This is a genomic window from Nonomuraea sp. NPDC049625, assembly GCF_040675285.1.
Lineage (GTDB): Bacteria > Actinomycetota > Actinomycetes > Streptosporangiales > Streptosporangiaceae > Nonomuraea > Nonomuraea angiospora_A.
In genome coordinates this window covers 1-115343 of the sequence record NZ_JBFAOQ010000009.1, presented here as the reverse complement: position 1 = coordinate 115343, position 115343 = coordinate 1, and the positions used below count along the sequence as shown (strand labels likewise).

Here is a 115343-nt window from a genome sequence, read left to right as displayed (position 1 = left end):
TGCTCCTGGCCGGGCCCGGCGACGCCAAGGACGTCTACGAGCGGGTGCCGAAGGAGTTCCACGACCGGGTGACCGTGCTGGGCATGGTGAGCGAGGCCGACAAGATCCGCGCCTACCACTCGGTCGACGTGTTCTGCGCGCCCAACACGCGCGGGGAGAGCTTCGGCATCGTGCTGGCCGAGGCCATGGCGTCCGGGGCGACGGTGCTGGCCAGCGACATCCCGGCCTTCCGCAGGGTGCTGGGCGAGGGGCAGGCGGGCGCGCTGTTCGCCAACGGCGACGCCGGCTCGCTGGCGCGCGAGGCCGGCGCGCTGCTCGACGCGCCCGAGCGGCGGGCCAAGCTGGCCGCCGAGGCGCTGGTGGCGGTGCGGAAGTACGACTGGTCGACGGTCGCGCGGGACGTCGTACGCGTCTACGAGACGGTCGCCACGAGCGGGGCGGGGCGCGTGGAGGAAGATCTGTGACATCCACCATCATCGTGCTGGTCGTGGGCCTCGTCGTGGTGCTCACGGCCGTCTACATCTCCTGGCGCGCGGGCCGGCTCGACCGCCTGCACATCCGGCTGGAGCTGGCCCAGGAGTCGCTGGACGCCGCGCTGATGCGGCGCAGGGCGGTGGTGCTGGAGCTGGCCGGCTCGCGCCTGCTCGACCCCGCGACCTCCCTGGTGCTGGCCGCCGCGGCGCACGAGGCCAGGAGCGCGGGCCCGGAGGAGCGCGAGCACGCCGAGAGCGACCTGTCGCGCACCCTGCGCGCGGTCGTGGACCAGGAGCGGTTCAGGGAGAAGCTGGCGGAGTCGCCCGGTGGTGGCGATCTGCTGGACGAGCTCGACTCGGCGGTGGCCAAGGTCGTCTACTCGCGCCGCTTCTACAACAATGCGGTTGCGGTCACGCGGGCGGCGCAGCGGCGCTGGCTGGCCAGAACCCTCCGCCTGGCGGGCCATACCGAATATCCGCAATTCTTCGAAATCGATGACAATCCGCCGGCGGCTATGGCAACTGAATGACCTCATTTGAGGAAGCCAGTAAGCTTCATCCCGTTTTCGGGCTGAAGCGAGGAGTGTTCACGTGCGGCTACCCCGGATGATCACGGTCACACTGGCCGGAGCGGCGGTGCTGCTGCCTGTCGCGGCCTGCTCCTCCTCGGAGGCGCCCGCCCCGGGTAAGGCGCCCCAGGCCGCCACGGCCGCGCCCAGCGAGGAGCCCACCGAGGCGCCCGAGGGCCACCCGTTCACCGGCAAGCCGTACGACGGCCTGAAGCCGGTGCTCGCGGTGAAGATCGAGAACACCGCGGCGGGCAAGCCGCAGCTCGGCCTCAAGAGCGCGGACATCGTCTACATCGAGCAGGTCGAGGCGGGCCTGACCCGGCTCATGGCGATCTTCTCCTCCAAGGTGCCGGCGAAGGTGGGCCCCGTCCGCAGCGCCCGCATCTCCGACCTGCACATCACGCCGCAGTTCGGCAAGCCGGCCTTCGCCTACTCGGGCGTGCAGACCAAGATGCTGCCGTTCGTGGCCAAGGCGTCGCTGTTCGACGTCGGCGACACGCGCAACCCCGGCGCGTACTTCCGCCAGCCGGGCCGCTTCGCCCCCTACAACCTCTTCGCCAACACCAAGGACCTCCTCGGCAAGGCCCCCAAGGCGAGCAAGGCCAAGGACATCGGCTTCACCTTCGGCGACGCCCCGGCCGAGGGCGGCGTGGACAAGAAGTCGTACAGCGTCAAGTGGCCCGCGGCGCGCTTCACCTTCGCCTGGTCGGAGGAGAAGAAGCAGTGGCTGATCTGGCAGGACGGCAAGAAGGACATGGCGGCGGAGGGCGGCCAGCTCGGCGCGCCCACGGTCGTCATCCAGTACACCAAGACCGAGCGCTCGGAGTTCCACGACAAGAACCAGAGCTACACGCCGCTCGTGCACACCACGGGCAAGGGCAAGGCGATCGTGCTGCGCGACGGCAAGGCGTACAAGGCGAACTGGGAGCGGGAATCCGAGGACACCGGTACGACGTTCACCACGGAGAGCGGCGACCCGATGAACTTCGCGCCCGGCCAGGTCTGGGTGGCGCTCGCCAGCCGCAAACCCGTCATCCCCTAGCGCCTATCTGTCCAAGTATGGCGATAAATCCTGACATCTTGGCATGTCGGGGGAGGGGTCCTTCAGGACCTACCATGGGGTTGATAACTTACCGAAGCCGTGAGAGCCGTGAGGATGACCGTGTCGACCAGCACGCCTGAAAGCACCCCCGTCACCGGAACCGCCCGTGTCAAGCGTGGCATGGCCGAGATGCTCAAGGGCGGCGTCATCATGGACGTCGTCACCCCCGAGCAGGCCAAGATCGCCGAGGACGCCGGCGCGGTGGCCGTCATGGCCCTCGAGCGCGTGCCCGCCGACATCCGCGCCCAGGGCGGGGTGTCCAGGATGAGCGACCCCGACATGATCGACGGCATCATCGCGGCCGTGTCGATCCCCGTGATGGCCAAGGCCCGCATCGGCCACTTCGTCGAGGCCAGGGTCCTGCAGGCGCTCGGCGTCGACTACGTGGACGAGTCGGAGGTGCTGACCCCCGCCGACTACGCCAACCACATCGACAAGTGGCAGTTCACCGTGCCGTTCGTGTGCGGGGCCACCAACCTGGGCGAGGCCATGCGCCGCATCACCGAGGGCGCGGCCATGATCCGCTCCAAGGGTGAGGCCGGCACCGGCGACGTCTCCAACGCCGTCACCCACATGCGCACGATCCGCGCCGAGATCAAGCGCCTCACCTCGCTGCCCGAGGACGAGCTCTACGTCGCGGCCAAGGAGCTGCAGGCCCCGTACGAGCTGGTCGTCGAGGTCGCCAAGACCGGCAAGCTGCCGGTCGTGCTGTTCACCGCGGGCGGCATCGCCACCCCGGCCGACGCCGCGATGATGATGCAGCTCGGGGCCGAGGGCGTGTTCGTGGGCTCGGGCATCTTCAAGTCGGGCGACCCGGCCAAGCGCGCCGCGGCCATCGTCAAGGCCACCACCTTCTACGACGACCCCGACGTCATCGCCAAGGTCTCGCGCGGCCTGGGCGAGGCCATGGTCGGCATCAACGTCGACGAGATCCCGCAGCCGCACCGCCTGGCCGAGCGCGGCTGGTAGGCGGCGCGTCGTTGCGGCTCGCCCGGCCCGCCCGTGTGACATGATCACGTACGGCAGGCGGAGGCACACCACAGCGTGACGATGAAAATCGCCAGAAGAGGCGGCATCCGCGAAGGATGTCGCCTTTTTGGTGTTGTGTGGCGTTCACCAAGTAGTCATGATCTTCAGTAAAGCTACCTGGCGTCCCCCTCACCCTTGATCGTCACAGGAGCGTCTCGTGTCCAAGCTGAACCGCCGGCACTTTCTGGTCACAGGGTTAGCGGCGGGCGCCGCCGTGACCATCCCCGCGACCGCCGCCTTCGCCGATCCCGGCACCGATCCCGACGTCGCGGCGGCTTCGCGCGAGCTGCGTACCGACCCCTTCACGCTCGGCGTCGCCTCCGGCGACCCGGACCATGAGGGCTTCGTCCTGTGGACCAGGCTCGCCCAGGAGCCGCTGGCCGAGGACGGGTTCGGCGGCATGCCGCAGCGGCCGTTCCCGGTGCAGTGGCAGGTGTACGCCGACGAGAACTGCCGCCGCGTCGTCCGCTCCGGCGTGAGCGTGGCCACGCCCGAGTGGGGCCACAGCGTGCACGTCGAGGTCGACCGGCTGGGCTCCGACCGCGAGTACTGGTACCGCTTCCGCGTCGGCAAGTACGTCTCGCCGGTCGGACGGGCCCGCACCGCGCCGCACCCGCTCTCGTACGGGAGCTCGCTGGCCATGGCGTTCGTCTCGTGCGCCCAGTACGAGCACGGCTACTTCACCTCGTACCGCAGGCTGGCCGAGGACAACCCGGACCTCGTCCTGCACCTGGGCGACTACCAGTACGAGTACACCAAGGACACCTACACCATCCCCGGCGGCAACGTCCGCGACCACGAGGGCCCCGAGACCGAGACCCTGGCCAACTACCGCCAGCGCCACGCCCAGTACAAGGCCGACCCCGACCTGCAGGCCGCGCACGCCGCCGCGCCGTGGCTGGTGGTGTGGGACGACCACGAGGTCGACAACAACTGGGCCGACGAGATCCCCGAGAAGCCCGAGGTCCCCCAGCCCAACTTCCTGGCCAGGCGCGAGGCCGCCTTCCGCGCCTACTACGAGAACATGCCGCTGCGCCGCACCTCCATCCCGCGCGGCATCGACATGCAGCTCTACCGGCGGATCCGGTGGGGGCGGATGGCCATGTTCCACATGCTCGACACCCGCCAGTACCGCGACGACCAGGGCTGCGGCGACGGCTACCGAGACTGCCCGGCCGCCGTGGACCCGGCGCGCTCGATCACGGGGAACGAGCAGGAGTCCTGGCTGCTGGACGGCTTCCACCACTCCCGCGCGCAGTGGGACATCATCGGCCAGCAGGTCTTCTTCGCCCAGCGCGACAACAACGCCGGCCCCGCCAAGATCACCAGCCAGGACGCCTGGGACGGCTACGTCGCCTCCCGGCAGCGCATCACCCAGGGCTGGGTGGACGCCAAGGTGCGCAACGCCGTCGTGCTGACCGGCGACGTGCACGCTCACTGGGCCAGCGACCTCAAGCTGAACTACGACGACCCGACCGGGCCGTCGGTGGGCTCCGAGCTGGTGGCCACCTCGATCTCGACGGGCGGCAACGGGGCGGACTCCGACCCGTCCACGCACCCGTTCCTGGCGATCAACCCGCACCTGAAGTTCTACAACAACCAGCGCGGTTACGTGCTGACGAAGATCGAGCGGGACCAGATGACCGCGGACTTCAGGGTGGTGCCGAAGGTGCAGACCCCGGGGGCCGAGGTCTACACGCGGGCCACGTTCGTCGTGGAGGACCGGGTGCCGGGGGTGCAGCAGACGTACCTGAGGCCGCTCGACCCGACGCTGCGCGCCCAGCAGCAGCTGACCGTGGAGGAGACGGTCCGCCTGGAGACCGAGCGTCCCTGACGACAGCTCCGGAGAGCGGCACCCCGGCCCGGGGTGCCGCTTTTCTTTCGGCGGAATATTAGCCAGGCTAAGTTAGTTGGGCTAAGCATGAGGGACGACCCCACCCGCCTGGCCGAGCAGGTCTCCACGGTGCTGCGCCACCTGGTCCTCCTGCTCAGGCGCACCGTCGCCGGCCAACCCGTCACCAGCCAGCAGTACGCCGTGCTCGGCTCGCTCGAACCCGGCCCGCGCCGCATGACCGAGCTGGCCGAGGAGCACGCCGTCCAGCTGCCCACCATGACCGTGCAGATCAACCGCCTGGAGGACGCCGGCCTGGTGGCGCGCGGCTCCGACCCGGCCGACGCCCGCGTCAGGACGGTCGAGCTGACCGGCGAGGGCCGCGACCGGCTGCTCGCCGTGCGGCGGGCCAGGATCGCCCACCTCAGCCAGGAGCTGGCCGCGCTCACCGACGACGAGCGCGCCACGCTGGCGGCCGCGCTGCCCGTCCTGGCCAAGCTCGGCCGCAACCCCCGGTAAAGCCCGGCAAAGCCCGGTAAAGCCGCAACCCCCGGTAAAGGAGCCCCATGCAATCCGGCGGCGGAATTCTTCGCCAGCCCACGTCCGTCTGGGCCACCGCGTTCGCCGCGGTCGTGGCCTTCATGGGCATCGGCCTCGTCGACCCCATCCTCCCCTCCATCGCCCAAGGTCTGAAGGCCACCCCCAGCCAGGTGTCGCTGCTGTTCACCAGCTACTTCCTGGTGACGGCAGTGGCGATGCTGATCACCGGCTGGGTCTCCAGCCGCATCGGAGGCAAGCGGACGCTGCTGGCCGGGCTCGCGCTCGTCATCGTCTTCGCCGCGCTCGCCGGCACCTCCACCAGCGTCGGCGAGCTCGTCGGCTTCCGCGCGGGCTGGGGCCTGGGCAACGCGCTGTTCGTGGCCACCGCGCTGGCCGTCATCGTGGGCGCGGCCAGCGGCGGCGCCGAGGCCGCGATCATCCTGTACGAGGCCGCGCTCGGCCTGGGCATCTCCGCCGGCCCGCTGGTGGGCGCCCTGCTCGGCGACTGGAACTGGCGGGCCCCGTTCTTCGGCACCGCCACCCTCATGGCCGTCGGTTTCGTCCTGATCGTCACCCTGCTCAAGGCCACCCCCAAGCCCGCGGCCAGGACCAGCCTCGCCGCCCCGATCAGGGCGCTCGCCCACGGTGGCCTGTCCACCACGGCCTTCACCGCGCTCTTCTACAACTTCGCGTTCTTCACCGTGCTGGCCTTCACCCCGTTCATTCTGCACATGTCGCCGTACGGCATCGGCGCCGTCTTCTTCGGGTGGGGCGTCTGCGTGGCGCTGGCCTCGGTGTTCGGCGCGCCGCCGCTGCAGCGCAAGATCGGCTCGGTGAACGTGCTGCACCTGGCGCTGGCGCTGCTGGCGGTGTTCCAGATCGGCATCGCGCTGTCCGGACATGTCGGGATCATCCTGTTCACCGTGCTGTCCGGCATCCCCATCGGCCTCAACAACACCGTCTTCACCGAGTCGGCCATGGAGGTCTCCGACGCGCCCAGGCCCGTCGCCTCCGCGGGCTACAACTTCGTGCGCTGGATGGGTGGCGCGCTGGCCCCGTTCATCGCCACCAAGCTGGGGGAGGAGATCGGCGTCGCCGTCCCGTACGCGCTGGGCGCCGCCTGCTGCTTCGTCGGCATGGCCATCCTCTACGTCCGGCGCCACCACCTGCGCGTCCTGAGCCGGGTGGACACCGACCACACACTCCAGGACGCCGTGGCTCCCGCTGGTTGATAATTTCCTGACATGGTGGGACCTGTCCTATTACTCGTGGCCGGATTGCTCGCGGCTCCCCCGAGAGCCGAGCTGTCCGTGATGACCTGGAACGTCTGCGCGGGCACCAACTCGGCGTGCCCCCTCTACCGCGCGGGCGCGCTCGAACTGGCGCAGAGCATCGGCGGTTACGCGATCAAGAACGGCCCTCCTGACGTGATCTTCCTGCAGGAGTTCTGCACGGGCGCGGCCGGCACGCTCGAACTCTGGCTGGAACAGCGCACCGGTCGCAACTGGACCATCGGCTCATGGGGCCTGACCTCCCACGACGGCACCCCGTACGCCTGCCACCCCGACCGCCTCGGCCGCCCGCGCGGCGCGCAGAGCATCGCGGTCGCCGTGGCGGGCGACGCCGCCACCTTCGAGGCCCACCCGCTGCCCGCCCCGCCCTGGTACGTCACGCGCGCCGTCCTCTGCGCCACCGTCCCCGCCAGGAAGGTGCGCGCCTGCGGCACCCACCTGTCCTCGGGCCGGGCCGACGACGACCGCCAACCGGGCGCCCCCTACCGGACCAGGCAGATCAGGCGGCTGCTCGAGATCGCGGCCGAGCCGGGACACCGCACGATCCTCGGCGGAGACCTCAACGTGGCGCCCCCGGACAGCGGATACGGCAGCGCCGCCGGCCGCCGGGCCGTCGCTCCGCTCTACCGCGCGTACCAGGAATGCGACCAGCGCGGCACGCGGCGCACCGGCCGGTGGACGAGGGAGGGTAAAAAGCTCGATTACCTGTTCGCGCCCGAAGGCACGGTGCGGAGCTGCCGCGTCGGGCGGGACGTGACGCTGTCCGACCACAAGCCCGTCCACGTCAAAGTGGCCCCTTAGGAAGATCCCAGGCCATCCTGGTGTTGAATTGTCGGAACCCGCACCCAGACGGAAGGATCGACTGTGCCCACGATCGGTGTACTCGCTCTCCAGGGAGACGTGCGCGAGCATGCGCGCATGCTTCAGGAGGCAGGAGCGTCGGCCACCGCCGTGCGCCGACCGGCCGAGCTGGACGCGGTCGACGGCCTGGTCATCCCCGGTGGGGAGTCGACCACGATGTGGAAGCTCGCCGAGACCTTCGACATGCTGGAGCCGCTGCGGATGCGGATCAAGGAAGGCATGCCCGCCTACGGGTCCTGCGCCGGCATGATCATGCTGGCCGACAGGATCGAGGACGGAGTCGCCGGACAGCAGACGATCGGCGGCATCGACATGGTGGTCAGGCGCAACGCGTTCGGCCGCCAGGTCGACTCCTTCGAGTCCGACCTGGACTTCGCGGGGGAGCGGGTGCACGCGGTGTTCATCCGCGCTCCCTGGGTCGAATCCATCGGCGGCGACGTCGAAGTGCTGGGCAGGTGCGAGCCTGGGGATAGGATCGTCGCGGTCCGTCAAGGGCCGTTGCTCGCGACGTCGTTCCACCCCGAGCTGACCGGGGACGCGCGCGTGCACCGTTACTTCGTAGACATGGTGAGGGAGCTCTAGGTAATGTCCGGCCACTCCAAATGGGCGACGACGAAGCACAAGAAGGCCGCGCTCGACGCCAAGCGCGGCAAGCTGTTCGCGAAGCTCATCAAGAACATCGAGGTGGCGGCACGGACCGGTGGCCCCGACCCGGACGCCAACCCCACGCTCTTCGACGCCATCTTCAAGGCGAAGAAGAACTCCGTGCCCAACGACAACATCGAGCGCGCCCGCAAGCGGGGCGGCGGCCTCGAAGCCGGTGGCGCCGACTGGCAGACCATCATGTACGAGGGTTACGCGCCCGGCGGCGTCGCGGTGCTCATCGAGTGCCTCACCGACAACCGCAACCGCGCCGCCTCCGAGGTCCGCGTCGCGCTGACCCGCAACGGCGGCTCGCTGGCCGACCCCGGGTCCGTCTCCTACATGTTCAACCGCAAGGGCGTCGTGATCGTGCCCAAGCAGGACGGGCTCGACGAGGACACCGTGCTCATGGCCGTCCTCGACGCGGGCGCCGAGGAGGTCAACGACCTGGGCGAGTCGTTCGAGGTCGTCTCCGAGGCCGGTGACCTGGTGCCGGTCCGCAAGGCGCTGCAGGAGGCCGGGCTCGACTACGACTCGGCCGAGTCGAGCTTCCTGCCGACGATGAGCGTGCCGCTCGACGAGGAGGGCGCCAAGAAGGTGTTCCGCCTCATCGACGCGCTGGAGGACAGCGACGACGTCCAGAACGTCTTCGCCAACTTCGACGTGCCGGACGACGTGCTGGCGGCGCTGGACTAGCAGTCGCACGACGTAAGGGCTCGGCCACGCCGGGCCCTTACTCATGCGTGCCCGCCCTCATGCGGCGCTCCGGGGCTTCCTCCGGGCGTGAGAAGAGCTCCGGGGCTTTCTTCGGCGCGGGTGGGTTCCGGGGCTTTCTTCGGGTGCGAGAAGGGACGGGGCAGCGTAGGGTCGGGCGACGTGACTTCCCCCACCCCTCCACAGGCCCCCTCTCCGGCGCTCGGCTGGCTGCTGGCCGTGCCCGCGCTGCTCGGCACGCTGATCTCGCTCGTGCTGCCCACGGCCCAGACGATCTGGCTCAGCCTGCAGAGGGGCGGCGTCCTGCGCGAGAGCACGTACGTGGGGTTCGCCAACTACGGCAGGCTGCTGGGCGACGGCGAGTTCTGGCGGGCGGCGTGGTTCACGCTGTCGCTGGTCGCGATGCCGTTGCTGGTGGCCGTGGTGGTGGCGCCGCTGCTGGCGGTGGCGCTCGACCGGGCGGGCACGTGGCCGCGGAGGGCCGGGCGGATCGCGCTGTCGCTGGCGATCGTCACGTTCTCGCCGGTGGGGGTGGCGGCGGCCTGGATGCGCGGGCTGGCGCCGGACGCGCCGGGTCTGGCGGGGCTGGCCGAAGGGCTGCGCGATCCCGCGACCGCGCCTGGAACGCTCCGGCTGATCGTCGCGGCCGGCACGTTCGGGGTGGTGTGCGCGCTGGCGGTCATGGCGTTCCTGCCCGCCCTGCGCGCCGGCTCCGTCCCGCAGGGCTTCTCCGATGCGCGGGGCTTTTCCGGGCCGTCTCGCGGCGGTGTGGGGCCCGCGATGCTCGTGGTGGGGGTGCTCGTCGCGATCGCCACGGTCGCGATCGGGCTCCAGACGTTCTCCTTCGGCCTCGTGCTCACCCGGGGCGGCCCTGAGCGCTCCACAGAGACGCTCGCAGGGCTGGAGTACGACTCCGCCTTCCGGATGGCCGAGTTCGGCCCTGGCGCGTCCGTTGCGACCCTCACGGGGGTGATCCTCGGCGTGCTGGGCATCGTCGCGACGGTCGTCGTGGCGGCCTCCCGGCTGAGCGTCACGCTGACCCCGCGTACCGCGCCTGAGCCGGGCGCGACCGTGCCGACCTCACCTGGGGGAGTGCCGACCGCCCCTGCGGCGGGGCCGATCGCGCCGGGGGCGGCCCCTGCAGCTGCTCCCGTGGCGGCGCCGGGCGCGGCCGGCGGACGTGGTGCCGGGACCGTCGGGATGGCCGTCGGGATCGTGGCGCTGGTGGTCTTCCTCGCCGTCGCGCTCGTGTGCGCCTGGCCGTGGATCGACGGCGTGCTCGCCTCGCCCACCTCGGAGGCGAGCTCCCTGCGTTCCCAGGTGAACACGTGGGTCCCGGCGATCGGCGGAGCGGTCGTCTCGGTGGGCGTCGCCTACCTGGCCGCGCTCGGGATCGGCGGCCTGCGACCGCTGGGGCGCGGGAGCGAGTGGCTGCTGCTGGTGTTCGCGCCGTGGCTGTTCGTCGGTACGGGGCCCCTCGGCGTCGCCAACTGGCAGAACATGCGCAACATGGGCCTCATCGACTCCTTCCTGGCCCTCGTCCCACCCCTCCTCGTCAGCGTCCCGGCCCTGCTCGTGCTCACGCTCCTGTGCAAGGGGCTGGCCGAGCGCACCGACAAGGACTTCTTCGGCGGCGTGTTCCTCCCGTCGCTCCCCATGGCGGGCATCCTCGCCGGGGCCGTCGCCCTGATGAACGCCCAGGACCTGCTCTGGCCGCTGCTGGTCGCCCAGAAGCCGACGTTGTTCACCGCGCCGGTGGCGCAGATGGCCCAGCTCGGCTCCTTCGCCGCGGCGAAGCCCGACGTCGGCGCCGCCACGCCGCTGCTCGTCGTCGCCGTCGCGCTGGTCGCCGTCGTGGCCGCCCAGCTGCTCTACCTCGACAGGCTCGCCATCACCACGAACGGCTCGCGGGCGCGCACCGCCGCCGCGTAGGCGCGGCACCCCGCCGCCCAAAGTGGACCGGCGGCGCGGCCCGCCATAGGTTGGGTCCTCGTGGAGATTCGCAACCTGATCGCTGAAGACCTCGACGACGTTCTTGACCTGCGCAGGCGCTCTTTCGGGCCGCTGCCCCCCGGCGACAACGAGAAGTGGCGCCGGGCGGTGCTCCCGGCGCTCGGTGAGGGGCGCTATCTGGGCGCGTTCGACGGCTCCAGGCTCGCCGGGGCCGCGCGGCTGCGCCGGTTCACGCAGTGGTGGCACGGCAGGCCGCAGCCGATGGCGGGCGTCGCGGGCGTCACCGTCAATCCCGAGGACCGTGGCCGCGGTGTCGGCAGCCTGCTCATGCGGGCCGTCGTGGAACGGGCCGCCTCCCTCGGCGACGCGGTCTCCGCGCTCTTTCCGGCCACCACGCCGATCTACCGCTCGATCGGCTACGAGCACGCCGGAGGCCAGTACAAGGTGCGGCTCCCGGCCGAGGCGCTGCGCCAGATCCGGCCGTCCGGGCAGGTCAAGCTACGCAGGATGGGCCCGGACGACGCGGGCGAGGTCGTCTCCCTGCTGCACCGCGTCCACTCCGCCACCCGCGCCAGCGGCCCCATCTCCTGGGACGAGGGCACCTGGGCCCTGTGGCTGGAGAACAAGGACGACTTCCTCTACCTGGCCGAGGACGGCTTCGTCGTCTACCGGTGGCGCGGCGACGACATGCAGGTGGAGAACCTGGTCGCCGGCTCGGGGGAGACCGCCCGGGCATTGTGGTCGCTCGTCGGCAGCGCGTCGTCGGTCGCGCGCCATGTCGTCGCCGCCGTGGCTCCGGACGACCCGGTGCTGTGGATGCTGCGGGAGCGGTCCAACGAGGAGGTGCGGCAGGCGCGGTGGATGTTCAGGGTGCTGGACGTGCCGGCCGCGGTCGAGCGGCGGGGTTATCCGGCGTACGTGAGCGGCGAGGCCGTGGTGACCGTGGACGATCCGCTGGGCGGCGGGGGGTCGTGGCGGCTGGAGGTCGCGGGCGGGTCCGGTGCTGTTACGCCCGTCGAGGAGCCCGGGGTCACGCTCTCGGTGAACGGGTTCTCGGCGTTGTACGCGGGGGTGCCGACGGCGACGCTGCGGTTGAGCGGGCTGATGTCCGGTGACGACCGGTACGACGAGGCGCTCGACGCGGCGTTCGCCGCCCGGCCGTACATGCTGGACTACTTCTGATCGGAGGCGCGCCGGCGGCTCCCGTCCCCGGCGTGCGGGCGATTACCGGTGCGTGGGCGCCCCCGCCGGGGTAAAGTCTCGTGCCGAACAGGTGTTCGGCGACGGGAGGGCGGGCCGGTGCGGGTGATGGGCGTCGATCCGGGGCTGACCCGGTGCGGCCTGGGCGCTGTCGAGGGGCGGCCGGGCGCGCCGCTGACGCTCGTGGCCGTCGGGGTGGTGCGCACCGGGGCCGACGAGGAGCTCGGCGCGCGGCTCGTCGGCATCGAGGCCGGCATCGAGCAGTGGCTCGACGACGTACGGCCCGACGCGGTGGCGGTCGAGCGCGTCTTCAGCCAGCACAACGTACGCACCGTCATGGGCACCGCGCAGGCGGCCGGGATCGCCGTGCTGTGCGCGGCCAGGCGCGGGCTTCCCGTGGCGCTGCACACGCCGTCCGAGGTCAAGGCGGCCATCACGGGCAGCGGCACCGCCGACAAGAAGCAGATCGGCGCCATGGTCACCCGGCTGCTGCGCCTGAGCGAGATGCCCAAGCCCGCCGACGCGGCCGACGCGCTGGCCCTGGCGATCTGCCACGTGTGGCGCGGCGGCGCCCAGCACCGCCTCGCCGCCGCCCTCGCCAAGGCCACCCGGAAGGACACCAGGCCGTGATCGTCCGCTTCGGGGGCGGCTTCGGGAGCTCTGGCGGCTCTGAGGGCTTTGGGAGCTCGGGCGGCTTTGGGGATGGCGCGCCGCGCGGCCGGTCCGCGCGCCCGCGGCGTGTCGTCCGTGATCATGCGGGAGGATGTCGGGCTGTGACCCTCGCCGGTGGTGTGCGGGCCCCGGCGGCGTGGAAGGATGGTGGGCTGTGATCGCGTCGGTGTCGGGCAAGGTGGCCGCGATCGCTCCCGACGGAGCCGTGATCGAGGTCGGTGGCGTCGGCATCCTCACCCACTGCACTCCGGGCACGCTCGCCACGCTGCGGATCGGGGAGGAAGCGCGCCTGGCCACGTCGCTGGTGGTGCGGGAGGAGTCACTCACCCTCTACGGGTTCGCCACGGACGACGAGCGGGCCGTGTTCGAGCTGCTGCAGACGGCCAGCGGGGTCGGGCCCAAGCTGGCGCTGGCGATGCTCGCCGTCCACCCGCCCAACGCGCTGCGCGTCGCCGTGGCCAGTGCGGACCTCAAGGCGCTCACGCAGGTCCCGGGGATCGGGCAGAAGGGGGCGCAGCGGATCGTGCTGGAGCTGAAGGACCGGCTCGGCACGCCGGAGGAGGCGGTCAACGCCGCGCTCAACGGGGAGCAGCGCGTGGCGGCGTGGCGCGATCAGGTCCACTCGGGATTGGTGGGGCTGGGCTACTCCAGCAAGGACGCCGACGAGGCCGTCGCCGTCGTGGAGCCGGTCGCCGACGCCGACCTCGCCGCCGGACGCCGTCCCCAGGTCGCCGCGCTTTTGAAGGCCGCCCTGCAATCCCTGAGCGTCCGATGACCCGCCGCCCCGTCCCTCCGCACGCCGCGCTCGCCAGGGTGACCGCGCGTGCCGCGCTCAAGCCCGGTTTTTACGGCGGGGCCAAGGTAACCGCACGCGCCGACGCCGGTTTCCGTCTGTCATGGCCGGTCGTGAAGGCTCACGGGCTGCTCGCCGTGACGAGCGAGTCGCAGGCCCGGCACCGTGGCCCGGCCGGTCGCCGACCGCGTTGCGCCGGTCTCCACCGCACCACCTCCCGCCGTCGCGGCGCGGTGGGCTCCGGCCGGGTGCCGGGAGCGCCCGTCGCGGCGCCGTCCGGGCTCCGGCTTGGCGCCGTCGCGCCGCCCGGCGGAACCCCGGGCGACGTCGTGCTGTCCGGGCGCACGCCTGGCGACGTTGCGATGCCTCGGCGCCCCGCTGGCGATGGTGTGAGGGGTTCGTGGGGTGTTGGCGATGGAGCCGGTGTGAGGGGGTGTGAGTATGGGGTTTGAGCGGGAGTTGGTGTCGTCCGAGGCCGGTGGCGACGAGCTGCAGATCGAGGCGGCGCTGCGGCCCAAGCGGCTCGGCGAGTTCATCGGCCAGGGCCGGGTGCGCGAGCAGCTCTCCCTAGTGCTCGAGAGCGCCCTGCGCAGGCAGCGGCCGCCCGACCACGTGCTGATGAGCGGGTCGCCCGGGCTCGGCAAGACCACGCTGTCCATGATCATCGCCGCTGAGCTCAACGCGCCGCTGAGGATCACCTCCGGCCCCGCGCTGGAGCGGGCTGGCGACCTGGCCGCCATCCTGTCCACGCTCGCCGAGGGCGAGGTGCTGTTCATCGACGAGATCCACCGGATGGCCAGGCCCGCCGAAGAGATGCTCTATCTCGCCATGGAGGACTTCAGGGTCGACATCGTCGTCGGCAAGGGCCCGGGAGCCACGGCCATCCCGCTCGACATCGCGCCGTTCACGCTCGTCGGCGCCACCACCCGCGCCGGGCTGCTGCCCGCGCCGCTGCGCGACCGGTTCGGGTTCACCGCGCACATGGACTTCTACGAGGTCGGCGAGCTCGAGCAGGTGCTCTACCGGTCGGCCAGGCTGCTCGGCGTGGTCCTGCCCGACGACGGGGCGCACGAGATCGCCAGGCGGTCCCGGGGAACGCCCCGTATCGCGAACCGGCTGCTCAGGCGAGTGCGGGATTTCGCGGACGTAAGGGCCGACGGGGTGATAAACCGGGAAATAGCGGCGGCGGCCCTCAACCTGTACGAAGTCGACGCCGAAGGGCTCGACCGGCTCGACAGGGCGGTCCTGGACGTGCTGCTGAAGAAGTTCGGCGGCGGCCCGGTCGGCCTGTCGACGCTGGCCGTGGCCGTAGGGGAGGAGCCGGAGACCGTCGAAGTGGTGGCCGAGCCGTTCCTCGTACGCCAGGGCCTGCTGGCCAGGACCCCGCGCGGCCGGGTCGCGACGGCGGCCGCCTGGAGTCATCTCGGCATGACCCCGCCCCCCGACGCGTTCGGAGCAGCGGTATTCGACTCAGACGGCTGATCACAGAACGGTTGCAACCGTTTCAAAATGGGAACTTCCCCGCGCGCCGAAACGCTGCCTCGTTGCCGCGTTTCGCAACAACGGCCTACACTCCGTGGCTTGGCTGGCTGTGTAGGCTGACGGGCTGAGCGGCGCGGCCCCGACGCAACGCACGGAATTTCCGGCGCGAGGCCGGTGTCAACTTCTTGTACGACAATGGAAGGTCGCCCCTTATGGACATGGGACAACTCGGTAGCATCCTGCCGCTGATTCTGCTGGTGGTGGTGTTCTACTTCCTGCTGATCCGCCCTCAGCGCAAGCGTCAGCAAGAGGCGATCCAAATGCAGAACTCCCTGGCTCCGGGCGCCCGGGTCATGACCACGACCGGGCTGTTCGGCACCGTGGTGACGGTGGACAATGAGGACGTGGTCCTCGAGATCGCACCGGGGATCGAGACCCGCTGGGTGAAGGCCGCGATCGGCCGTGTGGTCACGCCCGGGGACGCTCCCGCGGCGGACGAGTCCTCGGACGACGACGCCGCACCGGGTGAGGAGGGCAAGAAGGAGTCCGAGGCCACCGTGGATCGCAACGATGACCAGGACTCCAGCACCAAGCAGTCCTGACTAAGCTCTGCGACAAACCTCTATCTGAAAGAACTGACGACCAGTGGCCCGACCGACCAGCCGCCACAGCCGACCGGGGCGAACGCTCCTGGTGCTGCTGGCGCTCATCCTCGCCCTGGGCGGGACGATGTTCCTGCAGAAGGCGTTCACGCCCAAGCTGGGTCTCGACCTCGCCGGCGGCACGACGGTGACTCTGTCCCCGGTGACCCAGAACAACACGGCACCGCCGGATGAGATTCTCGATCGCGCAGTCAACATCATCCGCGATCGAGTCAACGGCAACGGCATCTCCGACGCGGAGGTCGCCAGGTCCGGCAGCAACATCATCATCTCGATCCCGGGCGTCGGACAGAGCGAGGCCATCAAGCTGGTCGCCACCACCGCGGAGCTGCGCTTCCGCCAGGTGCTGGCCATGGAGGCCACGCAGGTTCCGCAGAACCTGGCCACCAACGCGCCGACGCCGAACCCGTCGGCTTCGGCGAGCCAGTCCGCCACCCCCAAGTCTGACAAGTCCGGCTCGCCCGCGGTCTCCACGCCCAAGCCCAGCGCGTCCCCGACGGGCAAGGCGTTGTCGTCCGCGCTGACCGCGCCGACGCCCGCCGCGTCGGGGCAGCCGGCCGCCACGGACAACCCCCAGCAGCCGGCCGCCACGGACAACCCTCAGAAGCAGCAGAAGAAGGGCCAGGACGCCAAGGCCAGCCCGACGGCGGCCCCGTCCGGCCAGCCCAGCACGCCGCCCGCGCAGAACCCCAACGCCGGCGTCAACACCCAGGGCATCGACCCGGCGGTGCTGGCTCAGTTCAACAAGCTCGACTGCGCCAACCCGGCCAACCGCGGCCAGGGCGTCCAGGACGACCCGAAGAAGCAGTTCGCCGGCTGCGAGACCGACGGCAGCTACAAGTACGTCCTCGACGTCGCCAAGGTCGTCGGCACCGACATCGACACGGCTTCGGCGGGCGTCCGGCAGGGCACCGTGGAGTGGGTCGTCCAGCTCGACTTCAAGAGCAAGGGCGCGGCCGAGTGGAGCAAGCTCACCACGGCCGCCTACAACTCCCAGGAGCCGCGCAACAAGGTCGCGGTCGTGCTCGACGGCGTCGTCATCACCGCCCCCAACATCATCAGCCCGATCCCCGGCGGCCGGGCCGAGATCACCGGCGGGTTCGACCAGCTCAGCGCCACCGCGCTGGCCGACCAGCTCAAGTACGGCGCGCTGCCGCTGAAGTTCAACCGCAGCTCGGTCGACACGGTCTCCTCGACGCTGGGCCAGGACCAGCTGCAGGGCGGTCTGGTCGCGGGCCTCATCGGCCTCGTGCTCGTCGTGGTCTACTCGATGCTCTACTACCGCGGCCTCGGCATCGTGGCGGTGCTGAGCCTCGTGGTCGCCACGATCCTGACGTACACGGCGGTGGTCGTGCTCGGCCACAACGCCAACTTCCGGCTCTCGTTGCCGCACATCATCGGCCTCGTGGTCTCGATCGGCATCACCGCCGACTCCTTCATCGTCTACTTCGAACGCATACGTGACGAGATGAAGGAGGGCCACCGGACGCTCCGCGCGGCCGTCGAGGTGGCCTGGGTCCGTGCCCGGCGCACGATCCTGATCGCCGACGCCGTCATGTTCATCGCCGCGATCGTGCTCTACTTCCTGGCGGTGGGCGGCGTGGCCGGGTTCGCCTTCGCGATGGGCCTGACCACGCTGATCGACATCGTGGTGGTGTTCCTGTTCACGAAGCCGTTCATCGCCCTGCTGGCGAGGCTGAAGTTCTTCGCCAAGGGGCACCCGCTGTCCGGCCTCGACGCCGAGCGCATGAGCGAGGTCGGCTCGTCCGGCCGCCCGACCACTCCGCAGGAGGCCTGAGATGGGACTGGCGCGTCGCCTCTACCGCGGCGAGATCAATGTCGACTTCGTCGGCCAATGGAGGCTCTGGTACAGCCTGTCGGGCATTCTGCTGCTCATCTCGATCGCGGGTCTGCTGATCAACGGGCTCAACCTGGGCGTGGAGTTCAGAGGCGGCACGGTCTTCTCGTTCAAGTCCGAGCAGGCCACCGTCCAGCAGGTCCGCGAGGCCGTCCTCGATCAGGGCGCGCACCAGGCGATCGTCCAGTCGGCCGGCACCAGCGGCTGGCGGGTGACCACCGAGAGCCTCCCGGAGAACACCAGGGAGCAGGTGCAGTCGCAGATCGCCAAGGACTTCAACACTCCGGTCGGGCAAGTCAGCGTGCAGGCCATCGGCCCGTCCTGGGGCGGTGAGGTCTCGCAGAAGGCCTGGATCGGCCTGGGCGTGTTCATGCTGGCGATCATCCTGTACCTGTCGATGGCGTTCGAGCCGAAGATGGCCATGTCGGCGATCGTCGCGCTCATCCACGACCTCGTCATCACGGCCGGCATCTACGCCTGGTCGGGCTTCGAGGTCACGCCGGCCACGCTGCTGGGCTTCCTGACCATCCTCGGTTATTCGCTCTACGACGCGGTCGTGGTGTTCGACATGATCAAGGAGGTCACGGCCAAGCTGGGGCACACGTCGAAGATGACGTACTCGATGGCGGCCAACAACGCGCTCAACCACACGCTGATCCGGTCGCTGAACACCTCGCTGGTCGCGATCCTGCCGGTGGCGGCGATCCTGTTCATCGGCACCACGCTGCTCGGCGCGGGCACGCTGAAGGACCTGTCGCTGGCGCTGTTCGTCGGCATGATCGTCGGTACGTACTCCTCGCTGTGCGTCGCCACGCCGCTGCTGGTGACGTTGAAGGAGCGGGAGCCGAAGTACCAGGCCATCGCCAGGAGGCTGGCCTCGACGGGAAGCGGCAAGGGGCCGAAGGGTTCCAAAAGCGCGGCCGTAGCCAAGGGATAACCGGCGCACAGACACGTACGACGCCCTCAGCCTTCACGGGATGGGGGCGTCGTTGTGTGTGTGCGCGGGATGCACCATCGTGACTCCTCCGCTTCCTGAGAGGAAGCGGCTTCTCGCTTTCCCCGGCAGAGGTATCCGGAGTCGGCGACGGCCAAGCCCTGACCGGTGCCCTGCTGGGGCACGAGGAAACGCTATCAGGGAGGCGATTCCCCAGCCGGATGATTCCGGCAGTAACCTCTCGAGGTCCGATGGAGCCCGGCACACCGCCGGTGCACGATTGCGAGGAGACGCCATGACCGAGCTGAGCACGATGATCCTGGACAGGATCAGGGACGTGCCCGACTACCCCAAGCCGGGCGTGATGTTCAAGGACATCACCCCGCTGCTGGGCGACCCGGTCGCCATGGCGGCCGTGGTGGACGAACTGGCCGGGCTCCACCAGGTGGACAAGATCGTGGGCATCGAGGCGCGCGGGTTCATCCTCGCGGCTCCGGTGGCGTACCGGGCGGGGGCGGGTTTCGTACCGGTACGGAAGAAGGGGAAACTGCCCGCCGAAACCCTCGAAGAGTCCTACGATCTGGAGTACGGCTCCGCGACCATCGAGGTCCACCGTGACGCCTTCACGCCCGGCGACCGCGTTCTCGTGGTCGACGACGTGCTGGCCACGGGCGGCACCGCGAGGGCTGCCGTGGAGTTGGTGAAGAGGGCCGGCGCCGAGGTCGTCGGCATCGCCGTGCTCATGGAACTGGCCTTTCTCAAGGGACGTGAGCGGGTGACGGGAGTGGACCTGCACTCCCTCGTGATCGTCTGAGCCTGACCCGCGACGGCCCAGGTTCGCCGCCTGGATACACTGGGGGATCTGGACTCGAACGTGAGGAGCCATTGCGTGAGGAGTCTGTGTGCCCCGTGATGTGGTCGTGCCCGACGTAACCGACTCCGGCAACGCCGAGGCGTCCGGCGTTCCAGCGGTGCGTCGACGGCGATTTGGGGGTGGGGCCATGAATCCGGTGCTGGAGCCGTTGTTCCGCACGGTCCGCGCCACCCACCCCAAGGCCGACCTGCGCGTGATCGAGCGTGCGTACGACGTTGCCGCCTACCACCACCGCGACCAGAAGCGGAAGTCCGGCGACCCGTACATCACCCACCCGCTGGCCGTGGCCACGATCCTGGCCGAGCTCGGCACCGACGACGAGACGCTGTGCGCCGCGCTGCTCCACGACACGGTGGAGGACACCGCCTACAGCCTCGACGAGCTGCGCGGCGACTTCGGCGACACCATCGGGTCCCTGGTCGACGGCGTGACCAAGCTGGACAAGGTGAAGTTCGGCGACGCCGCGCAGGCCGAGACCGTGCGCAAGATGGTCGTCGCCATGTCGCGCGACATCCGCGTGCTGATCATCAAGCTCGCCGACCGGCTCCACAACATGCGCACCATGCGCTACCTCCCCGAGCACAAGCGCCACCAGAAGTCGCGCGAGACGCTGGAGATCTTCGCCCCGCTGGCCCACCGCCTGGGCATGAACACGATCAAGTGGGAGCTCGAGGACCTGGCCTTCGCCATGCTCTACCCCAAGCGCTACGACGAGATCGCGCGCATGGTGTCGGAGCGGGCGCCGCGCCGCGACCTGTTCCTGCAGGAGGTCATCGAGAAGGTCTCCGGCGACCTGCGCGAGGCCAAGATCCGCGCCGTCGTCAAGGGCCGGCCGAAGCACTACTACTCGGTCTACCAGAAGATGATCGCCCGCGACGTGGCCTTCGACGACATCTACGACCTGGTGGGCATCCGCGTCCTCGTCGACAGCGTGCGTGACTGCTACGCCGCGCTCGGCACCATCCACGCCCGGTGGAACCCGGTGCCGGGGCGGTTCAAGGACTACATAGCGATGCCCAAGTTCAACATGTATCAGTCGCTGCACACCACGGTGATCGGTCCCGAGGGCAAGCCGGTGGAGCTGCAGATCCGCACCCACGCGATGCACCACCGGGCCGAGTACGGCGTGGCCGCGCACTGGAAGTACAAGGAGGAGGTCGGCAGCCCCGGCCCCACCGGCAAGGTCAAGCCGGGCAGCGACATGGCCTGGCTGCGCCAGCTCCTCGACTGGCAGAAGGAGACCTCCGACCCGGGCGAGTTCCTGGAGTCGCTGCGGTTCGACCTGTCGGTGTCCGAGGTCTACGTGTTCACCCCGAAGGGGCAGGTCATCGCGCTGCCCGAGGGGGCCACGCCGGTCGACTTCGCGTACGCCGTGCACACCGAGGTGGGCCACCGCTGCATCGGCGCCCGGGTCAACGGGCGGCTGGTGCCGCTGGAGTCGCGGCTCGGCAACGGCGACACGGTCGAGATCTTCACCTCCAAGTCGCCGGACGCCGGGCCGTCGCGCGACTGGCTCAAGTTCGTCAAGTCGGGCCGGGCCCGCAACAAGATCCGGCAGTGGTTCTCCAAGGAGCGCCGCGAGACCGCGATCGAGGCGGGCAAGGAGGCCATCGGGCGGGCCATGCGCAAGCAGGGCCTGCCGCTGCAGCGGCTGATGTCCGGCGAGGCGCTGCTGGCGCTCGCCCGCGACCTGCGCTACCCCGACGTCTCCGCGCTCTACGCGGCCGTGGGGGAGGGGCACATCGCGGCGCAGGCCGTCGTGCAGAAGCTGGTGGCCTCGATCGGCGGCGTCGACAGCGCCGAGGAGGACATCGCCGAGACCTCGCTGCCCACCCGGCTGCGCGGCCGCCCCCGCGGTGGCGGCGCGGGCGTGGTCGTGGCGGGCGACGCCGACGTGTGGGTACGCCTGTCGAAGTGCTGCACCCCGGTGCCCGGTGACGAGATCGTCGGGTTCGTCACGAGGGGGCACGGGGTGTCGGTGCACCGCGGCGACTGCACCAACGTGCAGCAGCTCAAGGAGCAGCCCGACCGGCTCGTCGAGGTCAGCTGGTCGCCCAGCGACGACAGCGTGTTCCTGGTCGCGATCCAGGTGGAGGCGCTGGACCGGCCGCGCCTGCTGTCCGACGTCACGCGTACGCTCTCCGACCAGCACGTCAACATCCTGAGCGCGTCGGTCACGACGTCCCGGGACCGGGTGGCGATCAGCAAGTTCACGTTCGAGATGGGCGATCCCAAGCACTTGGGGCACGTGCTCAAGGCCGTGCGTAGCATCCAGGGCGTGTTCGACGTCTACCGCGTCAGCGGCGCCGGCAACTGACCGCCTCCGGGGCGCCGGGCCCCGGCGGCGGGCCCTGGCGGCGGCTCAGCGGGGGCGGAGGTCGGGGAGGTTGACGACGATGGCCTCCTGGGTGCTGCGGGCGATGACGACCACGGCCTCCTGCGACGGGTCCGGATTCTCCTCGCGATGGGGCACGTACGGCGGCACGAAGATGTAGTCGCCGGGCTTGGTGTCCAGCCGCACCTCCCGCCCGTCCTCCAGGAACACGAACGACGGCGTGCCGCTGACCACGTAGATGGCCGTCTCCGAGGCCCCGTGGTGGTGGTCGGACGAGCGCGTGGCGGGCGCGACGTGGGTCTGGCCCATCCAGAGGCGGACGGACCCGGCCGTGGCCCCGCTGATGGCCGCGAGCCTGCGCATGCCGGAGCTCTGCGCCGTCTCGCCCGAGAGCTCCCCTGAGGGCACGTGACGCAGCGGCTGGTGGAACGGGTCACCCTCGGCCCTGTAACCCTCCCAGAGACGCCCTCCAGCGCGTTCCAGGACGTCCGAGGCGACGGCGGCCAGCCGTGCCGAGTCGTCGACGGCGCCGAGCAGCGCCTCCGCCAGCACCGGGTCGTGGGCGCGCAGCTCGCGCAGCAGCCACTTGCCGCTCCCCTGCCACCTGCGCCCCAGCCCGAGCGCCATCCTGGCGGTCTCCTGCGCCACCTGCCACCGGATGAACGTCCGCTCGCCGGCGTCCGTGGCCCCCGAGAGGTCGTCCAGGAGGTCGGAGAGGGCGTATCTGGCCCGTTCGGCCTGTGAGCTGGTCAGACCGCCCGGTCCGGCCGTCAGGCGCTCGCTCAGCGCCGCCTGGAGGTCGCTGGCCCGGCCGCTGGTCCGGTCGGTCAGCACCGCGCCCTCGGCGCACATGCGGGCCAGGCTCGGCTGGCGCCGGTCGAAGTCCTTGTCGAGATAGGCGCGCAGGCTGGTCTCGCTGTGCACGAACAGCTCCACGGGCCACTCGCGCCACCGCAGCGACTCGCGGTAGGGGGTGGGCAGGCCGTCGAGCACCACGACGACGTCGAGGTCGGAGGTGCTGGTGCGGCGCTCGGTGAGGGCGCTGCCGCCGACGAAGGCGTACAGGGCCCCCGGGAACATCTCCTCGACGAGGGCACGTGCGGCGCTGACGGGATCCATGCCCGCCAGCCTAGGTCTCAGCCCCTTCCGCCGCCGCCCCATTTCACGCACCGCCGCCACTCGCTCGCGCACGGTCGGCGCACGGTTGGCAGGGCCCGGTGGAGGCCCGCCGAGGCCTCCACGGGCATTTCCACCGGGGTCAGCTGAACTCGGCGAGCGTGCGCTCGGCCTCCTCCAGCCACGAGCGCCGGGCGATCAGCGCCTCCTCGGTCTCCTTGATGTCCTTGGCGCGACCGGCCGTCTGCGCCTTGGACAGCCGCTTCTCCAGCTGATCGATCGAGGTGCGCAGCTGGTCGACGGTGCTCTGCGCGCGGGCCCTGGCCTCCGGGTTGGAGCGCTTCCACTCGGCGTCCTCGGCCTTGCGCACGGCCTCGTCCACCTTGCGCAGCCCGCCCTCGAGCCGGTCGCGCTGCTCGCGCGGCACCGGGCCGGCGGCCTCCCAGCGCTCCAGGAGGTTCCGCAGCGCCGAGCGGGCCGTGCGCACGTCCGTGACCGGGAGGATCTTCTCGGCCTCGGCCAGCAGCACCTCCTTGACCTCCGCGTTGGCGGCCAGCGAGGCGTCGCGCTCGGCGAAGACGGCGGAACGGGCCTGGAAGAACTGGTCCTGCGCGCCCTTGAAGCGGGCCCACAGCTCGTCCTCGGCCTCGCGCGAGGCCCGGCCGGCGCTCTTCCACTGCTGCATCAGCTCGCGGTAGATCGCCGCGGTCTGGCCCCAGTCGGTCGAGTCGGCCAGTGCCTCGGCCTCGGCGACGATGCGCTCCTTGGCCGCCCGCACGCCCTCGCGCTGCTCGTCGAGCCCCGCGAAGTACGTCTTGCGCCGCTTGGCGAACGCCGTACGGGCCGCCGAGAGCCGCTTCCACAGCGCGGCCTCGGTGACCCGGTCGATGCGGTCGGCGGCCTTCCACTCCTCGACGAGCTGGCGCAGCCGCTCGCCACCCGACTTCCAGTGGGTGGTCTCGTCCGCGATGCGCTCGGCCTCGGCGACGATGCGCTCCTTGACCGACCTGGCCTCGGCGCGCGCGTGCTCGCGGGCCGCCTTGACCTCCTCGCGGCGCTGGGCGACCAGCTCCGTCAGGCCGTCGAGCCGGGCCGTCAGCGCGTCGAGGTCGCCGATGGCGTGGGCGTCGGCGACGGCCTCACGCAGCTTGGCGATGTTCGCCTCGGCCTGGGCAGGAGCCAGGTCGGTGCCCTTGACGCGCTGTTCCAGCAGCTGCACCTGACCGGCCAGCTCGTCGTACTTGCGATGGAAGTAGGCCAGTGCCTCTTCGGGTTCACCGGCCTGCCAGGAGCCGACGGCCCGCTCTCCCTCAGCCGTACGCACGTAGACGGTGCCGTCGTCGTCTACCCGGCCCCACGGGTCGGTGCTCACCGTGTCCTCCCGCACTTTCCATCAGACCCTTCGGGACTACTTCGTCCCTAGTTTGTATTACGTCAGCTCTTGCTGGCGATTGTCACGTCTTTGATTTCGACGGTTTGCTTCGGCGCCCCCGTCCCGTCGCCGGCGTCCCCGATGACGCCTGCTTTGTTCACCTTGTCCAGGATGTCGAGCCCCTTGGTGATCGTACCCACCGGCGTGTAATCCGGCGTGAGTCCGATGTCTCCGAAAACGAGGAAGAACTGGCTGCCCGTGCTGCCCGGCGCCTGCGTTTTGGCCATGGCCATCACGCCGCGCTTGTACTGGGCGCCCTGGAGGTTCTCCTCGGCCATGACGTAGCCGGGGCCGCCGGTGCCGTCCTGGCTCTTGCCGTCGGCCTTGGCCGACGGGTCGCCGCACTGCAGCATCGGGAACTGGGCGCTGCCGAGCCGGTGGCACTTGCTGCCGTCGTAGTACTTCTTCTTCGCCAGGAACTCCAGCGAGTTGGTCGTGCAGGGCGCCTTGGCGTTGTTCAGCTCGACGACGATGTCGCCCTGGTTGGTCCTGAGCGTCATCGTCTTCGTCGCCGGCGTGGTCTTGACCTTGGCCGGCGGCATGCCGACATCCTTGACCTGCCCGCCTCCGGCGTCCTTGACGTAGTCGCACGTGCCCGTCGCCGCGTCGTACGGCTTGGGCCCCGCCGCGGCCGAAGCCGAGGCCGAGGCCGACGGCGCGGCGGTGTCGGCGGCCGACGCCGTGGGCGAGGAGGCCGCGTCGGTCCCCGCGTCGTTGCCGCCCAGCAGCGCGACCGCGGCGACGATGCCGCCGATCACGATCACGACGCCCACCGAGGAGCCGATGATCGCCGTGCGCTTGGCCTTCTGCTCGCGTTCGACCCGGCGATGCATCTGCCGCTCGTAGTGCTCACGAGCGAGCTGCCTCTGCCGGTCCTTCCCCGTGGCCACCGCTTTGCCTCCCATAGTCAATCAACTGAGGTGGGCGAATCGTATCGGCCAACGGGTAATGATTCGCAGCCCGGCGACCCGCACCGGTACCCTTCGGTTACATTCCCATTGGCTTTTCGACGAGATCACCTGAGGCAGATGCTCATCGCCGGCTTCCCCGCAGGGGCCTTCCAGACCAATTGTTACGTTGTCGCGCCCGCGGCCGGCGAGGAATGCGTGATCGTCGATCCAGGTCAGGACGCGACCGAGGGCGTCGACGAGCTGCTGCGCGAGCACCGGCTCAAGCCGGTCGCGGTCCTGCTCACCCACGGCCACCTCGACCACGTCTGGTCGGTGGCCCCGGTCTGCGGCGCGCGTGACGTCCCCGCGTGGATCCACCCCGACGACCGCCACCTGCTGAGCGACCCGGCCGCCGGCTGGTCGGGCACGAGCGCCTCGATGTTCGGCGGGCTGACGCTGAGCGAGCCCGACGACGTGCGCGAGCTGTCCGACGGGGCCGTGCTGGAGCTGGCGGGCCTCGAGCTCGTGGTCGACCACACGCCCGGCCATACCAGGGGGTCGGTGAGCTTCCGGCTGCCCGGCGACGAGATCATGTTCTCGGGCGACCTGCTGTTCGCCGGCTCCATCGGCCGCACCGACCTGCCCGGCGGTGACTACACGACCATTTTGCGCAGCCTGGCTGCCAAGTGCCTGACGCTGCCTGACGATACGGTCGTCCTGCCGGGCCACGGACCACAGACGACGATCGGCCGCGAGCGCGCTACCAACCCATATTTGAAGGAAGCGGCGCCGCAGTCCGGTCCCACACGAGGGATCTAATGAGCTTCCAAGCACCTAAAGGTGTCAAAGAGTACGTTCCACCGCAAGCCTCGACGTTCTACGCGATTCGCGGAGCTTTCGCCGAGACGGCCAGGCGGGCCGGATACTCGTACCTGGAGACCGCGGTCTTCGAGGACACCCAGCTGTTCGCCCGTGGCGTCGGCGAGTCCACCGACGTCGTGAGCAAGGAGATGTACACCTTCACCGACCGCGGCGGCCGATCGCTGACGCTGCGCCCGGAGTTCACCGCCGGCGTGCTGCGCGCGGTCCTGGAGTACGGCCTGCACCGCGGCCAGCTCCCGGTCAAGGTCTGGACCGACGGCCAGGTGTTCCGCGCGGAGGCGCCCCAGGAGGGCCGCTACCGCCAGTTCTACCAGCTCGACCTGGAGGCCATCGGCAGCGAGGATCCGGCCGTCGACGCCGAGACGATCGCGCTGGCCTGGCAGTGGTACGCCGCGCTCGGCCTCACCCAGGTGCGGCTGCTCCTCAACTCGCTGGGCTGCAAGGAGTGCCGGCCGATCTACCGGGCCCGGCTGCAGGAGTTCCTGCGCGCGCTCGACCTCGACGAGGCCACCAGGGCCCGCATCGAGATCAATCCGTTGCGCGTGCTCGACGACAAGCGCCCGGAGGTGCGCGCCCAGCTCGAGGGCGCGCCGCTCATCGGCGACCACCTCTGCGCCGACTGCGAGGCCTACCACGGCCGGGTCAAGCAGCTCCTGGCCGACCTGGACATCCCGTGGGAGGACGCGCCCAGGCTGGTGCGCGGGCTCGACTACTACACCCGCACCACCTTCGAGTTCGACCACCCGCTGCTGGGCGCGCAGTCCGGCATCGGCGGCGGCGGCCGCTACGACGGGCTCTCCGAGGCCATCGGCGGGCCGGCGCTGCCCGGCATCGGCTTCGGCCTCGGTCTCGACCGCACCGTCATCGCCCTGGAGCGGGAGGGCGTCGTGCTCGACACCCCGGCCCGCTGCGAGGTGTACGGTGTGGCGCTGGGCGACGAGGCGGCGCGGGACATGTTCAAGCTCGTGAGCGAGCTGCGCGCGGCCGGTGTCGCCGCCGACATGTCCTTCGGCGGCAAGGGGCTCAAGGGCGCGATGAAGGGGGCCGACCGTTCCGGCGCCCGTTTTGCCCTGATCCTGGGCGAGCGCGACCTGGCGGCCAAGGCCGTGCAAGTGAAGGACCTGACCACCGCTGAGCAGACCGAGGTGCCCTTGGCCGAGGTCGTCGACTTTTTGAAAGGGAAACTGCAGTGATCCGCACGCACAAGGCCGGGTCGCTCCGCGAGGAGCACACCGGGCAGCAGGTGACGCTCGCAGGATGGGTGGCCCGCCGCCGTGACCACGGCGGCGTGGTCTTCATCGACCTGCGCGACGCCTCCGGCTCGGCGCAGGTGGTCTTCCGCGAGGAGGACCACGCCCACGACCTGCGCGCCGAATACTGCGTGAAGGTCGTCGGCCAGGTCAGGGTCCGCCCCGAGGGCAACGAGAACCCCGACCTGCCCACCGGCGCGATCGAGGTCGTGGCCGAGCAGGTCGAGGTGCTGAGCGAGTCCGCGCCGCTGCCCTTCCCGATCGAGGGCAACGTGGGGGTCTCGGAGGAGGCCCGGCTCAAGTACCGCTACCTCGACATCCGCCGCCAGCAGGTGGCCAACGCCATGCGCACCCGCTCCAAGGCCACCTACCTCGCCAACGAGGTGATGCACGAGCTGGGCTTCGTCTACGTCGAGACGCCGACCCTGACCCGCTCCACGCCCGAGGGCGCGCGCGACTTCCTGGTCCCGGTGCGCCTGCAGCCCGGCAACTGGTACGCCCTGCCCCAGTCGCCCCAGCTGTTCAAGCAGCTCCTCCAGGTCGCCGGCCTCGAGCGCTACTACCAGCTCGCCAAGTGCTACCGCGACGAGGACCTGCGGGCCGACCGGCAGCCGGAGTTCACGCAGATCGACGTCGAGATGTCCTTCGTGGACCAGGAGGACGTCATCGAGGTCGGCGAGAAGCTGATCAGCCGGCTGTGGAAGGAGATCGCCGGCTACGACCTGCCGACGCCGCTGCCGCGCATGACGTACGCCGACGCGATGGCCCGCTACGGCTCCGACAAGCCGGACCTGCGCTTCGGCCAGGAGCTGGTCGAGATGACCGGCTACTTCGCCGGCACGCCCTTCCGCGTCTTCCAGGCCGAGTACGTCGGCGCCGTGGTCATGCCGGGCGGCGCCTCGCAGACCCGCAAGGAGCTCGACGGCTGGCAGGAGTGGGCGCGCAGCCGCGGCGCCAAGGGCCTGGCCTACGTGCTCGTCCAGGAGGACGGCACGCTGGGCGGCCCGGTCGCCAAGAACCTCACCGAGGAGGAGCTCTCCGGGCTCGCGGCCAAGGTCGGCGCCGAGCCGGGCGACGCGATCTTCTTCGCGGCCGGCCCGAAGCACTCCTCGCGCGACCTGCTCGGCGCGGCCCGCCTGGAGATCGGCCGCCGCTGCGGCCTGATCGACGAGTCGGCGTGGGCGTTCCTGTGGGTCGTCGACGCCCCCATGTTCGAGCCCGTGTACGACGAGGTGGGCCGCGAGATCGGCTGGACCGCCGTGCACCACCCGTTCACCGGGCCGAAGCCGGAGTGGGCCGACAACTTCCAGGACCACCCGGGCGAGGCGCTGGCGTACGCGTACGACATGGTCTGCAACGGCATGGAGATCGGCGGCGGCTCGATCCGTATCCACCGGGCCGAGATGCAGCAGCGCGTCTTCGACGTGCTGGGCATCTCCAAGGAGGAGGCGGAGAGCAAGTTCGGCTTCCTGCTGGAGGCGTTCAAGTACGGGCCCCCGCCGCACGGCGGCATCGCCTACGGCTGGGACCGCATCTGCATGCTGCTGTCCGGCGGCGACTCGATCCGTGACGTGATCGCGTTCCCGAAGACGGCCTCCGGCTTCGACCCGCTCACGGGCGCGCCCACGCCGATCACGGGCGAGCAGCGCAAGGAGGCGGGCGTCGACGCCAAGCCCAAGACCGAGGTCTAGGCATGTGAGAACGGCGGGCACCGGAGCCGGTGCCCGCCGTTCTCGCTGTCGCCCTACTTGAAGGTGATGTTCTTGATGATCACCGGGTTCTTGGGCGCCGTGGTGCCGCCGTCGCCGGTGATGTCGGCATCGTTGAGGAGCAGGTCCTTGCCGCTGGTGGCCAGCCCCTGCAGCATGTCCATGCCCTCGCTGACCACGCCGATCACGTTGTAGCCCGAGCCGATCTGGCTGTTCTCGTCCGACAGCGAGATGGCGAACTGGCTGTTGTTCTGGCCCATCGCGTCACCCGCCTGGGTCATGAACACCACGCCCTTCGACAGGGCGATGTCGGTGTTCTCGTCGCCGTAGACGTACCCCGCGGTGCCCTGGCCGTCGGTCGGGTTCTTGCCGTCGGCCTTGGCCAGCGGGTCGCCGCACTGCAGCAGGTGCACGCCGGACACGTCGGGCGTGACCAGGCGGTGGCACTTCATGTTGTCGTAGAACTTCTTCTTCGCCAGGAAGCTGAGCGAGTTGACCGAGCATGGCGCGGCGTCGGTCATGAGATCGATGACGACGGTGCCGCGGTTGGTGACGATCGTCATCTTCTTCAGCTTCATGTTGGGCTTCTTGCCCGGCAGGCCGACGAACTTGTTCGGCACCCCCGTCTCCCGCTTGTAGGTGCAGGAGACCGGGCCGGTCTTGGCCGACGGCGTGGCCGACGGCTCCGTGGAGGCGGAAGCGGAGGCGGAGGCGGAGGCGGAAGGGCTGCTCTCCGCCGAGGCCTTGCCGGGTTCCTTGTTGACCAGCGTGGTCGCGGCGAAGATGCCGCCCGCGACAACGACGACGGCCACGCCCGCGCCGATGAAGGTGTTCCGCCGTGACTTGGTGGTCTGGGCGGCGGCGCGCTTCGCCTGCCGTTCCTTGTGCTCCCGCGCCAGCTCGCTCTGGCGGTCTTCCTCGTTCTGGCGGTCGTCGCCGCTCACCGCTATGTCCTCTCAATTTGCCCGTGCATGACCAAACAACTCCGCGCATGCTACCGGCCTTCGATATGTGCCGGACGTAAGTGGTGAAAGCGGCAGAGGACGACATGTGAGGTCGCGAACCATATGGTGCTGAGATTCGTAGTTGAAATGAGAACTAAGGAGCACCCCATGTTCGACCAGATCCTCGGCCTGCCGGCGCATCCACTGATCATTCACTTCGCCGTCGTGCTGACCCCGCTGCTGGTGGCCGCGGCGGCCGTCTACGCGATCGTCCCGCGCTGGCGCACGTACGTGGCGTGGGCGGTGGTGCTGCTCTCCCTGGCCTCCCCGGTGGCGGTCTTCGCGGCCAAGGAGAGCGGCGAGAGCCTCAAGGCGGCCCGCTTCGCCACGGCGGACGGCGCGCTGGGGTCCCGCATCACCACGCACCAGAGCTTCGCCAACCCGCTGCTGCTGTCGGTGCTGGGGCTGGCCGTGGCCGCGCTGCTGCTCGTGTACGCCACCAGCCCGGCCCGCGACTCGGTCGGCCGTGACCGGTTCGGCCGGGCCACGACGCTGACCCTGTCGGCGCTGACGCTGGTGCTGGCCGCGGTGGCGGGCTACTACGTCTTCCGCGCAGGGGACTCGGGCGCGCGAGCGGTCTGGGGAGCGTAGTCCGCGCGTGTAATCTCATGATGTGGATAGCCTGTTCGATTCCGCGGCCGAAGAGGCCACCCCGCAGCCCCTCGCGGTGCGGATGCGACCGCGCACGCTCGACGAGGTGATCGGTCAGCGGCACCTGCTCGGCCCGGGCACCCCGCTGCGGCGCCTGGTCGAGAGCGAGGCTCCCATGTCGCTGTTCCTGTGGGGGCCGCCCGGCACCGGCAAGACCACGCTCGCCTACGTCGTCTCCAACGTCACCGAACGCCGCTTCGTCGAGGTCTCCGCCGTGTCGGCGGGCGTCAAGGACGTACGCGCCGCCATCGACAACGCGCGGCGCGAGCTCGGCATGAGCGGACGGCAGACGGTGCTGTTCGTGGACGAGGTGCACCGCTTCAACAAGGCCCAGCAGGACGCGCTGCTGCCCGCCGTCGAGAACCGCTGGGTCACCTTCATCGGCGCGACCACCGAAAACCCGTTCTTCTCGGTCATCTCACCGCTGCTGTCGCGCTCGCTGCTGCTCACCCTGGAGTCCCTGACAGAGGACGACATCCGCGCCGTGCTGGAGCGGGCCGTCTCCGACCCGCGCGGCCTCGGCGGGCGCGCCACGCTCGCGCCCCAGGCCCTGGAGCATCTCGTACGCCTGGCGGGCGGCGACGCGCGCAGGTCGCTGACGTACCTGGAGGCGGCCGCGCTGCTGGCCGACGACATCACCGTGGAGGTGGTGGAGAAGGCCGTCGACAAGGCGGCCGTACGCTATGACCGGCAGGGCGACCAGCACTACGACGTGATCAGCGCGTTCATCAAGTCGATGCGCGGCTCCGACGCCGACGCGGCCCTCCACTACCTGGCCCGCATGATCGAGGCCGGGGAGGACCCCCGCTTCATCGCCCGCCGCATCGTCATCTTCGCCTCCGAGGACGTCGGCATGGCCGACCCCACCTGCCTGCAGACCGCGGTGGCCGCGGCCCAGGCGGTGCAGCTCATCGGGCTGCCGGAGGGGCAGATCAACCTGGCGCACGCGGTCATCCACTGCGCGATGGCCCCCAAGTCCAACGCCGTGGTCAAGGCCATCGGGGCGGCCATCGGCGACGTCCGCCGCGGCCTCATCGGCCAGGTCCCCGGCCACCTCCGCGACGCCCACTACCCGGGGGCGGCCAAGCTGGGGCACGGGGACGGCTACAAGTACCCGCACGACTTCGACCATGGGCTGGTGCGGCAGGAGTACGCGCCCGAGCAGGTGCGGGACCGCCGCTACTACGAGCCGACCCGCCACGGCGCCGAGGGCCCGGTCGCGGACCGCTGGGCCAAGATCCGCGACTTCCTCCGCGGCTCCTGACCCCCGTCTCGGCGGGGTGGTGGTGCCGGCGTGGCGGGTCAGGGCCGCTGAAGCCGGCGCTTTCACTTTCCGGCGCCGGGTCGGCGGGTCGGGGTGCGATGGCGTTCGGCGCAACGTGTGCGGTGCGGTGGCGGGCGGCGAAAGGTCGTGCGGTGGGTGGGTCGGAGCCGGTGGCCGGGGTGTTCCGGACGTCCGGGAGTGTGGGGCCATTGGGGGAGGCGTGTGTGGCAGGGTGGGGGATGGCGTAGGTTTGGGGTGCGCGGGCGTTGGGACACGGCCCGGGCCGGGGACGGCTGGTGGCGCACGGGATCGGGGCGGCACGCGGGCGGTCGTGGAAGCGCCGGACGCCGACGCGGCAGCACGGTCAAGGCCGGCGTCCTCACCAAGGTTGTCACTCGAACGCGATAAGGTCTTGCCGTTCCGGCCCAGCGTACGAGGGAGATGAGCGCATGCTTACCGCTGGAGAGGTCGCCGGCCTGATCGCGGCCACCGGCTGGATAGTCCTGGTCTGCGTGCTCGCCATGGTGCTCATCAAGCTGGCCAGGCTGCTCACCGAAACCACCAAGGCGGTCTCCGACCTGAACGACCGCCTGACGCCGCTGCTCGACGACATGAGCGTCACGGTCAACGAGACCAACCGGCAGCTGATCGCCGTCGAGGCCATCACCAAGGACGTCAAGCAGGTCAGCGGTCACGCGGCCAAGCTCAGCGCGGTGACGCAGACCATCTTCACCGGGCCGCTGATCAAAGTGTCCTCGCTCGCGTACGGCGTCCGCCGAGCCATCGAGGCCCGCAGGCCCCGCAAGGCCGTCCCGAGGACGCGTCAGGGGCAGGCGCGATGATCAGACGGCTGTTCTACCTGTCGCTGGGCGCGTTCCTCACCTTCTGGGTGATGCGCAGGCTGCAGGCGCTCCACCCCGACCACGTCGCCCGCAGGACTGCCAACGGCGCCGCGGGGATGCTCCGGCAGGTGAGAGACTTTACTTCCGACGCGCTCGGCGAGGCCGCGGAGCGCGAAACCGAGTTGCGAGCCCGCTTCGGGCTCGGCAACGCTGAAGACAACAACTAACGCAAAGGATGGCCAACATGGAGTCGGCAGAGATCGCCCGCCGCTTCCTGCGCTTCTTCGAGGAGCGTGGGCACAAGGTAGTGCCCTCGGCCAGCCTGATCGCTGAGGACCCCACGCTTCTCCTGGTTAATGCCGGTATGGTGCCGTTCAAGCCGTACTTCCTGGGGCAGCGCAAGCCTCCGGCGTCCCGGCTGGCCACCGCGCAGAAGTGCGTGCGCACCCCCGACATCGACGAGGTCGGCAAGACCACGCGGCACGCCACGTTCTTCCAGATGCTGGGCAACTTCTCCATCGGTGACTACTTCAAGGCCGAAGTGATCCCGTTCGCGTGGGAGCTGCTCACCCGCTCCGAGTCCGACGGCGGCTTCGGCTTCCCCGAGGACAAGCTGTGGGCGACGGTCTACCTCGAGGACGACGAGGCCTACGACCTCTGGCGCAACCGCGTCGGCCTGCCCGAGCACCGCATCCAGCGGCGTGGCCTGGAGGACAACTACTGGCACATGGGCGTGCCCGGCCCCGGCGGCCCCTGCTCGGAGATCTACTACGACCGCGGCGCCGAATACGGCAAGGAGGGCGGCCCCGTCGCCGACGAGGACCGCTACCTCGAGGTGTGGAACCTCGTCTTCATGCAGTACCAGCTCAGCCAGGTCCGCACCAAGGTCGACTTCGACGTGGCGGGCGAGCTGCCGGCGAAGAACATCGACACCGGCATGGGCCTCGAGCGCATGGCCGCGATCCTGCAGGGCGTCGACAACATCTACGAGATCGACACCACGTACAAGATCCTCGACAAGGCGGCCGAGCTCACCAAGACCCGCTACGGGCGCGACCCGCGGGCCGACGTGAGCCTGCGCGTGATCGCCGACCACGTCCGCACCGGCACCATGCTGGTGGCCGACGGCGTGCTGCCCAGCAACGAGGGCCGAGGCTACGTGCTGCGCCGCATCCTGCGCAGGAGCGTGCGCAACCTGCGCCTGCTCGGCTCCGGCGACGACCGCTACATGCACGAGCTGACCGACGTCGCCATCAACGTCATGGGCGAGCAGTACGCCGAGCTCAAGGTCGACGCGCCGCAGATCCACGCGGTCATCGACGCCGAGGAGGCGTCGTTCCTGGGCACGCTGCGCACCGGCACCGCGATCTTCGACGTGGCCGTCGAGGAGACCAAGCGCAAGTCCGGCACCACGCTCTCCGGCGACCAGGCGTTCCAGCTCCACGACACCTACGGCTTCCCGATCGACCTGACGCTGGAGATGGCGTCCGAGCACGGGCTCAAGGTCGACGAGGAGGGCTTCCGCCGGCTCATGAAGGAGCAGCGGGAGCGGGCCAAGGCCGACGCCGCGGCGAAGAAGACCGGCAACGCCGACATCTCCGTCTTCGGGCAGCTGCTGGAGAAGGCGGGCAAGGTCGAGTTCCTCGGCTACGACCAGACCGAGGCCGACACGAGCGTGGTCGGCATCCTGGTCGACGGCGTGCCCGTCCCGGCGGCCGGTGCGGGCGCGACCGTGGAGGTCGTGCTCGGGCGCACCCCGTTCTACGCCGAGGGCGGCGGCCAGCTCGCCGACCAGGGCGTGATCCGCACCAGCGGCGCCGAGGTCGAGATCGTCGACGTGCAGACGCCGCTCGCGGGCCTGGTCGTGCACCGCGGCAAGATCCGCAGTGGCGAGCTCAAGGTCGGCGACGACGCGCAGGCGGAGATCGACCTCGAGCGCCGCCGCGCGATCTCGCGCAGCCACAGCGCCACCCACCTCGTCCACCGCGGCTTCAAGAACGCGCTCGGCGAGACGGCGGCCCAGGCCGGCTCGGAGAACTCGCCCGGCCGCTTCCGCTTCGACTTCACGGCGGCGGGCGCGGTGCCGGCCAGCGTGCTGCGCGACGTCGAGGACGAGGTCAACGCCGTGCTCATCAACGACCTCAAGGTCAACGCCTTCTACACCTCGCAGGCGGAGGCCAGGGCGATGGGCGCGCTGGCGATGTTCGGCGAGAAGTACGGTGACGAGGTCCGCGTCGTCGAGATCGGCGACTACTCGCGCGAGCTGTGCGGTGGCACCCACGTCCACAGCTCAGGCCAGCTCGGCCTGGTCAAGGTGCTGGGCGAGCAGTCGGTCGGCGCGGGCGTGCGCCGCGTCGAGGCGCTTGTCGGCATCGACGCCTTCCGCTTCCTGGCCCGCGAGAGCGTGCTGGTCGCGCAGCTCACCGAGCAGCTCAAGGCGCGCCGCGAGGAGCTGCCCGAGCGCATCGACGGCATCGTCACCCGGCTGCGCACGGCGGAGAAGGAGCTGGAGAAGATCCGCTCCGCCCAGGTGCTCCAGGTGGCCGGTGATCTCGCCGCCAAGGCGGGCGACCTGCGTGGAGTCTCCGTTGTGACACACCGCGCGCCTGATGGCACCGGTGCGGATGATCTGCGTAAGCTCGCGCTGGATGTGCGTGGCAGGTTCCCGGCGGACCGGCCGGCGGTCATCGTGATCGCCGGCGTCCCCTCCGACCGACCTGTGGTGGTTGCTGCGGTCAACGAGGCGGGGCGCGAGCGCGGGCTCAAGGCCGGGAAGCTGGTCGGCGTCGCCGCCAAGGCTCTTGGGGGTGGCGGTGGCGGCAAGGACGACGTCGCGCAGGGCGGCGGCACACGGCCGGACGCGATCGGCGACGCGCTGCAGCAGGTCGAGCAGGCTGTCGCGGATCAGCTCGGCTGATATGAGGTTCGGCACGCGGATCGGCGTGGACGTCGGATCCGTACGTATCGGCGTGGCCCGCAGTGACCCTTCCGGGTTTCTGGCCACGCCGGTCGAGACCGTCAGGCGAGGCAAGGGCGACCTCGACCGCATCGCCGCGATCGTCGCGGAGCACGAGGCGATCGAGGTGATCGTGGGGCTGCCCACCTCGCTGTCCGGACGCGAGGGGCAGGCGGCGGGGCTGGCCCGCCAGTTCGCCGCCGATCTCGCGGTCCGGCTCGCGCCGACGCCCGTGCGGCTGTTCGACGAGCGGCTGACCACGGTCGCCGCCACGCATGGGCTGCGTGCCAGCGGCATGAAAGCCAAGAAGCAGCGCGGCGTCGTGGATCAGGCCGCGGCCGTCGTGTTGCTGCAGGACGCGCTCGACTCCGAACGCGCCACCGATAGACCCCCAGGCAGGCCCGTCGTACCGCCCCCAGCGGCCGACGGACCTGCCTCATGAGCGCGCGCGATACGGGGGTCGCGCCCGCGCAGGCGGAGTACACGGCAGGACGCATGGCCAGGACGTGGCCGCAGGTCCGCTGCCGGGTCGATCGCAGGGCTGACGGCTCGGCGGCTGTGAGGGTTCTGGCCGTCCGCATCGCTGACGGTGGGGTGGCCGCGTGAACGGCAGGCCCGATGGCGAGGACGACCTCGGCGACATGATCCCGTTCTCCTCCGGCGACTCCGAGCAGGACAGGCCGGAGGACCCGGCGGAGCGCGACCCGAACCCGGAGCGACAGCGGCCCGAGCCCGATGCGACGGCCGGACCTGATGCGGCGGCGGAGCCTGATGCGGCGGCGGGAGTCGGCGCAGCGGAAGCCGGGACGGCGGAAGTAGGCACGGCGGAGGTCGGCGCGGTGGAGGCGGGGACGGCGGGAGTCGGCGCTGCGGAAGCCGGGACGGTGGAGGCCGGGACGGCGGGGGAGGCGGAGGTCGGGGTGCCGGCCGCGCCTCGCCAGCGGGCCTTGCGCAAGGCCGGGATGGTCTCCGCGGGCCTGATCGTGTCCCTGGTGGCCTTGGGGGCGGGTGGGATCGCGGTGCTCAAGCCGTACCTGAGCCCCGAAGACTTCGACGGGCCCGGCAGCGGCGCCGTGACGGTGCGGATCGCGCCGGGTTCGAGCGCGCAGGCCATCGGCTCCGTGCTGGCCGAGGCCGGGGTGGTGGCGAGCGCGCAGTCGTTCGTACGGGTGACGGAGGAGCGCGCGGTCACCAACCGGCTGCGGCCCGGGCACTACCGGATGCGCAAGGGCATGGCCGCCAAGGCGGCGCTCGACCTGCTGCTCGCGCCCTCGTCCAGGGTCGTGCGGCGCGTCACCGTCCCCGAGGGTCTGCGGACGTCCGAGGTGCTGGCCCGCGTGGCCAAACTGGCCGGGCTGCCGCTCAAGGAGCTGCAGGGCGTCGACAAAGCTCTCGTCGGCCTGCCATCGTACGCGGAGGGACTCGAGGGGTTCCTGTTCCCCGCCACGTACGAGATCGAGCCCGGTGACACGGCCGTGGACGTGCTCGCGGCGATGGTCGAGCGCTTCCAGCTCGCGGCCCGCCAGATCGGCCTGGAGAAGGAGGCGGCCCGCAAGCACGTGACGCCGCTGGAGGCCGTCACGGTGGCCAGCATGATCCAGGCCGAGGGCGGGGTCGACGCGGATTACCCGAAGATCTCCAGGGTGATCTACAACCGCCTCCAGAAGGGCACCCCGCTGGAGATCGACAGCACCGTCCTGTACGCGCAGAACCGGCGGAGTCTGAAAATTACGGAGCGTGACACCAAGGTCGACTCTCCTTACAACACCTACCAGCACAAAGGGCTGCCGCCCGGGCCCATCGCGAATCCCGGGGAGAAGGCGCTGATGGCGGCCCTGAACCCAGCCCAAGGTGATTGGCACTGGTTTGTGACGACAGATCCGGCGCATAGAATCACCAAATTCACCGACAAAGAGAGCGAGTTCGTGAGATACCGGGAAGAGCTGAATAAGAACCTCGGGACGAGTTGATGTTCGGCGGGACCCCCTCCGTCCCGGCGCGAATGCCCCAAAACGGGTCATGCGTCCTCTTTCCATCCCTTAGCATGGCTACCCAGAGTGATCTCCGCTGGTCGTGGGAGCATGTCCGGCGGGCCCCCCAGTTCCGCTCGGTGACCCAAGCCGGTTTGGCGGTTTCGCTTGACGCCCGGCCGGTCATACCGGGAGATTGGCCAGCGCACCTATGAACGATCTCGATCTGAACACTCTCCTCGGCGCCGAGGACGACGGCGGTCGTACCCGGCGCACTCGCGGCGGCCGTGGCGGCCGCCGACGGCGCCGACGCCGCAACCGTGGCGGCTTCATCGCGCCGCTGCTCGCCTTCGTCGTGCTGGCGGGCATCATCGGCGGCGGCGGTTACTACGGCTACATGTGGCTCAACGACGCGCTCGTGCCCGACGACTACACCGGTCAGGGCACCGGTGAGGTCGTCGTGGAGATCAAGGACGGCCAGAGCGCCTCGGACGTGGCGCAGGAGCTGGAGAAGCAGGGGGTCGTGGCCAGCGCCAGGGCGTTCACCAACGCGATCGCCAACGCCAACAGGAGCGGCTCGCTGCAGCCCGGCTCGTACAAGCTGCGCAAGAACATGTCGGCCGCGAGCGCGGTGGCGCTGCTCATCCCGGACAACCGGATGCGCGCCACGGTGACCCTCAAGGAGGGCCTGCGCCTGTCCGACACCTTGAAGACGTTGGCGCAGGAGACCGGCAAACCCGTCAAGGACTTCGCCGCGGCGGCCAAGGACGTGGATCAGCTAGACCTGCCGAAATACGCCAAGGGCAAGCTCGAGGGATACGCCTTCCCGGCCACGTACGAGGTCCAGCCCAAGACCACGGCGTCGCAGATCCTGGGAGCGATGGTCAAGCGGTTCAACCAGACGGCTGAGCAGATGGACCTCGAGGGCGGCGCCAAGGCACTCGGCCACACGCCGCACGAGATCATGGTCATCGCCAGCATCGTGCAGGCCGAGGCCGGTCGCCAGGAGGACATGCCGAAGATCGCCCGCGTCATCTACAACCGGCTGGAGCGCAAGCCGCAGATGAAGCTGGCGATGGACAGCACGGTCATGTACGCGCTGAACAAGTACCGCACCTATGCCACCCACGCCGAACTGCAGACCAAGTCCCCTTACAACACCTACATGTACGAGGGGCTGCCGCCCGGCCCGATCGCCAACCCCGGCGACCACGCCATCCAGGCCGCGCTGACCCCGGCGAAGGGGGATTGGCTGTACTTCGTGGCCACTGACCCCAAGAGCAGCATCACCGAGTTCGCCACCACCGAGGCCCAGCGTCAGGCGCTGCTGGCCAAGTGCGCCAGGAACGGTGGCTGCGGCGGCTGACCTCCGACGCCCGCCCACCGCGCCGTCGTGGGTGGGCGTCCTTTAGGCCGGTTCTGCCCGATCCGGGCACGCGCCGCACGGCGGGTGGCGGGGTCTGCATCGGGACACCCGTTCTTGGCGGGCCGCCGTAGGGCGGGTGCCGGGTCTACGTGGGGACACCCGTTCTTGGCGGGCAGCTGTGCGGTGGGTGGTGGGGTCTGCGTGGGGACACCCGTTCTTGGCGGGCCGCCGTAGGGCGGGTGGCCAGTTTGCGCGGGTGACACCCATCCTTTACGGCTGCGCACGGTGGGCACCTCCCGCCGACCTGCGCCGCCCCCCGTCCAAGGGACGCTTCTCAGGTGATGGGACGACCCGCCGTGACGCGCGCCCCGTGGGCCGTCCAGGTGGCAGAGCGTTGGCGATAGGGTCTTGCATGGTTGGAAGGAGTGTGGATGCGGGCTGCGGTGATGGGGTCGCCCATCGGTCATTCGCTCTCGCCTTACCTGCACCGGGCCGCGTACCAGGCGATGGGGCTCGACGGGTGGAGCTACGAGGCGTTCGAGTGCGACGAGGCGCGGCTGCCCGCGCTGCTGGGCGAGCTGGTGCCCGTGCGCGGCCAGATCCCCGGCGGTGAGGACGCGTGGGCGGGGCTGTCGCTGACCATGCCGCTCAAGCGGGCCGTGCTGCCCCTGCTCGACACCGTGTCCGACCTGGCCGTCGAGGTCGGCGGGGCCAACACCGTGGTCTTCCACGACGGGCGCCGGCACGGCCACAACACCGACGTCTACGGCATCGAGCAGGCGCTGGCCGAGGCGGGCGTGCCCGCGCCGGGCTCGGCGACCGTGCTCGGCGGAGGGGCTACGGCGGCCTCGGCGCTCGCGGCGCTACGTAACCTCGGGCTGTTCTCGGCGACGCTGCTGGTGCGCGACCCCGCGCGGGCGGGGGAGACGGTGGAGGTGGCCGAGCGGCTGGGCGTGGCGCTGGCGGTGGAGACGTTCGACAAGCTCGACGCCTTCACGCGGGTGGATCTGGTGGTCTCGACGCTGCCAGGCGGGGCGGTGGACGCGTTCGCCGACCGGCTGGCGCGGGTGCCCGCGCTCTTCGACGTGGTCTACTCACCCTGGCCGACCGGCGCGGCGGCGGCCGTCCGGGCCGCGGGCGGCACCGTGGTCGGGGGGTTCGCGATGCTGCTGCACCAGGCGGTGCGGCAGGTGGAGCTGATGACGGGCCGGACGGATGTGCCGGTGGAGGCCATGCGCGCGGCCGGCGAGGCGGAGCTCGCCAGGCGGTCATCTCGAACGGGTTGATCACGGTCACGCCGGTGTCCGCGAGCCACCTCTCCAGCACCAACGCCTGCTGGGGGGCGCTCTTCCGGCGCAGCTCGATCCCCCAGCGGATCTCGCCGATGGACAGGACGCCGAGGTAGAGAGTCGGCCCCGGGTTGCCATGTGGCTTCGTACCTCGGAGATGATGTAGCCGGCGCTCACCAGTCGAGGCCCACTTCTCGCGGAAGACTCCTGTCGCGTGCGAACTCCTGATCGTCCGGCCAGTCCGGCTCGCTGAGCAGGAACTCCTTGAAGTCCGGCTGCCTACCCTTGAGCCGGCGGTACTCCTCCATGCCGAGGATCACCACCACGTCCTTGCCGTGCTTCGTGACGACCTGCGGCCCCTCGTCGTGAGCCTTCCCGACGACTTCACTGAAGTGCTGCTTGGCCTCTTGCAGCTGCCATCCGGTCGCTTCCGTCTGGATCGGTGCAGGGGCCGGGCCAGCGGGGATGATTCGAGAGCCTCTGGTCGTTGTGGTAATGTAGCTCTCTGATCGGTCCGGCATGCCATTGCTGGACGCGCAAGCGGAGGTCTCCCTCCCACCTGCGTCACCGGAAAGGTGGCCGGGTCCAGGATCACGCCGGACTACTCCGGGGAGCTCAAGGCCACGAAAGCCGAAGAGCTCAGTGGCCCCGCATGCGCGACGTGCGGGGCTTTTCGCGTTGGCGAGGAGCTCCCGGCACGACGAGCACGTAGGGATCGCAAACCTAGGAGGCCCCATCAGCACTGAGCCCCGCATCAACGAGCGTATCCGAGTTCCCGAGGTTCGCCTCGTGGGCCCGAACGGCGAGCAGGTAGGCATCGTCTCGATTCACGACGCCCTGAAACTCGCCCAGGAGGCCGACCTCGACCTCGTCGAGGTCGCGGCCACGGCTCGACCGCCCGTGTGCAAGCTCATGGACTACGGCAAGTTCAAGTACGAGTCCGCGATGAAGGCGCGCGAGGCGCGCAAGAATCAGGCGCACACGATCATCAAGGAGATCAAGCTCCGGCCGAAGATCGACCCGCACGACTACGAGACCAAGAAGGGTCACGTGGTGCGGTTCCTCAAGGCAGGAGACAAGGTCAAAGTCACGATCATGTTCCGTGGTCGCGAGCAGTCCCGGCCGGAGTTGGGTTTCCGGCTTCTGCAGCGGCTCGCGGACGACGTCCAGGAGCTCGGTTTCGTGGAGTCCCACGCCAAGCAGGACGGCCGTAACATGATCATGGTGATCGGTCCGCATAAGAAGAAGGCTGAGGCCAAGGCCGAAAAGGCCGCAGCCAAGGCACAGCGTGGCGGCGAGGACACTTCCCCACAGGAAGGATGACCCGCGGTTGGGGTTAGCCTTACAGAGCGCCCCGATTAAGCCACCAGCAGACGAAGACGCCGCGACCGGGTCGGCCCAGCACCGGCCCGGCCCGTGGCACGACCGAAACGAGGAGAGACGGCGACATGCCGAAGATGAAGACGCACAGCGGTGCGAAGAAGCGGTTCCGGCTTACCGGCACCGGCAAGATCAAGCGTCGCCGTGCCAACCGCGCGCACTACAACGAGTGGAAGTCGTCCACGCTGACGCGCCGTCTCAAGAACGAGGTCGTCCTTTCCGACGCCGATTCCAAGAAGATCAAGAAGCTGCTCGCTAAGTAGCGCGATTCCCCGGGGAGAAGAAACATGGCACGCGTGAAGCGGGCGCTCAACGCCAAGAAGAAGCGCAGGGTCGTCCTCGAGAGGGCGAGCGGTTACCGTGGCCAGCGGTCGCGTCTGTACCGCAAGGCCAAGGAGCAGATGCTCCACTCGATGACGTACGCCTACCGGGACCGCAAGGACCGCAAGGGCACCTTCCGCCGTCTGTGGATCCAGCGGATCAACGCCGCCGCCCGCCAGAACGGCATGACCTACAACCGCCTGATCCAGGGTCTGCGCCTGGCCGGCGTCGAGGTCGACCGCAAGATCCTGGCCGACCTCGCGGTCAACGACAGCCAGACCTTCGCCACGCTCGTCGAGGCCGCCAAGAAGGCGCTTCCGGCGAACGTGAACGCTCCGGCCGCGAGCTGAAAGCCGCGAGCTGAGGCGCTCGTCTTAATCGAGGGGCCCACCGATGACGGTGGGCCCTTTGTTGCTGTGTGGGGCGCTGCCACGAGGGGCGTCCAGGTGTGGGGCGCTGGCACGAGGGGCGTCGCGGTGTGGGACGTTCCGTGAGGGACGCTGCTGTGTGGGACGTCGCCGTGAGCGACGTAGCTGTGTGGGACAGGGAGAGAGCATGGCCGGGTCCGAGCTGACCAACGTGAAGTCGCCGCGGGTGAAGGCGGCCAGGCGGCTCACCAAGCGGGCCTTCAGGGAGCAGGACCGCAGGTTCCTGGCCGAGGGGCCGCAGGCGGTGCGCGAGGCGCTCAAGCTCGACGGCGTGACGCTGGAGCTGTTCAGCACCGCCGAGGCCGAGCTGCGCCACCCCGAGCTGATCACCGAGGCCCGCCTGAAGGGCGTGCCCGTGCACCGGGCCAGCGGCGAGGTCATGTCGGAGCTGTCACAGACCGTGACCCCGCAGGGGCTGGTGGCCGTCTGCACGCTCGTACACGTGCCCCTGGACAAGGCGCTGGCGGAGCAGCCGCGCCTGGTCGCCGTGCTCGCCCACGTGCGCGACCCGGGCAACGCCGGCACCGTCATGCGGGCGGCCGACGCCGCCGGCGCCGACGCGGTGATCTTCACCGACGCCTCCGTCGACCCGTACAACGGCAAGTGCGTACGCGCCAGCGTCGGCAGCCTGTTCCACTTGCCCGTCGTCATCGGTGCACCGGTGAGCGCCGCCGTGCGTCAACTCAAGGAGCGGGGTTTGCGCGTGCTGGCGGCCGACGGCACGGGCAAGCACACGCTCGACGATGTTGATCTTAGCGGACCCACCGCGTGGATCTTCGGCAACGAAGCCTGGGGACTGCCGGAGGACGTACTGGCTGAGGCCGACGATGTGGTCAGAGTGCCCATCTACGGACAGGCGGAAAGCCTGAACCTGGCCACCGCCGCGGCGGTATGCCTTTACTCCTCGGCTAGGGCTCAGCGAGTGCCCTAGGCGGCGGGAAACCCGCTATTGTCGGCGTTGTAGGCGGAGGGGGCGAGGTCGTGCACGGCGCAGACACCGACGGGCGAGTTGTGGCCGCCGCGTGCACGATAGCCATCGACGACCTTCCCGACGGTCTCATCGTGACCGACCGTGACGGCTGCGTTCTGGCCGTAAATCGGGCCGCCGCCCGGCTCACCGGCGTCCCCATGGAGCGCGCGGTCGGCAGGCATATGAACGACGTGTTCCCGTTCCGCGACCACGACGGGCGCGACTGGTGGAAGGCGCTCGACCCCGAGGGCGGGATGCGCATCAGGAGCAGGGCGCCGGAGCGGCCGCTGCACCTGCCCGGCGGCCAGGAGCTGTATGTCGCGGCCAGGCTCGTACGCGAGCCGGAGCGCGGCGGCGAGGTCGATCGCGTCACGATCACCCTGCGCGACGGCGGCGCCCGCGCCCGGCTGGAGCGCAGCCGCGCCGACCTGGTCTCGACCGTGGCCCACGAGCTGCGCTCGCCGCTGACCAGCGTCAAGGGCTTCACCGCGACCATGCTGGCCAAGTGGGAGCGCTTCACCGACGAGCAGAAGCGCGTCATGCTCGAGACCGTCAACAACGACGCCGACCGCGTCACCAGGCTCATCACCGAGCTGCTCGACGTCTCGCGCATCGAGTCGGGGCGGCTGGAGGTGCGCCGCCAGGTCGTCGACGTCCCCGCCAGGGTGCGCAGGCTCATCGCGGGCCGGGTCGCGGCGGGCGAGACCGAGGGGCGTTTTCGCCTGATCGTCGGCGAGGACCTGCCGGAGATGTGGCTCGACCAGGACAAGATCGACCAGATCCTGGGTAACCTGGTGGAAAACGCGCTGCGCCACGGGCGCGGCACTGTGACAATTGAGATCGAGTCCGTCGGATGGGGAGTTGCCGTGTCGGTGCGCGATGAGGGCGAGGGCATCGAGCCCGAGCTGGCTCCGCGCGTCTTCAGGCAGTTCTGGCGAGGCGGCAACAGCCGCCGGCGCGGTGGCACCGGGCTCGGCCTCTTCATCGTCAAGGGCCTGGTCGAGGCGCATGGCGGCACGATCACCGTGCAGCGGGCGCCCGAGGGCGGGGCGGAGTTCCGATTTACCGTGCCCACCGGCACGCCCGACTTCGCCACCCCTTAGCGATCGAGTCGGCCCCGGTGGGCGGGCCCCACTAGACTCTTTTCCGCTCAAGCCCTGGATACGGAGCTCACTCTTGTCTGACTACGACCCCGTCGAGGTGACACCGTTGCATGCCGACGAGGTGTCCCGCATGGAGGCCGACGCCATCGCGGCGATCAAGGCGGCCGACAGCCTCGACGCACTCAAGCAGGCCCGGCTGGCGCACGCGGGCGACCGCTCGCCCATCGCCCTGGCCAACCGCGAGATCGGCGCCCTGCCGCCCGCCGCCCGCGCCGAGGCCGGCAAGCGCGTCGGCACCGCCCGTAGGGCGATCAACGAAGCGCTCGCCGCCCGCCAGGCCGAGCTCGAGGCCGAGCGCGACGCGCGGGTGCTCGTCGAGGAGACCGTCGACGTCACCCTGCCGTGGGACCGGCGGCCGCGCGGTGCCCGCCACCCGCTGACCACGCTGCAGGAGCGCATCGCCGACGCGTTCGTCGCCATGGGCTACGAAGTGGCCGAGGGCCCCGAGCTCGAAGGCGAGTGGTTCAACTTCGACGCGCTCAACATCGCCAAGGACCACCCGGCCCGCTCGGAGCACGACACGTTCTACGTGGCAGCGCCGGGTCACGCCGACTCCGGCATGGTGCTGCGCACGCAGACCTCGCCGGTGCAGATCCGCGCGCTGCTCCAGCGCGAGCTGCCGGTCTACGTGATCTCGCCTGGCAAGACGTTCCGCACCGACGAGCTCGACGCGACCCACACCCCGGTCTTCCACCAGACCGAGGGGCTGGCCGTGGACGAGGGCCTGACGATGGCCCACCTCAAGGGCACGCTCGACCGGTTCGCGGAGGTGATGTTCGGCAAGGGCATCACGACCCGCTTCCGGCCCAACTACTTCCCGTTCACCGAGCCGTCCGCCGAGATGGACCTCAAGTGTTTCGTCTGCCGCGGCAGCTCGGCGATCCCCGGCAACCCGCCCTGCCGCACCTGCAAGTCGGAGGGCTGGATCGAGTGGGGCGGCTGCGGCATGGTCAACCCGCGCGTGCTCATCGCCTGCGGGGTCGATCCGTCGCGGTACTCCGGGTTCGCGTTCGGCATGGGCATCGAGCGGACGCTGATGTTCCGCCACAACGCCGAGGACATGCGTGACATGGTCGAGGGAGACGTGCGCTTCACGCTCCCGTTCGGAATGGAGATCTGATGAAGGTCCCGCTTTCCTGGCTGCGGGAGTATGTCGATCTCCCGGCGGTCACCGCCCACGAGGTGGCCGACAAGCTCACGGCCGCCGGGCTCAAGCTCGAGTCGATCACCTCGCACGGCCACGACGTCAAGAACGTCGTCGTCGGCGAGGTGCTCGTGATCGAGGAGCTGTCCGGCTTCAAGAAGCCGATCCGGCACTGCAAGGTCGAGACCGGCGAGGCGACGCCGCGCGAGATCGTCTGCGGCGCCACCAACTTCGTCGCCGGTGACCGCGTGCCCGTCGTGCTGCCCGGGGGCGTGCTGCCCGGCGGGTTCGAGGTCGGGGCGCGCAAGACGTACGGGCGCATGTCGGAGGGCATGATCTGCTCCGAGCGCGAGCTCGGGCTGAGCGACGACCACGGCGGCATCATGGTGCTGCCGGCCGACACCCCGATCGGCACCGACGTGGTCGAGCTGCTCGGCCTGCGCGACGACGTGATCGAGCTGGAGATCACGCCCGACATCGGCTACGCGCTGTCGATCAGGGGCGTGGCCCGCGAGGTGGCGACCGGGTTCGGGGTGGCGTTCCGCGACCCCGCCGACGTCGAGCTGCCCACCGAGACCGGCACGGCGTGGCCGGCGTCGATCGCCGACCCGACCGCGTGCGACAGGTTCGTGCTGCGCGAGGTCACCGGCTTCGACCCTGCCGCCCAGAGCCCGCTCTGGATGCGGATCCGCCTCACGCGCGCTGGCATGCGGTCGGTGTCGCTGGCCGTCGACATCACCAACTACCTGATGCTGGAGCTCGGGCAGCCGCTGCACGCGTTCGACCGCGGCAAGCTGCGCGGCGAGATCGTCGTGCGCCGCGCCGTCGCGGGCGAGCGGCTCGAGACGCTCGACCACGTCGTACGCGAGCTTGACCCCGACGACATCCTGATCACCGACCAGTCGGGGCCGATCTCGATGGCCGGCACCATGGGCGGGCTGGAGACCGAGATCTCCGACGCCTCGACCGACATCGTCATCGAGGCCGCCCACTTCTCCGCGACCGGCATCTCGCGCGAGTCGCGCAGGAACGGGCTGGTGTCGGAGTCGTCCAAGCGGTTCGAACGCGGCGTCGACCGGGAGCTGCCCCTCGTCGCCTCGTGGCGGGCCGTGCAGCTGCTGGCCGAGCTGGGCGGCGCGAGCATCCAGCCCGGGGTCACGCACGCCGAGGTCGAGGTGTCGCCCGCGCGCATCGCGATCCCGTCGAGCTATCCGGGCACCGTGGCTGGCGTCCCCTACTCCAAGGAGACCGTCGTCTCCCGGCTGCAGCAGGTCGGCTGCGTCGTGGTCGACGGCGACGACCCGGCCGTGCGCCAGGGCGGCGTCGACCCGACCGGGGTCGTGACCGGCGGTGCCCTGGCGGCCAAGCTGGCCGTCACCGGCGACGACATGATCACGGTGACGCCGCCGTCGTGGCGGCCCGACCTCACCGACCCCAACGACCTGGCCGAAGAGGTCATCCGGCTGGAGGGCTACGAGAGCCTGCCGTCGGTGCTGCCTTCCGCCCCCGCCGGGGCCGGGCTCACCGAGGGCCAGCGGCTGCGCCGCCGGGCCGGCCGGGCGCTGGCCGAGGGCGGCTACGTCGAGGTGCTCAGCTACCCGTTCATCAGCCCCGACGACTTCGACCGGCTGCTGCTGCCCGCCGACGACGCGCGCCGCCGTGCCATGCGGCTGGCCAACCCGATGTCGGAGGACGAGCCGTTGATGCGCACGACGCTGCTGCCGGGTCTGCTCAAGACCCTGGTACGCAACGCCGGGCGCGGGTTCTCGGACGTGGCGCTGTTCGAGATGGGGCCGGTCTACCGGCCGCGTGAGGGCGCTCCCGAGGTGGCGCCGGCGCTCGGGGTCGAGCGCCGGCCGACCGCCGAGGAGCTGGCCTCGATCGAGGCGGCGCTGCCCGACCAGCCGGTACGGGTCGCGGTGGTGCTGGCCGGCGAGTTCGAGCGGTCCGGCTGGTGGGGCGGCGGTCGCACCGCCTCCTGGGCCGACGCGGTGCAGGCCGCGCGGCTGGTCGCGGGCGAGGCGCGGCTGGAGCTGTCCATCAGCGCCGACCAGCACGAGCCCTGGCACCCCGGCCGGTGCGCCGCCCTCTACGTGGGCGACACGCTGGTGGGGCACGCCGGTGAGCTGCACCCGCGCGTCATCGAGGCGTACGGGCTGCCGCCGCGCACCTCGGCCATGGAGCTGGAGCTGTCACGGCTGGAGTCCGCCATGCCGGGTCCCGTTCAGACGCCGTCGGTGTCGGCCTACCCGGTGGCCACGCAGGACGTCGCGCTGATCGTGCCCGACTTCACGCCGGTGGCCGACGTGGAGGCCGCCCTGCGCGACGGGGCCGGCGAGCTGCTGGAGTCGATCCGGCTGTTCGACGTCTATGCGGGGGAGCAGGTGGGCGAGGGGAACAAGTCGCTCGCCTACACGATGCGCTTCCGCGCCGCGGACCGGACGCTGACGGTGGAGGAGACGACGGCGGCGCGCGACGCGGCGGTGGCCATGGCGACGGACCGCGTGGGCGCCCAGCTCCGTAGCTCCTGAGCTGGGAAGGGGCCGGTACGGCGGAACGCCGCCGTTTCGGCCCCTATCGCGTTCTGCTCTTGCACAGTTTGGTGAGGTCGATGTCGAAGGGGACCGGGACCTTCAGCCTGTCGTAGTGGACGCCGGTGGTGACGTAGGCCTCTGTGACGGGATCGAGTGAGTAGACGTGGACGACCGGCTTGCCGTTGATCTTCTCGATCAGCCAGAAATGAGGGATCCCAGCCTCTGCGTAGAGGACGGGTTTGCGTTTCCTGTCGCGCACCTCTGAGTCGGGTGAGACCACTCCGACAGCAAGGACCACGTCCTCGGCGTGGAAACACGTGACGTCAGGGCCGATCAGGGCGTCGGGCCCCAGGACGAAGAGGTCAGGCTCTGGACGCTGCCCGGGGGGCTAGCTTGACGCTCATCCGCTGGACGACCCACTCGGGAAGCGATGTTGAAGGCGGCATCATGAGCATCACTCGCAAGGTGGGAGGAGGAAGATGAAGCATCTGCTGGTGTTCGCCGAGCGGGAGGACGCTGAGGAGGTCGCGGAGACGCTCGGGGAGTGGTTCCCGGCGCTCGGGGTGCCGCGGGTGGTGCGGGAGACGCTGGCCGGGGAGGACGACGCCGAGGACGCGCAGTGGCTGGTCGTCGTCGAAGGGCTGGACGAGGGGGCGCTGGCCAAGGTGGACGAGCTGGTGGAGCGGTATGAAGGGTGGCGGGAGGTGGGCTGAGGCGGCTCAGAGCCGGTCGATCTCGGTGAGGTCGATGGCCAGATCGAAGGGGACGGATAGTTTGAGGCATTCGTGATGGATGCCGGTGAGCGTATAGGAACTGGTGGCGGGGTCCAGTTCATAGACGTAGACCACGGGCTTGCCGGAGTTCTTCTCGATCCGCCAGAAGTGTTGAATCGCGGCTTCAGCGTAGAGCTGCGGTTTGCGGTGACGGTCGCGGTCCTTGGACTCGGGGGAGACGACCTCTACGGCGAGGATCACATCTCGAGCCTGGTAGAAGGTCTCGTCGTCGTGCACGGCATCGGCCCTGACGACCGTGAGGTCGGGCTCCGGGCGCTGGGTGGGGCCAAGAATAATGGTCATCTCGCGACGCACACGTAGATCTGGCGCTGCCGCACGGCGCAGCTCGTTCTCGAGGAACGAGACGACGCGCATGTGGAAGGCCCCTTGGGGGCTCACGAAGACCAAGCTTCCATCAATCAACTCTGTGTGCGCAGGCAAATCCGGAATGTGATCGAGAGCTTCGGCGACAAACCCTCCAGGTGGAGGAAACACCCAGTCGGGCAGCGAGGGATACGTCATCTTAACGATCACCGCTTCGGCAGTCATGAACCAACGCTACCAATCTAATGCGCTCACGCCCTGTGAATGCATGCATACACAGCACGATCCTTGGGGGAGAGTGGATGTATGCGTATCGCCGTGTTGTCCGACATTCATGGAGTGTTGCCCGCGCTCGAAGCCGTGCTGGCCGAGCCCGAGGTGGCCGGGGCCGATGTGATCGTCTTGACCGGGGACATGGCCGCCGGGCCGATGCCGGTGCGGACGCTGGACGTGCTCGTCTCGCTGGGGGAGCGGGCGTTGTGGGTCAACGGGAACGCCGACAGGGAGCTGGTGGAGGCGGTGCGCGGGAAGGTCAGCCCCTATCCCGTGTCCCAGTGGGCGGCCGAGCAGCTGCGGGAGGATCAGGTCGAGCTGCTGGCCGGGTTGCCCGATCGGCAGGTGGTCGAGCTGGGGCAGCTGGGGACCACGTTGTTCGTGCACGCGACGCCGCGCAGCGACGAGGAGATGATCCTCGTGGACAGCTCGCTGGAGCGGTGGGCCGAGGTGCTGGCCGGGGAGGGCGCCGGCACCGTGGTGCTGGGCAACACGCACATGCCCTTCGTACGGCTGGCCGATCGGGTGCTGGTCGTGAACCCCGGGTCGGTCGGCATGCCGTACGGGCAGAGCGGGGCGCATTGGGCGCTGCTGGACGGCGACACCGGCGCCGTGACCCTGCGCCGGACCCCGCTCGACGCCGCCCTGGTGGGGGAGCGGCTGGTGCGGGAGAGCGGGTTCGGCGGGATCGAGGAGTGGGTGGCCGACTACGTGACGAACGTTCACTCCGACGCCGAGGCGCTGCGGGTGTTCGCCAAGGCGGAAAACCGGTGACCTAGACGGCGGCCTCCCTGCGGAGCTTCTCCGCCAGGGCGTGGTCGTCGGTCCTGGCGTCGTACGTGCGGAACCCAGGCAGCGCGGCGGCCAGGCCGAGCACGGCGCCCACGCACAGCAGGCCGCCCGCGCCGAGCGAGAAGCGGGTGCCGCCGAAGTTGGCCATCAGGCTGGCGCGGGCGTTGCCCAGCATCGGGCCGGACGCGTACGACAGGAGTTCGATCCCGGCCAGCCGCCCGCGCAGCTCCGGCGGGATCGTCTGGTTCCACATCGTCATGCGGAAGATGCCGCTGATCATGTCGGCGGCGCCCGCGAAGGCGAGGCAGACGAACAGCATCCAGACGTTGGGGGCCAGCGCCGACGCGGCGATCGCCACGCCCCAGAGGGCGGCCGCGATGATCACGCCCAGGCCCTGGCGGTGTACGCGGGCCGCCCAGCCGCCGGTGATCGAGGCGGCCAGCGCGCCCACCGCCCCCGCCGAGTACAGCAGCCCCAGCGCCTGCGGGGAGTGCAGCTCGTCGGCCAGGAACGGGAAGAGCGACGTCCCCATCGCGAACACCATGGCCGCGATGTCCACCAGGTACGTGCCCATCAGGTCGGGGCGGCGCACCGCGTACCGCATGCCCTCGGCCAGCGACTTCAGTGACGCGGGGGCGGCGTCCTCGGCCGGCGGCAGCGACCTGATCCGCCACAGCAGCGCCAGCGACACCACGAAGCTCAGCGTGTCGATGCCGTACGCCGCCGCCGAGCCGAAGGCGGTCACCAGCAGGCCGCCCAGCGCCGGGGCGACGATGGCGCCGAAGTTCCAGCGCATGCTCGACAGCACCGCCGCCGCGCCCTGCTGCTCGTGCTTGACCACCTGCTGGAACACGGCCTCCAGGCTGGGACGCTGCAGGCAGGAGATGCCCGTGGAGACGGCGCCCATCACGTACAGGACCCAGACCTGGGGGTCGGGGAGCATCGCGTTGACCGTGAGCGCGCCCGTGGTGACCAGGAGGCCCAGCTCGCTCAGGACGATGATCTTGCGGCGGTCGAGCGCGTCGGCGATCGCCCCACCCCACAGGCCGCACACCACCATCGGGACGAACTCCGCCAGGCTCACCAGGCCGACCGCCAGGTAGGAGCCCGTCAGCTCCTTCATCTGGTACGGCACCGCGACCATGGTGATGAACGTGCCGAACATCGTGATGACGCCGGAGGCGAAGAGGAGGCGGTAGTCGCGGGAGTCGCGCAGGGGGCTCAGGTCGATGGTGAAGTGACGCAGGAAGCGCTTCAGTCCGGTGGGCAGCACGAGCGTCAATTTTCCGGCTCGGGTGATGATCGGGGCAAATCGTTTTCGGCGGGTCTGTCGGGTCCCTTCGCCGCCGACCGGGGTTGATGTCCCTCGGGGCCTTGCTCATGGAAGGGGAGGGGGTCGTCGTCTGTAGGAGCGGCCCATGGGAGGGGGTCAGCGGGGCCCATGGGAGGGGGCCTGCGGAAGGGGCCTGCGGGATGAGCAGGGCCCCCGGGCCGGAGAACCCCAGGCCGAGGGGGCGGGCCGGGGTGGCGGGCCAGGAGGCGCCGAGGCGGTGCCGTGCCGGGAGGGTGCCCGAGGCGGTGGCGGGCCGGGAGGCGCCGGGTCGGGGATGCTGGGTTGGGAGATGGCGGGTCGGGAGGGGGCGTTGGGCGGGCGGGGGCTGGTTTTGGTGTGTGGGGAGTGGGCGGGCATGCGGAAGGCTCCCGCGAGGAGCGGGAGCCTTCGGCGGAAAGAGGGGGAGGGTCAGGCGGCGGGGACCTTGTCGAGGAAGCCGAGGACCGTACGGATCCGCCCGTCTTCGGCCAGCTCCACCACGTCGAACCCGACCGCGACCGCCTCCCCGCCCTCCGGGCCCAGGTGCCAGGTGAAGCGGGCGATGTGGTGGTGGGCGTCGTACACCTCGCCCGGGGTGAACACCAGGCCGGGGAACATGCCCTGGGCGCCCGCGATCACCGCGGCGATCGCGTCGTGGCCCTTCACGTCGGCCAGGGGGTCGGTGTACGTGCCGTCCTCGGTCCACAGCTCGGCCACGGCCTTGGCGCGGGCGTCGGCGTCGGTCTCGTTCCAGGCGGCGACGTAGCGCTCGATGAGGTTCATGATGGTCATTCCTTCTTTTCTGTCAGTTGTTGCGGGTCTTGCGGAGGCCGACGATCTGGAGTTCGGCGAACACGCCGACCACCAGGGCCTGGGCGATGGTCCAGATGGCGCCGATCGTGGTGAGATCGGCGGCGCCGGTGACGACGGCGGCGACGCTGCCGAGGGTCCAGACGATGTTCAGGGCGATCACGGCCCTGGTGGCGGCGGGGCTGATGGCGCGGCGGGTGGCGAGGAGGCCGACGGCGGCGCCGTACACCAGCAGGAAGACGCCGATGCCGCGCAGCAGGGCCGCGCCGGGGCCGAGCAGGTCGCTCACGGGGCCGGCGAAGGCGAGGTAGACCAGCCCGTTGCCGCCGGTGACGACGGCGTCGGCGGCCAGCGCGAGGCGCAGGAACTTCATCCGGTCGGCGGTGATGGTCAGGGCGGTGCTCATGTCTCGGGCTCCCTTGGTGGCGGTTTTTCGCGACACCTGAAAGATGTCAGCCGCCACGTAGGGGGCGCGATTACCCGCCACGTAAAGGGGACGGTCGGAAGTCCGTTCCACCTGCGGTAACGCTCATAATGTGACGGTGGTCACGCGAAAGCCTCCCGGCGAGAGCAAGGTGCCAGGAGGCGGAAAGAGCGGGGTTACGCGCCCAGGATCTCCCTGCGCAGGTGGGTCTTGAGGATCTTGCCGCCGGGGTTGCGGGGCAGCTCGCCCTCCCGGAACCAGATGTGCGCCGGGATCTTGAACTTGGCGATGCGGTCCTTGAGGAACGACTGGAGATCCTCGGTGGCGACCGAGGTGCCGGGCGCCAGGCGGATGACCGCGCCGACCTCCTCCCCGAGCTCCTCGTGCGGCACCCCGATCACGGCGGCGTCGTCGACCGCCGGGTGCTCGAACAGGGCCGCCTCCACCTCGGCGCAGTAGACGTTCTCGCCGCCCCTGATCACCATGTCCTTGGCCCGGTCCACGATGTAGACGAAGCCCTCTTCGTCGATCTTGGCCAGGTCGCCGGTGTGCAGCCAGCCGTGCACGAACGTCTCCGCCGTCGCCTCCGGCTTGTTCCAGTAGCCCAGGATGACGTTCGGGCCGCGTACGCACAGCTCGCCCACCTCGCCGGGCGGCAGTTCGGCGCCCATGGGGTCGACCACGCGCACGTCCACGACGGGCGAGGGCAGGCCGATGCTGTCGGGCTTGGCCTGGTAGTCGGCGCCGCCGTTGCCGATGGCCAGGGCGGTCGTCTCGGTCATGCCGTAGCCGTTGGAGGGGGCGCGGTCGGGGAGGTTGTGGGTGATGCGCTCCAGGAGCTTGGGCGGGGCGGGGGCGCCGCCGTACCCGAGGGTGGTCAGGGACGACAGGTCGTACTTGCCGAAGTCGGGGTGGGACATGAGCTGCCAGGCGTTCGTGGGCACGCCGATCATGGCGGTCACGCGCTCCCGCTCGATCAGCCGCAGCGCCTGCTCGGGGTCCCACTTGTACATGAGCACGAGGCCGCCGCCGGCGAACATCGTGGTGGTCAGGGCGGAGAAGCAGCCCGTGACGTGGAACAGGGGGACGGTCAGGAGCGTGACCCGGCGGGTGCCGGCCGCGGCCCCGACGTCCTTGCCCGCCATGGCCACCGCCCGCATGAGGCCGAAGGCGACGGTCATGGGGGACTGTCCCAGGTTGCGGTGGCTGCCCAGCGCCCCCTTGGGGCTGCCGGTCGTGCCGGAGGTGTAGAAGATCGTGGCGGGGTCCTCGGGGGCCAGCTCGACGGCGGGGAGCGTGACGTCGGCGGCGACCTCGCCCAGCACGTCGTCGAAGCCGCGCGCGCCCTCCGGGACCTCGCCCCGGGCGACGATCAGGGGGACGCCCGTCGCGGCGAGCCGGGCGGCGCGCTCGCCGTCCGCGATCAGCACCTTGGCTCCGGAGTCCCGCACGCCGTAGGCCAGCTCGGCCTCCGTCCACCAGGCATTGAGCGGTACGGCGACGGCCCCCGCCGCCAGCGCGGCCGACAGCGAGACGACCCACTCGGGGTAGTTGCGCATGGCCACGCCCACCCGGTCGCCCTTCCGCACCCCGTACTCCTCGACCAGGCGGTTGGCGAGGGTGGCCGCGCGGCGGAAATGGTCCTCGAACGTGATGTGCTCGTCCTCGTACACGAGGAAGACCTTCTCGCCGTGGAAGCGGCTCATCTCCAGCAGCGCGCGGAAGTGGGTGGGCGCGTGCTTCCAGGTGCGGATCCCGGTGTCGCCGATCTCCTCGATCTCGAACAGCTGACCGGCTCCGGTGAGCTGGGCCACGACCTGGGCGTGCGAAAGGGACATACACCGAACTCCCGGCTAGTGGACGATTATTCTGGATAAATCACAGTACCGACCGGTAGGTACGTTGCGCTAGCTCGCCGGGAACGGGCTCAGCCGAGGCCGATGGGGGACAGTTGCTGGATGTCGTACCGGGTCCGCAGCTCGATCACGGCGGCCTGGTCGGGCGGCCCCGGGCGGGACAGCAGTTCGCCCAGCTCGCGCAGGTAGTGCTCATGGCCCGCCGGGGTGACGATGAAGAGCATTCGGGTGGGCGTGGCGCCGGGGTTGGCGAAGGCGTGGGGGCAGCCCGCGGGCACGTACATGAGGCTGCCGGGGCCGCCGCGCACCGTCCGGGCGCCGCCCTCCGACTCCCACGTCTGCCAGGGCTCGCCGGTGATCTCCCGCGGCTGGAAGGCGAGCAGGTCCAGCTCGCCGTCGAGGATGTAGAACAGCTCCTCGGCGTGGTGGTGGAAATGGGCGCCGACGTCGAAGCCCGGTGCGATCGTGTTCTCGAACACCGACCAGGTCTTCGAGTGCTCCGCCCCGACCTTCAGCGTCATCCCCATGGACCCGAGCGACTGCCCGGCGCCGGGGGGTAAGACGAGCCCGTCTGCCATTGGTCTGCCCTTCTATGAGGGTGATTGCTACCAATGTTCCTGAGGGCCCCGGCGGGGGCAAGGCTCATGAAAGTTTCATTTCTTTTCCGATAGTTTCTATCGTTCAGCTGCTGGTTTAGTGGCCGCACGAGGTCGGCATTGACCCTGATCCAGCATGTCAATACCGTCTTCGATGCGATCCACCGGGATCGAAAGCTTTCGGAGGTAGATGTCCGTGCATTCGTCCTCGCCCGTCAGAGTCCTCCTCGCCCTCGTGGGGATGCTCGCAGCCTTCCTCCTGCCGGCCGGCCCGGCCCACGCCTCCGCGCCCTTACGCACCCACGCGGCGGCCAAGGGCAAGTTCATCGGGGCGGCGCTCGCGACCAGCCCGCTCGCCAACGAGACCGCCTACCGCAACATCGCCGCGACCGAGTTCAGCCAGGTCACCGCCGAGAACGCGATGAAGTGGGACTCGACCGAGCCGAGCCAGGGCCAGTTCAACTTCTCCGGCGCCGACGCCGTCGTCAACTTCGCCACCCAGAACAACCAGCAGGTCCACGGCCACACGCTCGTCTGGCACAACCAGACCCCGGGCTGGGTGCAGAGCCTGAGCGCCACCGCCATGCGCAGCGCCATGCAGAACCACATCAGCCAGGTCGTCGGCCACTACGCCAGTAACCCGGCCGTGGTCTCCTGGGACGTGGTCAACGAGGTCTTCGACGACAGTGGCAACCTGCGCACGTCGTTCTGGTACAACACGCTGGGCCAGAGCTACATCGCCGACGCCTTCCGGGCCGCCCGCGCCGCCGACCCCGACGCCCGGCTGTGCATCAACGACTACAACACCGAGGGGATCAACGCCAAGAGCACCGCGATCTACAACCTGGTCTCGTCGCTGCGCCAGCAGGGCGTGCCCGTCGACTGCGTCGGCTTCCAGACGCACCTCGCGATCCAGTACGGCTTCCCGAACGACTTCCAGCAGAACCTCCAGCGCTTCGCCGCCCTCGGCGTCCAGGTCCGCATCACCGAGCTGGACGTGCGCATGGTGATGCCCAGGGACGCCACCAAGGACGCCACGCAGGCCACCTACTACCGCAACGTCGTCAACGCCTGCCTGGCCGTGACCGCCTGCGCCGGCGTGACGATCTGGGGCTTCACCGACAAGTACTCCTGGGTGCCCGACACGTTCTCCGGGCAGGGCGCGGCCCTGATCTACGACGAGAGCTACCAGCAGAAGCCGTCGTACACCGCCGTGCACGACGCGCTGGCCGGCGGCACGACCACCGACCCCACCCCGCCGACCACGCCGGGCACGCCCTCGGCGGGCAGTGTCACCTCGAACTCGGCCTCGCTCACCTGGACCGCTTCGACCGACAGCGGCGGGAGCGGGCTCGCCGGGTACGACGTCTACCGCGAGCAGGGCGCGACCGACCAGCTCCTCGGCCAGTCCACGACCAACTCGATCTCGCTCACCGGGCTCAGCCCCTCGACCCAGTACCAGGTGTACGTCCGGGCCCGTGACGGGGCAGGGAACGTCTCGGCGAACTCCGCCCTCGGCACCTTCACCACCACGACCGGCCCCGGCGGCGGCGGTGGCTGCACGGCCGCCGGGACCGTGCAGACCCAGTGGGCCACCGGGTACGTCGTCCAGCCCGTGACCGTCACCAACACCGGGACCTCCGCCATCACCGGCTGGACCGTCACCTTCACCCTGCCCGCCGGGCACACGCTGACCGGCTCGTGGAACGCGACCCTCACCGTCAGCGGGCAGACCGTCACCGCCAAGAACCTCGCCTACAACGGAAACCTGGCCCCGAACGCCAGTACCACCTTCGGTTTCCAGGTCAGCCGGCCGAGCGGCAACACGCAGACGCCCTCCGGTTACGCCTGCGCATAGGCCCGATCTCCCGGGCCTTCACGACCTGCCGGTTTTCTGACCGGCAGGTCGTGGCGCGCCTGTGGACTGAAATTTACTTTCACACTCGGAGAACCACGTGAAGCCTACTTGCAGATTGGGAGACCCTCATGCACCGTGGAACCAAGATTAAGAAAGGAGGGACGGTGCAGGTCAGGGGCCCGATTTGGGGGGAGGTGAAACCTGCGATGTGCGATCCATCGGGCTTTGGGACCACGATCGTGCAAGAGCTCGGACGCATAGTCCGGGATGCGATCAAGTCAACACCCCGGACCGTACGGTTTCTCGTCATACTTGCCGCCGTTGTCATAGCGATCGGCGCTACCACAGCCATGATCGACTAAACGGCCGCCGCATGTAGTGGCATACATGCGAACTGAGGTCAGGCTAACGTGGGGCAGGTCAAGCGTCGACCTTCCCCACGTGATGCCTTCGTGAAACTCAAGGATCCAGCGTGATCCCCTCACGCCTGAGGTCCTCCACGATGCCGTCCACCAGGCGCGTGGCCACCGTCCGGCGCAGCCGCCCCTCCTCCCGCAGCTCCCGTACGGCGGGGACCGGGTCGGGGTCGGCGAACAGGCGCTCGTCGGAGTAGTCCACCGGCCGGCCGGTCGGATCGACGGTCCACCAGGAGGCCTCGAGCGCGATCCCGTTCGGGTCGCTGAAGTAGATGGACCGCAGGAACCCGTGGTCGATGACGTCGGTGACCTCGCAGCCGTGCGCCTTGAGCCGGTCGCGCAGCCGGTTGAGCGCGTCCTCGTCCGGCAGGTGCAGCGACAGGTGGTCGAACTGCGCCGCCTTGGGGTAGGGCACGCCGGCGGGCTTGGCGAAGCTGTCGAGCGGCTGGTCGGTGTACTCGAAGAAGGCGACGGTGTTACCCGGCGCCACCTCGAAGAAGTAGTGCTTGAACGCGGGGACGGCGAGGGTGGTGACGAGGCGGGCGTCGAGCACGCCGTGCCAGAATCGCACGGTGGCGTCCATGTCCGCGGTCACCAGGGCGAGGTGGTGCACGCCGCGCCAGTGCACGGTGTCCGGGGTCGCAGCCATGCGTCAACCGTACGCCTTTCAACTACCTCTGGTAAGCCGTCAGCCCTTCACCGAGCCGGCGAAGCTGAAGGAACTGGCCAGGTATTTGTTGACGGCCACGTAGAGGACCACCGCCGGCGCCGTGTAGAGGATCGAGAAGGCGGCCAGCTGGCCGTAGGCCACCTGCCCGTACTGGGAGAAGAACGTGTAGACGGTGACCGCCGCCGGCTGTTTCTCCGGGGTGTCCAGCAGGACGAAGGGGGCGAAGAAGTTCCCCCACTGGCCGACGAAGACGAAGATGGCCACCACGGCTATCCCCGGGGCCATCAGCGGGCCCACCACCGTCGTCAGCGAGCGGAGCCAGCCGGCCCCGTCCACCCAGGCGGCCTCCTCCAGGTTCACCGGCACGCCGTCCATGAAGTTCTTCATCATCCAGATCGAGAACGGCAGCGAGCTCGCCGTCAGGAACAGCACCATGGCCGGCACGGAGCCGTACAGGTTGAAGCGGAAGAACATCGCGTAGACCGGCACGAGGATCGCCGTCACCGGCAGGCCCGTGGTGAACAGGAGGCTCAGCATGAAGTGGCGGCGGTAGCGGAGCTGGTAGCGCGACAGCGGGTACGCGGCCAGCCCCGCCACCAGGACCGTCAGCACCGCCGTGGAGCCCGAGATGACGATCGAGTTGATCAGGGGCAGGATGATCGTGTCCCAGGTCAGGACGGCCTTGAAGTTGTCCAGCGAGAAGGAGAGCGTCGGCTTGGCGGCCAGGCTCGCCTCGGACTGGACCGAGGCGAGCAGGACCCAGAGGAACGGGCCCAGGAAGGCCAGCGTGATCAGCGCCAGGGAGAGGAGGGCGGCGGCGCGGCCGGCGAGCCTCGTCATGAGTCCTCCACCTTGATCAGGCGCAGGTAGACCAGCGAGAACAGCGCGCCGATCACCAGCATGACCAGCGCGATCGCCGAGCCGTAGCCGATCTCGAAGTAGCGGAACGCCTGCTCGTACATGTACAGCGGCGTCGTCTGGCTGGCCGTGCCCGGGCCGCCGCCCGTCAGGGCGTAGATGAGGCCGAAGCTGGCCAGGGTCTGCAGCGTGATCAGCATGAGGTTGGCCATGATGGAGCGGCGGATCAGCGGCAGCGTGATGTGCAGGAGCCGGCGGCCGGGGCCCGCGCCGTCCACGGCGGCGGCCTCCACCAGGTCGGCGGGCACCTCGGAGAGCGCGGCCGAGTAGACGAGCATGGAGAAGGCCGTGCCGCGCCAGATGTTCGCCAGGATCACCGCCAGCATCGGGGCCGTGTAGAGCCACTCCTGGGAGAGGCCCAGGACCCTGTTGAGGGTGCCCTCCTCGGCCAGGAACGAGAACCAGCAGGCCGCGGCCACGACCTCCGGCACCACCCAGGCGGCGATCACCACGCCGTTGACGACGCTGCGGGTCACCCGGCCGCGGCCGCGCTGGAGGAGGGCGATGATCAGGCCGAGGGTGTTCTGGCCGATGACCGCCGAGCCGATGACGAAGACGAACGTCAGGAGGAACGAGTTCAGGAAGTTCGGATCGCCGAAGAGCTTGACGAAGTTGGCCACGCCGACGAACCGCGAGTGAACCGAGGCCGAGCCCGTCAACGTCTCGTTGGTGAAGGCTATGTAGACGCTCCACAGGATCGGCCCCGCCAGGAAGAGCGCGAGCAGGACCAGGGCGGGACCCAGGGGCAGGAGCCAGCGCATGGCGTTCCGCCGTGACGAGCCGCGTACCGGGCGGCTCGTCACGGGCGGAGGTGGGGCGGTGACGATCGTCATCGCGACAGGACCTTGTCGGGTCCGCCGACCGCGGCCGGGAGCGCCTTGGCGTAGTTCGCGGTGGCCTCCTCAGGGGTCCGCGAGCCGGTCACGACCGCCTCCATGGCCTCCTGGACCTGGGTGGACACCTTCGGGTACACCTCGTACGCGGGCCGGTAGTGGGTGACGGAGGCCAGGTCGGTCCAGAACTTGACGCTCGGGTTGTCGGCGCTGTACTTCGGGTCGGCGGCCACGTCCTTGCGGGCGGCCAGGTCACCCGTGCCGACCGAGTACGCCATCGAGTTCTCCTTGTTCGTGGCCGTGGTGATGAAGTCGAACGCCTCCTGCTTGTGCTTGGTGTACGCGCTCATCGCCATGACCCAGCCACCCGACATGCTGACCGCGCCCGGCGCCTCGCCGTTCTGCGTCGGCATGGGCGTCCAGCCGATCTTCTCCGTCCACTCGGGCCACGGCTTGGTCCCGGTGGTCCTCCAGGCCGAGCTCGCCCAGGCCCCGTCGAGGGAGATGCCGAGCTTGGCCTCGGGGAACCACTCCATGGTCACCTTGTCGCCGAGCTTGGCGTTGTGGGCGTCGGTCTGCTTCGGGCCCAGCTCCTCCCGGAAGACGGTGTTGACGAAGGTCAGGGCGTCGGTGAAGTTCTTGCCGCCGGCCACCCACTTCTTCTGCGCGTCGTCGTACAGGGTGCCGCCCGGCGTGCCGTACAGGAGCATCTCGAAGCCCTGCATGGTCGACGCCTCGCCGTGGATCTTGGTGGCGTACATGCTGAACGGGACGACGCCGGGCAGCTTCTGCTTGATCGTGCGGGCCGCCGTGAGCACGTCGTTCCAGGTCTTCGGCTCCCACGGGACCGGCAGGCCGGCCTTGGCGAAGACGTCCTTCTGGTACCAGAGGCCGCGCGTGTCCGTGCTGATCGGCACGCCGTAGATCTTGCCGTCGCCACCCTTGGCGGCCTGCTTGACCGAGTCGGGGAACTGGGCGCTCCAGTCGGGCCACTTCGCCAGGTAGTCGTCGAGCGGGGCCAGCTTGCCGGCCGCGACGTCCGCGTTGACCTGGAACGTGTCGTGGTAGTAGAGGTCCGGAGCCGAGTCCGGGGAGCGGTTGAGCAGCGCCAGCTTCGTGTAGTACGCCTCGTTGTTGCCCTGGACGGCCGTGAGCTTGATCTTGACGCCCGGGTGGGCGGACTCGTACTGCTGCTTCGCGGCGGCGAGCATCTTCTCCAGGTACGGCCACGTCGTCTCGACCTTGTAGAGGACCTCGAGTTCCTTGGCGCCTGAGGCGTTCTGCGGGGTGCCGCCACCGCACCCGGCGACGGCGGTCAGGAGAAGGAGGAGAGAACCGGCCAGCGTACGTTTCATCACGCGCTCCCCGTGTTTCCTTGGGTTTGCGGAGAACGTAAATCTATTTGATTTACTAAGTCAACACTCTGTGGTGACATGGCTCACATGCGACTGGGCACGAACCTGCCCAAGGTGGGGAGCTACAACCGGGCCGTGGTCCTGGAGGCGATCCAGGCGTCCGACGGCATCAGCCGGGTGCAGATCGCCGCCCGCACCCGGCTGACCGCGCAGACCGTGTCCGTGATCGTGCGCCGGCTGCTGGAGGAGGGGCTCGTCGTCGAGGACGGGTCCGTGCCGTCGGGCGGGGGCAAGCCGCGCACGATCCTGCGCGTGGACCCGGACGCCGGCTACGCGATCGGGGTGCACTTCGATCCCGAGGAGATCTCCTGCGTGCTGGCCGATCTGGCCGGGCGGCCGGTCGAGCGGCTGCGCCGGCCCGTACGGCCCGGCCTGGAGCCCGAGGCGGTGATCCGGCAGATGGCCAGGGCCGCGCGGCGGATCCTGCGGGAGGCGGGGGTGGCGGACGGCAAGGTGCTCGGGGTGGGGCTGGCCTGCCCGGGGCCGCTGGACGGGGACGGGGTGATGGTCTCGCCGCCCAGGCTGCCCGCGTGGGACCAGGTGCCGATCAAGGCGCTGCTGCACGAGCACACGCGGTTCCCGGTGACCGTGGACAACGACGCCACCGCCGCCGCGATCGGGGAGCGGTGGGCCGGGATCGCGCGGACCACGCCGAGCTTCGCCTACCTGTACCTGGGGACGGGCATCGGTGGCGGGATATTTCTGGATAACCAGGTATATCGGGGGCGGTCGCTGAACGCGGCCGAGTTCGGGCACATCACGCTCGAGCCCGACGGGCCCGAGTGCTACTGCGGCAACCGGGGCTGCGTGGAGGCGGTCTGCTGCCCGAGCGCCATCGAGGCCGCCATGGGCGGGCGCGTCTCCCACAAGGCCGTCTGCGCGGCCGCCGCCAAGGGGGAGCCCGAGGCGCGGCGGGTGATCGAACGGGTGGCGGAGCGGCTGGCCGACGCCGCCGTGAGCGTGGTGAACATGCTGGACATCGACCTGCTCGTGCTCGGCGGGCCCGCGCTGAGGGAGGTGGGGGAGCTCTACCGCGAGGTCATCGCGCGGGCCGTGTCGACCAGGACGCTGGCCAGGCGGCTGCACGCCGTCCGCGTGGAGACCTCGCCGATCGCGGCCGACGCCGCCGCGATCGGCGCGGCCTCACTGGTCTTCCACGCCACGTACGCGCCCCGCCTGGGCGCCCTCCTCAGCGACTAGGCCCGCTTCAGCCGGAGCGTGACCAGCTCGAACGGGCGCAGCGACACCGACAGCCCCTGCCCCGGCGCGCCCGTGGGGCGCTCCAGCAGGTCGGTGGCGACGACCTCGGCGACGGGGAAGCCCGGCGTCAGCGTGGCGCGGGCCCGGCCGCCCCTCGACTCGTGGAAGCGTACGATCACGTCGCCGCTCCCGTCGTCGGCCAGCTTGACGGCGGTCACCACGACGGCGTCGTCGTCCACCGTGACCAGCGGCTCCACCTCCGCCGCCGCGCCGGCCACCAGGCGCTCGGGCAGGTTGACGAAGTAGCCCTCGCGCACCGCGTCGCCGATCGTCGCACCCGGCACGAGCGCGTGCCGGAAGCGGTGCACGCCCTGGTCGGTCTCCGGGTCGGGGAAGCGCGGGGCTCGCAGCAGCGAGACGCGCACGGTGGTGGTCGTGCCCGAGTCCGGGCGGACGGCCCGGGTGACGTCGTGGCCGTACGTCGAGTCGTTGACCAGCGCGACGCCCCAGCCCGGCTCCTCCACGTGCACGAAGCGGTGGTTGCACGCCTCGAACTTGGCCGCCTCCCAGCTCGTGTTGGTGTGCGTGGCGCGGTAGGCGTGGCCGTACTGGCTCTCGGAGGCGTACCGGTCGGCGCGCACGTCCAGCGGGAACGCCAGCTTGAGGAACTTCTCCGTCTCGTGCCAGTCGACCTCGGTGAGGATGTCGAGCCGCCCGCCGGCCAGCGTGAGCACCTGCGTCACCGTGGAGGACCCGAACGAGCGCCGGACCCGGACCCCGTCGCCGTCGAGGCTCACCTCGTCGGCGTCCACGAGGTCGGTGACCGTGTTGCGGTAGAACTCGTCCACGTCCCAGGCGTCCCACTTGTTGGGGAAGTCGGGGTGGAGCTGGAGGAGGTTCGCCGCCTGGCCGGGCGGGACGGTCTCCCGGCCCGCCGTCAGATCGCGGGCGGACACGACCAGGCCGCGGGCGTCGATCTCCACCCTGAGCAGGTCGTTCTCCAGGACGAAACCGCCGCCGTCGCGCTCGCGCGTCTCCGTCCACCGCGCGCCGGAGACGGCCCGGGCGCCTCCTGCCGGAACGCCGTGGCGGGTGTGCGGGGCGCCGTTGAAGACCACCCCGCGGTCGCCGTCGCCGGCCAGGGCACGCTGCGCGGTGTCGATGATCTCGTTCAGCTCCGCGGCCACCGCCTCGTACGTCCGGCGCGCCTCCCGGTGCACCCACGCGATCGACGAGCCCGGCAGGATGTCGTGGAACTGGTGCAGCAGCACCGTCTTCCAGATCCGGTCGAGCCGCTCGTACGGGTACGAGGCCCCGGCGCGCACGGCCGCGGTGGCCGCCCACAGCTCGGCCTCCCGCAGCAGCGACTCGCTGCGCCGGTTGCCCTGCTTGGTCTTGGCCTGGCTGGTGAGCGTGGCGCGGTGCAGCTCGAGGTAGAGCTCGCCCACCCAGACCGGCGGGTTCGGATACTCGGCCTCGGCCTTGGCGAAGAAGTGGGCGGGCGGCTCCCACGTGACGGCGGGCGAGCCCTCCAGGTCGCGTACCCTGGCCGCCTTGGCGACCATCTCGCGCGTCGTGCCGCCGCCCCCGTCGCCCCAGCCCGTCGGCGCGAGCGAGTGCCGCGCGACGCCCTTGTCCTTGAAGTTGCGGGCCGCGTGTGCCAGCTCGCGGCCGGTCATCGAGCAGTTGTAGGTGTCCACCGGCGGGAAGTGCGTGAAGATCCGCGTCCCGTCGATGCCCTCCCACAGGAACGTGTGGTGCGGGAACGTGTTCGTCTGGCTCCACGAGATCTTCTGCGTGAGAAGCCGCTTCGACCCGGCCGCCTTGATGATCTGCGGCAGCCCCGCCGCGAACCCGAACGTGTCCGGCAGCCACACCTCCTCGTTGTCGATGCCGAACTCGTCGATGAAGAACCGCTTGCCGTGCACGAACTGCCGGGCCATCGCCTCGGAGCCGGGCATGTTCGTGTCGGACTCCACCCACATGCCGCCCGTCGGGACGAACCGGCCCGCGGCCACCGCCTTGGTCACCTTCGCCCACACCTCGGGGCGGTGCTCCTTGATCCACGCCCACTGCTGCGCCTGCGACATCGCGAACACGAAGTCCGGCTCGTCCTCCAGCAGGGCGGTCATGTTCGAGGCGGTGCGGGCCACCTTGCGCACGGTCTCGCGCAGCGGCCACAGCCAGGCCGAGTCGATGTGCGCGTGGCCGACGGCGCTGATCCGGTGCGCCGAGGGCACCGCCGGTGACGACAGCACGCCGGTCAGCTCGGCCCGGGCGGCGGCCGCCGTGCCGTTGACGTCCTGGAGATCGACGGCGTCCAGCGCCCGCTCCAGGGCCCGCAGCAGCTCCCAGCGGCGGGTGCCGTCGGCCGGCAGCTCCAGCATCAGCTCGCCGAGCACCTCCAGGTCCATCACGAGCTGCCACACGGTCTCGTCGAAGACGGCCAGGTCCATGCGTGCCAGCCGGTACAGCGGGTCGCCGCCGGCCGTCTCCCTGTCGCCCAGGTGCGTCGGCCGGAAGGGCGGGTAGCCGAGGATGACGGGGTTGGAGGCGGCCTCGACGTGCAGGCGCACCCGCTCGCCGCCCTCGACGGGGGAGCCGATGCGTACCCACTGGTTGCGGGGGTTGAGGCCCTTCACCGGCGAGCCGTCGGGGCGGTAGACCAGGCCCTCGCTCTGGAAGCCCGGCATGTTCTCGTTGAAGCCCAGGTCGAGGATGGCCTCCACGGTCCTGCCCGCCCATCCGGCGGGCACCGTGCCGGTGACCGTGAACCAGCTCGTGCCCCAAGGAGCGCCCCACGCGGTGCCGGTCGCGATCGGCTCGGGCGTCGCCGCCAGCCCCTCCGCGACCGGTACGGGCTCGCCCGGCGCGTGCCAGACCGCCACCTCCAGCGGGACGGACTCGGGATACACGGCCGGGCGGATGCGCTCGTCCAGCACCCGCTGCAGGCGGGCCTCGACCAGGTTGCGGTCATCATGCATGTCAGGCGGCTCCCCACGGAAAGGCGACAGATCAGCCTTTAGCACGTTAAGCAACTTGATCGCGCCCGGCAATGCACAAACCCCATCACCTCAGCGCAGGCCGCCGCACGCCGCTGCGGCGCGGCCGGGCTTCCTCGATCCCTCCCCCTCTCCACAAGACCCCGGCCGAAGTGCGGCCCGCACTTCGGCCGGAGATCCCTTGGGTGCGCCATCGGGTGGCAGCAGGGTGGCGGCAGGGTGGCGGCAGGGTGGCGGCAGGGTGGCGGCAGCGCGGGAGGACGGTGGCGGATTCCCGACAAGTCGGGATCTGGCCACACCAACCTCATAGACAACGTCCATCCGGATGACTAGTAATTCGGTATTCGTGCTTACCGATTCTCTGGAGGTCGTCCATGGGACGATGGCGGGTTGCGGCCGTCTCCATGGTCATGGTCGCATCGTTATTCTCGGCACCCGGCGCGCACGCCGGCACCGAGGCGGCCGGCCCGCCGATGGCGTTCACGAGCGCCCCGGCCGGCGAGATCACGCTGATCACCGGTGACCAGGTGCAGGTGCGGGCCGTGGACGGCGAGCACCGCGCGGTGACGGTCACCCCCGCGCCGCGGGCGGACGGCTCCGTGCCGACGTTCCAGGTGCTGGAGACGGACACCGGCGTGACCGTCGTCCCCGACGACGTCGCCGCCCTGGTCCCCGACCGGCTCGACACCGCGCTGTTCAACGTGACCGAGCTGGCCGAGCAGGGCTACGCGGGAGGCGCCATCCCGCTCATCCTCACCTACGAGGGCAACGCCACCAAGGCCGCCATCCCCGCCGTCAAGCAGGCCCGCACGCTGGAGAGCATCGGCGGCGCGGGCGTGTCGGTGGCCACCCGGGACGCCGCGGCGTTCGGGGCCGAGCTGGCCAAGCTGGCCACCCCGAGCCTGAGAGCGGCGGGCCCGCTGGCGGGCGTGCGGAAGATCTGGCTCGACCGCAAGGTGAAGCCGGACCTGGAGCAGAGCGTGCCGCAGATCGGCGCCCCCGAGGCGTGGGCGGCCGGGTACGACGGCACCGGCACGACCGTGGCCGTCCTCGACACCGGCGTGGACGCCGCGCACGCCGACCTGGCGGGCAAGGTCGCCGACCAGCGCGACTTCACCGGCCAGAGCGTCGCCGGCGACCCCCACGGGCACGGCACCCACGTCGCCAGCACCATCGCGGGCACGGGCGCGGGCGGCGTCGGCAAGGGCGTCGCGCCCGGCGCGCGGCTGCTCAACGGCCGCGTGCTCGACGCCGACGGCTACGGCCAGCTGTCGTGGATCATCGACGGCATGGAATGGGCGGCCGGCGAGAAGCACGCCGAGGTCGTCAACATGAGCCTGGGCGGCCGCGAGCCCGGCGGCCCGCTCACCGCGGCGGTGACGCAGCTCAGCAAGCAGTACGGCACGCTGTTCGTGGTGGCCGCCGGCAACGACGGCTGCGACGGGTGCGTGGGCGCCCCGGGCGACGCCCCCGAGGCGCTGACCGTCGGCGCGGTGGACAAGCGGGACGCGCTGGCGCCGTTCTCCAGCAGGGGCCCGATCACGGCCGACCAGTCGGTCAAGCCCGACGTCACCGCCCCCGGCGTGGACATCACCGCCGCCAAGGCGGGCGGCGGCACCCTCACGCTGTCCGGCACCTCGATGGCGACCCCGCACGTCGCGGGCGCGGCGGCGCTGCTGCGCCAGGCCCGCCCGGGGATCGCCGGCAACGAGCTGAAGTCGCTGCTCATGGCCAGTGCCAGGCCTGGCCAGGACATCTCCGTGGACGAGCAGGGCGCGGGCCGCATCGACGTGGCCGCCGCGCTCAAGGGCTCGGTCCTGGCCTCGACGGGTTCGGCGAGCTTCGGCAAGCTCACCACCGGCGAGCGGAAGAGCCTCACCGTGGGCTACCACAACCTCGGCCAGACACCCGCCGAGCTGGACCTGTCGGCCGGCGACGCGTTCACCGTCGAGCCGTCGAAGCTCACCGTGCCCGCCGGCGGGAAGGCCGAGGTGACGGTCACGGCCAAGGCGGCCGAGAGCGGGCTGGTGCGCCAGGAGCTGACGGCCGCCGTCGCGGGCGGCAGCCCGGTCCGCACGCTGCTGACCGCCAGTGTCGACGACAAGCGCGTCGAGCTGCGCGTACGCGGCATCGCCCGCGACGGCCGCCCCGGCCGCGGCGGTTTCACCGTCCTCAACCTGGACGAAGGCACCCTGGTCGGCCGCCTGCTCCCCGGCGACCCCTCCCAGCCCTGCACCGACCAGAAGTACGGCACCGGCACCTGCCTGCTGGTCAAGCCCGGCACCTACTCCGTGCTCGGCCACATCTTCACCATGCCCGCCACGCAGGACAGCACCGCCGGCGGCAAGCCGCTCAACGAGAGCCTGCTCGGCGACCCGGAAATGAAGATCACGGAGAACACCGAGGTCGTGCTGGACGCCCGCAAGGCGGTCGAGGTGAAGGTCGAGACGCCCGACCACCGGACCAAGCGGAACACCGGCGCCGCCGGGGCCCTCATGTGGTACCGCTCCGGCGAGCAGGGCACCGCGCTGCGCGGCGGCACCACGATCTCGCCCGGCGCGCAGATCGAGGAGCGGCTGTTCGTCCAGCCCACCAGGAAGGTCACCAAGGGGACCTTCACCGTCGCCACCCGCTGGCGGCTGGCGGCCCCCGAGATCGAGCTGTCCACGCCCGGCCTGGACCTGGAGCCGCAGTACGTCGACCCGGTCCAGTTCAGCGACTTCTCCACCGAGTACCCGCGCCTGGACGGCACCCAGCTGCTCATGGCCGTGGACGCGGGACGGGGCGGCGCCGAGGAGATCAAGGCCCGCGACCTGCGCGGCAAGCTCGCCGTCATCCGCCGCACGGACGGCGTGCCCGTCTCCACCCAGTCCAACGCCGCCGCGGCGGCCGGGGCCAAGATGGTCGCCGTCTACAGCGACCGGCCGGGCGCCGACGTCACCACCGGCGGCAACATGGTGAAGCTCGCCGTCCCGACCGTGCGCCTGACGCACGAGGAGGGGCTGAAGCTGGTCGCGCGGCTGCGCCACCTGCCCGTGCCGATCCTGGCCAAGGGCAACGTCGCCAGCCCGTACGTCTACGACCTCTACCTGCGTGAGAAGGGCCGCGTGCGCGACTCGCTCACGTACGTGGTCAGGTCGAGGTCGCTGGCCAGGATCGAGACCGGCTACCACAGCCAGCTGGCCGACGACGTGACGATGAACGAGGCCAGGTTCGTCTTCGAGCCGTGGGACACCTCGTCCATCTCCACGAACCTCCCCCTGGCCAAGACGCCGCGCACGCGCACCGACTACGTCACCCCCGACCCCGAGCTGAAGTGGAGCTCGTCGGCGGGCAGCCCGGAGCGGTCCTACAACAACATGTGGCCGCACCCGGACACGCCGCGCGTCCTGATGTCGTCGCCGGAGTTCCGCCCCTACGAGGTGGGGGAGCGGGTCGGCCGGACGCTGTTCAAGCAGCCGGTGATGCCCGGCATCAACCCGCGCAACCCGCTGCGCCGGGACGGCGACCGGCTGCGCATCTCGATGCAGGGCTTCGTGGACGCCGACCGCAACTACGGCGACGGGTACACCAGCATGTTCGAGCACGGCCTGAAGAGCGACTTCCGGCTCTACCAGGGCGACAAGCTGCTGCTGCAGACGAACTACCTGCCCTCGGGGTCGGGTGTGCTCCCGCCGGAGCAGGCCACGTACCGGATCGAGTACGACCTCGCCAACGAGGCCGAGTGGGCGAAGCTGTCCACCCGCACGAGGGCGGTGTGGACGTTCGGCTCGGAGCGGACCACGGCGACGACGGTGATCCCGCTGCTGCTGGCCTCGTTCGACGCGCCCGTGGACCTGAAGAACCAGGCCAGGTCGCACCGGCTGGGCCTGTCGCTCTACCACCAGGAGGGCGCGCCGCAGAGCGCGGTCAAGGACGTCTCGCTGGAGGTGTCGTACGACGACGGCGCCACCTGGAAGCCGGCCCGCCTGCGTGACAAGGGCGAGCGGAGTTACGAGACGACGCTCGACCGCTCGCCGTCCGGCTTCGTCTCGCTGCGGCTGAAGGCCTCCGACGTCAACGGCAACACCCTGTCGCAGGAGGTGATCCGCGCCTACGCGGTGCGCTGAACGCCGTGCAGGAGGGTGTCGATCACCCTCGTCGCCAGGGCGTCCGGATCGGAACCTGGGGGAGAGCCGTGCGCGGCCTCCCCCAGCAGCGCGAGATAGACCTGCCGGGCCCAGACGAGATCGGCGCCGGGGCCCAGCAGCTTCCCGAACACCGCCTCGCACAGGTCCATCACCTCGGACTGCACCGCCTGCGCCTCCTTGCTGAGCGGCACCGGGCGGGCCAGCGTGAACCGCCAGCCGAGCTTGATCTGCAGGATGTTGGCCGTGGCCTGGTGGAGTGCCACCTGGGCGGGTGCGGTGTGCGGGCGGGCGGCGTGCACGGCGTCCTGGATCTCCCGCCACGCGGCCACCTCCATGGCCTCGATCAGCGCCTCCCGGCTGGCGAACCTGCGGTGGACGGTCGCCCTGGCCACCCCCGCCGCCTCGGCGACCTGCTCCATCGTGGCCACCGGATTGGCGCTGAGCACGTCTTCCGCCGCCGCCATGATCGCGCGCATGCTGCGCTCGGCGTCGGCCCGCAGTCTTCCCATGAAGGAGACGGTACAGCCTTAAACTGAGACGAAATGGCGCAGTTCTACTAGAACGTGCTACTTTCCAACTCATGACTTACGCACTTGTCACCGGAGCCTCCTCCGGGATCGGCGCCGAGTTCGCGCGCCGGCTGGCCGCCCGAGGGCATGACCTGGTGCTGGTCGCCAGGTCCGGCCCCGCGCTGGAAACCCTCGCCGCCTCGCTGCGCCAGGCCCACGGGGTGCGGGCCGAGGTGCTCGTCCAGGACCTGTCCGCCCCCGACGCGGCCACGCGGGTCGCCGAAGAGGTGGCCGCCCGCGGGATCGCCGTCGAGCTGCTCGTCAACAACGCCGGCTTCGGCACGGCCGGGCACTTCGCGCAGATCGCGCCGGAGCGCGAGCACGACGAGCTCATGGTCAACGTCGTCGCGCTGGTGGGGCTGACGCACGCGTTCCTGCCGGGCATGCTCGCCCGGGGCTCCGGCGGCGTGGTGAACGTGGGCTCCACGGCCGGCTTCAACGTCGCCCCGTACTTCGCGACCTACGCCTCGTCCAAGACGTTCGTGCTCAACTTCAGCCTCGCGCTCTGGAGCGAGCTGCGCGGCACCGGTGTGAAGGTGCTGGCGGTCGCGCCGGGGCCGGTCGAGACCGCGTTCTTCGAGCGGATCGGCACCAGGGAGGCGGCCATCGGCGCCAAGTTCGCCACTCCCGAGCTGGTCGTCACGACCGCCTTGCGCGCGTTCGACCGCGACCGCGGGTACGTGGTGCCCGGCCGGGGCAACCTGGGCCTGGCCCACCTGATGCCCCGCCGCCCGCGCAAGCTCCTGGCCCTCATCGGCCGCCGCGTCACCCGCCAGGTCGCCGACGCCCTCACACCTTCCCCGGGGCATGGCTGAGGCGCGCGGCGGGCACGGGCAGCCCTACCGGAAGCCGCGGTCCGCGCGGTCGCGCCGGAAGGCGTCCAGGCGGTCGAAGTCCAGGTCGTGGGCCGAGACCGGGTCGTCGCCCGTGCCGGTGAAGAAGCCGGCGCGGGTCCGCGGGCAGGGGTTGGCGAACCCGGCGACGCCCGCGCAGGGATGCCCGTGGTAGGTGGTCTCGTGGTGCCAGTCGCTGACCGCCACGTACGTCATGAACTCGTACGCCCGCGCCACGGTCATGTGCTGCCACAGCTCGCGCGCCGGGGCGGGGCCGTCCCAGCGGGTGATCGAGAAAGCCGGCACCAGCACCGCGTCGAGGCCGTCGCGCCCGGCCAGGCTGGCCGAGTACCACAGGTCGGCGCAGAGCAGGACGTGCAGGCGGCGGCCGTTCAGCTCGAAGCCCGCGCTCGGGAGGCCGGGGACCACGCCCGAGCGCAGCTCGACGTCGTAGGGGTGGACCTTGTCGTACTCCGTCAGCAGCTCGCCCCCGGCGTCGAACACGGCGCCCCGGTTGACCGGGCCGTCGTAGTGGGACCCGCCGACGACCGCCATCCCCGCCCCCTTGGCCAGGGCGCGCACCCTGGCCAGGTATTCGGCACGGGGCAGGCCGGCACCGGCCAGCTCGGGCAGGAGCACCACGTCGCCCGAGCGGGCGGTGACGAGCTCCTCGATCGCGTCGAAGTTGGCGTGGCCGTCGGGAGACCAGTGAGGGGGCTGAACCAGGAGGATCTTCACCCTTCCACTGTGACGGGTGAAGGGCCTACTGCGGCTGGTGTACGCGTATAACGGACAGGTCCTCTACGTGTACGGGCTCGCGGCAGTGCGCGCACACCATGAGCGGCTCCAGCGGCTCGCCACAGCCGTGCCGCCACACCGTCGGCGGCTCGCCCTTCGTGACGTACCGGTCGCCCCAGTCCATGAGCGACAGCAGCACCGAGTGCAGCGCCCGCCCGGCATCGGTCAGCACGTACTCGTAGCGCGGCGGGTGCGACTCGTACAGCTCGCGCTCCAGCAGCCCGACCTCCTCCAGCTTGCGCAGCCTGGTGGTGAGGATGTCGCGGCTGGCGCCGGTGTTGCGGGCGATCTGGTCGAAGCGGCGCACGCCCAGCAGCACCTCCCGCATGGCCAGCAGGCTCCAGCGCTCGCCGACGACCGTCAGCGCGTTGGCGATCGAGCATTCCCTGGGCATGCTCACCTCCGAGAGTCCGAATTTCCAACCTACCTGTTGCCGGGGATCGCCGCGAGCAGCTCGCGGGTGTAGTCCGCGGACGGGCGGTCGAAGACGTCCTCGGCGGTGCCGCTCTCCACGATCCGCCCGCCGCTCATGACGTGCACCTCGTGCGAGATCATCCGTACGACGGCCAGGTCGTGGCTGATGAACAGGTAGCTCAGCCCGAGCTCGCGCTGCAGCCCGGCGAGCAGCTCCAGGATCTGCGCCTGCACCAGCACGTCGAGCGCCGAGACGGCCTCGTCCAGCACGACCAGCTCGGGCGAGAGCGCCAGCGCCCGCGCGATGGCCACCCGCTGGCGCTGACCGCCGGACAGCTCGTGCGGCAGCCGGTCGGCCATGGACGCGGGCAGCGACACCTTCTCCAGCAGCTCGGCGGCGGCCTTCCTGCGCTCGGCGGCGGTGCCGACGCGGTGCACGCGCAGCGGCTCGGCGATGGACTTCCCGACCGGGTAGCGGGGGTCGAGCGAGGCGTACGGGTTCTGGAACACCGGCTGGACCCGCCGCCGGAAGGCGAACAGCTCCCGCCTGCCGAGCGCCGCCAGGTCCGTGCCGTCGAAGCGGATGCTGCCGGAGGTGAGGTCGTCGAGGCCGAGCAGCAGGTTCGCGGTGGTCGACTTGCCCGAGCCCGACTCGCCCACGATCGAGACGGTACGGCCCTTCGGGATCCGGAACGAGACCCCGTCCACCGCGGTCAGCTCCTCGCCCGTGCCCCTGATCGGGAACACCTTGCGCAGGCCCTCGACCACCACCAGGTCCTCGGCCTCCTGAGGCGGTTCCGCGACGCGGACCGATGACAGGCTCGGCACGGCGTTCAGCAGCCGCCTGGTGTACTCGTGCGCGGGCTCGGCGAGGATCTCCGCCGCCCGCCCGGTCTCGACGATCCGGCCGTCGTGCATGACGGCCACCACGTCGGCCCGCTCCGCCGCCAGCGCCAGGTCGTGCGTGATCAGCAGGACGGCCGTGCCCATCTCGGCGGTGAGCTGTTCGAGCTGGTCGAGGATGCGCCGCTGCACGGTCACGTCCAGCGCGGAGGTGGGCTCGTCGGCGATGAGCAGCTTCGGCCGGCAGGCCAGCCCCATGGCGATCAGCGCGCGCTGGCGCATGCCGCCGGAGAACTCGTGCGGATACTGCCCGATCCGGCGGGCCGGGTCGGGGATGCCGACGAGGTCCAGCAGTTCGAGCACGCGGGCCCGGGCCGCCTTGCCGGTGGCCACGCCGTGGACCTCGAGCGCCTCGGCGATCTGGTCGCCGACGCGCATGAGCGGGTTGAGGTTCGACATGGGGTCCTGGGGGACCAGGCCGATGCCCGCGCCGCGGATCGCGGTCATCTCGCGCCCGGAGAGCCCGGTCAGGTCGCGGCCGTCGAACATGATCCGGCCGCCGGTGATGCGGCCGTTGTCCGGCAGCAGCCGGTTGACGGCGGCGGCCGTGGTGGACTTGCCGGAGCCCGACTCGCCGACCACCGCGACGGTCTGGCCGGGCAGGATCTCCATCGAGACGCCCTTGACGACGGTGACGTCCTGCCTGCGGGTGCGGAAGGCGACCGAGAGGTCACGGATCTCCAGGAGGGGGGTCATGCGGTCCTCGATCGTTGCGTGATGGTCTGCAGCAGCCCGCCCCAGAGGGCGTCGGTGGGGGTGGGGTCGCCCTCGACGAGCAGGCGGTTGCTCGCCAGGGCCAGGGCGATGTCGCGGCCGGGCACGAAGCCGACCGCGCAGCCGACGTAGCCGGGGTGGCCGAGCACGGTGACGGTCTCGTCCCACAGCTGCAGCTCGTACGTGCGGAACCCCAGGGCCTGCCCGGCGTCGGGGCCTGGGGTGAAGAACTCCTCGGCCACCTCGGGCCGCCACAGCCGGTCGTGCTCCTGGTACCGGGACATCGCCAGGCCGTAGGCGAGCAGGTCCGGCACGGTCGAGAACAGCCCGGCGTGCCCCGCGACCCCGCCGAAGGCGTGATGGGCGTTGCCGTCGGCGACCTCGCCGAGCACCGGCCCGCGCCGCCAGCGCGCGAAGTCGGAGCTGCGGTACGGCACGGGATACGGCCGGCCGGTGTCGAGCATGACCATCTCGATCCGGTCGTCCAGGGCGCTCATGGCCACCTCGGGGCCGACCGGGCGGCCGTACCCGGTCGAGCCGAGGCCGAGCGGCTCGGTGACCAGCTCGGTCACGGCCCGGTCCAGGCTCAGGCCGGTGACGGTCTCGACGATCCGGCCGAGCAGGACGAAGCCGAGGTCGGAGTAGTGGCGGGCGCGGCCGGGGCGGTAGCGCGGGGGCGGCGGCGCCGGCTGGATGTAGAGCGGCCACCACTCCCACAGCCCGCCGCGGTGCAGGAGCAGGTCCCGCACGGTGATCGCCTCGTACGAGTGGGCGAGGTACGCGCTCAGCGGCGCGTCCAGGTCCACCAGCCGGTCGGACACCAGCCGGATGAGCGCCGTCGTGGTGGCCACGACCTTCGTGACCGAGGCGAGGTCGTGGCAGGTGTCCAGGGTCATCGGCGCGTCGCCTACAAGCCGGCCGTCCTCCCGGCGCACGGTCCGGTGACCGGCGCACTCGGCGAGGTCGAACCACGGCGTCCGCGCGGCCATGACCACCCCCGCCGGGGCGCTCGCCGATTCGTCGCCCGCGGCACCGTGGTCAGGAGAGCTCATCGCGTCAGCACCAGCGAGCGGGGCGGCTCGGCGACCGGCGCCGGCAGCGCGAGCGGCCCCGCGCCGGGCGTCAGCGTGCCGAGGATGCGGGCCTCCCGGGCGCCCGTCCCGCCCGGCGCCGTGCCGGGGAGGCCGTGCGCGGTCAGCCAGCCGATCAGCGCGAACGCGATGGCCTCCTTGTCGTCGGACGGGGCCCCGTAGTCGTCGGACGGCGCCACGTCCACGCCGGGCAGCGCGGCCCGCAGCCCGTCCATGAGCACGGGGTTGCGGCAGCCGCCGCCGGAGACGACCAGCGCGCCCACCCCGGCGGCCCGCACGTCCCGGGCCACCGTCCGGACGGTCAGCTCGGTGAGTGTCGCGACCAGGTCGGCGTCTCCGGGCGCGCGTCCCGCCCGGGCCAGGGCGGCCTCCACGTACCCGAGGTGGAACAGCTCCTTGCCGGTGCTCTTGGGGGCCGCCAGCGCGTAGTACGGCTCGTCCAGCAGCACTTCCAGCAGCCGCTCGGCCACCCGGCCCGAGGCCGCGATCCGCCCGTCCGCGTCGAAGCCCCGCTCGTTCAGCCCTCTGCTCGTGACCACCGCGTCGATCAGCGCGTTCGCGGGCCCGATGTCGTAGGCGTACAGCTCGCCGCCGCGCACCACGGTCATGTTCGCGATGCCGCCCAGGTTGAGCGCCGCCGCCCCGCCCTCGTGGGCCCGCAGCAGCAGCCCGTCCAGCACCGACACCAGCGGCGCCCCGTGCCCGCCCGCCGTGATGTCCCGGACGCGCACGTCCGACAGCACCGGGACGCCGGTCCGCTCGGCGATCCACGCGGGCTGGCCGATCTGCAGCGTGCCGAGCGCGTGCGTGCCCTCCACCCAGTGGAACACCGTCTGCCCGTGCGAGACGATCAGGTCGACGGGCCCGCCCAGCGCGATCGCCGACGCCGCGGCCTCGGCGAAGCTCTGCCCGATGAGCGTGTCGAGCACGCACACCTCGGCCAGCGTCGTCTCGGCCGGCGGCAGCGCCGCGATCAGCCGGGCCCGCAGCTCCGCCGGGTACGGCGTGCTCGCCGTGTGACCCACCCGGCCTTCGAGCAGGCCGCCGACGAGCTCGAAGTCCACGACGGCCACGTCGATCCCGTCGTGCGACGTGCCGGAGATCATCCCAAGAATTCTCATCGTCTTCCTCGCGGGTCGAAGGTGTCACGCAGACCGTCGCCGAGCAGGTTGAGGCCCACCACCAGCAGCACGACGAGCGCGCCCGGCGCGATCAGCGTCCACGGTGCCACGAAGACCAGGCTGCGCGCCTCGAAGATCATCGAGCCCAGTGACGGCGCGGGCGGCGGCGTGCCCAGGCCCAGGAAGCTCAGCGACGCCTCGGTCAGCACCGCCCACGACAGCGACAGGGCGACCTGGACGATGACGATCGAGGTGATGTTCGGCAGGACGTGCCGGAGCATGATCTGCCAGCGGCTCATGCCGGTCGAGACGGCCGCCTTCACGTACTCGATCTCCCTGAGCGACAGCACCGGGCCCCGGGTGACGCGGACGAAGATGGGCACGTACACGATGGCGATGGCCACGGCGATCGTGAACCAGTTCCGGTCCAGCACCGACGCCAGCGACAGCGCCAGCAGCAGCGGCGGGAACGCGAACAGCACGTTCGTGACCCCGCCGATCGCGCCGTCGGCGACGCCGCGGTAGAAGCCGGACACGAGCCCGCCCAGCGTGCCCGCCACGGTCGCGAACACCACGGCGACGACCGCGATGAGCGCCGAGTTGCCGACCCCGGCCGCCACCCGGGAGAACACGTCCCGGCCGAACTGGTCGGTGCCGAACAGGTGCGCGCCGGACGGCGCCCCGAACCGGGAGGGCGGGTGCTGCGCGACCGGGTCGTACGGCAGCAGCCCGGCGTACGACAGCGCCGCCACGATCGCCAGCAGCACGAGGATCACCGACCCCGCCACCAGGGCGGGACTCCTCCTCACGAGGCCCTCACCCTCGGGTCGATGACCCGGTAGAGCACATCCGTCAGCAGGTTGACCAGCACGAACGCCAGCGCGATCACCAAGACCGTGCTCTGCACGACCGCGTACTCCTTCTGCTGGATGCCCAGCAGCACCTGCCGGCCGACGCCCGGCACGGAGAAGATCTGCTCCACCACGACCGCGCCGCCGAGCAGGTAGCCGAACTGCAGGCCGGTCATGGTCACGATCGGCACGAGCGCGTTGCCGAGCACGTGCCTGACCTGCAGCCGCCGCTCCGGCACGCCCTTGGCGCGGGCGGTGCGGACGAAGTCGTCCGAGCGCACCTCCAGCACCGCCGTGCGGGTGGTGCGCAGGATCGGCGCCGCGATGCCGAAGCCGAGCACCAGCGCCGGCAGGAACATCTGCTGCAGGTTGAGCAGCGGATCGTCGAAGAGCATGGCGAAGCCCTGCCCGTTGGGGTTGAACCCGAACGACGCCGCGAAGATTGACAGCAGCGCCGTGGCCAGCAGGAACGCCGGGACCGACAGCCCCGCCAGGCTCACCAGCTGGCCGAGGGCGTCCCTGGGGGAGTTGGCCCTGGAGGCCGCCAGCATGCCCAGCGGCACCCCGATCAGCAGCGCCAGCACGATCGAGAGCACCGCCAGCTCGAACGTCACCGGCAGCGAGTGCAGGGTCAGGTCGAGCACGCTCTGCTGCTGGCGGGCCGAGTAGCCGAAGTTCCCCGTGAACATGTTGCCCAGCCACGAGAAGAACTGCGCGATCAGCGGCTGGTCGAGCCCGTAGTACTGCTCCAGGGCCTGCCGCTGCGCGGGCGTGAGCGCGGCGGCCTCGGTGCCGAGCCCCGCCGTGATCCGGTCGCCGGGGATCGCCCGCAGCATGACGAACACCAGCACGGCCACCCCGAACAGGGTGCCCACCGTGCTGATGACGCGGTTGCGCATACGTCTCATCAGCTGACGGAGGTGGTCCGCAGATACTGCAGCGAGCCGCTGGCCATCGGCACGAAGCCCTGCACGCCGGAGGCCGTGGCGGTGTAGGTGTAGCCGGAGAACAGCCAGATCCAGGGGGCGTTCTCCTCCAGCTTCGCCGAGACCTGCTCGTAGATCGCCTTGCGGGCGGCCTGGTCGGTCGTCGCCTTGCCCTCGGCGAACAGCTTGTCCATCTCGGGCGAGCTGTAGCCGGCGACCTTGTTCAGGTTGCCCTTGCTGGTGAAGTAGCGGCCGTAGGAGCCGTCCGGGTCGGGGCGGCCGCCGTTGAGCGCCACGGCCGCGTCGAAGTCGGCGGCCACCCAGCGGTCCACGAACGCGCCCGACTCCAGCACCTCCAGCTCGAGGTTGATCTTGGCCTCGGCGAGCTGGGCCTTGAGGTTCTGGGCCTCGTTGACCGAGGTCGCGTACTCGCCCTGGGAGACGATGGTCTTGACGGTCACCCCGCCGGACTTGCCCGCCTTGCCGAGATACTCGGCGGCCTTGGCCAGGTCGCGGGCCGGGCAGGGGCGCTTGTTCGGGTCCGACTTGAACGCGGGGGCGGTGATCGGCCCGGTCACCTCGCCCTCGCCGAGCGCGGCGGTGTCGAGCACCTGCTTGCGGTCGATCGCGCACTGGATCGCCAGGCGCACGTTGACGTCCTTGAGGTCGCCGTGCTGCGCGTTGAGCTGGAGCACGTGGTAGTTGAGCTGCGGCGTCTTGGTCACGGTGAGCGTGCCGCCGCCCTGCGCCGTCTGCGCGACGAGCGGGTCGTTGAAGACCGCGAGCTGCACGTTGCCCGACTGCATGGCCGAGACGATGGACGACTCGTCGGGGATGACCCGGAACTCGACCGTGGCCACCTTGGGCTTCTCGCCGCCCCAGTACGCGTCGTTCCTGGCCAGCGTGATCGACTGGCTCGCCACGCGGTTGCGCAGCTTGAACGGCCCGGTGCCGTTCGGCGTGGTGTTGAGCTTCTCCTCGGTGTCGTCGGAGGAGAGCATCGCCATGTTGACCGTGGCCAGGTTGGCCGGCAGCGCGGCGTCGGGCCCGGTCAGCTCCAGCACCACGGTGCCCGCGTCGGGCGCCTCGACCGACTTCACCGACGACAGCGACGCCCTGGCCACGGCCGCCGTCTTCTCGTCCATGATCTTCTCCAGCGACGACTTCGCGTCCTGGGAGTCGAACGCGCTGCCGTCGGCGAACGTGACGCCCTGTCTCAGCTTGAGGGCAAGCTTCTTGCCGTCGTCCGAGGTCTGCCACGACTCGGCCAGCCCGGGGACCACGTTCAGGTCCTTGTCGAACTCCGTGAGCGTCCCGTACAGGTTCTGCAGCACGTTGACGGCCTGGAACTGGGTGGCCTTCCAGGGGAAGAGCGTGTCCGGGTCGGTGGTCACGCCGACCACGAGGGTCTTGCCGGAGGCCGCGCCGCCGGTGCTCGGGGCGGGCCCGGAGGATGAGGACGATGACGAGCAGCTGGTGAGGGCGACGGACAGCGCAGCGGCGATGCCGACCGCGGAGAGTGCGCCACGGGGCATGTTGGTCTCCTGGGGGGAGTCGGTCATAAAATTACGCAGACCCTACCACTGGGGTACTTTTCTTTCCGTTGCGGGGATGGGTGAGGATGTCCGAGGACGACGGGACCGTGCTGATCCGCATCCGGGCCGCCATGCCCGCGCTGAGGCCGTCGGAGCGGCGGATCGCGGAGGAGTTCGTCGGCGATCCCGCCCGGGCCGCCAACCTGTCCATCGCCGAGCTGGCCGCCCGCTGCGCGACCTCGACGACCTCCGTGGTGCGCTTCTACCAGCGCATGGGCTACGCCCACTACAAGGACCTCAGGATCGACCTGGCCAGGGCGGTGGCGCGCGAGGAGCTGACCAGGTCGAGCCTGCCGGAGGCGTCCGGCGACATCGACCGGTACGACAGCCTGGAGGGCATCGTCTCCAAGGTGGCCATGAACGAGACGCTGTCCATCGCCGACACGGCCCGTTCGCTGGACATGGAGGCGCTGGCCACCGCCGTGTCGCTGCTGCTGGCGGCCCGGCGGATCGACAGCTTCGGGGTGGGCGCGAGCTCCCTCGTGGGGCTCGACCTGCACCAGAAGCTGTCGCGCATCGGCCGTACCGCGATCAACTGGCACGACTCCCACTCGGCCTGGACGTCGGCGGCCACGCTCGACTCCGGCTGCGTGGCGGTCGCCGTGTCCCACACGGGAGCCACCGTGGACACGGTCGAGTTCCTGTCGATCGCCCGCAAGTCGGGCGCCTCGACCGTGGCCATCACGAACTTCCACGACTCGCCGCTGGCCCGGGCCGCCGACGTGACGCTCACGACGGCCGCGCGGGAGACGAAGTTCCGCTCGGGCGCGCTGGGCAGCCGCATCGCCCAGCTCATGGTGGTGGACTGCCTGTTCACCGGGGTCGCGCAGGCGTCCTACGACGAGTCGATGGCGGCGCTGCGCAACACGTACGCGGTCGTGCACGAGCGGGTCGTCCACAAGCGCGGGTGAGGTTCACAGCCCGGATTCACCTGGGGTTCACGGGCCGTCTCTACCTTTGTGGGCCATGAGCTGGAGGTACCGGGCCAACACGACGTTGGAGGGCCTGACGGGATACACGTTGACGCGGCGGCCGCGGAAGCAGCCGCCGAAGCCGCCGCCACCGCCGCCGCTGGTGATGCAGCGGCTGCCCGGCGACGAGGTGCGGCCGCCCGCCGATCCCGCGCACGACCGGCTGCTGCGCGAGCCGGTCTTCCTGCTGTCGTCCGTACGGTCGGGGTCCACGCTCCTGCGGGTCATGCTGAACAGCCACTCCCAGGTGCATTCGCCCATCGAGACGCACTTCAGGCGGCTCACGGTCGGGCTCGGCACCGAGCCCGTACGGCAGGCCATGGAGGCGCTCGGCCACACCCACAGCGACATCGAGCACATCGTGTGGGACCGGCTGCTGCACCGCGAGCTGACCCGCAGCGGCAAGCCGGTGCTGGCGGAGAAGACGCCGAGCAACGTGTTCGCCTGGCGGCGCATCGCCACCTGCTGGCCCGACGCGCGCTTCCTCTTCCTGCTGCGCCACCCCATGTCCATCGTGCAGTCCTGGCACGAGGCCGACCCGGAAAGGCGGCCCATGGAGGAGGCCGTGCCGCGCACGCTGAGCTACATGACGTACCTGGAGGAGGCCCGCACCCACCTCGACGGGCTGACCCTGCGCTACGAGGACCTGGTCGCCGACCCCGAGCGCGAGCTGCGGCGGCTCTGCCTCTTCCTGGGCGTGGAGTTCGAGCCGACCATGCTCTCCTACGGCGACAAGGACCACGGCGGCTTCGTCAAGGGCATCGGCGACTGGCGCGACAAGATCCGCACCGGGACGGTCGTCGCGGGCCGCCCCCTGCCGTCGGTGGACGAGGTGCCCGACGAGCTGCGCGAGATCTGCCGCCTGTGGGGCTACACGCGGTGACGGAAGTTCAGCTGCGATTTGTCTCCTATTCGCCTTGGGCTCCGATAGGTTGCGGTTCGTGATCGACGGGCCTTCGCGCCGTACCCTGCTCGCCGGAAGTCTCGCCGGCTTCGCCCTGCCCGAACCCGCTCTCGCGGCAGCAGGCCTGCCTTCACGGCCCAACATCGTCGTGATCCTGGCCGACGACCTGGGCTGGGGCGAGATCGGCAGCCAGGGACAGCGCCTGATCAGCACCCCCAACCTGGACCGGCTGGCGGCCGAGGGCGTGCGCTTCGAGACGGCCTACTCCGGGGCGCCGCTCTGCGCGCCGTCGCGCTGCGCGCTGCTCACCGGGCTGCACGCGGGTCACGGCACCGTACGCGAGAACCCGGAGGGCGGGCCGCAGCGCTCGCTGACCGACGCCGACCTCACCTTCGCCGAGCTGCTGCGCCTGTCCGGCTACCGCACGGCCTGCTTCGGCAAGTGGGGCTTCGGCCCCGAGCTGCCGGGCCAGGCCTCGCACCCGAACGAGCGCGGCTTCGAGGAGTTCTTCGGCTACATCGGCCACGCCCACGCCCACCAGTACTTCCCCAAGTACCTGTGGCACAACGGCGCCAAGGTGCGCCTCGACGGCAGGCAGTACGCGCCGGACCTGTTCCGCGAGCGGGCGACCGAGTTCATCCGGCGCGGCGGCGACGACCCGTTCCTGCTCTACTTCCCCACCAACCTGCCGCACTCGCCGAGCGTCATCCCCGGTGACGCCGGGCGCTACGAGAACCGGCCGTGGAGCGGCCCGAACCGGCGGCACGCCGCGCAGGTGGCCCGGCTCGACGCCGACGTGGCCACGCTGGTGCGGGAGTTACGCGCGGCCGGTGTCGCGGAGCACACGCTCGTGCTGTTCACCAGCGACAACGGGCCGCACAGCGAGAAGGGCGTGACGCCGGAGCTGTTCGACTCCAACGGGCCCTGGCGCGGGGACAAACGCGATGTCTACGAGGGCGGCATCCGCGTGCCGCTGATCGCCTGGTCGCCCGCGTTACGACCGCGCGTGGTGAAACAGCCGGTGGCCTCGTGGGACGTGCTGCCGACCCTCGCGGACCTGGCCGGCGTGCCGGTGCCCGCGCACCTCGACGGCCTGTCCTTCCGCGGCCTGCTCACCGGCGCGGGCGCCCCCAGGCACGACCACCTGGTGTGGAACCGGCCCCGCAAGGCCCAGGCGATCCGCCGCGGCCGGTGGAAGCTGGTCCGCTTCGCGCCGCACATCGCGGGCGCCGGGCCGGAGGGCCGGGTCGAGCTGTACGACCTGGCCACCGACCCGGGGGAACGCCGCGACCTGGCGGCGGAGCGGCTGGAGCTGGTGGACGAGCTGATGACCTTGCTGGACGACTCGATCGGCCCGGACCCGCGGATCCCGTACGGGCTGAAGACCGAGATCACCGGCGGCCAGGTCGTGGTGACGCTGTACAACGGCTCGTCGGTGCCCTGGCGCGAGGTCGAGCTGGGCCTGAACCGCGCGCGGGCCCGCGCGATGCCGCGCGTGGACCCGGGAACGGCGATCTCGGTCGGCTTCGCGCTGCCCGGCGGGAGCGGGAAGCGGGTCACGGCCCGCGCCGAGTTCGACGCGGGCGGCCGCTCCCTGTCCTTCAGCAAAGCCGTCTATCAGGGCAGGCAGCCGACGTAGGCGAGGGCCTGCTTGAGCAGCACGCCCTGCCCCCCGGTCATCTCCTGCTGCACCGCCAGGGACGCGGCGTCCTCCGGGGTGAACCACTCCAGGTCCAGGGCGTCCTGCCGGGGCCGGCAGTCGCCCGCGACGGGGACGATGTAGGCCAGGGAGACGGCGTGCTGGCGGGGGTCGTGGTAGGGGGTGACGCCGGGCGTGGGGAAGTACTCGGCGACGGTGAACGGCTGAGGGGAGGCGGGGATGTGGGGGAGCGCCACGGGGCCGAGATCCTTCTCCAGATGACGCAGGAGCGCGTCGCGGATCCGCTCGTGGTGCAGCACCCGTCCCGAGACCAGCGCCCGGCTGACCGTGCCGTCTGACGCGATGCGCAGCAGCAGGCCGACGCGGGTGACCACGCCGGTGTCGTCGACCCGCACCGGCACGGCGTCGACGTAGAGGATGGGCAGCTGGCCCCGCACCGACTCGAGTTCGTCGCGCGAGAGCCATCCAGGCGTGGTTTCGGTCTTTTCGGTCATCTGCTGATCGTACGTCCCCGGATCAGGCCCTCGGGAGCGGTCCTGCCCGCCAGCCAGGAAGCCGCGCAGGTGACCAGGACGATGCCGAAGAACGGCAGGTAGGCGATGACTTTGCGGCTCATGCGAGCTTCCTCCGTTGCCACTGGACGGTGTACTTGGGGTCGTTCGCGGACTCCATCCCGGCGCGGAAGATCCCGAACCGGGTGCACGCGGAGCCCGCGAGCAGGGCCGCGCCCGCCGCCACGGCCGCGATCCTGCTGCGCCGGCCGACGGTCACCCCGGCCAGCGCGCCCGCCAGCGACAGCGCCTCGCCCGCGCGCAGCAGCGGGCTGCGCTTGAGCGGCTCGGCCAGCGGCCCCAGCCGCCGCTCCATCCGGGTGGCGGCCACGCATTCGACGGCCGCGCCCAGCATCGCCACCCGGCGGGCCGGACCCGCCTCCGACAGCGGCGCGGCCAGCATCCCGAGCCCGCCCGCCGCCGCCGCGGCCGAGCCGGCGAACAGGAACGGCATCTCGCGGAACCCCTCGTGCCAGGCGGGCACGGCGGTGTCACAGATCAGCGCGGCGGTGTAGGTGGCCACCGCGGGCCCCACCAGGCCCGCCCCGACCGTGGCGGCCCGGCCCAGCCTGGGCAGGCGCCCGGACAGGTCGGCGGCCCCGGCGCACAGGGCCTGCGGTCCGTACGCCGTGAGGATCCACGTGCCGACGCTCATCGGCGAGGTCACCTTGAACACCCGCAGCATGTTGATGAACCGCTCGGGCCGCCCCAGGTCGTGGATCAGCGAGTAGAACGAGCCGCCCAGCGCGCACAGCGCGGCCACCCTGCCCACCCTGGCCAGGCGCGGCCTGCCGGTGAGCTCGGCGACGGCCGCCAGCGTGGACGACGCGCCGGCCAGGCCGCCCAGGAAGAGGTAGCCGGCGATGTCGTGCTCCTGCCACGTCGGCTCGTTGAGCACCGGCCGGCCGTAGTAGGAGTCGTAACCCTTCACTGGGCCCTTCACTGGGCCCTTCACTGGGCCCTTCTCTGGGCCCGCCTCCGGCGGCCTGCGCCGCTCGCCCGCGGAGCCCGGCGTGGCCTCGCGTTCGGTGCGCAGCTCGGCCGAGCCGTCCAGGCGCACGTCGGTCTGACTGGTCATCCCCGCCTCCTCCAGATCGGCAGCGCCGTCGCCGCCACGCCCGCCAGCAGGGCGAGCGCCGCGACCCCCGCGTGCCGCCACATCGACGGCAGGTCCCTCGTGGTCACCACGGGATCGGGCGGCAGGCCGTACACCTCGGGCTCGTCCAGCAGCAGGAAGAACGCCCCCATGCCGCCCACGCCGTCGCCCTGGTCGTGCCCGTACAGGCGGGCGGAGGCCGTCCCCGCCGCGCGCACCTGCTCGAGCCGGTGCTCGGCCCGCTCGCGCAGCTCGTCGAGGTCCCCGAACTGGATCGAGTCCGTCGGGCACGTCTTGGCGCACGCGGGCTCCTGCCCGTCGCCCAGCCGGTCGTAGCACATGGTGCACTTGGCGGCCACGCCGCTGCTCTCCCGCTTGCCGATCACCCCGAACGGGCAGGCGGGCACGCAGTAGCCGCACCCGTTGCAGATGTCCTGCTGCACCACGACCGTGCCGAACTCGGTGCGGAACAGCGAGCCCGTCGGGCACACGTCCAGGCAGGCCGCCTCCGTGCAGTGCTTGCACACGTCGGAGGCCATCAGCCAGCGGAAGTCCATGTCGCCGACCCCGGGCTCCTGGTTACCGAGCGGCCGGCGCTGCTCGACGAACGCGACGTGCCGCCAGGTGTCGGAGCCCAGGGTCACGGTGTTGTCGTAGGACATGCCGGTGAAGGCCAGACCGTCCTCGGGGACGGCGTTCCACTCCTTGCAGGCCACCTCGCACGCCTTGCAGCCGATGCAGATGCTGGTGTCGGTGAAGAACCCCACGCGGCCCATCACGCCTCCGTCCCCGTGCCGGCGCCGATGCCCGCGCGTTCCTGATAGGACCTGACCAGCTCCGGCAGCGCCGGCCCGCGCGGCCGCCGCCCGGGCCGGATGTCGGCCGCCAGGGCCTTGACCTCCTGGATGTGGGAGTTGGGGTCCAGTGAGATCGCCGACAGCTCGTTGGCCGCGTCGCCCCTGGCCAGGCCGTTGGGCCCGTAGTGGAACGGCAGCCCGATCTGGTGCAGCATCTTCCCGTCCAGGCGCAGCGACGGCATCCGGTCGGTGACCATGACCCTGGCCTCGATGGCGTTGCGCGCCGTGACGATCGTGGCCCAGTCGCCGTGCACGAGCCCGCGCTCGGCGGCCAGCTCCGGCGACACCTCGCAGAACATCTCCGGCTGCAGCTCCGCCAGGTACGGCGTGTGCCGGCTCATCCCGCCCGCCGTGAAGTGCTCGGTCAGCCGGTACGTCGTCACCACGTACGGGTAGACCGACGCGCCCGGCTCGTCGCCGCTCGGCTGGTAGCGGTTGTCCTCGTGCGGGTAGACCTTGCGCGCCGGGTTGCGCTGGTGGCCGTAGAGCGGGTTGGCCACCGGCGAGTCCTGGGGCTCGTAGTGCGTCGGCAGCGGCCCGTCCACCACCCCCGACGGGGCGAACAACCAGCCCTTCCCGTCGGCCTGCATGACGAACGGATCGGTCCCGGACAGCGCCGCCACACCCTGGGCGTCCTCCGAGGGCCGGAAACCGGGGTCCTTGTCCACGTCGATGTCCGGCACGTCGAACCCGGTCCACCGGCCCGCGTCCGCGTCCCACCAGACGAGCTTCTTGCGCTCGCTCCACGGGCTGCCGTCCGGCCTGGCCGAGGCCCGGTTGTAGAGGATCCGCCGGTTCGCCGGCCAGGCCCACCCCCATTCGGCGGCGATCCAGTCTTGCTCGGTGTGCGGCTTGCGGCGGGCGGCCCGGTTGACGCCGCCGGCGTGCACGCCGCAGTAGATCCAGCAGCCGCACGCCGTGGAGCCGTCGTCCTTGAGCTCGCCGGCCCCGGACAGAGGCCGCCGATCGGGCCCCCAGCCGTTGATCTCCGCCAGCACGGCCTCCGCGGACGGCTCCGACAGCTCGCCCACGAGCGGGTAGTCCCAGGTGAGCTCGAGCACCGGCGCGTCCATCGGATCGGCCGAGCCCGCCAGCTTCTCCCGGATGATCCGCCCCAGGTGGTACATGAACCACAGGTCGCTGCGCGCGTCACCGCCCGGCTCGACCGCCTGGTGGTGCCACTGGAGCAGCCGGTTGGTGTTGGTGAAGCTGCCGCTCTTCTCGGTGTGCGACGCCGCGGGGAAGAAGAACACCTCGGTGCCGATGTCCTCGGTGATCAGCTCGCCCGTCTCGATCTCCGGGCCGTCCTTCCACCAGGTGGCGCTCTCGATCAGGTTGAAGTCGCGGACCACCAGCCAGTCGAGGTTCGCCATGCCCAGGCGCTGCATCCGGGTGTTGGCCGAGCCGACCGCGGGGTTCTCGCCGAGCAGGAAGTAGCCCTTGCAGACGCCGTCGAGCTGCGCCAGCACGGTGTCGTACGTGCTGTGCGACCCGGTCAGCCTGGGCAGGTAGCCGAACCTGAAGTCGTTGTCCGGCTGGGCCGACTCGCCCCACCACGCCTTGAGCAGGCTGATCAGGTACGCGGACATGTTCGCCCAGCAGCCCTTGTGCGGCGAGTCGGCCCGCAGGAACTTGCGCAGGCTCAGATCCTCGTGCGCGTGCGGCATCGGGATGTAACCAGGCAGCAGGTTGAACAGCGTGGGCACGTCGCTGGAGCCCTGGATGCTGGCGTGCCCGCGCAGCGCCTGGATGCCGCCGCCTGGCCGGCCCAGGTTGCCCAGCAGCAGCTGCAGGATGCTCGCCGCTCTGATGAACTGCGCGCCGTCGCTGTGCTGCGTCCAGCCCACCGCGTAGACGAACTCGGCGGTCTTGTCCGGGCCGGAGTTGTCCGTCAGATGGCGGCACACCCGCTGGAACAGCTCGGGCGGCACCCCGCACACCCGCTCCACCATCTCCGGGGTGTAGCGGGCGAAGTGGCGGCGCAGCACCTGCATGACGCAGCGCGGGTGGCTCAGCGTCTCGTCGCGCTGCGGCGTCCCGTCCATCGGCAGGCCGGTGGCGCCGAGCATCTCGGAGTGGCCCGGCGGCAGCTTGCCCACCCGCCGCTCGTAGTCCACGTCCCGCGCGCCGGAGGCCGGGGAGACCGTCATTCCCTCGTACTGCCAGGTCTCGTCGTCGTAGACGCGGGTCTCCGGGTCGAAGCCGGAGAACACGCCGTCGAGGTCCTCGGCGTCGCGGTAGTCCGCCCGCAGGATGGTGGCCGCGTTGGTGTAGTTGACCACGTACTCGTGGAAGTACAGGTCGTTGTCCAGCACGTGGTTGATGATCCCGCCGAGGAAGGCCACGTCGGAGCCCGCGCGGATGGGCACGTGCAGGTCGGCCAGCGCGCTCGTGCGCGTGAAGCGCGGATCGATGTGGATGATCACCGCGCCGCGCGCCTTGGCCTCCATCACCCACTGGAAGCCGACCGGATGCGCCTCGGCGAAGTTGGAGCCCTGGATGACCACGCAGTCGGAGTGCTGCAGGTCCTGCATGAACGTGGTGGCCCCGCCCCGGCCGAACGACGTGCCGAGCCCGACCACGCTGGAGCTGTGGCAGACGCGGGCCTGGTTCTCGATCTGCACCACGCCGAGCGCCGTCAGCAGCTTCTTGATGAGGTAGTTCTCCTCGTTGTCCAGCGTCGCGCCGCCCAGGCTGGCGATGCCCAGGGTCCTGGCGGTGCGCTTGCCGTCCCGCTCCCACTCCCAGGTCTCGCGCCTGGTGGCGATGACCCGGTCGGCCACCATGTCCATGGCCGTGTCGAGGTCGATCTCCTGCCAGTCGGCCCCGCCCGGCGGGCGGTAGAGCGCCTTGTGCCGGCGGCCGGACGCGGTGGTGAGCTGGAGGCTGGCCGCGCCCTTGGGGCACAGCCGGCCGCGGCTGATGGGGGAGTCGGGGTCGCCCTCGATCTGGACGACCCGTTCATCCCGTACGTACACGTTCTGGGCGCAGCCCACCGCGCAGTACGGGCAGATTGACTTGACCACCCGGTCGGCCGTGGCCGTGCGGGCGCGCAGCGCCGCCGTCCTGGCCGACTTCACCGCCGCTCCCCGCCCGCTGCGGTCCTCGCCGGTCAGCTGCCGCAGCAGCGGCCAACGCATGTCCATGACGCCCCCCGAAACCCCTGGCCGGGTTTCTGCCCTGCTCCCGGGAGGCGAAAACCCGCAGGTCGAAGGGGGTCAGGCGAGGCGCGCGGCGGCCTTCTCCCACGCCTGCGAATCGCCGGAGGGCTCGTAGCGGCGCAGCGGCTGGGAGGCGGCGACCAGCGAGCGCATCTCCGCCAGGTCCGAGACGAGGCCCGCCGAGCGCGCCTGCACGAGCACGTTGCCGAGCGCGGTCGCCTCCGCGGGCCCGGCCACCACCGGCAGCCCGCAGGCGTCCGCGGTGAGCTGACACAGCAGCTCGTTGCGCGAGCCGCCGCCCACCAGGTGGACGACCTCGACGTCGCGCCCGGACAGCTCCATCGCCTGCCGCACGGCCAGCCGGTGCCCGAGCGCCAGGCTCTCCAGCACGCACCGCACGTACGCGGCCGGGGACGACGGAGGCTCCTGCCCCGTGCGGCGGCACTCGGCGGCGATCCTGGCCGGCATGTCGCCCGGCGGCAGGAACCCCGGCTCGTCCGGGTTGACCACGGCCGCGAACGGCCGCTCGCCCGCCGCCGCCTTCAGCAGCTCGCGCAGGTCGGAGCCCGGCCAGGCGCGCAGGCACTCCTGCAGCAGCCACAGCCCCATGACGTTGCGCAGGTAGCGGACGGTGCCGTCGATGCCGGCCTCGTTGGTGAAGTTCGCGGCCCGGCTCTCGGGCGTCAGGACGGGCTCCGGCAGCTCCACCCCGGCCAGCGACCACGTGCCGCACGAGATGTAGGCGAAAGCCGGACCGGAGGCGGGCACGGCGGCCACGGCCGAGGCCGTGTCGTGCGAGCCGACCGCCGTGACGGGCGCCGACCAGCCGACCACGTCGGCCACGTGCCGGCGCAGCTTTCCGACCGCCTCGCCGGGCTGGCGCAACGGCGGGAACAGCCCGGCCGGCAGCCCGAGCTGCTCGATCAGGGGGAACGCCCACGACCTGGTGCGCACGTCGAGCAGTCCCGTCGTCGAGGCGTTGGTCACCTCCGCGCCCACCTCGCCGGTGAGCCAGTAGCCGATCAGGTCGGGGATCAGCAGCATCGTCACGGCCCCGTCGAGCCGGTCGGCCAGCAGCTGGTAGAGCGTGTTGAACGGCAGCACCTGCAGCCCGGACACGTCGTACAGGGTCTCCGCCCCGACCGACCCGGCCACCCGCTCGGCCACCCCTCGCGTGCGGTCGTCGCGGTAGTGCACCGGGTTGCCCATCAGCCGGTACGACTCGTCGAGCAGCCCGTAGTCGACCGCCCACGAGTCCACGCCGATGGACGACACCGGGCCCGCGTCGCGCAGGCCGTCGAGGATCTCCGAGTAGAGGCCGGTGATGTCCCAGTGGAGGCGGCCCGCCTCGGTCACCGGCTCGTTGGGGAAGCGGCGGACCTCGGTCAGCTCCAGGCCGTCGGAGAGGTCGGCCAGCATCACCCGGCCGCTGGAGGCCCCGAGGTCGACGGCGGCGAAACGGCGGCTCATTGTGTGGACTCCCTGGCGACGAGCTCGGGCTGGAACATGATGTGCTGGTGCGCGTGCGTCTCCGGGTTGTCGCACTCGTCCAGCAGCAGCTCGGTGGCGATCCGGCCGAGCTGGTAGGTCGGCTGCCGCATCGAGCTGAGCGAGACGGTGGAGGCGGCGGCGAAGTCGATGTCGTCGTAGCCCATCAACGCCACGTCCTCCGGCACCCGCACGCCCGACCGCAGCAGCGCGCGCAGCACGCCGAGCGCGAGCAGGTCGTTGGCGCAGAACACGGCCTCGGGCAGGCCGTTCTCGATCAGGTCGGCGGCCGCCTTCTCGCCCGCGCGGGCCGTCATCGTCGCGGTCTCGGCCACCTTCAGGTCGCCGGGGTCGAGCCCGGCGCCCCGCATCGCGGCCTTGGCGCCCTCCCAGCGCTCCACGCACTGCCTGATCGTCATCGGGCCCGTCACGTAGGCGACGGTGCGCGCGCCCTTGGCCAGCAGGTGGGTGACCGCGGCCCGGCCGCCCGCGACGTCGTCCACGGCCACGGCGCACTGGTCGGGCCGGTGCGCCGGGTGGTCGACCAGGACGACGCTGATGCCGCGCTCGCGCAGCCGGTCGAGTCGGCCCGGGTCCTCGCCGGAGGGGGTGATCAGCACGCCGCGCACCCGGTGCTCGGCCAGCACCCGCAGGTTGCGCTCCTCCTTGTCCTGCGAGCCCGCCGAGTTGCCCAGGATGACCGCGTAGCCGAGCTCGCTGGCCACGTCCTCGACCCCGGCCGCGACCTCGGTGAAGAACGGGTTGCCGATGTCGATCACGCTCAGGCCGATCGTCCTGCTGTGCCCGGCGCGCAGCGTCGAGGCCGAGCCGTGCCGGACGAACCCCAGCTCGCTGATCGCCGCCTCCACCCGCTCCCGGGTGGCGGGCGCGACTTTTCCGGGCCGGTTCAGTACGTTGGAGACCGTGCCCGGGGAGACGCCGGCGTGTGCGGCGACGTCCTTGATGCTGACCATGGCCATGGGGACCAATTAAAACGTACTAACGACTGGGGCGCCAGTCGCGGTACCGGTGGAGCGGTGTTTCCGGGTCTGGAGTGGGCGGAGTTGTCCGGGTGTCGAGTAAAACGTTTGTATCGCGATGCGCACGGAGACCGCTTTCCCCGCTTTTCATAACGTTAAGATAACCCCCGTGTCACGGGTCACGCCTGGATTCGGCGGGCCTGCCTGCGCAATCACCCCTGTTGATCAGCGGGAACCCGCCCGGGGTGGCGAGCCGGGCCTTGTGCGACGCGCGCGAGGAACGTTTTAATCCCCCGTAAACGCTGACGTAACACGCTGTGAGCGCTAACAGACTTGCGAAAGGCAGGTTTCATGCCGGACGTCATCGCCTATGGCGGGGACTGGAATCCAGAGCAGTGGCCCGAGGAGACGTGGGAGCAGGACGTCGCGCTGATGCGTGCGGCCGGCGTCAACCGGGTCAGCGTCGGCATCTTCTCCTGGTCGCTGCTGGAGCCGGCCGAGGGAGTCTTCGACTTCGGCTGGTTCGACCGCGTGATGGACCTGCTGGCCACGAACGGGATCAAGGCCAACCTCTCCACGCCGACCGCCGCGCCGCCGCCCTGGTTCGGGGACACCTACCCGGAGGCGCTGCCGGTGGACGCCGACGGGCGTCGGCTGACCTACGGCAGCAGGCAGGGCTTCTGCCCCAGCTCGCCGATCTACCGCGAGAAGGCGCTTCGCATCGCCGAGCAGCTGGCCACGCGCTACCGGGACCACGAGGCGCTGGCCCTGTGGCACGTGCACAACGAGTACGGCTGCCACAACGCGCGCTGCTTCTGCGACACCTCGGCGGCGGCCTTCCGCGCCTGGCTGCGCTCGCACTACGCCTCGCTCGACGCGCTCAACGACGCCTGGGGCACCGCCTTCTGGTCCCAGCGCTACGGCGACTGGGCCCAGATCCTGCCGCCGCGCGCCACCCCCACCTTCCCCAACCCCGGCCAGCAGCTCGACTTCCGCCGCTTCAGCTCCGACGCGCTCATCGAGCTCTACACCGCCGAGCGCGACCTGCTCAGGAAGATCACGCCGGACGTGCCCGCGACCACCAACCTGATGGCGGGCGCGCACTGGGACATGGACTGCTGGGCCTTCGCCGCCGAGATGGACGTGGTCTCCACCGACCACTACCTGATCGGCGCCCGCGCGGAGCCGCACATCGACCTGGCCTTCGCCGCCGACTACGCCCGCTCGCTCAACGGCGGCCGGCCCTGGCTGCTGATGGAGCACTCGACCAGCGCCGTCAACTGGCAGCCGCGCAACCGCGCCAAGGCCCCCGGCGAGCTGCGCCGCAACTCCCTGACCCACCTGGCCAGGGGCGCGGACGGGATCATGTACTTCCAGTGGCGGGCCTCCCGCGCCGGCGCCGAGAAGTGGCACTCGGCGATGCTGCCGCACGCGGGCACCGACACCAAGATCTGGCGGGAGGTGACCGCGCTCGGCGCCGAGCTGGCCGGGCTCGCCGACGTGGCGGGCAGCACCGTCAGCGCCGACGTCGCGATCCTCCTCGACCACTCCAGCGTCTGGGCCCAGGACCACCCGGCCCAGCCCTCCGTGGACATGGACCCGGTGGAGGAGGCCAAGCGCTGGCACGCCGCGCTCTGGCGGGCCGGCGTCACCTGCGACCTGGCCCACCCCGAGGGCGACCTGACCGGCTACCGCCTGGTGCTGGTCCCCGCGCTCTACCTGGTGAGCGACGCGGGGGCGGCCAACCTGGCGCGGTTCGTGGAGCGGGGCGGGGTCGCGCTCGTGGGCCCGTACAGCGGGATCGTGGACGAGCACGACCGGGTGCGGCTCGGCGGCTACCCCGGGGCGTGGCGCGACCTGCTCGGGGTGAGCGTGGAGGAGTTCTTCCCCCTCGACGGGCCGATCGCGCTGACCTCGGGCGCGTCGGGGACCGCCTGGAGCGAGGTGGCGCACGCCGCCGGCGCGAAGGTCCTCGACACGTACGCCACCGGAGAGCCCGCCTGGACCCGCAACGAGTGGGGTGACGGGTTCGCGCACTACCTCACGACCAGACTCGACGACGACGGCCTGGCCGAGGTCATCGCCGCCGTCGCGACGGAGGCGGGCGTCGAACCCGTCGCGGCCGCCCCCGCCGGGGTCGAGGTCGTACGACGCTCGCACGCGGACGGCCGCTCCTACCTGTTCGCCGTCAACCACACGGGCGAGGACGCCGTCGTGACCCCGCCCGGCGGCGACCCGGTCACGGTGGCGGCCGGCGACGTCCGCGTGATCTCCGCCTGACGGCGGGGCGCCCGCGGGCGTTCCGCCATATGGCTCTGGAAAGCGCTTCCCCTCAGGGAGCGGCGCCACCGACCAACCCCCCTGAGGGGCGCGTGCGAGCGCGCCCCTCCCCGCCTGGAGGTGTACCTGTGTCCGAGCAGATCTCACGCCGCGACGCCCTGAAGGGGTTAGCCGTCGCCGGAGCAGCCGTCCCGCTGGCCTCGGCGCTGGAGTCCCCCGCGCTGGCCGCGCTGGCCGTCCCCGACGTCCCCCTGCGCTGGCTGGAGGACAGGCCCGCCGAGGCGCCCGGCACCACCTGGGGCGTCCCGTGGCCGAAGGGCGCCGTGGCCAAGGAGCAGGCGTTCGCGCTCACCGCGGCCGACGGCGCCGCCGTGCCGGTGCAGACGTGGCCGCTGGCGTACTGGCCGGACGGGTCCCTGAAGTGGACGGCCCACGCGGTCGGCCCCGCGACGCCCGCGGCCGAGACGTACACGCTGCGGCCCGGCACCGCCGCCGCCCCCGCCAAGCCGGTCACCGTCAAGGACGAGAAGCAGTACGTGGACGTGGACACCGGCGTGATCCGCGCCCGCGTCCGCAAGAGCGGCAGCGAGCTGATCAGCCAGATCTGGCGCGGCGAGACCGAGATCGCCCGCAAGGGGCAGCTCGTCAACCTCCGCCAGGGCAAGATCGACGACGATGACGACCGTACGGTCGAGGTCGACTCCTACCTGAGCGACATCTCGAAGGTGGAGGTCGAGCAGTCCGGCCCGGTGCGCGCGGTCGTCCGGATCGAGGGCCGCCACACCTCCAAGAAGGGCCGTTCGTGGCTGCCGTTCACGATCCGGCTCTACTTCTACGCGGGCGCGGAGAGCGTGCGGATGACGCACACGTTCGTGTTCGACCGCGACGGGCAGCACGACTTCGTCGCCGGGCTCGGCGTGCGCTTCCGCGTCCCGATGCGGGACGAGCCGTACAACCGGCACATCCGGTTCGTCGGCGACGGGCACGGCCTGCTCACCGAGGCCGTCAAGGGCATCACGGGCCTGCGCCGCGACCCCGGCGCGGCCGTGCGGAAGGCGCAGGTGGAGGGCCGGCGGCTGCCGGACATCGCCACCTGGGACACGCGGGTCAGCAGCCGCGTCCAGCTCATCCCCGACTGGGGCGACTACTCCCTCGCCCAGCTGTCCTCCGAGGGCTTCACGCTCAAGAAGCGCACCAAGAAGGGGTACGGCTGGGTCGCCGTCGACCAGGGCCGGCGGGCCTCCGGGCTCGGGTACGTGGGCGGGACGAGCGGCGGGTTCGCGTTCGGCCTGCGGGACTTCTGGCAGCGGCATCCCACCCAGCTCGACATCCGCGGGGCCGCGTCGGAGGAGGCCGAGGTCACCGTCTGGCTCTGGTCGCCGGAGGCCGGGCCGATGGACACCCGCTTCTACCACGACGGCATGGGCCAGGACACCTACCCGGAGCAGATCGAGGGCCTCAACATCACGTACGAGGACTACGAGCCCGGCTTCGGCACGCCGCTCGGGATCGCGCGTACGAGCGAGCTGACCTTCTGGGCGCTGGCCGCCACCCCGGACGCCGCCCGGTTCGGGGCGATGGCCGACGCCGTCCGGACGCCGCCGCTGATCGTCGCGCCGCCCGCGCACCTGGCCTCCGCCAAGGTCTTCGGCGGCCTGTTCAGCCCCGTCGACCGGTCGACGCCCGGCAGGAAGACCATCGAGGACCGCCTCGACTTCCTCTTCGACTACTACCGCAAGCAGGTCGAGCAGCGGCACTGGTACGGGTTCTGGGACTACGGCGACATCATGCACACGTTCGACGAGGACCGGCACGTGTGGCGCTACGACGTCGGCGGTTACGCCTGGGACAACTCGGAGCTGTCGCCCGACCTGTGGCTCTGGTACGCGTACCTGCGCTCGGGGCGCGCCGACGTGTTCCGCTTCGCCGAGGCGATGACCCGGCACACCGGCGAGGTGGACGTCTACCACCTCGGGCCCTGGGCCGGGCTCGGCAGCCGGCACAACGTGCAGCACTGGGGGTGCAGCGCCAAGCAGCAGCGCATCTCGACCGCGGTCTACCGGCGCATCTTCTACTTCCTGACCGCCGACGAGCGCACCGGCGACCTCATGCGGGCCCTGGTGGACTCCGACAAGACGTTCCTGGCCATCGACCCGCTCCGCAAGATCCGCACGGAGCCGTACACGCCGGATCCGTCGGCCCTCGCGATCGGGCTGGGCACCGACTGGAGCGGCCTGGCCGCCGCCTGGCTGACCGAATGGGAACGCGGCGGGGACCCGGTGGCCGAGAAGAAGCTCAAGGCCACCATGCGCACCATCGCCGCCATGCCCAACGGCTTCGTCACCGGCGAGGGCCTCTACAACCTCAGCACCGGCGAGTTCGCCCCGGCCGCGCGCAAGGTCGCGGTGTCCCATCTGTCGGCCATGTTCGGCCAGGTCGAGATCTGCGCCGAGCTCATCGACCTGGTGGACATGCCGGACTTCGAGCGGGCCTGGCTCCAGTACTGCCGCCTGTTCAACGCCACCAAGGCCGAGCAGGCCGCCGAGACGGGCGCGAACTTCGGCAACCTCATCCTCAAGCAGGGGCACTCCCGGCTCACGGCGTACGCGTCGGTCCGGCTCCGGCGCGACGACCTCGCCACCCGGGCGTGGACGGAGTTCGCCACGGGGGACGGCTACGCGCCGGACCTGCCGTGGAAGTCGGAGAAGGTCACGACGACCCTCAACCCGACGGACGAGGCGGCCTGGGTCTCCACCAACACCACGGCACTGTACGGGCTGGCGGCCATCCAGAACCTGGCCCTCGTCGGCGACAAACTCCCCACCTGACCACCCCACGCCGCCCGGTGGTTCGCTGCCGGGCGGCGGGCGGGCCGGGGATTAAAACGTGTCAGTGTAGCTGCGCGATCACCCGGCGGGGTCCATGGGTGGGAGCGCATTGACAGCGAGCACCAGGAATCATAGTTTCCTGCACGAAGGATTAAAACGTTTTGAAGGGAGTGTCAGTGCAACGCGTCTGCTTCCTGCTGAAAGTCCGCCCAGAGCGGCTGGCGGAGTACCGCGAACGCCACCGAGACGTCTGGCCGGAGATGCGAGAGGCGCTCGCGCGTACCGGCTGGCACAACTACTCGCTCTTCCTCAAAGACGACGGCCTCCTCGTGGGCTACCTGGAGACCGAGGACTTCGAGGCGGCCAGGAAGGCCATGGCCGAGACCGAGGTCAACGCCCGCTGGCAGGCCGAGATGGCGCCGTTCTTCGAGAGCCTCGACAGGCGGCCCGACGAGGGCATGCACCCGCTGGACGAAGTGTTCCACCTGGATTGATCGGGGAGTAATGACTGACATCAAGGCCGCGCTGCGGGCGCAGCACATCGAGACGCCGTCCTGGGCCTACGGCAACAGCGGCACGCGGTTCAAGGTGTTCGCACAGAAGGGGGTGCCGCGCGACCCGTACGAGAAGCTCGCCGACGCCGCCCAGGTGCACGCCTACACCGGGATCGCCCCCACGGTCGCCCTGCACATCCCGTGGGACAAGGTGGACGACTACGCCGACCTGGCCAGGCACGCCCGCGAGCTGGGCGTGGGGATCGGAGCCATCAACTCCAACGTCTTCCAGGACGACGACTACATGCTGGGCAGCGTCACCAACCCGGACGCGCGGGTGCGCCGCAAGGCCACCGACCACCTGCTCGAGTGCGTGGACATCATGGACGCCACCGGCTCCGACACGCTCAAGCTGTGGTTCTCGGACGGCATCAACTACCCGGGCCAGGACGACATCAGGGCCCGCCAGGACCGCCTGGCCGAGTCCCTGGCGCAGGTGTACGACCGGCTCGGCGAGGGCCAGCGCTTCCTGCTGGAGTACAAGCTCTTCGAGCCCGCCTTCTACGCCACCGACGTGCCCGACTGGGGCACCGCGTACGCCCACTGCGTCAAGCTCGGCCCCAAGGCGCAGGTCGTGGTGGACACCGGCCACCACGCGCCGGGCACCAACATCGAGTTCATCGTGGCGTTCCTGCTGCGCGAGGGCAAGCTCGGCGGGTTCGACTTCAACTCGCGCTTCTACGCCGACGACGACCTGATGGTGGGGGCGGCGGACCCGTTCCAGCTGTTCCGCATCATGTTCGAGGTGGTCCGCGGCGGCGGGCTCGACCCCGAGGCCGGCGTGGCGTTCATGCTCGACCAGTGCCACAACATCGAGCCCAAGATCCCGGGTCAGATCCGCTCGGTCATGAACGTCCAGGAGGCCACCGCCAAGGCGCTGCTGGTGGACCGGGAGGCGCTGGCCGCCGCCCAGTCCGAGGGCGACGTGCTGGGCGCGAACGCCGTGTTCATGGACGCCTACAACACCGACGTGCGGCCGCTGCTCGCCGAGCTGCGGGAGGAGTCGGGGCTGGCGCCCGACCCGATGACCGCGTACGCCAAGTCCGGATATTTCGAGAAGATCGCCACCGAGCGTGTCGGCGGCAACCAGGCCGGCTGGGGGGCCTGACCAACCATGGAAGTCGTTAAGGAACTGCTGGAGCGCTCGCACCGGCTGGGCGCCGACCCGCGCAACACCAACTACGCGGGCGGCAACACCTCGGCCAAGGGTGCGGCGCCCGACCCGGTCACCGGCCAGGACGTCGAACTCCTCTGGGTCAAGGGCTCGGGCGGCGACCTGGGCACGCTGAAGGAGTCCGGGCTCGCCGTGCTCCGCCTGGACCGCCTGCGCGCGCTCGTGAACGTCTACCCGGGCGTGGAGCGCGAGGACGAGATGGTCGCCGCGTTCGACTACTGCCTGCACGGCAAGGGCGGCGCCGCGCCGTCGATCGACACCGCCATGCACGGCCTGGTCGAGGCCGCGCACGTCGACCACCTGCACCCCGACGCCGGGATCGCGCTCGCGACCGCGGCCGACGGCGAGGAGCTGACCAGGCGCGTCTTCGGCGACCGCGTGGTGTGGGTGCCGTGGCGGCGGCCCGGCTTCCAGCTCGGCCTGGACATCGCCGCCATCAAGGAGGCCAACCCGAAGGCCATCGGCTGCATCCTCGGCGGCCACGGCATCACCGCCTGGGGCGCCACGGCGCAGGAGTGCGAGTCCCGCTCGCTGGAGATCATCCGCGCCGCGGAGGCGTACCTGGCCGAGCACGGCCGCCCCGACCCGTTCGGCTCGGTGATCTACGAGACGCTGCCGGAGGCCGAGCGGCACGCGCGGGCCGCCGCGCTGTTCCCGCACATCCGCGGCCTGGCCTCCACCGACCTCCGCGTCGTCGGCCACTACACCGACACGCCCGAGGTGCTGGACTTCGTCTCCCGCGCCGAGCACCCGCGCCTGGCGGCGCTGGGCACGTCCTGCCCCGACCACTTCCTGCGGACCAAGGTCGCGCCGCTGGTGCTCGACCTGCCGCCGGACGCGTCCCTGGAGCAGGCCGTCGAACGGCTGCGCGAGCTGCACACCGCCTACCGCGCCGACTACACCGCCTACTACGACCGCAACGCCACCCCGGACTCGCCGCCCATGCGCGGCGCGGACCCGGCGATCGTGCTGGTGCCGGGCGTCGGCATGTTCTCGTTCGGCAAGGACAAGCAGACCGCCCGCGTGGCCGGCGAGTTCTACGTCAACGCCATCAACGTCATGCGCGGGGCCGAGTCCGTCTCCACGTACGCGCCCATCCCCGAGTCGGAGAAGTTCCGGATCGAGTACTGGGAGCTGGAGGAGGCCAAGCTCCGCCGCATGCCCAAGCCGAAGCCCCTGGCCACCCGCGTCGCGCTGGTGACCGGCGGCGGCTCGGGCATCGGCGCGGCCACCGCCCGCCGCCTGGCCGCCGAGGGCGCCTGCGTGGTGGTCGCCGACCGCGACGTGGCCGCCGCGGAGAAGGTCGCCGCCGAGATCGGCGCGGCCGCGTACCGGGTGTCCGACGTCGCGGTGGCGGTCGCCGTGGACGTCACCTCGGAGGAGCAGGTCGCCGCGGCGGTACGCGCGGGCGTGCTGGCCTTCGGCGGCGTGGACCTGGTCGTCAACAACGCCGGCCTGTCGCTGTCCCGCGCGCTGCTGGAGACCACCCTCGACGACTGGGACCTGCAGCACGACGTGATGGCCAGGGGCTCGTTCCTGGTGGCGCGCGAGACGGCCCGGGTCCTGATCGACCAGGGGCTGGGCGGCGACATCGTCTACATCTCCTCCAAGAACGCCGTCTTCGCCGGCCCGAACAATGTCGCCTACGGCGCGGCCAAGGCCGACCAGGCGCACCAGGTCCGGCTGCTGGCGGCCGAGCTGGGCACGCACGGCATCCGCGTCAACGGGATCAACCCCGACGGCGTCGTACGCGGCTCCGGCATCTTCGCCTCCGGCTGGGGCGCCAACCGCGCGGCCGTCTACGGCGTGGAGGAGGAGAAGCTCGGCGAGTTCTACGCCCAGCGGACCCTGCTCAAGCGCGAGGTCCTGCCCGAGCACGTGGCCGCCGCCGTCTTCGCCCTCACCGGCAACGACCTCACCCACACCACGGGCCTGCACATCCCGGTGGACGCGGGCGTGGCCGCCGCCTTCCTGCGCTGACCGCTCAGGAGTAGGCCGCCACCATCCCGATCACCGTCAGCGCCATTCCGGCCGCCGTGACCAGGAAACCCCCGGCCACGGCGGCCCGCCGCCCCCTGCGCGCGCCCGCCCAGTACATGATCACGTACGGCAGGAACCCCAGCCCTCCGAACCCGACCGCCGGCAACGTCAAGGCCGCCAGGACCCCCTTCGTCCCGGCCGGGACCGCGCGGTCGCCTTCCGGCGTGAGCTGGGCCCGCGTCATGTCGCCCGCCTCGGAGTCCGGCGAGGCGTCCACCGCCACGGCGCTGCCGCCGGAGTCGGGAGTGAAGATCCCCTGGCAGTCGTAGCGACCCTGGCCCAGCGCCTCGCACGAGGCCACCCGCAGCGTCCCCGGCGTGCCGGCCCGCCCTGTGGCCAGCTCCAGATCGCCGATCGCGAACGCCACCGGCGCCAGGCACACCGTCAGCCAGAGCAGCACGAGGACGATCCGCCCGAGCCGCCCCGGATCCCTCCCACCAGGGGTGACGAACTGGATATCGGGCATGAAGTCGCTCATGTGCCCCATCGTCGCCGCCCCGGCTTGGCATTCACCTGCAGCCCACTGGGAACACTCACCGTCTCACCATGTGGTCATCTGGACGCCTCCAGCTTGCATGTCCATCCCGTGAAGTGCATTATCTTCACAGTAAGGTCATGAGCAATGATGCATGAATATGCAGGAGAGAGGGCGGAATGAGGGCAGCGGTCGCGGGGGCCAGCGGCTACGCGGGAGGAGAGTTGCTCCGCCTCCTGCTCGGGCACCCCGAGTTCGAGATCGGCGCGCTCACCGCGGCGTCCAGTGCGGGCAACCACCTGGGCGCCCACCAGCCTCACCTGCCGCAACTGGCCGACCGGATCATCGAGGACACCGTCGCCGACACGCTGGCCGGGCATGACGTCGTCTTCCTCGCACTGCCGCACGGCCACTCGGCCGCCGTCGCCGCCCAGCTCGGCACGGAGACGATCGTCGTCGACTGCGGCGCCGACCACCGGCTCACCGACCCGGCCGCCTGGCAGGAGTTCTACGGCGGCGAGCACGCCGGATCCTGGCCCTACGGCCTGCCCGAGCTGCCCGGCCAGCGGGAGGTCCTGCGGTCGGCCACCCGCATCGCGGTCCCCGGCTGCTACCCGACGTCCGTCCTGCTGGCCCTGTCGCCCGCGTTCGCCGCGGGCCTGGCCGAGCCGGACGTGGTCGTGGTGGCCGCCAGCGGCACCAGCGGCGCCGGCAAGTCGCTCAAGCCCAACCTGCTCGGCAGCGAGGTCATGGGCTCGGTCAGCGCGTACGGCGTGGGCGGCGTCCACCGGCACACTCCCGAGATGGAGCAGGGCCTGTCGGCCGTCGCCGGCGCCCCGGTCCGCGTCTCTTTCACCCCGACGCTGGCGCCCATGAGCCGCGGCATCCTCGCCACCTGCAGCGCCCCGGCCGCGCCCGGCCTCACCAAGGAGGCGCTGCGGACGGCGTACGAGATCGCGCTGAAGGAGGAGCCGTTCGTCAAGCTCCTGCCCGAGGGCACGTGGCCGGCCACCTCCATGACCTACGGCGCCAACACCGCCGCCCTGCAGGTGACGCTCGACGAACGCGCGGGCCGCGTGGTCGCCGTCATCGCCATCGACAACCTCACCAAGGGCACAGCCGGAGGTGCCGTCCAGAGCGTGAACCTCGCACTCGGCCTCCCAGAAGAGCTCGGCCTTCCCCTGACAGGAGTCGCACCTTGAGCGTAACTGCACCACTCGGTTTTCGGGCCGCGGGCATCGCCGCCGGGATCAAGTCCGGCGGCGCCCGTGACCTGGCCCTCGTCGTCAACGACGGGCCCAGCAGGGCCGCCGCGGGCGTCTTCACCGCCAACCGCGTGAAGGCCGCCCCTGTGCTGTGGTCGCAGCAGGTTCTGTCCGGCGGGCGGCTGCGAGCGGTCGTGCTCAACTCCGGCGGCGCCAACGCCTGCACCGGCCCCGAGGGCTTCCAGGACACCCACGCCACCGCCGAGAAGGTGGCCGAGGTGCTCCAGGACTCCGCGGGCGAGGTCGCGGTCTGCTCCACCGGCCTGATCGGCGAGCGGCTGCCGATGGACGCGCTGCTGGGAGGCGTCGAGACCGCCGCCGGCCAGCTCTCCCGCGACGGCGGCCTGGCCGCCGCCGACGCCATCCGCACCACGGACACCGTCTCCAAGATCTCGTTCCGGCGGGGCAGCGGATACATGGTCGGCGGCATGGCCAAGGGCGCGGGCATGCTCGCCCCCTCCCTGGCCACGATGCTGTGCGTGATCACCACGGACGCCGACCTCACCGTCGAGGAGCTCGACGCCGCGCTGCGCAAGGCCACGGCCAGGACGTTCGACCGCCTCGACACCGACGGCTGCATGTCCACCAACGACACCGTGCTCCTGCTGTCCAGCGGCGCCGCCGGTGTCAAGCCGGACCTCGCCGAGTTCGAGCAGAAGGTCCACGAGGTCTGCGCCGACCTGGCCAGGCAGCTCCTGGTCGACGCCGAGGGCGCCTCCAAGGCCATCGCCATCGAGGTCGTCGGCGCCGACTCGGAGGCCGACGCGGTCAAGGTCGGCCGCGCGGTCTCGCGTTCCAACCTGCTCAAGTGCGCCATCCACGGCGAGGACCCCAACTGGGGCCGCGTCCTGGCCGCCGTCGGCACCACCGACGCGGTGTTCGAGCCCGACCGCCTGAACGTGGCCATCAACGGCATCTGGATCTGCCGCGGCGGCGCGGTCGGCGACGACCGCTCCAAGGTGGACATGCGCCCCAGGGACGTGACGATCACGATCGACCTGTCGGCCGGCCCGCACACCGCGACGGTGCACACCACGGACCTGACGGCCGAATACGTCCACGAGAACTCGGCGTACTCCTCGTGAGGTCCCTCAGCGCGCAGGCCAAGGCCGAGTCGCTGATCGAGGCGCTGCCCTGGCTGACCCGCTTCCACGGCGCGACCGTCGTCATCAAGTACGGCGGCAACGCCATGACCGACGAGTCGCTCAAGGCGGGCTTCGCCGAGGACGTCGTCTTCCTGCAGCACGCGGGCCTGCGCCCGGTCGTGGTGCACGGCGGCGGCCCGCAGATCAGCAGCGCGCTCGCCAGGCTGGGCATCGAGTCGACGTTCACCGCCGGGCTGCGGGTCACCACGCCGGAGGCCATGGAGGTCGTCAGGATGGTCCTGGTCGGCCAGGTCAACCGCGACATCGTGGGCCTGGTCAACCGGCACGGCCCGTTCGCCGTCGGCATGTCCGGCGAGGACGCCCACCTGTTCACGGCCGTGCGCAAGCACGCGATCGTGGACGGCGAGCCGGTGGACATCGGCCAGGTCGGCGAGATCATCAAGGTCGAGCCGGGCGCGGTGCGGGCCCTGATCGACAACGGCCGCATCCCGGTCATCTCCAGCGTGGCGCGCGGGGACGACGGGCAGATCTACAACGTGAACGCCGACACCGCCGCGGCCGCGCTGGCCGTGGCGCTCGAGGCGCAGAAGCTGATCGTCCTCACCGACGTCGAGGGCCTGTACGCCAACTGGCCCGACGACACCGACGTGATCGACCAGCTCGACGCCGACGAGCTCGAGACGCTGATGCCGACGCTGTCCAGCGGCATGGTCCCCAAGATGGAGGCCTGCCTGACCGCGGTCCAGGGCGGCGTCCCGCAGGCTCACGTGCTCGACGGCCGCGTGCCGCACTCACTGCTGCTGGAAATATTCACCAATGAGGGAATCGGAACGATGGTGATGCCCTGATGAGCCTGTACAAGAGGTTCGAGACGGCCTTCATGCCCAACTACGGCGTGCCGCCGGTGGCGCTGGCACGAGGCGAGGGCACTCGCGTCTGGGACGTGGACGGCAACGAATACCTCGACTTCATCGGCGGCATCGCGACCAGCTCGCTCGGTCACGCCCACCCCGCCCTGGTCGAGGCCGTCTCCAAGCAGGTCGCCACGATCGCGCACACCAGCAACCTGTTCCTGCACGAGCCCGAGGTGCTGCTCGCCGAGAAGCTCCTCACCCTGCTCAACGCCCCGGGCAAGGTCTTCTTCGCCAACTCCGGAACCGAGGCCAACGAGGCCGCCTACAAGCTCGCCGTCAAGTACGGCAAGCGCGAGGGCCGCTCCTACTTCGTCGCCGCCGAGAACGGCTTCCACGGCCGCACGATCGGCGCGCTGTCGCTGACCGGCAAGCCGTCGATCCGCGACCAGTTCGGCCCGTTCCCGGTCGATGTCCGCTTCGTCCCGTACGGCGACGCCACCGCGCTCAAGGAGGCCGTGACCGGCGACTGCATCGCGGTCTTCCTGGAGCCCACCCAGGGCGAGGCCGGCGTCGTGCCGCCGCCCGAGGGCTACTTCGAGGCGGCCCGCGAGATCTGCGACTCCACGGGCGCGCTCCTGGTCGCCGACGAGATCCAGTCCGCGATCGGCCGCACCGGCCACTGGTTCGCGCACCAGGCCGACGGCGTCACGCCCGACATCCTGACCCTGGCCAAGGGCCTGGGCGGCGGGCTGCCGATCGGCGCGTGCATCGGGTTCGGCGACGCGGGCAAGCTGTTCGCCAAGGGCGACCACGGCTCCACGTTCGGCGGCAACCCGGTCGCCTGCGCCGCGGCCCTGGCCGTGCTCGACAACCTCGATCTCGACCACGTCAAGTCGGCCTCCGCGCGGCTGCGCTCCGGCCTGGAGTCGATGCGGCACCCGCTGCTGAAGGGGGTGCGCGGGCGGGGCCTCTGGCTGGCCACCGTGCTGAGCGAGCCCCGCTCGGCCGAGGTCCAGAGCGCCGCCCAGAGCGCCGGCTTCCTGGTCAACGCCCTCCAGCCGGACGCCGTACGCATCGCGCCGCCGCTGGTGGTCACGGCGGAGGAGATCGACAAGTTCCTGGCCACGTACCCGGCGATTCTCGCGGAGGCGGCCAAGTGACCAGGCACTTCCTGAGGGACGACGACCTGACGCCGGCCGAGCAGGCGGAGGTGCTCGACCTCGCCGCGGCCATGAAGAAGGACCGGTTCGGCTACCGCCCGTTCGAGGGCCCGCAGACGGTCGCGGTCCTGTTCGACAAGCCGTCGGCCCGCACGCGCGTCTCCTTCCACACCGGCATCGGCGAGCTCGGCGGCCTGCCGCTGGTCGTGGACAACGTCTCGGTCCTCATGGGCCGCGGCGAGCCCACCGCCGACATCGCCCGGGTGCTCGACCGGCAGGTCGCCGCCATCGTGTGGCGGACCACCGGGCAGGAGCTCATCGACGAGATGGCCGCCCACTCCCGGGTGCCGGTCGTCAACGCGCTCACCGACGAGTTCCACCCCTGCCAGATCCTGGCCGACCTGCAGACCGTCCAGGAGAGGCTGGGCCGGACCGCCGGGGTCACGCTCACCTACCTGGGCGACGGCGCCAACAACATGGCCCACTCCTACCTGCTCGGCGGGGCCACCGCCGGCATGCACGTGCGCATCGCGGCCCCGGCCGGCTACCAGCCCGACGCGGTCATCCTCGACCAGGCCGCCGCCATCGCCGCCAGGACGGGCGGTTCGGTGATCGCGCTGTCCGACCCGGTGGCCGCCGCCCAGGGCGCGCACGTGATCGCGACCGACACGTGGGTGTCGATGGGCCAGGACGGCAAGGAGGAGCGGATCGCCGCGCTCATGCCGTACCAGGTGAACTCCGAGCTGCTGGAGCACGCCGCGCCCGACGCGATCGTGCTGCACTGCCTGCCCGCCTACCGCGACTACGAGATCACCGCCAAGGTCCTCGAAGGCCCGCAGAGCGCGGTGTGGGACCAGGCGGAGAACCGGCTGCACGCCCAGAAGGCGCTCCTCCACTGGCTGGTGTCCCATCGATGATGATTCCCATGACCAAGGCGGCGCGGCAGGCCAAGATCACCGACCTGCTGCAGCGGCAGGCCGTACGCTCCCAGCCGGAGCTGGCCAAGCTGCTGGCCGAGAGCGGCGTCGAGGTCACCCAGGCCACGCTCTCGCGTGACCTCGACGAGCTCGGCGCGCTCAAGCTGCGCGCCGATGACGGATCCCTGGTCTACGCCCTGCCCGGTGAGGGCGGGGCACGGATCCCGCTCACCCGGCTGGGCACCGGCGAGAGCCCGGCCGCGCGACTGCACCGCATCGCCGAGGAACTGCTGGTCGGCGCCGAGGCGTCGGCCAACCTGGTCATCGTACGGACGCCGCCGGGCGCGGCCCAGTTCCTGGCCTCCGCCATCGACCACGCCGACTGGGAGTCGATCCTCGGCACGGTCGCGGGCGACGACACGATCCTCGTGATCAGCCGCGATCCGGCAGGCGGCCAGGCCGTCGCGGACGCGCTGCTGAGAGTGGCCGACCGGCGCGGCTAGCCCGCCACGTGGCCAAGATCTGATATCCGGAGATATGTAATGTCCGAAAGGGTAGTACTCGCGTATTCCGGCGGCCTGGACACCTCGGTCGCCATCCCGTACCTCGCCGAGAAGATGGGCGCCGAGGTCGTCTGCGTCGCCGTGGACCTCGGCCAGGGCGGCGAGGACATGGCGGCGATCCAGCAGCGGGCCGTCGACTGCGGCGCGGTCGAGTCGGTCGTGGTGGACGCCAAGGAGGAGTTCGCCGCCGACTTCTGCGTACCCGCGCTGCAGGCCAACGCCCTCTACATGGACCGCTACCCGCTGGTCTCCTCGCTGTCGCGCCCGCTGATCGTCAAGCACCTGGTCTCGGCGGCCAAGCGGTTCGGCGGCACGATCGTCTCGCACGGCTGCACCGGCAAGGGCAACGACCAGGTCCGCTTCGAGGCCGGCCTGGCCGCCCTCGCCCCGGACCTCAGGGTCGTCGCGCCCGCCCGCGACTTCGCCTGGACGCGCGACAAGGCCATCGAGTACGCCGAAGCCAGGGGCCTGCCCATCGAGACGTCGAAGAAGAACCCGTTCTCCATCGACCAGAACCTCTGGGGCCGCGCCGTCGAGACCGGTTTCCTCGAGGACATCTGGAACGGCCCCACCGAGGACGTCTACTCCTACACCGACGACCCGGCCCGGCCGCGCGAGGCCGACGAGGTCGTCATCACGTTCGAGCAGGGCGTTCCGGTCGGGATCGACGGGCGGGCGCTGACGCCGTACCAGGTCATCGACGAGCTGAACCGGCGCGCGGGCGCGCACGGCGTCGGCCGGATCGACCTGGTCGAGGACCGCCTGGTCGGCATCAAGTCGCGCGAGGTGTACGAGGCGCCCGGCGCCGTCGCCCTCATCACCGCGCACATGGAGCTGGAGAACGTCACCGTCGAACGCGACCTCGCCCGCTTCAAGCGCGGCGTGGACCAGCGGTGGGGCGAGCTCGTCTACGACGGCCTGTGGTTCTCGCCGCTCAAGAGCGCCCTCGACGCGCTCATCGCCGAGGCGCAGAAGCACGTCTCCGGCGACATCCGCATGACGCTGCACGGCGGCCGGGCCACTGTCACCGGTCGCCGCTCGGAGGATTCTCTGTACGATTTCTCGCTGGCCACCTACGACACCGGCGACACGTTCGACCAGTCGCTGGCCAAAGGGTTCGTCCAGCTGTTCTCCCTCCCTACTAAGATCGCCGCCGCACGGGACGCCAAGAAGGGCTGACGTGCACTATGGTCGCGCCGGAGCACAGGAGCTCGGGGCGAGAGAACGAGGAACGATGCCGACGAGGCCCGAAGCGGGTGCGACCATGGACATGGTCACGAAGGAGACAACGGTGAGTGATGGCAAGCCGATGCGGCTGTGGGGTGGGCGCTTCGAGAGCGGCCCGTCCGACGCGCTGGCCCGGCTGTCGGTGAGCGTGCACTTCGACTGGCGGCTCGTGCCGTACGACCTGGCCGCGTCCAGGGCGCACGCCCGCGTGCTGCACAGGGCGGAGCTGCTGAGCGACGAGGAGCTCGAGCGCATGATCGGCGCGCTCGACGACCTGGAGCGCGCCTGCAAGGCGGGCGAGTTCCGGCCGACGGTCGCCGACGAGGACGTGCACACGGCGCTGGAGCGCGGCCTGCTGGAGCGGCTCGGCTCGCTGGGCGGCAAGCTCCGCGCGGGGCGCTCGCGCAACGACCAGATCGCCACCGACCTGCGCCTCTATCTGCGCGATCACGCACGCACGGTCGTCTCCCGCCTGGTCGAGCTGGAGACGGCGCTCATGGCCCAGGCGGAGCAACACGCCGAGACCGCCGCGCCCGGCATGACGCACCTGCAGCACGCGCAGCCGGTGTCGTTCGGCCACCAGCTCCTGGCCCACGTGCACGCCTTCGCCCGCGACGTCGACCGGCTCACCGACTGGGACAAGCGCGCCGCGATCTCCCCGCTCGGCGCCGGCGCGCTGGCGGGCTCGTCGCTGCCGCTCGACCCGCAGGCCGTGGCTGAGGAACTCGGCTTCGCGGCCGCCGCGCCCAACTCGATGGACGCCGTCTCCGACCGTGACTTCGCGGCGGAGTTCCTGTTCGACGCGGCCATGATCGGCGTGCACCTGTCGCGGCTGGGCGAGGAGATCGTCCTGTGGGCCTCGCAGGAGTTCCGCTGGATCGAGATGGACGACGCCTACTCCACCGGCTCGTCGATCATGCCCCAGAAGAAGAACCCCGACGTCGCCGAGCTGGCCCGCGGCAAGTCCGGACGCCTCATCGGCAACCTGATGTCGCTGCTGACCACGCTCAAGGGCCTGCCGCTGACCTACAACCGCGACCTTCAGGAGGACAAGGAGCCCGTCTTCGACGCGGTCGACACGCTGCTCCTGGTCCTGCCGGCGGTGGCCGGGCTGGTCGCGACCATGCGGGTCAACACCGCCCGCATGGAGTCCTCGGCGCCCGACGGGTTCGCGCTGGCCACCGACCTGGCCGAGCTGCTCGTCCGCCGCGGGGTCCCGTTCCGCGAGGCCCACGAGGCGGTCGGCCACCTGGTGGTGTGGTGCCAGGTCAACGACAAGGACCTGGGCGACCTCACGGACGAGGAGCTGATCAAGGTGTCGGCGCACCTGACGCCCGACGTCCGCGACGTGCTCAACGTGCCCGGCGCCCTGGCCGCGCGCAAGGCCCACGGCGGCACCGCGCCCGACCGCGTCCGCGACCAGCTCGTCGCGCTGCGGGAGGCGGTCGACGCACAGGCGGCATGGGCAGCGGGGATCTGAGCTCCGCCGCGCTGCCGCGGGGTTTCTTCGACCGGCCGTCGCACGAGGTCGCGCCCGAACTGCTCGGGCGCGTGCTCGTGCACGGCCCCGTCGCCGTGCGCCTGACCGAGGTCGAGGCGTACGGCGGCCCCGGCGAGGACCCGGCGGCGCACACCTATCGGGGCAAGACGCCGCGTAACGCGGTCATGTTCGGCCCGCCGGGGCACCTGTACGTGTACTTCACGTACGGCATGCACTTCTGCGCGAACCTGGTCTGCCTGCCCGAGGGCTTCGGCTCGGCCGTGCTGCTGCGCGGGGGCGAGGTGGTGGCGGGCATCGACGAGGCCCGCGCCCGGCGCACCTCCACGGGCAACGGCGTGGCTACGAGCGGCCGGGTGATTCCCGACCGGGACCTCGCGCGCGGCCCGGCAAGGCTGGCCGTCGCACTCGGCCTGCTCCGCGAGCACAACGGCCTCGACGCGATCGCGGATGCCTCTTTCGCGGCCGACCGCCGGCTGACCGGAGTCCCGCATGGAGCCGCGGCCATGCTGGAGGGCCGCCCGGCAGAGGCGGGGTCGATCAGGTCAGGCCCGCGTACCGGCATCTCGACCGCCAAGGACACGCCGTGGCGGTTCTGGATCGACGGCGACCCGACCGTGTCGCCCTACCGCGCTCACGTGCCCCGCCGCCGCAACGCCGCGGCCACCTCGGTGGGAGGGGCATCGAGGTCGTGACGGCTGAAAATGTGCAGGTTGTCGCCGGTGTCGATCTCCAGGAGCTCGCTCCGCCGCCCCCACCGCCTGCTCACGTCGACCTTGACGTCCCGGATCGCCTCCCAGGGCACGTGCCGTTTGCCCGCGAACCCGTGCACCACGGTGATCCCGCTCTGATCGGCCGCCAGCCGTACGGGGGCGATCAGATCGCGCAGCCCCATCCCGCCTACCAGCACGGCTGCCGGCACGGCCAGGATCACACCGCGGACATCGCCGGCGACCCACCAGTAGACGGCGAGCCCAGCACACGCAAGAGCCCCTAAAATCTTGAAAACAGCCAGCTCGCGACGGACCCTCCACATGGAGACAGAGCGTATCCAAGTGGCGGTGAACCCGGGCGATCGGGCACGCTTGCACTATTCAACGTCCAACGTCTCTACGGAAAGCCGGCACCGTGACCGACATTCTCGATGACCTCGCGTGGCGAGGGCTTATCGCCCAGTCCACCGACCTCGACGCCCTGCGCGCGTCCATGGCCAAGGGCCCGATCACGGTCTATTCCGGTTTTGACCCCACCGCTGCCTCCTTGCACGTCGGCCACTTCGTGCCGCTGCTCACGCTGCGTCGCCTCCAGCTCGCCGGGCACCGCCCGATCGGCCTGGTCGGCGGTGCCACCGGCCTGATCGGCGACCCGAGCGGGCGCAACACCGAGCGCTCGCTCAACGCCTCCGAGGTCGTCGCGGAGTGGGTGGAGCGCCTGCGCGGCCAGGTCGGACGTTTCCTCGACTTCGAGGTCCAGCCGAACGCCGCCCAGCTGGTCAGCAACCTCGACTGGACCGGCGAGTTGAGCGCCATCGACTTCCTGCGCGACATCGGCAAGCACTTCCCGGTCAACCGCATGCTCGCCAGGGAGTCGGTCTCCGCGCGGCTGCAGGGGGAGGGGCTGAGCTACACCGAGTTCAGCTACCAGATCCTGCAGGCCAACGACTACCTGGAGCTGTTCCGCCGCCACAACTGCACGCTGCAGATCGGCGGCAGCGACCAGTGGGGCAACATCACGGCGGGCGCCGACCTCATCCGCCGCATCGAGGGCGGGCACGTCCACGCGCTCACCCTGCCGCTGATCACGAAGGCCGACGGCACCAAGTTCGGCAAGACGGCGGGCGGCGCCCTCTGGCTCGACCCGGAGATGACCTCGCCCTACGCCTTCTACCAGTACTTCCTCAACTCCGACGACCGTGACGTGATCCACTACCTCAAGGTCTTCACCTTCAAGACCCGCGAGGAGATCGAGGCCCTGGAGAAGGCCGTCGCCGAACGCCCCTTCGCCCGGGAGGCGCAGCGGACGCTCGCCGAGGACCTCACCGAGCTGCTCCACGGTAAGCAGGAGCTCGACGCGGTCGTGGCGGCCTCGAAGGCGCTCTTCGGACAGGGCGAGCTGGAGGACCTGCCCGCCTCCACGCTGGGGGCGGCGCTGGCCGAGGTGCCGAAGGCCACGGTCCCCGCGCTCGGGACGCCGTTCGTGGACCTCCTGGCCGACAGCGGCCTGGTGGAGTCGAAGTCGGCGGCCAGGCGGGCGGTGAAGGAGGGCGGGGCGTACCTCAACAACGTCAAGATCACCGACGAGGCGTACGTTCCCGGCTCCGAGGACCTGCTGCACGGGCGCTTCATGGTGCTCCGGCGCGGCAAGAAGTCGATCGGCGGCGTCGAGGTCGGCTGACCTTCGCGTGACCTTCGCGGGCTCTTCCCCGTCCGGGGAGGGGCCCGCTTCCATGTGGTACGCCGACCGCGTACTCCGTGAGGTCTTCGTGCGGTGGGTCAGTGGCGGACTCCGTGCGGTGGGTCAGCGGCGGACGAACAGCGCCACCGTCAGCCCCGGCAGATCGGCGGAGTGCTTGGCCAGGCTCAGCTTGAACCCCGCCTTCACCACCTCGGCGACCCGCGGGACCGCGTCACCGTCGAGGCCCGACTGCTTGCTCCCGCGCCACACCACCCACACCCGCTCACGCCCGTCCAGCGCGGCCGCCGCGTCGGGCCGCTCCGGATACCCGAACCCGTCGGGCAAGGGCGCTTCCCCGGTCTTGAGCACGTCGACCGGCATCAAAGAGTCCGTGTAGTACTCGAATCCCGTGCGGAGCTGGCTCTGGCCGTACACGATCGCGTCGTCGGGCTCGGCCTTGATCACGCGCAACGCCCAGGGGATGTTCTCGAAACGGCCGTTCTCCTCGCGCACCGTGACGTGCTCCTGAACGGACAGCGCGCACCCGAGCAGCACCACCACGACCGCGGCCACCACCTGGAACCGGGGCAGGGCCGCCACGGCGAGCCCCGCCAGCAGTGCCAGCGCGGGGGCGGTCACGAACAGGTACCGGTCCACGTAGACGGGGGTCACGAGCTGCGACACGGCGAGCAGCAGCACCGGAGGCAACACCAGCCACCCGACCACCACGAACACCCACACCCTGCCCCCGGTCACCCCGGCTCCGCCGGTTTCCCCGGCCCTGGCCCTGCCGGTTTCTCCGGCCCCGGCTCCGGTTCCGCCGGGTTCCTCGACCCCACGTGGCGCCGCCTTCCACAGCAGCACCGCACCGGCCAGCGCCAGGGCGAACAACATCACGCCCAGCCCGGTCGCCCCCGCCGCCATCTTCGGGAACTTCAGCCACACCTCCGCCCCCCGCTGCGGGATCCAGCTGATCGCATGCCGCTCCCCGAACCCCACCAGCCCCAGCACCGCGGCGGGCACACACCCGACGGCCATCGCCGCCAGCATCGGCACCACCCGGCCCCGGCGCACCAGCAGCAGTTGGGCGGGCAGCACCAGCACCGCGAACAGGTGAGTGGAGCACACGAGGGCCACCGCGACCCCGTACACCACCCACCGCCTGACCTCGGAGCGCTCCACGGCCCGGTGCAGCGCCCAGAACGAGAACACCACCGCGGCCGCCGCGAACGCGTACGACCTGGCGAACGCCCCGAAGTAGGACACCGAAGGCAGGATCGCGAAGACAGCGGCCGCGATCACCCCGGCCCGCGTGCTGTGCAACCGCCGCCCCAGATCGACCAGGAACCAGGCGGCCACGCCGATCCCCACCGCCGACGGCAGCCGCAGCCACAACTCCGCCGTACCTGCCTTCATCCAGAGGTGCATGAACAGGTAGTACGGGAGGAAATGGCCGTCGATGTGCCGGGCCAGCTCCCACATCCCGGCCAGCGAACGGGAAGCGGCGCTGATGGTGGCCAGCTCGTCGCCGTTCAGGGTGGCGGACCCCGTACCTGTGAATGCCGCGATGCCGGCGAGCAAGGACATCCACCATGGGGTGGCTGTACGGAGGCGTTCGGCGGGACGGGCGGGGGGAGCTAGCGTGGCGGCAGTGGTCACCGGGGCAGGATACGCGGGGGGAAGGTCGGGAGTATTCGCGTTCGCCCCTTATGCACTGCGGCCGACTCACGAGCCCAAAGCCCGGCCATCTCACGGCCACGGCCACCACCACTGGCACCAGCCACTCCACGGCCACTACCACCACCGGCACGGCCACCGCCACCAGTCCGGGCCACCCCGCGCTACCCCACGACCACGGGCACCGGCACGGACACCAGGAACCTGCGACGGACGCCTGGGGATGCCTATGAGAGGCCGTCCCCCGCCACCCACGCCCCCAGCCACAGCGATCTCGCTCCCCGAGCGGATCCCCCGAGCGTCGCCAGGGCCGCCCCGACAATCATTGCCGGGTGACGCGTGTCGGCTTCACAACGATCACCACCCGCCGCTCGGCATCCCCAACCGGCCGCTCATACTCCAGGCCGTACCGGTTGGCCAGCACGTCAAAGAAGTCCCCCGAAGGGTCGGGCTCCAGCCGCTCGACCACGCCGCGGATCTCCAGATAGCGATACGGCTGCTCAGGGTCGTTGATGGAGACCGCCACCTGCGGATGCTGCTTGACGTTCCGGTACTTGAAGCGATCCATCGTGGTCGTGAAGCGCAGGTGCTCACCGTCCCAGATCGTCCAGACCGGGTTCACGTTGGGCGTCCCGTCGGCCCCGATCGTCGCCAGATGGGCGAACAGCGGGCGCTTCAGCAGGTCCAAGTGGCTGTCGGGAATGATCACGTCTCTCCTCCAAGGCGTAGATACGCGCCAGGTTATCAAAGCTTTGATAACCATCAATGTTGTACTATTTACGACATGGGGATGCCTGCGGACGAACGCCTCGGCCTGGACATCAAGCGTGCGGAGCAGACCCTGATCGCGGCCAAACAGGCCGCCGTCCGGCCGGCAGGGCTGACCGTGCCCCAGTACGCGACGCTGTTCGCCCTGGCCGACAACCCCGGTATCTCGGGCGCGGCGCTGGCCAGGGCGTGCCTGGTCACGCCCCAGGCCATGACCGTCGTGCTCAAGAACCTAGAGGAACGCGGCTTCATCGAACGCTCCCCGCACCCATGGCATCGAAACGTCCTGGAGACCCGGCTGACCGAGGCCGGGCGTGCGGCGCTGAAGGCGGCGGACGAGCGCGCCGTGGTGATCGAACGCGCGATCGCGGGTGAGTTCAGCGCGGAGGAGCGGGAGCAACTGCGCAGCCTGCTGGCCCGGAGCGCCGAAGCGATCGCCCGCGCCACCCTGGAACTGTGACAGCAAGAGGCCGTCGGGCTGTGCCACCGGGAGGGCCGGGACATGGCTCGCGCCGCGCGGCGGGGATCGTCCGCGACACGCCCCCTGGCGAGGCGATTTGACGTGTCGCGGATTGCGACCTAGTCTTTCAGTTCGCGCCGGGAGTGAGCCGGACGCCGATCAGGCGGACGGGCCCCCGCGCAAGCCCTTTGAAATGACGAGCCACTCGGCAGAGCCGCTTCGGCGCGCTCGGAGTTCGGGTCGTCGTCTGGCGCACGGAGATCACCGAAAAATCGGTTGATTCGACAGGCTCTGGATGACACGGTAAGTTACGAGGGTTGCCCCGGGACGACCGGGGTGCACCATCCTAAGCAAGTCTGAGCAGTTTCCAACAAATCTCCGGATTTGACGGAAATCAACAAGCTCGGTAAATTTTAGGAAAACGCGAGGCACGCCTCCGAGCGAAGGTCGAGAGACTTGAGCGAAGATGTACGCGTCCGTTTCTTGAGAACTCAACAGTGTGTTAAAAGCCAGTGCATGAGATACACATGCATATCCCCGTCATTTATTGACGGAAATTGCTTGGATTCACAATCCAAACGGTAGACATTGTTTGGAGAGTTTGATCCTGGCTCAGGACGAACGCTGGCGGCGTGCTTAAC

Annotated in this window: 102 protein-coding genes (1 of these 102 running past the window's edge); 65 read left to right on the top strand and 37 right to left on the bottom strand. The window is 70.7% G+C overall.

Annotated elements, in window-relative coordinates; genetic code table 11:
• The 20 genes from AB0J87_RS34980 to AB0J87_RS34885 all read left to right on the top strand — a co-directional run.
• Positions 1–464, top strand: the end of a protein-coding gene (locus tag AB0J87_RS34980; protein ID WP_363972129.1) for a glycosyltransferase family 4 protein. Its footprint begins 667 nt before the window's first position; only the last 464 of its 1131 coding nucleotides appear in the window; the start codon falls outside the window, past its left edge; it ends in the stop codon at positions 462–464.
• Entirely contained in the window at positions 461–1003 is a 543-nt protein-coding gene (locus tag AB0J87_RS34975; RefSeq protein ID WP_355198438.1) for a hypothetical protein, read from the top strand. Before AB0J87_RS34980 ends, AB0J87_RS34975 begins: the two co-directional genes overlap by 4 nt.
• A gap of 61 nt (positions 1004–1064) precedes the next feature.
• Positions 1065–2084, top strand: a complete 1020-nt coding sequence (locus tag AB0J87_RS34970) for a DUF3048 domain-containing protein (RefSeq protein ID WP_363972127.1) — start codon at positions 1065–1067, stop codon at positions 2082–2084.
• A 114-nt stretch (positions 2085–2198) separates the two neighbouring features.
• Positions 2199–3113 carry a pyridoxal 5'-phosphate synthase lyase subunit PdxS gene (pdxS, locus tag AB0J87_RS34965; RefSeq protein ID WP_350727165.1) on the top strand — a complete coding sequence of 305 codons (915 nt, stop codon included), beginning with the start codon at positions 2199–2201 and terminating at the stop codon, positions 3111–3113.
• A gap of 217 nt (positions 3114–3330) precedes the next feature.
• Positions 3331–5007 carry an alkaline phosphatase D family protein gene (locus AB0J87_RS34960; RefSeq protein ID WP_350727166.1) on the top strand — a complete coding sequence of 559 codons (1677 nt, stop codon included), beginning with the start codon at positions 3331–3333 and terminating at the stop codon, positions 5005–5007.
• 87 nt (positions 5008–5094) lie between these two features.
• Positions 5095–5523, top strand: a complete 429-nt coding sequence (locus tag AB0J87_RS34955; protein WP_185077116.1) for a MarR family transcriptional regulator — start codon at positions 5095–5097, stop codon at positions 5521–5523.
• Positions 5524–5570: 47 nt separating this feature from the next.
• On the top strand, positions 5571–6776 hold the full coding sequence (locus AB0J87_RS34950) for an MFS transporter (RefSeq protein WP_363972124.1): 1206 nt from the start codon (positions 5571–5573) through the stop codon (positions 6774–6776).
• Between the two features lie 36 nt (positions 6777–6812).
• On the top strand, positions 6813–7637 hold the full coding sequence (locus AB0J87_RS34945; protein WP_363972122.1) for an endonuclease/exonuclease/phosphatase family protein: 825 nt from the start codon (positions 6813–6815) through the stop codon (positions 7635–7637).
• 63 nt (positions 7638–7700) lie between these two features.
• Complete coding sequence (gene pdxT, locus AB0J87_RS34940) at positions 7701–8279, top strand: pyridoxal 5'-phosphate synthase glutaminase subunit PdxT (protein WP_363972120.1); 579 nt, start codon at positions 7701–7703, stop codon at positions 8277–8279.
• A gap of 3 nt (positions 8280–8282) precedes the next feature.
• Positions 8283–9035 (top strand): YebC/PmpR family DNA-binding transcriptional regulator, encoded by a 753-nt coding sequence (locus AB0J87_RS34935; RefSeq protein WP_350727170.1) that lies wholly within the window; start codon positions 8283–8285, stop codon positions 9033–9035.
• A gap of 180 nt (positions 9036–9215) precedes the next feature.
• Positions 9216–10985 (top strand): sugar ABC transporter permease, encoded by a 1770-nt coding sequence (locus AB0J87_RS34930; RefSeq protein WP_363972118.1) that lies wholly within the window; start codon positions 9216–9218, stop codon positions 10983–10985.
• A gap of 60 nt (positions 10986–11045) precedes the next feature.
• The gene (locus AB0J87_RS34925) at positions 11046–12188 is read left to right on the top strand and encodes a GNAT family N-acetyltransferase (protein WP_363972116.1); all 1143 of its coding nucleotides are present in this window, start codon (positions 11046–11048) and stop codon (positions 12186–12188) included.
• 117 nt (positions 12189–12305) lie between these two features.
• A complete protein-coding gene (gene ruvC / locus AB0J87_RS34920) occupies positions 12306–12836 on the top strand; it encodes a crossover junction endodeoxyribonuclease RuvC (protein WP_192785834.1) in 531 nt (176 codons plus the stop codon).
• 196 nt (positions 12837–13032) lie between these two features.
• On the top strand, positions 13033–13653 hold the full coding sequence (gene ruvA, locus AB0J87_RS34915) for a Holliday junction branch migration protein RuvA (RefSeq protein ID WP_363972113.1): 621 nt from the start codon (positions 13033–13035) through the stop codon (positions 13651–13653).
• A gap of 459 nt (positions 13654–14112) precedes the next feature.
• Positions 14113–15153: a Holliday junction branch migration DNA helicase RuvB gene (gene ruvB, locus AB0J87_RS34910; protein ID WP_363972111.1), complete on the top strand. Its 1041-nt coding sequence runs from the start codon at positions 14113–14115 to the stop codon at positions 15151–15153.
• Positions 15154–15371: 218 nt separating this feature from the next.
• Positions 15372–15755 carry a preprotein translocase subunit YajC gene (gene yajC / locus AB0J87_RS34905; RefSeq protein WP_350727175.1) on the top strand — a complete coding sequence of 128 codons (384 nt, stop codon included), beginning with the start codon at positions 15372–15374 and terminating at the stop codon, positions 15753–15755.
• Between the two features lie 43 nt (positions 15756–15798).
• The gene (gene secD, locus AB0J87_RS34900) at positions 15799–17613 is read left to right on the top strand and encodes a protein translocase subunit SecD (protein WP_363972109.1); all 1815 of its coding nucleotides are present in this window, start codon (positions 15799–15801) and stop codon (positions 17611–17613) included.
• 1 nt (position 17614) lies between these two features.
• Positions 17615–18610, top strand: coding sequence for a protein translocase subunit SecF (gene secF / locus AB0J87_RS34895; protein WP_363972107.1), 996 nt, complete (start codon positions 17615–17617; stop codon positions 18608–18610).
• A gap of 292 nt (positions 18611–18902) precedes the next feature.
• A complete protein-coding gene (locus AB0J87_RS34890; protein ID WP_350727178.1) occupies positions 18903–19421 on the top strand; it encodes an adenine phosphoribosyltransferase in 519 nt (172 codons plus the stop codon).
• Between the two features lie 187 nt (positions 19422–19608).
• On the top strand, positions 19609–21798 hold the full coding sequence (locus tag AB0J87_RS34885; protein WP_355198457.1) for a bifunctional (p)ppGpp synthetase/guanosine-3',5'-bis(diphosphate) 3'-pyrophosphohydrolase: 2190 nt from the start codon (positions 19609–19611) through the stop codon (positions 21796–21798).
• A gap of 45 nt (positions 21799–21843) precedes the next feature.
• Here the strand turns inward: AB0J87_RS34885 and AB0J87_RS34880 are convergent, their stop codons facing one another.
• The 3 genes from AB0J87_RS34880 to AB0J87_RS34870 form a co-directional block, all read right to left on the bottom strand.
• On the bottom strand, positions 21844–22935 hold the full coding sequence (locus tag AB0J87_RS34880) for a cupin domain-containing protein (protein WP_350727180.1): 1092 nt from the start codon (positions 22933–22935) through the stop codon (positions 21844–21846).
• Between the two features lie 139 nt (positions 22936–23074).
• A complete protein-coding gene (locus AB0J87_RS34875; RefSeq protein WP_363972104.1) occupies positions 23075–24304 on the bottom strand; it encodes a DUF349 domain-containing protein in 1230 nt (409 codons plus the stop codon).
• Positions 24305–24366: 62 nt separating this feature from the next.
• Positions 24367–25254, bottom strand: a complete 888-nt coding sequence (locus tag AB0J87_RS34870; protein WP_350727182.1) for a peptidylprolyl isomerase — start codon at positions 25252–25254, stop codon at positions 24367–24369.
• A gap of 138 nt (positions 25255–25392) precedes the next feature.
• On the opposite strand from AB0J87_RS34870, the gene AB0J87_RS34865 reads away from it, so the two are divergent.
• The 3 genes from AB0J87_RS34865 to aspS are packed head-to-tail and all read left to right on the top strand — an operon-like array spanning position 25393 to position 29077.
• Entirely contained in the window at positions 25393–26073 is a 681-nt protein-coding gene (locus tag AB0J87_RS34865; protein ID WP_350727183.1) for an MBL fold metallo-hydrolase, read from the top strand.
• Positions 26073–27329, top strand: a complete 1257-nt coding sequence (gene hisS / locus AB0J87_RS34860) for a histidine--tRNA ligase (RefSeq protein WP_363972101.1) — start codon at positions 26073–26075, stop codon at positions 27327–27329. The genes AB0J87_RS34865 and hisS overlap by 1 nt, the downstream gene beginning before the upstream one ends.
• On the top strand, positions 27326–29077 hold the full coding sequence (gene aspS / locus AB0J87_RS34855; protein ID WP_363972099.1) for an aspartate--tRNA ligase: 1752 nt from the start codon (positions 27326–27328) through the stop codon (positions 29075–29077). Before hisS ends, aspS begins: the two co-directional genes overlap by 4 nt.
• Positions 29078–29130: 53 nt before the next feature.
• Here aspS and AB0J87_RS34850 read toward each other — a convergent pair whose 3' ends face one another.
• Positions 29131–30039, bottom strand: coding sequence for a peptidylprolyl isomerase (locus AB0J87_RS34850; protein WP_363972097.1), 909 nt, complete (start codon positions 30037–30039; stop codon positions 29131–29133).
• Positions 30040–30207: 168 nt separating this feature from the next.
• Between AB0J87_RS34850 and AB0J87_RS34845 the strand changes: the two genes are divergently transcribed.
• The 10 genes from AB0J87_RS34845 to AB0J87_RS34800 all read left to right on the top strand — a co-directional run bounded on the left by AB0J87_RS34845 (position 30208) and on the right by AB0J87_RS34800 (position 40434).
• Complete coding sequence (locus AB0J87_RS34845) at positions 30208–30690, top strand: DUF2231 domain-containing protein (protein ID WP_350727187.1); 483 nt, start codon at positions 30208–30210, stop codon at positions 30688–30690.
• A gap of 82 nt (positions 30691–30772) precedes the next feature.
• Entirely contained in the window at positions 30773–32014 is a 1242-nt protein-coding gene (locus AB0J87_RS34840; protein ID WP_350727259.1) for a replication-associated recombination protein A, read from the top strand.
• A gap of 449 nt (positions 32015–32463) precedes the next feature.
• Positions 32464–32856 carry a DUF948 domain-containing protein gene (locus AB0J87_RS34835; protein ID WP_350727188.1) on the top strand — a complete coding sequence of 131 codons (393 nt, stop codon included), beginning with the start codon at positions 32464–32466 and terminating at the stop codon, positions 32854–32856.
• Positions 32853–33083, top strand: coding sequence for a hypothetical protein (locus AB0J87_RS34830; protein WP_350727189.1), 231 nt, complete (start codon positions 32853–32855; stop codon positions 33081–33083). Before AB0J87_RS34835 ends, AB0J87_RS34830 begins: the two co-directional genes overlap by 4 nt.
• Positions 33084–33100: 17 nt before the next feature.
• A complete protein-coding gene (gene alaS, locus AB0J87_RS34825; protein WP_363972094.1) occupies positions 33101–35773 on the top strand; it encodes an alanine--tRNA ligase in 2673 nt (890 codons plus the stop codon).
• 1 nt (position 35774) lies between these two features.
• Positions 35775–36254, top strand: a complete 480-nt coding sequence (gene ruvX / locus AB0J87_RS34820; protein WP_363972092.1) for a Holliday junction resolvase RuvX — start codon at positions 35775–35777, stop codon at positions 36252–36254.
• On the top strand, positions 36251–36418 hold the full coding sequence (locus AB0J87_RS34815) for a hypothetical protein (protein ID WP_363972090.1): 168 nt from the start codon (positions 36251–36253) through the stop codon (positions 36416–36418). The genes ruvX and AB0J87_RS34815 overlap by 4 nt, the downstream gene beginning before the upstream one ends.
• On the top strand, positions 36415–37782 hold the full coding sequence (mltG, locus tag AB0J87_RS34810; protein WP_363972088.1) for an endolytic transglycosylase MltG: 1368 nt from the start codon (positions 36415–36417) through the stop codon (positions 37780–37782). The genes AB0J87_RS34815 and mltG (AB0J87_RS34810) overlap by 4 nt, the downstream gene beginning before the upstream one ends.
• A 211-nt stretch (positions 37783–37993) precedes the next feature.
• Positions 37994–39148 (top strand): endolytic transglycosylase MltG, encoded by a 1155-nt coding sequence (gene mltG / locus AB0J87_RS34805; protein WP_363972086.1) that lies wholly within the window; start codon positions 37994–37996, stop codon positions 39146–39148.
• Positions 39149–39579: 431 nt separating this feature from the next.
• Complete coding sequence (locus tag AB0J87_RS34800; RefSeq protein ID WP_363972084.1) at positions 39580–40434, top strand: shikimate dehydrogenase; 855 nt, start codon at positions 39580–39582, stop codon at positions 40432–40434.
• A 176-nt stretch (positions 40435–40610) separates the two neighbouring features.
• On the opposite strand, the gene AB0J87_RS34795 is transcribed toward AB0J87_RS34800, so the two are convergent.
• A complete protein-coding gene (locus tag AB0J87_RS34795) occupies positions 40611–40958 on the bottom strand; it encodes a type II toxin-antitoxin system Phd/YefM family antitoxin (RefSeq protein WP_363972082.1) in 348 nt (115 codons plus the stop codon).
• A gap of 214 nt (positions 40959–41172) precedes the next feature.
• Between AB0J87_RS34795 and infC the strand changes: the two genes are divergently transcribed.
• From infC to AB0J87_RS34760, 7 genes are all read left to right on the top strand, one after another.
• On the top strand, positions 41173–41760 hold the full coding sequence (gene infC, locus AB0J87_RS34790) for a translation initiation factor IF-3 (RefSeq protein ID WP_363972916.1): 588 nt from the start codon (positions 41173–41175) through the stop codon (positions 41758–41760).
• A gap of 125 nt (positions 41761–41885) precedes the next feature.
• The gene (rpmI, locus tag AB0J87_RS34785; RefSeq protein ID WP_043622108.1) at positions 41886–42080 is read left to right on the top strand and encodes a 50S ribosomal protein L35; all 195 of its coding nucleotides are present in this window, start codon (positions 41886–41888) and stop codon (positions 42078–42080) included.
• Between the two features lie 24 nt (positions 42081–42104).
• Positions 42105–42488, top strand: a complete 384-nt coding sequence (rplT, locus tag AB0J87_RS34780; RefSeq protein WP_185077087.1) for a 50S ribosomal protein L20 — start codon at positions 42105–42107, stop codon at positions 42486–42488.
• Between the two features lie 205 nt (positions 42489–42693).
• Entirely contained in the window at positions 42694–43497 is an 804-nt protein-coding gene (locus tag AB0J87_RS34775; RefSeq protein ID WP_355198475.1) for an RNA methyltransferase, read from the top strand.
• A 50-nt stretch (positions 43498–43547) separates the two neighbouring features.
• Positions 43548–44639: an ATP-binding protein gene (locus tag AB0J87_RS34770; protein ID WP_363972079.1), complete on the top strand. Its 1092-nt coding sequence runs from the start codon at positions 43548–43550 to the stop codon at positions 44637–44639.
• A gap of 130 nt (positions 44640–44769) precedes the next feature.
• Entirely contained in the window at positions 44770–45819 is a 1050-nt protein-coding gene (pheS, locus tag AB0J87_RS34765) for a phenylalanine--tRNA ligase subunit alpha (protein ID WP_363972913.1), read from the top strand.
• Positions 45819–48374 carry a phenylalanine--tRNA ligase subunit beta gene (locus tag AB0J87_RS34760; protein WP_363972077.1) on the top strand — a complete coding sequence of 852 codons (2556 nt, stop codon included), beginning with the start codon at positions 45819–45821 and terminating at the stop codon, positions 48372–48374. Before pheS ends, AB0J87_RS34760 begins: the two co-directional genes overlap by 1 nt.
• A 43-nt stretch (positions 48375–48417) precedes the next feature.
• On the opposite strand, the gene AB0J87_RS34755 is transcribed toward AB0J87_RS34760, so the two are convergent.
• Positions 48418–48711 (bottom strand): Uma2 family endonuclease, encoded by a 294-nt coding sequence (locus AB0J87_RS34755; RefSeq protein ID WP_363972910.1) that lies wholly within the window; start codon positions 48709–48711, stop codon positions 48418–48420.
• Between the two features lie 145 nt (positions 48712–48856).
• Between AB0J87_RS34755 and AB0J87_RS34750 the strand changes: the two genes are divergently transcribed.
• The gene (locus AB0J87_RS34750) at positions 48857–49090 is read left to right on the top strand and encodes a hypothetical protein (RefSeq protein ID WP_363972075.1); all 234 of its coding nucleotides are present in this window, start codon (positions 48857–48859) and stop codon (positions 49088–49090) included.
• A 6-nt stretch (positions 49091–49096) separates the two neighbouring features.
• Here AB0J87_RS34750 and AB0J87_RS34745 read toward each other — a convergent pair whose 3' ends face one another.
• Positions 49097–49699, bottom strand: a complete 603-nt coding sequence (locus AB0J87_RS34745) for a Uma2 family endonuclease (RefSeq protein WP_350727200.1) — start codon at positions 49697–49699, stop codon at positions 49097–49099.
• A gap of 81 nt (positions 49700–49780) precedes the next feature.
• Here AB0J87_RS34745 and AB0J87_RS34740 point away from each other — a divergent pair, with 81 nt between their 5' ends.
• Positions 49781–50521, top strand: coding sequence for a metallophosphoesterase family protein (locus AB0J87_RS34740; RefSeq protein ID WP_363972073.1), 741 nt, complete (start codon positions 49781–49783; stop codon positions 50519–50521).
• A 1-nt stretch (position 50522) separates the two neighbouring features.
• On the opposite strand, the gene AB0J87_RS34735 is transcribed toward AB0J87_RS34740, so the two are convergent.
• From AB0J87_RS34735 to AB0J87_RS34715, 5 genes are all read right to left on the bottom strand, one after another.
• The gene (locus AB0J87_RS34735; RefSeq protein ID WP_363972071.1) at positions 50523–51812 is read right to left on the bottom strand and encodes an MFS transporter; all 1290 of its coding nucleotides are present in this window, start codon (positions 51810–51812) and stop codon (positions 50523–50525) included.
• 468 nt (positions 51813–52280) lie between these two features.
• Entirely contained in the window at positions 52281–52634 is a 354-nt protein-coding gene (locus tag AB0J87_RS34730) for a nuclear transport factor 2 family protein (protein WP_225963469.1), read from the bottom strand.
• A gap of 22 nt (positions 52635–52656) precedes the next feature.
• Positions 52657–53067, bottom strand: a complete 411-nt coding sequence (locus tag AB0J87_RS34725; RefSeq protein ID WP_363972068.1) for a hypothetical protein — start codon at positions 53065–53067, stop codon at positions 52657–52659.
• Between the two features lie 194 nt (positions 53068–53261).
• Complete coding sequence (locus AB0J87_RS34720; protein ID WP_363972066.1) at positions 53262–54923, bottom strand: class I adenylate-forming enzyme family protein; 1662 nt, start codon at positions 54921–54923, stop codon at positions 53262–53264.
• 89 nt (positions 54924–55012) lie between these two features.
• On the bottom strand, positions 55013–55519 hold the full coding sequence (locus AB0J87_RS34715) for a cupin domain-containing protein (RefSeq protein ID WP_363972064.1): 507 nt from the start codon (positions 55517–55519) through the stop codon (positions 55013–55015).
• Between the two features lie 208 nt (positions 55520–55727).
• Between AB0J87_RS34715 and AB0J87_RS34710 the strand changes: the two genes are divergently transcribed.
• Positions 55728–57395 (top strand): endo-1,4-beta-xylanase, encoded by a 1668-nt coding sequence (locus tag AB0J87_RS34710; RefSeq protein WP_363972063.1) that lies wholly within the window; start codon positions 55728–55730, stop codon positions 57393–57395.
• Positions 57396–57854: 459 nt separating this feature from the next.
• On the opposite strand, the gene AB0J87_RS34705 is transcribed toward AB0J87_RS34710, so the two are convergent.
• The 4 genes from AB0J87_RS34705 to AB0J87_RS34690 are packed head-to-tail and all read right to left on the bottom strand — an operon-like array spanning position 57855 to position 61587.
• Positions 57855–58460 carry a VOC family protein gene (locus AB0J87_RS34705; RefSeq protein ID WP_363972061.1) on the bottom strand — a complete coding sequence of 202 codons (606 nt, stop codon included), beginning with the start codon at positions 58458–58460 and terminating at the stop codon, positions 57855–57857.
• Between the two features lie 39 nt (positions 58461–58499).
• Entirely contained in the window at positions 58500–59321 is an 822-nt protein-coding gene (locus AB0J87_RS34700) for a carbohydrate ABC transporter permease (RefSeq protein ID WP_350727208.1), read from the bottom strand.
• The gene (locus AB0J87_RS34695) at positions 59318–60232 is read right to left on the bottom strand and encodes a sugar ABC transporter permease (protein ID WP_363972058.1); all 915 of its coding nucleotides are present in this window, start codon (positions 60230–60232) and stop codon (positions 59318–59320) included. Before AB0J87_RS34695 ends, AB0J87_RS34700 begins: the two co-directional genes overlap by 4 nt.
• The gene (locus AB0J87_RS34690; protein ID WP_363972056.1) at positions 60229–61587 is read right to left on the bottom strand and encodes an extracellular solute-binding protein; all 1359 of its coding nucleotides are present in this window, start codon (positions 61585–61587) and stop codon (positions 60229–60231) included. Before AB0J87_RS34690 ends, AB0J87_RS34695 begins: the two co-directional genes overlap by 4 nt.
• 87 nt (positions 61588–61674) lie before the next feature.
• Between AB0J87_RS34690 and AB0J87_RS34685 the strand changes: the two genes are divergently transcribed.
• Positions 61675–62847, top strand: coding sequence for an ROK family transcriptional regulator (locus tag AB0J87_RS34685; protein WP_363972054.1), 1173 nt, complete (start codon positions 61675–61677; stop codon positions 62845–62847).
• Here AB0J87_RS34685 and AB0J87_RS34680 read toward each other — a convergent pair.
• Positions 62844–65831, bottom strand: a complete 2988-nt coding sequence (locus AB0J87_RS34680; protein WP_363972052.1) for a glycoside hydrolase family 38 C-terminal domain-containing protein — start codon at positions 65829–65831, stop codon at positions 62844–62846. The two genes, AB0J87_RS34685 and AB0J87_RS34680, sit on opposite strands and share 4 nt — an antisense overlap.
• Positions 65832–66223: 392 nt before the next feature.
• Between AB0J87_RS34680 and AB0J87_RS34675 the strand changes: the two genes are divergently transcribed.
• Positions 66224–69958: a S8 family serine peptidase gene (locus tag AB0J87_RS34675; protein WP_363972050.1), complete on the top strand. Its 3735-nt coding sequence runs from the start codon at positions 66224–66226 to the stop codon at positions 69956–69958.
• Here AB0J87_RS34675 and AB0J87_RS34670 read toward each other — a convergent pair.
• A complete protein-coding gene (locus AB0J87_RS34670; RefSeq protein ID WP_363972048.1) occupies positions 69943–70488 on the bottom strand; it encodes a helix-turn-helix domain-containing protein in 546 nt (181 codons plus the stop codon). The genes AB0J87_RS34675 and AB0J87_RS34670 overlap by 16 nt on opposite strands.
• A gap of 71 nt (positions 70489–70559) precedes the next feature.
• Here AB0J87_RS34670 and AB0J87_RS34665 point away from each other — a divergent pair, with 71 nt between their 5' ends.
• Positions 70560–71363, top strand: coding sequence for an SDR family oxidoreductase (locus tag AB0J87_RS34665; protein ID WP_363972046.1), 804 nt, complete (start codon positions 70560–70562; stop codon positions 71361–71363).
• Between the two features lie 24 nt (positions 71364–71387).
• On the opposite strand, the gene AB0J87_RS34660 is transcribed toward AB0J87_RS34665, so the two are convergent.
• Genes AB0J87_RS34660 through AB0J87_RS34625 form a run of 8 tightly spaced genes read right to left on the bottom strand, consistent with a single transcriptional unit; the run spans position 71388 to position 79734 of the window.
• A complete protein-coding gene (locus AB0J87_RS34660; RefSeq protein ID WP_363972044.1) occupies positions 71388–72119 on the bottom strand; it encodes a carbon-nitrogen hydrolase family protein in 732 nt (243 codons plus the stop codon).
• A gap of 25 nt (positions 72120–72144) precedes the next feature.
• Positions 72145–72573: a helix-turn-helix domain-containing protein gene (locus AB0J87_RS34655; RefSeq protein WP_363972042.1), complete on the bottom strand. Its 429-nt coding sequence runs from the start codon at positions 72571–72573 to the stop codon at positions 72145–72147.
• 29 nt (positions 72574–72602) lie between these two features.
• A complete protein-coding gene (locus AB0J87_RS34650; RefSeq protein ID WP_363972040.1) occupies positions 72603–74192 on the bottom strand; it encodes an ABC transporter ATP-binding protein in 1590 nt (529 codons plus the stop codon).
• The gene (locus AB0J87_RS34645) at positions 74189–75262 is read right to left on the bottom strand and encodes a serine hydrolase domain-containing protein (protein ID WP_363972038.1); all 1074 of its coding nucleotides are present in this window, start codon (positions 75260–75262) and stop codon (positions 74189–74191) included. The genes AB0J87_RS34650 and AB0J87_RS34645 overlap by 4 nt, the downstream gene beginning before the upstream one ends.
• Positions 75259–76422, bottom strand: a complete 1164-nt coding sequence (locus tag AB0J87_RS34640; RefSeq protein ID WP_363972036.1) for an anhydro-N-acetylmuramic acid kinase — start codon at positions 76420–76422, stop codon at positions 75259–75261. Before AB0J87_RS34640 ends, AB0J87_RS34645 begins: the two co-directional genes overlap by 4 nt.
• Complete coding sequence (locus tag AB0J87_RS34635) at positions 76419–77231, bottom strand: ABC transporter permease (RefSeq protein WP_355198520.1); 813 nt, start codon at positions 77229–77231, stop codon at positions 76419–76421. The genes AB0J87_RS34640 and AB0J87_RS34635 overlap by 4 nt, the downstream gene beginning before the upstream one ends.
• Positions 77228–78181 carry an ABC transporter permease gene (locus AB0J87_RS34630; protein WP_363972034.1) on the bottom strand — a complete coding sequence of 318 codons (954 nt, stop codon included), beginning with the start codon at positions 78179–78181 and terminating at the stop codon, positions 77228–77230. The genes AB0J87_RS34635 and AB0J87_RS34630 overlap by 4 nt, the downstream gene beginning before the upstream one ends.
• Positions 78181–79734: an ABC transporter substrate-binding protein gene (locus AB0J87_RS34625; protein WP_363972032.1), complete on the bottom strand. Its 1554-nt coding sequence runs from the start codon at positions 79732–79734 to the stop codon at positions 78181–78183. Before AB0J87_RS34625 ends, AB0J87_RS34630 begins: the two co-directional genes overlap by 1 nt.
• A gap of 86 nt (positions 79735–79820) precedes the next feature.
• Here AB0J87_RS34625 and AB0J87_RS34620 point away from each other — a divergent pair, with 86 nt between their 5' ends.
• Genes AB0J87_RS34620 through AB0J87_RS34610 form a run of 3 tightly spaced genes read left to right on the top strand, consistent with a single transcriptional unit; the run spans position 79821 to position 83308 of the window.
• On the top strand, positions 79821–80705 hold the full coding sequence (locus AB0J87_RS34620; RefSeq protein ID WP_363972030.1) for a MurR/RpiR family transcriptional regulator: 885 nt from the start codon (positions 79821–79823) through the stop codon (positions 80703–80705).
• Between the two features lie 55 nt (positions 80706–80760).
• Entirely contained in the window at positions 80761–81648 is an 888-nt protein-coding gene (locus AB0J87_RS34615) for a sulfotransferase (protein WP_363972028.1), read from the top strand.
• A 58-nt stretch (positions 81649–81706) separates the two neighbouring features.
• A complete protein-coding gene (locus AB0J87_RS34610; RefSeq protein WP_363972026.1) occupies positions 81707–83308 on the top strand; it encodes an arylsulfatase in 1602 nt (533 codons plus the stop codon).
• Here the strand turns inward: AB0J87_RS34610 and AB0J87_RS34605 are convergent.
• The 7 genes from AB0J87_RS34605 to AB0J87_RS34575 form a co-directional block, all read right to left on the bottom strand.
• A complete protein-coding gene (locus AB0J87_RS34605; protein WP_363972024.1) occupies positions 83287–83823 on the bottom strand; it encodes an NUDIX hydrolase family protein in 537 nt (178 codons plus the stop codon). The genes AB0J87_RS34610 and AB0J87_RS34605 overlap by 22 nt on opposite strands.
• Positions 83820–83945, bottom strand: coding sequence for a hypothetical protein (locus AB0J87_RS34600; protein WP_355198530.1), 126 nt, complete (start codon positions 83943–83945; stop codon positions 83820–83822). The genes AB0J87_RS34605 and AB0J87_RS34600 overlap by 4 nt, the downstream gene beginning before the upstream one ends.
• A complete protein-coding gene (gene nrfD, locus AB0J87_RS34595) occupies positions 83942–84958 on the bottom strand; it encodes an NrfD/PsrC family molybdoenzyme membrane anchor subunit (protein WP_363972022.1) in 1017 nt (338 codons plus the stop codon). The genes AB0J87_RS34600 and nrfD overlap by 4 nt, the downstream gene beginning before the upstream one ends.
• The gene (locus AB0J87_RS34590) at positions 84955–85752 is read right to left on the bottom strand and encodes a 4Fe-4S dicluster domain-containing protein (RefSeq protein WP_363972020.1); all 798 of its coding nucleotides are present in this window, start codon (positions 85750–85752) and stop codon (positions 84955–84957) included. The genes nrfD and AB0J87_RS34590 overlap by 4 nt, the downstream gene beginning before the upstream one ends.
• On the bottom strand, positions 85752–88979 hold the full coding sequence (fdh, locus tag AB0J87_RS34585) for a formate dehydrogenase (protein WP_363972018.1): 3228 nt from the start codon (positions 88977–88979) through the stop codon (positions 85752–85754). Before fdh ends, AB0J87_RS34590 begins: the two co-directional genes overlap by 1 nt.
• 72 nt (positions 88980–89051) lie before the next feature.
• A complete protein-coding gene (locus AB0J87_RS34580; RefSeq protein ID WP_363972016.1) occupies positions 89052–90464 on the bottom strand; it encodes a rhamnulokinase family protein in 1413 nt (470 codons plus the stop codon).
• Entirely contained in the window at positions 90461–91462 is a 1002-nt protein-coding gene (locus AB0J87_RS34575) for a substrate-binding domain-containing protein (RefSeq protein WP_350727232.1), read from the bottom strand. Before AB0J87_RS34575 ends, AB0J87_RS34580 begins: the two co-directional genes overlap by 4 nt.
• A gap of 351 nt (positions 91463–91813) precedes the next feature.
• On the opposite strand from AB0J87_RS34575, the gene AB0J87_RS34570 reads away from it, so the two are divergent.
• The 5 genes from AB0J87_RS34570 (at position 91814) to AB0J87_RS34550 (ending at position 100278) form a co-directional block, all read left to right on the top strand.
• Complete coding sequence (locus AB0J87_RS34570) at positions 91814–93742, top strand: beta-galactosidase (RefSeq protein ID WP_363972014.1); 1929 nt, start codon at positions 91814–91816, stop codon at positions 93740–93742.
• Positions 93743–93870: 128 nt separating this feature from the next.
• Positions 93871–96570 (top strand): twin-arginine translocation signal domain-containing protein, encoded by a 2700-nt coding sequence (locus AB0J87_RS34565; RefSeq protein WP_363972012.1) that lies wholly within the window; start codon positions 93871–93873, stop codon positions 96568–96570.
• Between the two features lie 176 nt (positions 96571–96746).
• Entirely contained in the window at positions 96747–97064 is a 318-nt protein-coding gene (locus AB0J87_RS34560) for an L-rhamnose mutarotase (protein ID WP_363972010.1), read from the top strand.
• Between the two features lie 10 nt (positions 97065–97074).
• The gene (rhaI, locus tag AB0J87_RS34555; RefSeq protein WP_363972008.1) at positions 97075–98232 is read left to right on the top strand and encodes an L-rhamnose isomerase; all 1158 of its coding nucleotides are present in this window, start codon (positions 97075–97077) and stop codon (positions 98230–98232) included.
• Between the two features lie 6 nt (positions 98233–98238).
• The gene (locus AB0J87_RS34550) at positions 98239–100278 is read left to right on the top strand and encodes a bifunctional aldolase/short-chain dehydrogenase (RefSeq protein WP_363972006.1); all 2040 of its coding nucleotides are present in this window, start codon (positions 98239–98241) and stop codon (positions 100276–100278) included.
• Positions 100279–100282: 4 nt separating this feature from the next.
• Here AB0J87_RS34550 and AB0J87_RS34545 read toward each other — a convergent pair whose 3' ends face one another.
• On the bottom strand, positions 100283–100816 hold the full coding sequence (locus AB0J87_RS34545) for a hypothetical protein (protein ID WP_355198550.1): 534 nt from the start codon (positions 100814–100816) through the stop codon (positions 100283–100285).
• 176 nt (positions 100817–100992) lie between these two features.
• Between AB0J87_RS34545 and argC the strand changes: the two genes are divergently transcribed.
• From argC to AB0J87_RS34500, 9 genes are all read left to right on the top strand, one after another.
• A complete protein-coding gene (gene argC, locus AB0J87_RS34540) occupies positions 100993–102015 on the top strand; it encodes an N-acetyl-gamma-glutamyl-phosphate reductase (RefSeq protein WP_363972004.1) in 1023 nt (340 codons plus the stop codon).
• Entirely contained in the window at positions 102012–103163 is a 1152-nt protein-coding gene (gene argJ, locus AB0J87_RS34535; RefSeq protein ID WP_363972002.1) for a bifunctional glutamate N-acetyltransferase/amino-acid acetyltransferase ArgJ, read from the top strand. The genes argC and argJ overlap by 4 nt, the downstream gene beginning before the upstream one ends.
• Entirely contained in the window at positions 103160–104032 is an 873-nt protein-coding gene (gene argB, locus AB0J87_RS34530; RefSeq protein ID WP_363972000.1) for an acetylglutamate kinase, read from the top strand. Before argJ ends, argB begins: the two co-directional genes overlap by 4 nt.
• The gene (locus AB0J87_RS34525) at positions 104032–105198 is read left to right on the top strand and encodes an acetylornithine transaminase (protein WP_363971998.1); all 1167 of its coding nucleotides are present in this window, start codon (positions 104032–104034) and stop codon (positions 105196–105198) included. Before argB ends, AB0J87_RS34525 begins: the two co-directional genes overlap by 1 nt.
• The gene (argF, locus tag AB0J87_RS34520) at positions 105195–106115 is read left to right on the top strand and encodes an ornithine carbamoyltransferase (RefSeq protein ID WP_363971996.1); all 921 of its coding nucleotides are present in this window, start codon (positions 105195–105197) and stop codon (positions 106113–106115) included. The genes AB0J87_RS34525 and argF overlap by 4 nt, the downstream gene beginning before the upstream one ends.
• A complete protein-coding gene (locus AB0J87_RS34515; protein ID WP_350727243.1) occupies positions 106112–106618 on the top strand; it encodes an arginine repressor in 507 nt (168 codons plus the stop codon). The genes argF and AB0J87_RS34515 overlap by 4 nt, the downstream gene beginning before the upstream one ends.
• Positions 106619–106657: 39 nt before the next feature.
• Positions 106658–107857, top strand: a complete 1200-nt coding sequence (locus AB0J87_RS34510; RefSeq protein WP_363971994.1) for an argininosuccinate synthase — start codon at positions 106658–106660, stop codon at positions 107855–107857.
• A gap of 91 nt (positions 107858–107948) precedes the next feature.
• Positions 107949–109385 carry an argininosuccinate lyase gene (argH, locus tag AB0J87_RS34505; protein ID WP_350727263.1) on the top strand — a complete coding sequence of 479 codons (1437 nt, stop codon included), beginning with the start codon at positions 107949–107951 and terminating at the stop codon, positions 109383–109385.
• The gene (locus AB0J87_RS34500; RefSeq protein WP_363971992.1) at positions 109367–110098 is read left to right on the top strand and encodes a DNA-3-methyladenine glycosylase; all 732 of its coding nucleotides are present in this window, start codon (positions 109367–109369) and stop codon (positions 110096–110098) included. Before argH ends, AB0J87_RS34500 begins: the two co-directional genes overlap by 19 nt.
• Here the strand turns inward: AB0J87_RS34500 and AB0J87_RS34495 are convergent.
• Positions 110038–110325, bottom strand: a complete 288-nt coding sequence (locus AB0J87_RS34495) for a PH domain-containing protein (RefSeq protein ID WP_363971990.1) — start codon at positions 110323–110325, stop codon at positions 110038–110040. The genes AB0J87_RS34500 and AB0J87_RS34495 overlap by 61 nt on opposite strands.
• Positions 110326–110531: 206 nt before the next feature.
• Here AB0J87_RS34495 and tyrS point away from each other — a divergent pair, with 206 nt between their 5' ends.
• Entirely contained in the window at positions 110532–111797 is a 1266-nt protein-coding gene (gene tyrS / locus AB0J87_RS34490; protein WP_350727247.1) for a tyrosine--tRNA ligase, read from the top strand.
• 123 nt (positions 111798–111920) lie between these two features.
• Here tyrS and AB0J87_RS34485 read toward each other — a convergent pair whose 3' ends face one another.
• Together AB0J87_RS34485 and AB0J87_RS34480 are read right to left on the bottom strand one after the other, a co-directional pair.
• Complete coding sequence (locus tag AB0J87_RS34485) at positions 111921–113384, bottom strand: glycosyltransferase family 39 protein (RefSeq protein ID WP_363971988.1); 1464 nt, start codon at positions 113382–113384, stop codon at positions 111921–111923.
• Between the two features lie 412 nt (positions 113385–113796).
• Positions 113797–114183, bottom strand: a complete 387-nt coding sequence (locus tag AB0J87_RS34480) for a PPOX class F420-dependent oxidoreductase (protein WP_363971986.1) — start codon at positions 114181–114183, stop codon at positions 113797–113799.
• A 75-nt stretch (positions 114184–114258) separates the two neighbouring features.
• Here AB0J87_RS34480 and AB0J87_RS34475 point away from each other — a divergent pair, with 75 nt between their 5' ends.
• Entirely contained in the window at positions 114259–114702 is a 444-nt protein-coding gene (locus AB0J87_RS34475) for a MarR family transcriptional regulator (protein WP_363971984.1), read from the top strand.
• The last annotated feature ends 641 nt before the right edge of the window (positions 114703–115343 follow it).

Bases quoted from the DNA above. Each gene is read 5' to 3' on its own strand.
- pdxS (WP_350727165.1), top strand. From the start codon at position 2,199: ATGACCGTGTCGACCAGCACGCCTGAAAGCACCCCCGTCACCGGAACC.
- AB0J87_RS34955 (WP_185077116.1), top strand. From the start codon at position 5,095: ATGAGGGACGACCCCACCCGCCTGGCCGAGCAGGTCTCCACGGTGCTG.
- AB0J87_RS34950 (WP_363972124.1), top strand. From the start codon at position 5,571: ATGCAATCCGGCGGCGGAATTCTTCGCCAGCCCACGTCCGTCTGGGCC.
- AB0J87_RS34935 (WP_350727170.1), top strand. From the start codon at position 8,283: ATGTCCGGCCACTCCAAATGGGCGACGACGAAGCACAAGAAGGCCGCG.
- ruvB (WP_363972111.1), top strand. From the start codon at position 14,113: ATGGGGTTTGAGCGGGAGTTGGTGTCGTCCGAGGCCGGTGGCGACGAG.
- yajC (WP_350727175.1), top strand. From the start codon at position 15,372: ATGGGACAACTCGGTAGCATCCTGCCGCTGATTCTGCTGGTGGTGGTG.
- secF (WP_363972107.1), top strand. From the start codon at position 17,615: ATGGGACTGGCGCGTCGCCTCTACCGCGGCGAGATCAATGTCGACTTC.
- AB0J87_RS34890 (WP_350727178.1), top strand. From the start codon at position 18,903: ATGACCGAGCTGAGCACGATGATCCTGGACAGGATCAGGGACGTGCCC.
- AB0J87_RS34885 (WP_355198457.1), top strand. From the start codon at position 19,609: ATGAATCCGGTGCTGGAGCCGTTGTTCCGCACGGTCCGCGCCACCCAC.
- AB0J87_RS34880 (WP_350727180.1), bottom strand. From the start codon at position 22,935: ATGGATCCCGTCAGCGCCGCACGTGCCCTCGTCGAGGAGATGTTCCCG.
- AB0J87_RS34865 (WP_350727183.1), top strand. From the start codon at position 25,393: ATGCTCATCGCCGGCTTCCCCGCAGGGGCCTTCCAGACCAATTGTTAC.
- hisS (WP_363972101.1), top strand. From the start codon at position 26,073: ATGAGCTTCCAAGCACCTAAAGGTGTCAAAGAGTACGTTCCACCGCAA.
- AB0J87_RS34845 (WP_350727187.1), top strand. From the start codon at position 30,208: ATGTTCGACCAGATCCTCGGCCTGCCGGCGCATCCACTGATCATTCAC.
- AB0J87_RS34840 (WP_350727259.1), top strand. From the start codon at position 30,773: ATGCGACCGCGCACGCTCGACGAGGTGATCGGTCAGCGGCACCTGCTC.
- AB0J87_RS34835 (WP_350727188.1), top strand. From the start codon at position 32,464: ATGCTTACCGCTGGAGAGGTCGCCGGCCTGATCGCGGCCACCGGCTGG.
- AB0J87_RS34830 (WP_350727189.1), top strand. From the start codon at position 32,853: ATGATCAGACGGCTGTTCTACCTGTCGCTGGGCGCGTTCCTCACCTTC.
- alaS (WP_363972094.1), top strand. From the start codon at position 33,101: ATGGAGTCGGCAGAGATCGCCCGCCGCTTCCTGCGCTTCTTCGAGGAG.
- ruvX (WP_363972092.1), top strand. From the start codon at position 35,775: ATGAGGTTCGGCACGCGGATCGGCGTGGACGTCGGATCCGTACGTATC.
- AB0J87_RS34815 (WP_363972090.1), top strand. From the start codon at position 36,251: ATGAGCGCGCGCGATACGGGGGTCGCGCCCGCGCAGGCGGAGTACACG.
- mltG (WP_363972086.1), top strand. From the start codon at position 37,994: ATGAACGATCTCGATCTGAACACTCTCCTCGGCGCCGAGGACGACGGC.
- AB0J87_RS34800 (WP_363972084.1), top strand. From the start codon at position 39,580: ATGCGGGCTGCGGTGATGGGGTCGCCCATCGGTCATTCGCTCTCGCCT.
- AB0J87_RS34795 (WP_363972082.1), bottom strand. From the start codon at position 40,958: ATGCCGGACCGATCAGAGAGCTACATTACCACAACGACCAGAGGCTCT.
- rpmI (WP_043622108.1), top strand. From the start codon at position 41,886: ATGCCGAAGATGAAGACGCACAGCGGTGCGAAGAAGCGGTTCCGGCTT.
- rplT (WP_185077087.1), top strand. From the start codon at position 42,105: ATGGCACGCGTGAAGCGGGCGCTCAACGCCAAGAAGAAGCGCAGGGTC.
- AB0J87_RS34775 (WP_355198475.1), top strand. From the start codon at position 42,694: ATGGCCGGGTCCGAGCTGACCAACGTGAAGTCGCCGCGGGTGAAGGCG.
- pheS (WP_363972913.1), top strand. From the start codon at position 44,770: ATGGAGGCCGACGCCATCGCGGCGATCAAGGCGGCCGACAGCCTCGAC.
- AB0J87_RS34760 (WP_363972077.1), top strand. From the start codon at position 45,819: ATGAAGGTCCCGCTTTCCTGGCTGCGGGAGTATGTCGATCTCCCGGCG.
- AB0J87_RS34750 (WP_363972075.1), top strand. From the start codon at position 48,857: ATGAAGCATCTGCTGGTGTTCGCCGAGCGGGAGGACGCTGAGGAGGTC.
- AB0J87_RS34745 (WP_350727200.1), bottom strand. From the start codon at position 49,699: ATGACTGCCGAAGCGGTGATCGTTAAGATGACGTATCCCTCGCTGCCC.
- AB0J87_RS34740 (WP_363972073.1), top strand. From the start codon at position 49,781: ATGCGTATCGCCGTGTTGTCCGACATTCATGGAGTGTTGCCCGCGCTC.
- AB0J87_RS34730 (WP_225963469.1), bottom strand. From the start codon at position 52,634: ATGAACCTCATCGAGCGCTACGTCGCCGCCTGGAACGAGACCGACGCC.
- AB0J87_RS34725 (WP_363972068.1), bottom strand. From the start codon at position 53,067: ATGAGCACCGCCCTGACCATCACCGCCGACCGGATGAAGTTCCTGCGC.
- AB0J87_RS34720 (WP_363972066.1), bottom strand. From the start codon at position 54,923: ATGTCCCTTTCGCACGCCCAGGTCGTGGCCCAGCTCACCGGAGCCGGT.
- AB0J87_RS34715 (WP_363972064.1), bottom strand. From the start codon at position 55,519: ATGGCAGACGGGCTCGTCTTACCCCCCGGCGCCGGGCAGTCGCTCGGG.
- AB0J87_RS34710 (WP_363972063.1), top strand. From the start codon at position 55,728: ATGTCCGTGCATTCGTCCTCGCCCGTCAGAGTCCTCCTCGCCCTCGTG.
- AB0J87_RS34705 (WP_363972061.1), bottom strand. From the start codon at position 58,460: ATGGCTGCGACCCCGGACACCGTGCACTGGCGCGGCGTGCACCACCTC.
- AB0J87_RS34700 (WP_350727208.1), bottom strand. From the start codon at position 59,321: ATGACGAGGCTCGCCGGCCGCGCCGCCGCCCTCCTCTCCCTGGCGCTG.
- AB0J87_RS34695 (WP_363972058.1), bottom strand. From the start codon at position 60,232: ATGACGATCGTCACCGCCCCACCTCCGCCCGTGACGAGCCGCCCGGTA.
- AB0J87_RS34690 (WP_363972056.1), bottom strand. From the start codon at position 61,587: ATGAAACGTACGCTGGCCGGTTCTCTCCTCCTTCTCCTGACCGCCGTC.
- AB0J87_RS34685 (WP_363972054.1), top strand. From the start codon at position 61,675: ATGCGACTGGGCACGAACCTGCCCAAGGTGGGGAGCTACAACCGGGCC.
- AB0J87_RS34680 (WP_363972052.1), bottom strand. From the start codon at position 65,831: ATGCATGATGACCGCAACCTGGTCGAGGCCCGCCTGCAGCGGGTGCTG.
- AB0J87_RS34675 (WP_363972050.1), top strand. From the start codon at position 66,224: ATGGGACGATGGCGGGTTGCGGCCGTCTCCATGGTCATGGTCGCATCG.
- AB0J87_RS34670 (WP_363972048.1), bottom strand. From the start codon at position 70,488: ATGGGAAGACTGCGGGCCGACGCCGAGCGCAGCATGCGCGCGATCATG.
- AB0J87_RS34665 (WP_363972046.1), top strand. From the start codon at position 70,560: ATGACTTACGCACTTGTCACCGGAGCCTCCTCCGGGATCGGCGCCGAG.
- AB0J87_RS34655 (WP_363972042.1), bottom strand. From the start codon at position 72,573: ATGCCCAGGGAATGCTCGATCGCCAACGCGCTGACGGTCGTCGGCGAG.
- AB0J87_RS34650 (WP_363972040.1), bottom strand. From the start codon at position 74,192: ATGACCCCCCTCCTGGAGATCCGTGACCTCTCGGTCGCCTTCCGCACC.
- AB0J87_RS34645 (WP_363972038.1), bottom strand. From the start codon at position 75,262: ATGAGCTCTCCTGACCACGGTGCCGCGGGCGACGAATCGGCGAGCGCC.
- AB0J87_RS34640 (WP_363972036.1), bottom strand. From the start codon at position 76,422: ATGAGAATTCTTGGGATGATCTCCGGCACGTCGCACGACGGGATCGAC.
- AB0J87_RS34630 (WP_363972034.1), bottom strand. From the start codon at position 78,181: ATGAGACGTATGCGCAACCGCGTCATCAGCACGGTGGGCACCCTGTTC.
- AB0J87_RS34625 (WP_363972032.1), bottom strand. From the start codon at position 79,734: ATGCCCCGTGGCGCACTCTCCGCGGTCGGCATCGCCGCTGCGCTGTCC.
- AB0J87_RS34620 (WP_363972030.1), top strand. From the start codon at position 79,821: ATGTCCGAGGACGACGGGACCGTGCTGATCCGCATCCGGGCCGCCATG.
- AB0J87_RS34615 (WP_363972028.1), top strand. From the start codon at position 80,761: ATGAGCTGGAGGTACCGGGCCAACACGACGTTGGAGGGCCTGACGGGA.
- AB0J87_RS34605 (WP_363972024.1), bottom strand. From the start codon at position 83,823: ATGACCGAAAAGACCGAAACCACGCCTGGATGGCTCTCGCGCGACGAA.
- AB0J87_RS34600 (WP_355198530.1), bottom strand. From the start codon at position 83,945: ATGAGCCGCAAAGTCATCGCCTACCTGCCGTTCTTCGGCATCGTCCTG.
- nrfD (WP_363972022.1), bottom strand. From the start codon at position 84,958: ATGACCAGTCAGACCGACGTGCGCCTGGACGGCTCGGCCGAGCTGCGC.
- AB0J87_RS34590 (WP_363972020.1), bottom strand. From the start codon at position 85,752: ATGGGCCGCGTGGGGTTCTTCACCGACACCAGCATCTGCATCGGCTGC.
- fdh (WP_363972018.1), bottom strand. From the start codon at position 88,979: ATGGACATGCGTTGGCCGCTGCTGCGGCAGCTGACCGGCGAGGACCGC.
- AB0J87_RS34580 (WP_363972016.1), bottom strand. From the start codon at position 90,464: ATGAGCCGCCGTTTCGCCGCCGTCGACCTCGGGGCCTCCAGCGGCCGG.
- AB0J87_RS34575 (WP_350727232.1), bottom strand. From the start codon at position 91,462: ATGGCCATGGTCAGCATCAAGGACGTCGCCGCACACGCCGGCGTCTCC.
- AB0J87_RS34570 (WP_363972014.1), top strand. From the start codon at position 91,814: ATGCCGGACGTCATCGCCTATGGCGGGGACTGGAATCCAGAGCAGTGG.
- rhaI (WP_363972008.1), top strand. From the start codon at position 97,075: ATGACTGACATCAAGGCCGCGCTGCGGGCGCAGCACATCGAGACGCCG.
- AB0J87_RS34550 (WP_363972006.1), top strand. From the start codon at position 98,239: ATGGAAGTCGTTAAGGAACTGCTGGAGCGCTCGCACCGGCTGGGCGCC.
- AB0J87_RS34545 (WP_355198550.1), bottom strand. From the start codon at position 100,816: ATGAGCGACTTCATGCCCGATATCCAGTTCGTCACCCCTGGTGGGAGG.
- argC (WP_363972004.1), top strand. From the start codon at position 100,993: ATGAGGGCAGCGGTCGCGGGGGCCAGCGGCTACGCGGGAGGAGAGTTG.
- AB0J87_RS34525 (WP_363971998.1), top strand. From the start codon at position 104,032: ATGAGCCTGTACAAGAGGTTCGAGACGGCCTTCATGCCCAACTACGGC.
- AB0J87_RS34515 (WP_350727243.1), top strand. From the start codon at position 106,112: ATGATGATTCCCATGACCAAGGCGGCGCGGCAGGCCAAGATCACCGAC.
- AB0J87_RS34510 (WP_363971994.1), top strand. From the start codon at position 106,658: ATGTCCGAAAGGGTAGTACTCGCGTATTCCGGCGGCCTGGACACCTCG.
- argH (WP_350727263.1), top strand. From the start codon at position 107,949: ATGGTCACGAAGGAGACAACGGTGAGTGATGGCAAGCCGATGCGGCTG.
- AB0J87_RS34500 (WP_363971992.1), top strand. From the start codon at position 109,367: ATGGGCAGCGGGGATCTGAGCTCCGCCGCGCTGCCGCGGGGTTTCTTC.
- AB0J87_RS34485 (WP_363971988.1), bottom strand. From the start codon at position 113,384: ATGTCCTTGCTCGCCGGCATCGCGGCATTCACAGGTACGGGGTCCGCC.
- AB0J87_RS34475 (WP_363971984.1), top strand. From the start codon at position 114,259: ATGGGGATGCCTGCGGACGAACGCCTCGGCCTGGACATCAAGCGTGCG.